The organism is Enterobacter cloacae complex sp. (assembly GCF_900322725.1).
GTDB classification, from domain to species: Bacteria; Pseudomonadota; Gammaproteobacteria; order Enterobacterales; family Enterobacteriaceae; genus Enterobacter; species Enterobacter quasihormaechei.
The window spans coordinates 3597912-3713254 of sequence record NZ_LT991957.1; the positions used below are offsets into that span (position 1 = coordinate 3597912).

General features: G+C 57.1%; 101 protein-coding genes and 1 pseudogene (1 of these 102 only partly in view). 58 read left to right on the forward strand and 44 right to left on the reverse strand.

The features are described 5' to 3' along the window. Positions 1-131: 131 nt before the first annotated feature. The 3 genes from DBR02_RS17725 to DBR02_RS17735 form a co-directional block, all read right to left on the reverse strand. Complete coding sequence (locus DBR02_RS17725) at positions 132-947, reverse strand: Cof-type HAD-IIB family hydrolase (RefSeq protein ID WP_063449261.1); 816 nt, start codon at positions 945-947, stop codon at positions 132-134. Between the two features lie 166 nt (positions 948-1113). Beyond that, the gene (locus DBR02_RS17730) at positions 1114-3546 is read right to left on the reverse strand and encodes a formate C-acetyltransferase/glycerol dehydratase family glycyl radical enzyme (protein ID WP_107534990.1); all 2433 of its coding nucleotides are present in this window, start codon (positions 3544-3546) and stop codon (positions 1114-1116) included. Between the two features lie 4 nt (positions 3547-3550). Next, a complete protein-coding gene (locus DBR02_RS17735; protein ID WP_107534991.1) occupies positions 3551-4450 on the reverse strand; it encodes a glycyl-radical enzyme activating protein in 900 nt (299 codons plus the stop codon). A gap of 127 nt (positions 4451-4577) precedes the next feature. Here DBR02_RS17735 and fsa point away from each other — a divergent pair, with 127 nt between their 5' ends. After that, a complete protein-coding gene (gene fsa / locus DBR02_RS17740) occupies positions 4578-5240 on the forward strand; it encodes a fructose-6-phosphate aldolase (protein ID WP_107534992.1) in 663 nt (220 codons plus the stop codon). A 343-nt stretch (positions 5241-5583) separates the two neighbouring features. Here the strand turns inward: fsa and moeB are convergent, their stop codons facing one another. Continuing rightward, a complete protein-coding gene (gene moeB, locus DBR02_RS17745; RefSeq protein ID WP_107534993.1) occupies positions 5584-6336 on the reverse strand; it encodes a molybdopterin-synthase adenylyltransferase MoeB in 753 nt (250 codons plus the stop codon). Position 6337: 1 nt separating this feature from the next. Then, a complete protein-coding gene (gene moeA / locus DBR02_RS17750; RefSeq protein WP_107534994.1) occupies positions 6338-7570 on the reverse strand; it encodes a molybdopterin molybdotransferase MoeA in 1233 nt (410 codons plus the stop codon). Positions 7571-7759: 189 nt separating this feature from the next. Here moeA and iaaA point away from each other — a divergent pair, with 189 nt between their 5' ends. From iaaA to gsiD, 5 genes are read left to right on the forward strand one after another with little or no spacing between them, the layout of a single operon-like run. Further along, a complete protein-coding gene (gene iaaA, locus DBR02_RS17755; protein WP_107534995.1) occupies positions 7760-8698 on the forward strand; it encodes a beta-aspartyl-peptidase in 939 nt (312 codons plus the stop codon). Positions 8699-8709: 11 nt separating this feature from the next. After that, on the forward strand, positions 8710-10581 hold the full coding sequence (gene gsiA / locus DBR02_RS17760; RefSeq protein ID WP_107534996.1) for a glutathione ABC transporter ATP-binding protein GsiA: 1872 nt from the start codon (positions 8710-8712) through the stop codon (positions 10579-10581). Positions 10582-10604: 23 nt separating this feature from the next. Further along, a complete protein-coding gene (gene gsiB / locus DBR02_RS17765; protein WP_107534997.1) occupies positions 10605-12143 on the forward strand; it encodes a glutathione ABC transporter substrate-binding protein GsiB in 1539 nt (512 codons plus the stop codon). A 5-nt stretch (positions 12144-12148) separates the two neighbouring features. Then, complete coding sequence (gene gsiC / locus DBR02_RS17770; RefSeq protein ID WP_107534998.1) at positions 12149-13069, forward strand: glutathione ABC transporter permease GsiC; 921 nt, start codon at positions 12149-12151, stop codon at positions 13067-13069. Position 13070: 1 nt separating this feature from the next. Beyond that, the gene (gene gsiD / locus DBR02_RS17775; protein ID WP_063866206.1) at positions 13071-13982 is read left to right on the forward strand and encodes a glutathione ABC transporter permease GsiD; all 912 of its coding nucleotides are present in this window, start codon (positions 13071-13073) and stop codon (positions 13980-13982) included. Between the two features lie 63 nt (positions 13983-14045). Here gsiD and rimO read toward each other — a convergent pair whose 3' ends face one another. After that, positions 14046-15371, reverse strand: coding sequence for a 30S ribosomal protein S12 methylthiotransferase RimO (gene rimO, locus DBR02_RS17780; RefSeq protein WP_107534999.1), 1326 nt, complete (start codon positions 15369-15371; stop codon positions 14046-14048). 217 nt (positions 15372-15588) lie between these two features. Between rimO and bssR the strand changes: the two genes are divergently transcribed. After that, entirely contained in the window at positions 15589-15972 is a 384-nt protein-coding gene (gene bssR / locus DBR02_RS17785; RefSeq protein WP_063866207.1) for a biofilm formation regulator BssR, read from the forward strand. 106 nt (positions 15973-16078) lie between these two features. Continuing rightward, positions 16079-17197, forward strand: coding sequence for a PQQ-dependent sugar dehydrogenase (locus DBR02_RS17790; protein ID WP_107535000.1), 1119 nt, complete (start codon positions 16079-16081; stop codon positions 17195-17197). On the opposite strand, the gene DBR02_RS17795 is transcribed toward DBR02_RS17790, so the two are convergent. After that, complete coding sequence (locus tag DBR02_RS17795; RefSeq protein WP_107535001.1) at positions 17198-17824, reverse strand: glutathione S-transferase family protein; 627 nt, start codon at positions 17822-17824, stop codon at positions 17198-17200. It abuts the gene before it with no gap. A 243-nt stretch (positions 17825-18067) separates the two neighbouring features. On the opposite strand from DBR02_RS17795, the gene dacC reads away from it, so the two are divergent. Further along, complete coding sequence (dacC, locus tag DBR02_RS17800; RefSeq protein ID WP_063866509.1) at positions 18068-19273, forward strand: serine-type D-Ala-D-Ala carboxypeptidase; 1206 nt, start codon at positions 18068-18070, stop codon at positions 19271-19273. 86 nt (positions 19274-19359) lie between these two features. Here the strand turns inward: dacC and deoR are convergent, their stop codons facing one another. The 3 genes from deoR to DBR02_RS17815 all read right to left on the reverse strand — a co-directional run bounded on the left by deoR (position 19360) and on the right by DBR02_RS17815 (position 21530). Next, a complete protein-coding gene (deoR, locus tag DBR02_RS17805) occupies positions 19360-20118 on the reverse strand; it encodes a DNA-binding transcriptional repressor DeoR (RefSeq protein ID WP_063449246.1) in 759 nt (252 codons plus the stop codon). Between the two features lie 67 nt (positions 20119-20185). Next, complete coding sequence (gene ybjG, locus DBR02_RS17810; protein WP_107535002.1) at positions 20186-20794, reverse strand: undecaprenyl-diphosphate phosphatase; 609 nt, start codon at positions 20792-20794, stop codon at positions 20186-20188. 7 nt (positions 20795-20801) lie between these two features. Further along, positions 20802-21530 carry a phosphatase PAP2 family protein gene (locus DBR02_RS17815; RefSeq protein ID WP_107535003.1) on the reverse strand — a complete coding sequence of 243 codons (729 nt, stop codon included), beginning with the start codon at positions 21528-21530 and terminating at the stop codon, positions 20802-20804. A gap of 167 nt (positions 21531-21697) precedes the next feature. Here DBR02_RS17815 and DBR02_RS17820 point away from each other — a divergent pair, with 167 nt between their 5' ends. Next, on the forward strand, positions 21698-22930 hold the full coding sequence (locus tag DBR02_RS17820; protein WP_107535004.1) for an MFS transporter: 1233 nt from the start codon (positions 21698-21700) through the stop codon (positions 22928-22930). A 120-nt stretch (positions 22931-23050) separates the two neighbouring features. Here the strand turns inward: DBR02_RS17820 and DBR02_RS17825 are convergent, their stop codons facing one another. Together DBR02_RS17825 and DBR02_RS17830 are read right to left on the reverse strand one after the other, a co-directional pair. Beyond that, a complete protein-coding gene (locus tag DBR02_RS17825; protein ID WP_107535005.1) occupies positions 23051-23863 on the reverse strand; it encodes a Cof-type HAD-IIB family hydrolase in 813 nt (270 codons plus the stop codon). Continuing rightward, a complete protein-coding gene (locus DBR02_RS17830; RefSeq protein WP_107535006.1) occupies positions 23853-25067 on the reverse strand; it encodes an MFS transporter in 1215 nt (404 codons plus the stop codon). The genes DBR02_RS17825 and DBR02_RS17830 overlap by 11 nt, the downstream gene beginning before the upstream one ends. 82 nt (positions 25068-25149) lie before the next feature. On the opposite strand from DBR02_RS17830, the gene DBR02_RS17835 reads away from it, so the two are divergent. Continuing rightward, entirely contained in the window at positions 25150-25707 is a 558-nt protein-coding gene (locus DBR02_RS17835) for a TetR/AcrR family transcriptional regulator (protein ID WP_107535007.1), read from the forward strand. A gap of 19 nt (positions 25708-25726) precedes the next feature. Here DBR02_RS17835 and arsC read toward each other — a convergent pair whose 3' ends face one another. From arsC to DBR02_RS17860, 4 genes are all read right to left on the reverse strand, one after another. After that, positions 25727-26158 carry a glutaredoxin-dependent arsenate reductase gene (gene arsC / locus DBR02_RS17840; RefSeq protein ID WP_063866218.1) on the reverse strand — a complete coding sequence of 144 codons (432 nt, stop codon included), beginning with the start codon at positions 26156-26158 and terminating at the stop codon, positions 25727-25729. Between the two features lie 12 nt (positions 26159-26170). Beyond that, positions 26171-27460 (reverse strand): arsenic transporter, encoded by a 1290-nt coding sequence (locus tag DBR02_RS17845; protein WP_107535008.1) that lies wholly within the window; start codon positions 27458-27460, stop codon positions 26171-26173. Positions 27461-27500: 40 nt separating this feature from the next. Then, positions 27501-27821 (reverse strand): metalloregulator ArsR/SmtB family transcription factor, encoded by a 321-nt coding sequence (locus DBR02_RS17850; protein WP_107535009.1) that lies wholly within the window; start codon positions 27819-27821, stop codon positions 27501-27503. Positions 27822-28780: 959 nt separating this feature from the next. Next, positions 28781-30466 carry an aspartate:alanine antiporter gene (locus DBR02_RS17860; protein ID WP_063866223.1) on the reverse strand — a complete coding sequence of 562 codons (1686 nt, stop codon included), beginning with the start codon at positions 30464-30466 and terminating at the stop codon, positions 28781-28783. 274 nt (positions 30467-30740) lie between these two features. On the opposite strand from DBR02_RS17860, the gene DBR02_RS17865 reads away from it, so the two are divergent. Further along, entirely contained in the window at positions 30741-31115 is a 375-nt protein-coding gene (locus DBR02_RS17865; protein ID WP_063449233.1) for an inner membrane protein YbjM, read from the forward strand. Positions 31116-31150: 35 nt separating this feature from the next. Here DBR02_RS17865 and DBR02_RS17870 read toward each other — a convergent pair whose 3' ends face one another. Further along, a complete protein-coding gene (locus tag DBR02_RS17870; protein ID WP_014169305.1) occupies positions 31151-31420 on the reverse strand; it encodes a GrxA family glutaredoxin in 270 nt (89 codons plus the stop codon). A gap of 185 nt (positions 31421-31605) precedes the next feature. Between DBR02_RS17870 and nfsA the strand changes: the two genes are divergently transcribed. From nfsA to DBR02_RS17930, 11 genes are all read left to right on the forward strand, one after another. Further along, positions 31606-32328 (forward strand): nitroreductase NfsA, encoded by a 723-nt coding sequence (gene nfsA, locus DBR02_RS17875; RefSeq protein WP_107535010.1) that lies wholly within the window; start codon positions 31606-31608, stop codon positions 32326-32328. 64 nt (positions 32329-32392) lie between these two features. After that, positions 32393-33295, forward strand: coding sequence for a 30S ribosomal protein S6--L-glutamate ligase (rimK, locus tag DBR02_RS17880; RefSeq protein ID WP_107535011.1), 903 nt, complete (start codon positions 32393-32395; stop codon positions 33293-33295). Between the two features lie 63 nt (positions 33296-33358). Beyond that, positions 33359-33835 carry a YbjN domain-containing protein gene (locus DBR02_RS17885; protein ID WP_003858385.1) on the forward strand — a complete coding sequence of 159 codons (477 nt, stop codon included), beginning with the start codon at positions 33359-33361 and terminating at the stop codon, positions 33833-33835. Positions 33836-34186: 351 nt separating this feature from the next. Continuing rightward, positions 34187-35299, forward strand: a complete 1113-nt coding sequence (gene potF, locus DBR02_RS17895; RefSeq protein WP_107535013.1) for a spermidine/putrescine ABC transporter substrate-binding protein PotF — start codon at positions 34187-34189, stop codon at positions 35297-35299. A gap of 143 nt (positions 35300-35442) precedes the next feature. Further along, positions 35443-36576 (forward strand): putrescine ABC transporter ATP-binding subunit PotG, encoded by a 1134-nt coding sequence (gene potG / locus DBR02_RS17900; protein ID WP_006809449.1) that lies wholly within the window; start codon positions 35443-35445, stop codon positions 36574-36576. A 9-nt stretch (positions 36577-36585) separates the two neighbouring features. Then, entirely contained in the window at positions 36586-37539 is a 954-nt protein-coding gene (potH, locus tag DBR02_RS17905; RefSeq protein WP_063866228.1) for a putrescine ABC transporter permease PotH, read from the forward strand. Then, positions 37536-38381 carry a putrescine ABC transporter permease PotI gene (potI, locus tag DBR02_RS17910; protein WP_063449228.1) on the forward strand — a complete coding sequence of 282 codons (846 nt, stop codon included), beginning with the start codon at positions 37536-37538 and terminating at the stop codon, positions 38379-38381. The genes potH and potI overlap by 4 nt, the downstream gene beginning before the upstream one ends. A 42-nt stretch (positions 38382-38423) precedes the next feature. Beyond that, positions 38424-38921 carry a YbjO family protein gene (locus DBR02_RS17915; RefSeq protein WP_087878582.1) on the forward strand — a complete coding sequence of 166 codons (498 nt, stop codon included), beginning with the start codon at positions 38424-38426 and terminating at the stop codon, positions 38919-38921. Between the two features lie 40 nt (positions 38922-38961). Then, the gene (gene rlmC, locus DBR02_RS17920) at positions 38962-40089 is read left to right on the forward strand and encodes a 23S rRNA (uracil(747)-C(5))-methyltransferase RlmC (RefSeq protein WP_107535014.1); all 1128 of its coding nucleotides are present in this window, start codon (positions 38962-38964) and stop codon (positions 40087-40089) included. Positions 40090-40161: 72 nt separating this feature from the next. After that, positions 40162-40869 (forward strand): response regulator transcription factor, encoded by a 708-nt coding sequence (locus DBR02_RS17925; RefSeq protein ID WP_063866230.1) that lies wholly within the window; start codon positions 40162-40164, stop codon positions 40867-40869. Beyond that, positions 40853-42322 (forward strand): sensor histidine kinase, encoded by a 1470-nt coding sequence (locus tag DBR02_RS17930; RefSeq protein ID WP_107535015.1) that lies wholly within the window; start codon positions 40853-40855, stop codon positions 42320-42322. Before DBR02_RS17925 ends, DBR02_RS17930 begins: the two co-directional genes overlap by 17 nt. Positions 42323-42397: 75 nt before the next feature. Here DBR02_RS17930 and artJ read toward each other — a convergent pair whose 3' ends face one another. The 6 genes from artJ to DBR02_RS17960 all read right to left on the reverse strand — a co-directional run bounded on the left by artJ (position 42398) and on the right by DBR02_RS17960 (position 46911). After that, complete coding sequence (gene artJ, locus DBR02_RS17935; RefSeq protein WP_107535016.1) at positions 42398-43129, reverse strand: arginine ABC transporter substrate-binding protein ArtJ; 732 nt, start codon at positions 43127-43129, stop codon at positions 42398-42400. A gap of 167 nt (positions 43130-43296) precedes the next feature. Then, positions 43297-43965 (reverse strand): arginine ABC transporter permease ArtM, encoded by a 669-nt coding sequence (gene artM / locus DBR02_RS17940; RefSeq protein WP_063866234.1) that lies wholly within the window; start codon positions 43963-43965, stop codon positions 43297-43299. Continuing rightward, positions 43965-44681, reverse strand: a complete 717-nt coding sequence (gene artQ, locus DBR02_RS17945; RefSeq protein WP_107535017.1) for an arginine ABC transporter permease ArtQ — start codon at positions 44679-44681, stop codon at positions 43965-43967. The genes artM and artQ overlap by 1 nt, the downstream gene beginning before the upstream one ends. 6 nt (positions 44682-44687) lie before the next feature. Further along, on the reverse strand, positions 44688-45419 hold the full coding sequence (gene artI, locus DBR02_RS17950; RefSeq protein WP_063449221.1) for an arginine ABC transporter substrate-binding protein ArtI: 732 nt from the start codon (positions 45417-45419) through the stop codon (positions 44688-44690). An 18-nt stretch (positions 45420-45437) separates the two neighbouring features. Further along, complete coding sequence (artP, locus tag DBR02_RS17955) at positions 45438-46166, reverse strand: arginine ABC transporter ATP-binding protein ArtP (protein ID WP_107535018.1); 729 nt, start codon at positions 46164-46166, stop codon at positions 45438-45440. A 226-nt stretch (positions 46167-46392) separates the two neighbouring features. Further along, positions 46393-46911, reverse strand: a complete 519-nt coding sequence (locus DBR02_RS17960; RefSeq protein ID WP_063449219.1) for a lipoprotein — start codon at positions 46909-46911, stop codon at positions 46393-46395. 97 nt (positions 46912-47008) lie between these two features. Here DBR02_RS17960 and DBR02_RS17965 point away from each other — a divergent pair, with 97 nt between their 5' ends. The 3 genes from DBR02_RS17965 to DBR02_RS17975 all read left to right on the forward strand — a co-directional run bounded on the left by DBR02_RS17965 (position 47009) and on the right by DBR02_RS17975 (position 49045). After that, a complete protein-coding gene (locus DBR02_RS17965; protein WP_107535019.1) occupies positions 47009-47329 on the forward strand; it encodes a heavy metal-binding domain-containing protein in 321 nt (106 codons plus the stop codon). Further along, entirely contained in the window at positions 47329-48159 is an 831-nt protein-coding gene (locus DBR02_RS17970; protein ID WP_107535020.1) for an N-acetylmuramoyl-L-alanine amidase, read from the forward strand. Before DBR02_RS17965 ends, DBR02_RS17970 begins: the two co-directional genes overlap by 1 nt. A gap of 262 nt (positions 48160-48421) precedes the next feature. After that, positions 48422-49045, forward strand: coding sequence for a helix-turn-helix domain-containing protein (locus tag DBR02_RS17975; RefSeq protein ID WP_107535021.1), 624 nt, complete (start codon positions 48422-48424; stop codon positions 49043-49045). Here the strand turns inward: DBR02_RS17975 and DBR02_RS17980 are convergent. After that, positions 49042-49680, reverse strand: coding sequence for a hypothetical protein (locus DBR02_RS17980; protein ID WP_107535022.1), 639 nt, complete (start codon positions 49678-49680; stop codon positions 49042-49044). The genes DBR02_RS17975 and DBR02_RS17980 overlap by 4 nt on opposite strands. Then, positions 49680-51242 (reverse strand): ExeA family protein, encoded by a 1563-nt coding sequence (locus tag DBR02_RS17985; protein WP_107535023.1) that lies wholly within the window; start codon positions 51240-51242, stop codon positions 49680-49682. Before DBR02_RS17985 ends, DBR02_RS17980 begins: the two co-directional genes overlap by 1 nt. A 299-nt stretch (positions 51243-51541) precedes the next feature. Between DBR02_RS17985 and gspC the strand changes: the two genes are divergently transcribed. The 15 genes from gspC to DBR02_RS18060 all read left to right on the forward strand — a co-directional run bounded on the left by gspC (position 51542) and on the right by DBR02_RS18060 (position 67770). Continuing rightward, positions 51542-52273, forward strand: a complete 732-nt coding sequence (gene gspC / locus DBR02_RS17990; protein ID WP_107535024.1) for a type II secretion system protein GspC — start codon at positions 51542-51544, stop codon at positions 52271-52273. A 13-nt stretch (positions 52274-52286) separates the two neighbouring features. Further along, on the forward strand, positions 52287-54206 hold the full coding sequence (gspD, locus tag DBR02_RS17995; protein ID WP_063866240.1) for a type II secretion system secretin GspD: 1920 nt from the start codon (positions 52287-52289) through the stop codon (positions 54204-54206). A gap of 15 nt (positions 54207-54221) precedes the next feature. After that, on the forward strand, positions 54222-55700 hold the full coding sequence (gene gspE / locus DBR02_RS18000; RefSeq protein WP_063449212.1) for a type II secretion system ATPase GspE: 1479 nt from the start codon (positions 54222-54224) through the stop codon (positions 55698-55700). Further along, positions 55700-56908: a type II secretion system inner membrane protein GspF gene (gene gspF, locus DBR02_RS18005; RefSeq protein ID WP_107535025.1), complete on the forward strand. Its 1209-nt coding sequence runs from the start codon at positions 55700-55702 to the stop codon at positions 56906-56908. The genes gspE and gspF overlap by 1 nt, the downstream gene beginning before the upstream one ends. Before the next feature lie 3 nt (positions 56909-56911). Then, positions 56912-57361 carry a type II secretion system major pseudopilin GspG gene (gene gspG, locus DBR02_RS18010; RefSeq protein ID WP_006809430.1) on the forward strand — a complete coding sequence of 150 codons (450 nt, stop codon included), beginning with the start codon at positions 56912-56914 and terminating at the stop codon, positions 57359-57361. Further along, complete coding sequence (gspH, locus tag DBR02_RS18015) at positions 57361-57846, forward strand: type II secretion system minor pseudopilin GspH (RefSeq protein ID WP_107535026.1); 486 nt, start codon at positions 57361-57363, stop codon at positions 57844-57846. The genes gspG and gspH overlap by 1 nt, the downstream gene beginning before the upstream one ends. Then, positions 57839-58219 carry a type II secretion system minor pseudopilin GspI gene (gene gspI / locus DBR02_RS18020; protein ID WP_063866244.1) on the forward strand — a complete coding sequence of 127 codons (381 nt, stop codon included), beginning with the start codon at positions 57839-57841 and terminating at the stop codon, positions 58217-58219. The genes gspH and gspI overlap by 8 nt, the downstream gene beginning before the upstream one ends. Continuing rightward, on the forward strand, positions 58216-58863 hold the full coding sequence (gene gspJ, locus DBR02_RS18025) for a type II secretion system minor pseudopilin GspJ (RefSeq protein ID WP_107535027.1): 648 nt from the start codon (positions 58216-58218) through the stop codon (positions 58861-58863). The genes gspI and gspJ overlap by 4 nt, the downstream gene beginning before the upstream one ends. Then, entirely contained in the window at positions 58860-59870 is a 1011-nt protein-coding gene (gene gspK, locus DBR02_RS18030; RefSeq protein ID WP_107535028.1) for a type II secretion system minor pseudopilin GspK, read from the forward strand. The genes gspJ and gspK overlap by 4 nt, the downstream gene beginning before the upstream one ends. A gap of 15 nt (positions 59871-59885) precedes the next feature. After that, complete coding sequence (gene gspL / locus DBR02_RS18035; RefSeq protein WP_107535029.1) at positions 59886-61019, forward strand: type II secretion system protein GspL; 1134 nt, start codon at positions 59886-59888, stop codon at positions 61017-61019. Then, positions 61016-61501: a type II secretion system protein GspM gene (gspM, locus tag DBR02_RS18040; protein WP_107535030.1), complete on the forward strand. Its 486-nt coding sequence runs from the start codon at positions 61016-61018 to the stop codon at positions 61499-61501. Before gspL ends, gspM begins: the two co-directional genes overlap by 4 nt. Next, complete coding sequence (locus tag DBR02_RS18045; protein WP_107535031.1) at positions 61498-62295, forward strand: prepilin peptidase; 798 nt, start codon at positions 61498-61500, stop codon at positions 62293-62295. The genes gspM and DBR02_RS18045 overlap by 4 nt, the downstream gene beginning before the upstream one ends. A gap of 254 nt (positions 62296-62549) precedes the next feature. Then, positions 62550-65261 (forward strand): glycosyl hydrolase family 18 protein, encoded by a 2712-nt coding sequence (locus DBR02_RS18050; RefSeq protein WP_107535032.1) that lies wholly within the window; start codon positions 62550-62552, stop codon positions 65259-65261. Positions 65262-65369: 108 nt separating this feature from the next. Further along, positions 65370-65810 carry a type III secretion system invasion protein IagB gene (gene iagB, locus DBR02_RS18055; protein ID WP_063449202.1) on the forward strand — a complete coding sequence of 147 codons (441 nt, stop codon included), beginning with the start codon at positions 65370-65372 and terminating at the stop codon, positions 65808-65810. 133 nt (positions 65811-65943) lie between these two features. Further along, a complete protein-coding gene (locus DBR02_RS18060; RefSeq protein WP_107535033.1) occupies positions 65944-67770 on the forward strand; it encodes a chitinase in 1827 nt (608 codons plus the stop codon). A 137-nt stretch (positions 67771-67907) separates the two neighbouring features. On the opposite strand, the gene DBR02_RS18065 is transcribed toward DBR02_RS18060, so the two are convergent. The 8 genes from DBR02_RS18065 to aqpZ all read right to left on the reverse strand — a co-directional run bounded on the left by DBR02_RS18065 (position 67908) and on the right by aqpZ (position 78057). Next, positions 67908-68921, reverse strand: a complete 1014-nt coding sequence (locus DBR02_RS18065) for an NAD-dependent epimerase/dehydratase family protein (RefSeq protein WP_107535668.1) — start codon at positions 68919-68921, stop codon at positions 67908-67910. Positions 68922-69013: 92 nt separating this feature from the next. Next, positions 69014-70450: an SDR family oxidoreductase gene (locus tag DBR02_RS18070; protein ID WP_107535034.1), complete on the reverse strand. Its 1437-nt coding sequence runs from the start codon at positions 70448-70450 to the stop codon at positions 69014-69016. A 10-nt stretch (positions 70451-70460) separates the two neighbouring features. Further along, a complete protein-coding gene (gene ltaE / locus DBR02_RS18075; RefSeq protein WP_107535035.1) occupies positions 70461-71459 on the reverse strand; it encodes a low-specificity L-threonine aldolase in 999 nt (332 codons plus the stop codon). Positions 71460-71497: 38 nt separating this feature from the next. Continuing rightward, entirely contained in the window at positions 71498-73216 is a 1719-nt protein-coding gene (gene poxB / locus DBR02_RS18080) for a ubiquinone-dependent pyruvate dehydrogenase (RefSeq protein WP_107535036.1), read from the reverse strand. 294 nt (positions 73217-73510) lie between these two features. Next, entirely contained in the window at positions 73511-74479 is a 969-nt protein-coding gene (hcr, locus tag DBR02_RS18085) for an NADH oxidoreductase (RefSeq protein ID WP_107535037.1), read from the reverse strand. A gap of 10 nt (positions 74480-74489) precedes the next feature. Beyond that, positions 74490-76142 carry a hydroxylamine reductase gene (gene hcp / locus DBR02_RS18090; protein ID WP_107535038.1) on the reverse strand — a complete coding sequence of 551 codons (1653 nt, stop codon included), beginning with the start codon at positions 76140-76142 and terminating at the stop codon, positions 74490-74492. A gap of 144 nt (positions 76143-76286) precedes the next feature. After that, a complete protein-coding gene (locus DBR02_RS18095; protein ID WP_107535039.1) occupies positions 76287-77186 on the reverse strand; it encodes a lysine exporter LysO family protein in 900 nt (299 codons plus the stop codon). A 175-nt stretch (positions 77187-77361) separates the two neighbouring features. Next, entirely contained in the window at positions 77362-78057 is a 696-nt protein-coding gene (gene aqpZ / locus DBR02_RS18100; protein WP_107535669.1) for an aquaporin Z, read from the reverse strand. A 290-nt stretch (positions 78058-78347) separates the two neighbouring features. Between aqpZ and DBR02_RS18105 the strand changes: the two genes are divergently transcribed. Next, positions 78348-80006, forward strand: a complete 1659-nt coding sequence (locus tag DBR02_RS18105) for an ATP-dependent endonuclease (protein ID WP_107535040.1) — start codon at positions 78348-78350, stop codon at positions 80004-80006. Here DBR02_RS18105 and DBR02_RS18110 read toward each other — a convergent pair. Next, positions 80003-80959: a VirK/YbjX family protein gene (locus DBR02_RS18110; RefSeq protein WP_063449192.1), complete on the reverse strand. Its 957-nt coding sequence runs from the start codon at positions 80957-80959 to the stop codon at positions 80003-80005. The genes DBR02_RS18105 and DBR02_RS18110 overlap by 4 nt on opposite strands. A gap of 159 nt (positions 80960-81118) precedes the next feature. Here DBR02_RS18110 and macA point away from each other — a divergent pair, with 159 nt between their 5' ends. Next, positions 81119-82234, forward strand: coding sequence for a macrolide transporter subunit MacA (macA, locus tag DBR02_RS18115; protein ID WP_063449191.1), 1116 nt, complete (start codon positions 81119-81121; stop codon positions 82232-82234). Next, complete coding sequence (gene macB / locus DBR02_RS18120) at positions 82231-84171, forward strand: macrolide ABC transporter ATP-binding protein/permease MacB (protein WP_102750845.1); 1941 nt, start codon at positions 82231-82233, stop codon at positions 84169-84171. Before macA ends, macB begins: the two co-directional genes overlap by 4 nt. Positions 84172-84241: 70 nt before the next feature. Here the strand turns inward: macB and cspD are convergent, their stop codons facing one another. Beyond that, positions 84242-84463: a cold shock-like protein CspD gene (cspD, locus tag DBR02_RS18125; RefSeq protein ID WP_006809408.1), complete on the reverse strand. Its 222-nt coding sequence runs from the start codon at positions 84461-84463 to the stop codon at positions 84242-84244. 267 nt (positions 84464-84730) lie between these two features. Between cspD and clpS the strand changes: the two genes are divergently transcribed. From clpS to DBR02_RS18140, 3 genes and pseudogenes are all read left to right on the forward strand, one after another. Continuing rightward, positions 84731-85051 carry an ATP-dependent Clp protease adapter ClpS gene (clpS, locus tag DBR02_RS18130; protein WP_006174393.1) on the forward strand — a complete coding sequence of 107 codons (321 nt, stop codon included), beginning with the start codon at positions 84731-84733 and terminating at the stop codon, positions 85049-85051. A gap of 27 nt (positions 85052-85078) precedes the next feature. Continuing rightward, positions 85079-87358, forward strand: a complete 2280-nt coding sequence (clpA, locus tag DBR02_RS18135) for an ATP-dependent Clp protease ATP-binding subunit ClpA (protein ID WP_063449189.1) — start codon at positions 85079-85081, stop codon at positions 87356-87358. A 440-nt stretch (positions 87359-87798) separates the two neighbouring features. Next, positions 87799-88246 (forward strand): annotated as a pseudogene (locus tag DBR02_RS18140) (hypothetical protein). A 71-nt stretch (positions 88247-88317) separates the two neighbouring features. Here DBR02_RS18140 and infA read toward each other — a convergent pair. The 5 genes from infA to trxB form a co-directional block, all read right to left on the reverse strand. After that, the gene (infA, locus tag DBR02_RS18145; RefSeq protein ID WP_002211347.1) at positions 88318-88536 is read right to left on the reverse strand and encodes a translation initiation factor IF-1; all 219 of its coding nucleotides are present in this window, start codon (positions 88534-88536) and stop codon (positions 88318-88320) included. 284 nt (positions 88537-88820) lie between these two features. Beyond that, positions 88821-89525, reverse strand: coding sequence for a leucyl/phenylalanyl-tRNA--protein transferase (gene aat / locus DBR02_RS18150; protein WP_107535041.1), 705 nt, complete (start codon positions 89523-89525; stop codon positions 88821-88823). Positions 89526-89570: 45 nt separating this feature from the next. Beyond that, on the reverse strand, positions 89571-91292 hold the full coding sequence (cydC, locus tag DBR02_RS18155; RefSeq protein ID WP_107535042.1) for a heme ABC transporter ATP-binding protein/permease CydC: 1722 nt from the start codon (positions 91290-91292) through the stop codon (positions 89571-89573). Continuing rightward, positions 91292-93058, reverse strand: a complete 1767-nt coding sequence (gene cydD, locus DBR02_RS18160) for a heme ABC transporter permease/ATP-binding protein CydD (RefSeq protein WP_107535043.1) — start codon at positions 93056-93058, stop codon at positions 91292-91294. The genes cydC and cydD overlap by 1 nt, the downstream gene beginning before the upstream one ends. 114 nt (positions 93059-93172) lie before the next feature. Then, positions 93173-94141 (reverse strand): thioredoxin-disulfide reductase, encoded by a 969-nt coding sequence (gene trxB, locus DBR02_RS18165; protein ID WP_063449177.1) that lies wholly within the window; start codon positions 94139-94141, stop codon positions 93173-93175. A 543-nt stretch (positions 94142-94684) separates the two neighbouring features. On the opposite strand from trxB, the gene lrp reads away from it, so the two are divergent. The 10 genes from lrp to DBR02_RS18225 all read left to right on the forward strand — a co-directional run bounded on the left by lrp (position 94685) and on the right by DBR02_RS18225 (position 108675). Then, positions 94685-95179, forward strand: a complete 495-nt coding sequence (lrp, locus tag DBR02_RS18175; RefSeq protein ID WP_000228469.1) for a leucine-responsive transcriptional regulator Lrp — start codon at positions 94685-94687, stop codon at positions 95177-95179. Between the two features lie 135 nt (positions 95180-95314). After that, entirely contained in the window at positions 95315-98977 is a 3663-nt protein-coding gene (locus DBR02_RS18180) for a DNA translocase FtsK 4TM domain-containing protein (RefSeq protein ID WP_107535044.1), read from the forward strand. Positions 98978-99104: 127 nt separating this feature from the next. Next, entirely contained in the window at positions 99105-99719 is a 615-nt protein-coding gene (lolA, locus tag DBR02_RS18185; RefSeq protein ID WP_003858270.1) for an outer membrane lipoprotein chaperone LolA, read from the forward strand. Between the two features lie 9 nt (positions 99720-99728). Continuing rightward, positions 99729-101072 carry a replication-associated recombination protein RarA gene (gene rarA / locus DBR02_RS18190; RefSeq protein WP_107535045.1) on the forward strand — a complete coding sequence of 448 codons (1344 nt, stop codon included), beginning with the start codon at positions 99729-99731 and terminating at the stop codon, positions 101070-101072. A gap of 92 nt (positions 101073-101164) precedes the next feature. After that, positions 101165-102457 carry a serine--tRNA ligase gene (gene serS / locus DBR02_RS18195; RefSeq protein WP_063449174.1) on the forward strand — a complete coding sequence of 431 codons (1293 nt, stop codon included), beginning with the start codon at positions 101165-101167 and terminating at the stop codon, positions 102455-102457. 211 nt (positions 102458-102668) lie between these two features. Beyond that, positions 102669-105113 carry a dimethylsulfoxide reductase subunit A gene (gene dmsA, locus DBR02_RS18200; protein WP_107535046.1) on the forward strand — a complete coding sequence of 815 codons (2445 nt, stop codon included), beginning with the start codon at positions 102669-102671 and terminating at the stop codon, positions 105111-105113. 10 nt (positions 105114-105123) lie between these two features. Beyond that, complete coding sequence (locus DBR02_RS18205; protein ID WP_017384545.1) at positions 105124-105741, forward strand: DMSO/selenate family reductase complex B subunit; 618 nt, start codon at positions 105124-105126, stop codon at positions 105739-105741. Position 105742: 1 nt separating this feature from the next. Continuing rightward, the gene (locus DBR02_RS18210) at positions 105743-106606 is read left to right on the forward strand and encodes a dimethyl sulfoxide reductase anchor subunit family protein (RefSeq protein WP_107535047.1); all 864 of its coding nucleotides are present in this window, start codon (positions 105743-105745) and stop codon (positions 106604-106606) included. A 275-nt stretch (positions 106607-106881) separates the two neighbouring features. Continuing rightward, positions 106882-108030, forward strand: a complete 1149-nt coding sequence (locus tag DBR02_RS18220; protein ID WP_107535048.1) for an MFS transporter — start codon at positions 106882-106884, stop codon at positions 108028-108030. Between the two features lie 123 nt (positions 108031-108153). Continuing rightward, positions 108154-108675 carry an anti-virulence regulator CigR family protein gene (locus tag DBR02_RS18225; RefSeq protein WP_107535049.1) on the forward strand — a complete coding sequence of 174 codons (522 nt, stop codon included), beginning with the start codon at positions 108154-108156 and terminating at the stop codon, positions 108673-108675. Positions 108676-108711: 36 nt separating this feature from the next. On the opposite strand, the gene pflA is transcribed toward DBR02_RS18225, so the two are convergent. The 4 genes from pflA to ycaO all read right to left on the reverse strand — a co-directional run bounded on the left by pflA (position 108712) and on the right by ycaO (position 115015). Further along, entirely contained in the window at positions 108712-109452 is a 741-nt protein-coding gene (gene pflA, locus DBR02_RS18230) for a pyruvate formate lyase 1-activating protein (RefSeq protein ID WP_003858250.1), read from the reverse strand. A 204-nt stretch (positions 109453-109656) separates the two neighbouring features. Then, positions 109657-111939, reverse strand: coding sequence for a formate C-acetyltransferase (gene pflB / locus DBR02_RS18235; RefSeq protein ID WP_015570975.1), 2283 nt, complete (start codon positions 111937-111939; stop codon positions 109657-109659). A 51-nt stretch (positions 111940-111990) separates the two neighbouring features. After that, the gene (gene focA, locus DBR02_RS18240; protein WP_107535050.1) at positions 111991-112848 is read right to left on the reverse strand and encodes a formate transporter FocA; all 858 of its coding nucleotides are present in this window, start codon (positions 112846-112848) and stop codon (positions 111991-111993) included. A 406-nt stretch (positions 112849-113254) separates the two neighbouring features. After that, positions 113255-115015 carry a 30S ribosomal protein S12 methylthiotransferase accessory factor YcaO gene (gene ycaO / locus DBR02_RS18245; RefSeq protein WP_107535670.1) on the reverse strand — a complete coding sequence of 587 codons (1761 nt, stop codon included), beginning with the start codon at positions 115013-115015 and terminating at the stop codon, positions 113255-113257. A 127-nt stretch (positions 115016-115142) separates the two neighbouring features. On the opposite strand from ycaO, the gene DBR02_RS18250 reads away from it, so the two are divergent. Continuing rightward, a protein-coding gene (locus DBR02_RS18250; protein ID WP_107535051.1) for a DUF421 domain-containing protein crosses the window boundary here: on the forward strand, positions 115143-115343 show its start. Its footprint extends 492 nt past the window's final position; 201 of the gene's 693 nt are visible here — the first part of the coding sequence; the start codon lies at positions 115143-115145; the stop codon falls past the right edge of the window.

A 115343-nucleotide genomic window follows, 5' to 3' on the forward strand; every position in this document is an offset into this window, starting at 1 on the left:
ATTCGAAAGTAAAAGTGTCTACAAGTGATACTTTAAGTTAAAAATAAGTTAATGCAAGTTTAAAAACTTGACGCAAGCCACAGGACGGGAAAAGAGTGGGGAGCCGGAGCGAGGCTCCGGCGAGGAAAGGATCAGACGTCGAAAGGCGAGTGGTTGTCGAGCACGGCCTGAATCACGTTCAGCGCGCCCTGATGGTTGTTATCGTCGGTACTGTAGCGGCTAATGTCTTTAATGCTTTGCGCCGCGTTGCCCATTGCAAAAGCGTATTTCACCAGCTTCAGCATTTCCGCATCGTTGCCGCTGTCGCCAATAGCCACGCACTCCTGCGGGGAGATTTTCCAGCGTTTCAGCAGGCGGCTGATGCCATTAGCTTTGTGCAGGCCGGGGATAATCAAATCGACAAAACCGAAGCCGCTGGTGACCGGCTTCATGATGCCGTCCAGGGAGACGTGCAGTTTATCGACCAGGTTCGGGATATCGCTGTCCGGCAGGTTCAGGGAGAACTTAAACAGCACGTCGTCGATTTCGCGGTAATCGCTGATGCGCTTTAAGCGATGATAGTGCTTTGACATGAGCGCCACGAAGGCGTCCGGGGCTTTGTCGCTAACGTAGGCGCTTTCCAGCCCGCAGGCCACAAAGTTCAGCCCTTTATCCTTCAGCAGTTCGCCAATAACGATCTGCGACTCATGGCGCGTCAGCTCGCCGTGGAAAATTTGCTCACCGTGATCGAAGACCAGCGCGCCGTTTTCCGCCACGAAGGAAATCTGCTCTTTCAGCTCGGGGAAGAAGGAGATGAGCTGGTAATACTGGTTGCCGCTGGCGACAACGAATTCAATATTGCGGGCGTTAAGCTGTTCAAACTGTGCCTGGAAGCGGTCACGATCGTACTGCTTGGCATCATCAAGGAAAGTTCCGTCCATATCGGTGACGATAACTTTAACGGTCATACTGTGCTCCTGGGTCACTGCGTTTTGAAACATTCTAATAACAAGGTGACGGGGAGCACAAATTTAATTTCGAATGAAAGTCAGAAAGCCGGGTGGCGGCTTCGCCTTACCCGGCCTACGAAGGGACAATGTAGGCCCGGTAAGCGCAGCGCCACCGGGCGTTTTTTTACAGCGTATGCTCAGTACGGGCAATAATATCGTCCTGCGCATCCGGCGACAGGGCGGTGAAGAACGCCGAATATCCCGCTACGCGCACCACCAGGTCACGGTACTGGTCAGGGTGTTTCTTCGCTTCCAGCAGCGTTTCGCGCGAGACGATGTTGTACTGAATATGCCAGCCTTTGTGTACCTCGAAGAAGGTGCGCAGCAGTACCATCAGCTTCTGACGGTCGCTGTCGTTTTCCAGCGTCGAGGGGTTCAGCTTCTGGTTAAGCAGCACGCCGCCGAGGATCGCTTCCGTAGGCAGTTTACCCACGGAGCCGATAACCGCCGTCGGGCCGAGGTGGTCCGTACCGGAGGCCGGGCTTGCTCCTTCCGCCAGAGGGGTGTGGGCTTTACGGCCATCCGGCGTGGCCATTGTTGCCGCGCCAAACGGCACGTTTGCGGAGATAGACGACGTGCCCGCATAGTAGTTACCGCCAATCGGACCGCGGCCGTAGCGCGGGTTGTGGTACTGCTTCAGCTCTTCAATGTAGGTTTCGTAAGCACGGGTCAGCAGCATGTCCACGCTGTCGTCGTCGTTGCCGTACTTCGGCGCGCCGTTGATCAGGCGCTGGCGCAGCTGCTCATGGGTCAGCCCGTCGAAATCATCCGCCAGCGCCGCCGCCAGCTGCTGCTGACCGATTACGCCCTGGTCAAACACCAGCTTCTTCACCGCCGCCAGGCTGTTGCCAAGGTTGGCGATCCCCACCTGTAGGCCGGAAACCCAGTCATACTTCGCGCCGCCCTGCTTGATGCTTTTCGCGCGTTCGATGCAGTCATCCACCAGCGCCGAGCAGAGAATATCGTGGACGTTCTCTTCCAGCATGGTGTCCACCACGTACTCAATCTCAATGGATTTGCGGGTGTAGTAGCGGATCTGGTTATCCCACGCCGCCATCACCTCATCGAAATTGTCGAAGTTTCCGGCAGAGAGGGCTTTCTCCTGCGGCAGGAATACCTTGCCGCTGGTGGCGTCGCGACCGCCTTCCAGCGCCGCCAGCATCACGCGGGCAAAGTTGATAAAGCTCATGCCGGTGCAACGGTAGCCCCATTTTCCGCCCACCGCGGTTTCGATGCAGCCAATTGCGGCGTAGTCATACGCATCGTCGCGCTCCACGCCAAGCTTGATAAATTCCGGGATCACGATTTCATCGTTGTTAAATGCCGGCATCCCGAAGCCGCAGCGGATCACCTGCACGCAGGCGTCGAGGAAGTCGTTGCTCATGCCGGCGTGGTAGCGCACGCTCAGGTTTGGCTGGGTGGAGCGCAGACGGCCGCAGGATTCCAGAATGGCGTAAGAGAGCGGGTTCACCGCGTCCATCGGCTCGCCGTTAACCAGCTTCTGGCCGCCAATAGTGACGTTCTGATACAGCGGGCTGCCCGCCGAGGCTTTGGAGTGCGAGCCGGAGCGGATCTTGTTCACTTCCAGCAGCTTCAGCCAGCAGCTGTGCAGCAGCTCAATGGCGTGCTCACGATCCAGGCTCTGGTCCAGCTCCACGTCGCGGCGATAGTACGGATAAAGGTACTGGTCCATACGGGCGAAGGAAACGGAGTGACCGTTGGACTCAATTTGCAGGATCAACTGAATGAAGTAGCACAGCTGAAGCGCCTGCCAGAAGGTTTTTGGCGGTTCGTGGGCGATGACGTCGCAGTTTTCCGCTATCGCCAGCAGCTCGTCGCGGCGGCTGTCGCGGGTTTCCGTGGCGGCCATTTCACGCGCCAGATCGGCGAAGCGCGAGATGTGCAGGCTTACGGCTTCCAGCACGATATCAATCGCCTTCAGGAACTGGTCGCCGTGCAGATCGTCCAGCACCGTCAGGTTGATGCGCGAGCGGCGCTCGGCCACTTTCGCACGCAGGCCGTCGAGGCCTTTTTCCAGCACCAGCGGGAAATTCACCGCCAGGTGCGCGTCACCGGAGGTCATGTTGCCTTCCGCTTTGATGATGCCAGTTTCCAGCAAGCCTTTCTGCTCGTCGGTGAACATGCCATAGCAGCGATCCTGCACCGTCTGGCCGCGCCACCACGGGCAGATCTCATGCAGAATACGCTTGTTCTCTTCGCTCACCGCAAAGCCAGCACCCGGACGGTCCGCCAGATCGTCAATCTCTTTCTCGATCCAGGAGACGGTGTATTCCGGGAAGATAGGCGCGGCGCGGACTTCGCTGGCCTGGTTACCGATAATCAGCTCGTCGTGCTTGATCCAGATGGTGCGTTTTGCCAGATGGTGGGCCAGGGCCAGCGCACGACGTACCGGGATCGGCTTGTCCATGTGCTGCTGATACATTTCGGTGTAATGCTGTGCGCGCTCGGTACAGACCGGCGGCTTAACGATATGCACCAGCGCCGTTTTGTGCGCCTTGATGCGCTCGCTGAGGGTGTTGAGATTCAGGGTGGTCATAGGTTTATCCTCGTAAGGTCGCAGTTAACCCTTTCTGGCAGGCATACTGCTGTGCGAAGTCCAGTAGCGCAGGGTTATCCAGCGGTTTGTCAGGGGCAGAGTAGGGTTGGCCGAGCAGGGTGTATTTGTTCATGCCCAGCGTGTGATACGGCAGAAAATGAATATCCTCGACGCCGAGTTCGTCGGCGGCGAAATTGGTGATGGCGGTAACAGACGCTTCATCGGCGTTGAAGCCCTGGATCAGCGGCACGCGAATGGTGATGTTTTTCCCGGCGGCGGCCAGGCGCTTCAGGTTGTCCAGGATCCGTTTGGCCGAACCGTCGGTCCACTGTTTAAACACCTCGCTATCAACATGCTTGAGGTCGGCGAGGAACAGATCGACGAAGGGCAATGACGGTTCGAGGTAATGCCACGGCACGTGAAGGCAGGTTTCAACGGCGGTGTGGATCCCCTGCTCATGGCTAGCCTTAAGCAGGGCGTGCGCCAGGTCAGGGTTCATAAACGGCTCGCCGCCGGAAAGGGTGATCCCGCCGCCGCTGCGGTCGTAGAAGGGCTTGTCGCGCAGCACGGTGGCCATGATCTCTTCCACCTGCTTATCTTCCCCGCAGACGGTGAGCGCCTGGGTCGGACAGCAGTCGGTGAGGGCAGTGAGCGTCTCTTCGCTTAATTTTTCACGATGGATGACCAGCCCGTTCAGCGCACGTTCAATACACTCCGGCGCGGCCTGCTGACACAGGTCACAGCCGTCCAGGCACAGCCGTGCATCAAACAGTACGTCCCGCGTGCGGGAGCGGCTTTCCGGGTTCTGGCACCAGCGACAGCCCAGCGAGCAGCCTTTCAGGAATACCACGGTTCGAATACCGGGGCCGTCGTGGGTGGAGTAACGCTGTACATTGAAGATCATTTTCTTGCCCTCTAATTACATATGAAGATTAAATTACTTTCGAATGAAAGTTATCTTGATATGGGTCAATTCCTGAGCAGGTTTTCTCGTGATAGGGTAAGTGCAGGCTAATTTTGAGGGTGACATCATGGAACTTTATCTCGACACATCTGACGTTGCGGCAGTCAAAAAGCTGGCGCGCATCTTTCCGCTGGCAGGCGTGACCACCAATCCAAGCATTGTGGCGGCAGGGAAAACGCCCCTGGAAGAGCTGTTGCCCGCGCTGCACGACGCGCTGGGCGGCAAGGGCCGTCTGTTCGCTCAGGTAATGGCGACGACCGCCGAAGGGATGGTGGAAGATGCACGTAAGCTGCGCGCGATCGTTAACGACCTGGTGGTAAAAGTGCCCGTGACCGCTGAAGGGCTGGCGGCAATCAAAATGCTGAAAGCAGAAGGGATCCCGACGCTGGGTACCGCGGTATACGGCGCAGCGCAGGGGATGCTCTCCGCGCTGGCGGGGGCTGAGTATGTGGCTCCTTACGTGAACCGCGTGGACGCGCAGGGCGGGGACGGGATCCAGACGGTGGTCGAACTGCAACAGCTGCTGACCCTGCACGCGCCGCAGTCAAAAGTGCTCGCCGCGAGCTTCAAAACGCCGCGTCAGGCGCTGGACTGCCTGCTGGCGGGGTGTGAGTCCATCACGCTGCCGCTGGACGTGGCGCAGCAGTTTATTACCTCTCCGGCGGTGGACGCGGCGGTTGTGAAGTTTGAGCAGGACTGGCAGGGGGCGTTTGGACGGACGTCTATTTGATGCTGTTGCCGGGTGGCGCTGACGCTTACCCGGCCTACGTTCGCATTGATGTTGCCGGGTGGCGCTGACGCTTACCCGGCCTACGTTCGTATTGCTGTTGCCGGGTGGCGCTGACGCTTACCCGGCCTACGTTCGTATTGCTGTTGCCGGGTGGCGCTGACGCTTACCCGGCCTACGTTCGTATTGCTGTTGCCGGGTGGCGCTGACGCTTACCCGGCCTACGTTTGCATCGCTGTTGCCGGGTGGCGCTGACGCTTACCCGGCCTACGTTCGTATTGCTGTTGCCGGGTGGCGCCGCTCGAGCCGTTGTAGGTCGGGTAAGGCGAAGCCGCCACCCGACTTTTTACCGACTACACACCTCACACCCCGGATTGCGCATCAGCTTCATCTCGCGGAACTGGCAGGTCATCGCGTCGTACATCACGATTTTACCCGCTGCCGGGGTGCCGTAATGCGCCAGCACCTTAATCGCCTCCATCGCCTGCAACGAACCAATCACGCCGACGAGCGGCGCCATCACGCCCGCCTCGACGCAGGTCAAGGCATTCTCGCCAAACAGACGGCTCAGGCAGCGGTAGCAGGGCGCTCCCTCAGCGTAAGTGAAAACGCTAATCTGCCCCTCCATGCGGATGGCCGCGCCGGAAATCAGCGGCGTTTTATGGGCAAAGCAGCCCGCATTGAGCTGGTTGCGAATGGCGACGTTATCGGTGCAGTCCAGCACCAGGTCATGCTGTGCAATCTGCGCAAACAGCGCGTCTTCATCCAGCAGGTCGTCAATCAGGGTGAACTGAACGTTGGGATTGATGCGCACCAGCGCCGTGCGTGCAGATTCCACTTTTGGCTGACCAACCGTCGCGTCGCTGTGCAGCGTCTGGCGTTGCAGGTTGGACACCGACACGGTATCGAAATCCAGCAGCGTCATGCTGCCGACGCCCGCCGCAGCCAGGTATTGCGCCGCCGCGCAGCCAAGCCCCCCAAGGCCGACAACCAGCACGCTGGCCGCCTTGAGCGCCTCCTGCCCCTCGAAATCGAACCCGCGCAGCACAATCTGGCGGTTGTAGCGCATCATCTCCGGGTCGCTCAGTTCCACCGTCATGTCAGCCTCCGAACAGGTGGTTAAAGCGTTCCACTTCAACCCATTCGCCCGCCTCGACGTGGCCGCGCTCGCGCTCCAGCACGATAAAGCAGTTGCCCTGGCTGAAGGAGCTAAAGATATGCGAACCCTGATGCCCGGTGGTGCTCACTTCCAGATCACCGTCGGCGTTGCGCGCCAGAATGCCGCGCTGGAAATCGAGACGACCCGGTGATTTTTTCAGGCGCGTTGCCGCCCGCACGCGCAGACGTTCCGGCAGCGGGCTGGCCTTGTTGCCCGAAAGCTTCGCCAGCAAAGGGATCACCAGCTGGTAGAAGGTCAGCGCGGCGGAGACCGGGTTACCCGGCAGGCCGCAGAACCAGCTGTGCGGAAGCTTGCCAAACGCGAACGGTTTGCCCGGTTTAATCGCCAGCTTCCAGAAGGCGATTTCGCCCAGCTCTTCAAGCAGGGTTTTGGTGTAATCCGCTTCGCCAACCGATACGCCGCCGGAGCTGATGACCACGTCGGCGGATTTGTCCGCCTCGATAAACGCCGCGCGCAGTTTTTCCGGGTCGTCTGGAATGATGCCGAGGTTAATCACCTCGCAGCCCAGTTGCTCCAGCATCAGGTGTACCGCCAGACGGTTAGTGTCGTAAATCTGCCCCTCGTGCAGCGGCTGGCCCGGAAGCCGAAGCTCGTCTCCCGTGGAGAACACCGCCACGCGTACTTTGCGGACAACGTCAATTTCCGCGATGCCAAGCGATGCCAGCACCGGCAGCTCAGCGACGGTCAGTTTTTGCCCGGCGGCAAAGACCGTCGCGCCGAGGGTAATGTCTTCCCCGGTACGGCGGATATGCTGTCCGGGTTTGACGCTGGCGGTAAAACGCACGCCGTCGTCCGTTGGTTCGGTCTCTTCCTGCATCACCACCGCTTCACAGCCCTTTGGCACCGGCGCGCCGGTCATGATGCGTACGCAGGTGCCCGCTGGCCATTCGCCGTTGAACGGCTGCCCGGCAAAGGCTTTACCCGCCACCGGCAGCGGCTGACCCGTTTGCAGATCCGCCAGACGTACGGCATAGCCGTCCATCGCCGCGTTATCGAACCCCGGCACGTTCATCGGCGAGACGATATCGCGCGCGGCAATACGGCCAAAACAGCGCACAAGCGGCAGCGTCTCAACGTCGTGCAGTGGGGTAATGCGGTCAAGCATCTGCGAGAGTGCCGTCTCAAGCGGCATCAGTCCGGCGGTAAAATCCATGGTGGGCTCCTGCGGAGTAACAACGAAAGCGCTCATTATGGCAGAAAAGTGCGGCTAACTGTATGACCCGATGGGTGTACGCTTTACATCACAGTTGCGTCTTTCTATATTCAAAAATCATCTGAAGATTCGTCGACGATAATGATATTTATAGAAAAAGCAGCCAGCCAGGCTGATGGGTGATGCGAAATGAGTAAAGCGGTTATCGCAATTCATGGCGGTGCCGGGGCAATCACCCGTGCACAGCTCAGTCCCGAGCAGGAGAAGCGTTACATTGATGCGCTGAACGCCATCGTGGAAACAGGCCAGCGCATGCTGGAAGCGGGCGACAGCGCGCTGGATGTGGTGACCGAAGCGGTGCGGCTGCTGGAGGAGTGTCCGCTGTTCAATGCCGGCATTGGCGCGGTCTTCACGCGTGATGAAACGCACGAGCTGGATGCCTGCGTGATGGACGGCGTCACCCTGAAAGCGGGTGCGGTGGCGGGCGTGAGTCGCCTGCGCAATCCCGTGCTGGCCGCGAGGCTGGTGATGGATCACAGCCCGCATGTGCTGCTGGCGGGCGCGGGGGCGGAGAAATTTGCCGTTGAGCACGGGATGGACACGGTCTCGCCCGAACTTTTTTCCACCGAGGAGCGTTACCGGCAGCTGCTGGAGGCCCGCACTGCGGGGATGACGCAGCTGGACCATGCCGCGCCGCTCGATGAGCGCAGCAAGATGGGCACGGTTGGCGCGGTGGCCCTGGATAAATCCGGCAACCTCGCTGCCGCGACGTCAACGGGCGGCATGACCAACAAACTTCCCGGACGCGTGGGCGACAGCCCGCTGCCGGGGGCAGGGTGCTACGCCAATAACGCTACCGCGGCGGTGTCGTGCACCGGCACCGGCGAAGTGTTTATCCGCGCGCTGGCGGCCTACGACATTACCGCGCTGATGGATTACGGCGGTTTAAGCCTGAGCGAGGCCTGCGAGCGGGTGGTGATGGAAAAGCTGCCGGCGCTGGGTGGGGAAGGTGGCTTAATTGCCGTGGATCGGGAGGGTAACGTGGCGCTGCCGTTCAACAGTGAAGGGATGTACCGTGCGTGGGGATATGCCGGCGATGCGCCCAGCACAGGCATCTATCGTGAATAAGGGGGCATTGCGTGCCGCACAGTGAAGAGTTGGACAGCCGGGAAGTGTTGGCTGTTCATCAGCTGAATATTGCCTTTCAGGAAGAGCGGCAGTTTATCCCGGCAGTCCAGAATTTATCGTTTTCGCTCAATCGCGGCGAAACGCTGGCGATTGTCGGCGAGTCCGGTTCTGGTAAATCCGTCACCGCACTGGCGCTGATGCGTCTGCTTGAGCAGACGGGCGGGCAAATCACCAGCAAGCAGATGCTGTTGCGCCGCCGCAACCGTCAGGTTATCGATCTTAACGAGCTGAGCGCATCCCAGATGCAGGGTGTGCGCGGGGCGGATATCGCGATGATCTTCCAGGAGCCGATGACCTCGCTGAACCCGGTCTTCCCGGTGGGAGAGCAGATTGCCGAGTCGATTCGCCTGCATCAGGGGCTGAGCGGCGATGAGGCGCTCAGCGAAGCGAAACGGATGCTGGAGCGGGTACGGATCCCCGAGGCGCACACCATGTTGTCCCGCTATCCGCATCAGCTCTCGGGCGGCATGCGCCAGCGGGTAATGATTGCGATGGCGCTGTCGTGTCGTCCGGCGGTGCTTATTGCGGACGAACCGACCACGGCGCTGGATGTCACCATTCAGGCCCAGATCCTGCAACTGATCAAGGTGTTGCAGCAGGAGATGGAGATGGGGGTGATATTTATCACCCACGATATGGGGGTAGTGGCGGATATTGCCGATCGGGTGCTGGTGATGCATCAGGGCAATGCCGTGGAAACCGGCACGGTGGAGCAGGTCTTTCATGCGCCGGTGCATCCCTATACCAACGCGCTGCTGGCGGCGGTCCCGCGTCTGGGCGCGATGAATGGCAGTGATTATCCGCGCCGTTTTCCGCTGATGTCCCAGACCGAACCGGGCCATCAGGAAGACGAAACCGAGCAGAATACGGTGGTTCCCGGCAGGCCGATACTTGAAGTGCGTGACCTGGTGACCCGTTTCCCGCTGCGCAGCGGCATCCTTAATCGCGTGAAGCGCGAAGTGCATGCGGTTGAAAACGTCAGTTTTGACCTCTGGCCGGGCGAAACGCTGGCGCTGGTGGGGGAGTCCGGCTGCGGTAAATCCACCACCGGACGGGCGCTGCTCAGGCTGGTTGAGTCGCAGGAGGGGAGCATCACCTTCAACGGTGAGCGCATCGACACCCTCCCCAACGGTAAATTGCAGGCGGTGCGGCGGGATATTCAGTTTATTTTCCAGGATCCGTATGCGTCGCTCGATCCGCGGCATACGGTGGGGTACTCGATTATGGAGCCGCTGCGGGTGCACAACCTGCTCGACGGTGAAGCCGCGCAGCGCCGCGTCGCGTGGCTGCTGGAGCGCGTGGGCCTGAAGCCGGAGCATGCCTGGCGTTATCCCCATGAATTTTCCGGCGGTCAGCGACAGCGTATCTGCATCGCGCGGGCGCTGGCGCTGAATCCAAAAGTGGTGATTGCGGATGAGTCCGTTTCGGCGCTGGATGTCTCTATCCGCGCGCAAATCATCAATCTCCTGCTCGATTTACAGCGGGATTTAGGCATTGCGTTTCTGTTTATCTCCCACGATATGGCGGTAGTTGAGCGGATCAGCCATCGCGTGGCGGTGATGTACATGGGACAAATTGTTGAAATCGGCCCCCGTCGGGCGGTGTTTGAAAACCCGCAGCACCCGTACACCCGCAAGCTGATGGCCGCCGTACCGGTTGCCGATCCTGAGCATCGTCACGCCCAGCGCGTGCTGTTGCAGGACGACATGCCGAGCAATATTCGTAAACGGGGCGAAACCCTGGAGCGCGTGGCGCTGCGTGAGGTGGGTCCCGGTCATTTTGTCGCACCACCGCGTCAGGGCAATGCATTCTCGCGGTTATAACTTACAACAGGCAGGAGAACACAATGGTTCCTTTTGTTGCTCGTAAATGGCTGCTGGCCGCGAGCGTGACGGCTGCGCTGGCCGCCGCTCCCGCGTTCGCGGCGAAAGACGTGGTGGTGGCGGTGGGGTCTAACTTCACGACGCTGGATCCGTATGACGCTAACGACACCCTTTCCCAGGCGGTGGCAAAATCTTTCTACCAGGGGCTGTTCGGCCTGGACCGGGAGATGAAGCTGAGAAACGTGCTGGCGGAAGGGTATACCGTGTCGGACGATGGGCTGGTCTATACCGTTAAGCTCCGTACCGGCGTGAAGTTCCAGGACGGCACCGACTTCAACGCCGAGGCGGTTAAGATTAACCTGGACCGTGCCAGCAATCCGGAGAACGGCCTTAAGCGCTACAACCTGTATAAAAATATCGCCAGCACCGAGGCGGTTGACCCGGCGACGGTGAAGATCACCCTGAAAGAGCCGTTCTCGGCGTTTATCAATATTCTGGCGCATCCCGCGACGGCGATGATTTCGCCCGCCGCCCTGAAAAAATACGGCAAAGAGATTGGCTTCCACCCGGTGGGAACCGGGCCGTACGAACTGCTCACCTGGAACCAGACCGATTTTGTGAAGGTGAAAAAATTTGCCGGATACTGGCAGCAGGGGCTGCCGAAGCTGGATACCATCACCTGGCGTCCGGTCGTGGACAACAATACCCGTGCCGCGATGCTGCAAACCGGCGAAGCGCAGTTTGCCTTCCCGATCCCTTACGAACAGGCGGCGCTGCTGGCGAAAAACAGCAAGCTGGAGCTGGTGGCCAGCCCGTCGATTATGCAGCGCTACATCAGCATGAACGTCACGCAGAAACCGTTCGATAACCCGAAAGTGCGCGAAGCCATCAACTACGCCATTAACCGTCAGGCGCTGGTGAAGGTGGCCTTTGCCGGTTACGCCACTCCCGCGACGGGCGTGATGCCGCCAGCCATCGAGTATGCGCAGAGCTACCAGCCGTGGCCGTACGATCCGGCGAAAGCGCGGGAGCTGCTGAAAGAGGCGGGCTATCCGAACGGCTTTAGCACCACGCTGTGGTCGTCGCATAACCACAGCACCGCGCAGAAGGTGCTGCAATTTACCCAGCAGCAGCTGGCACAGGTGGGCATTAAAGCCAGGGTCACGGCGATGGATGCCGGACAGCGAGCGGCGGAAGTAGAAGGCAAAGGGCAGAAAGAGAGCGGCGTGCGGATGTTCTACACCGGCTGGACGGCTTCAACCGGCGAAGCGGACTGGTCCCTGTCGCCGCTGTTCGCTTCCCAGAACTGGCCGCCAACGCTGTTCAACACCGCGTTCTACAGTAATCCGCAGGTGGATAAGGATCTGGCTGATGCCCTGAAAACCACCAAACCGGAAGAGAAAGCGCGCCTGTACAAAGAAGCACAGGACATTATCTGGAAAGAGTCGCCGTGGGTGCCGCTGGTGGTGGAAAAACTGGTCTCAGCCCACAATAAAGCGCTGACCGGTTTTTACATCATGCCGGATACGGGCTTTAGCTTTGACGACGCGGATCTAAAATAAAACTCATGCTGAATTATGTTTGTAAACGCCTGCTGGGGCTTATCCCGACGCTGCTGATTGTGGCCGTGCTGGTGTTTTTGTTTGTCCACATGCTGCCCGGCGATCCGGCGCGCTTGATTGCCGGACCGGAAGCGGATGCCACGGTTATCGAACTGGTGCGTAAACAGCTGGGTCTTGACCAGCCGCTGTACAGGCAATTTCTGCGCTACATGGGCAACGTCCTGCAAGGCGACTTTGGCATCTCAATGGTGTCGCGTCGTCCGGTGTCGGAAGAGATAGCCAGCCGCTTTAAGCCGACGTTCTGGCTCACCCTCGCCAGCATGGGTTGGGCGGTGATATTTGGCCTGGGCGCCGGGATTATCGCCGCCGTCTGGCGCAACCGCTGGCCGGATAAGCTCGGGATGGCGCTGGCGGTCACCGGTATCTCTTTCCCGGCATTTGCGTTGGGCATGCTGTTGATGCAGATTTTCTCCGTTGAGCTGGGCTGGCTGCCGACCGTTGGGGCCGACACCTGGAAGCACTACATATTACCCTCCATGACGCTTGGCGCAGCCGTTGCGGCGGTCATGGCCCGGTTTACCCGCGCCTCGTTTGTGGACGTGCTGAGCGAAGATTACATTCGCACCGCGCGGGCAAAAGGGGTCAGCGAGAAATGGGTCATTCTGAAGCACGGTTTTCGTAACGCGATGATCCCGGTGGTGACGATGATGGGGCTACAGTTCGGCTTTCTGCTGGGCGGCTCTATCGTGGTTGAGAAGGTCTTTAACTGGCCGGGGCTGGGGCGCCTGCTGGTCGACTCGGTCGATATGCGCGACTATCCGGTGATTCAGGCTGAAGTCCTGCTTTTCTCGCTGGAGTTTATTCTTATCAACTTAGTGGTGGATGTGCTCTACGCCGCCATTAACCCGGCCATCAGGTATAAGTAAGATGCGATTACTGAACTGGCGTCGCCAGGCCATTTTTAACGCTATGCCGGGGATCAGACCGGATCATATTCGTACGCCGTGGGGGGAGTTCTGGCGGCGATTCCGTCGTCAGCCCGTTGCGATGGTTGCCGGATTGTTTGTATTACTGCTGATCCTGGTGGCGATCGTCGCCCCCTGGATAGCCCCGTTTGATGCGGAAAACTACTTCGACTACGACCGTCTGAACGATGGTCCGTCGATGATGCACTGGTTTGGCGTGGACTCGCTCGGGCGCGATATTTTCAGCCGCGTGCTGGTCGGGGCGCAAATCTCGCTGGCAGCCGGGGTATTCGCGGTGCTGATAGGCGCCGCGATTGGCACCGTGCTGGGTCTGGTGGCCGGGTACTACGAAGGCTGGTGGGACCGCATCATCATGCGCATCTGCGACGTGCTGTTTGCCTTTCCCGGTATTTTGCTGGCGATTGCCGTGGTGGCGGTCATGGGCAGCGGCATGGCGAACGTTATCATTGCCGTGGCGGTATTCTCGATTCCCGCTTTCGCTCGCCTGGTGCGTGGCAACACGCTGGTGCTTAAGCAGCAGACTTTTATCGAGTCGGCGCGCAGCATGGGGGCCAGCGATGCTACCATCCTCTTCAGCCATATACTGCCGGGCACGGTATCGTCCATCGTGGTCTATTTCACCATGCGCATCGGCGTGTCGATTATCTCGGCGGCCAGCCTGTCGTTTCTGGGGTTAGGGGCGCAGCCGCCGACGCCGGAGTGGGGCGCGATGCTGAACGAGGCGCGGGCTGATATGGTGATTGCGCCGCACGTGGCGATCTTCCCGAGCCTGGCCATTTTCCTGACCGTGCTGGCGTTTAACCTGCTGGGCGATGGGTTGCGCGACGCGCTGGATCCGAGGATTAAGGGGTAGTGCTGTGGAATGTGCCGGGTGGCGGCTACGCCTTACCCGGCCTGCAAAAGAGGTGTGGGGAAATTAAACCCGGCTACCCCACAAATCATACTCGTCCGCGTTCTCAACCTTCACGCGAATAATATCGCCCGGCTTGACGTGGGTTTCACCGTTCAGATACACCGCGCCGTCGATTTCAGGCGCATCCGCCATACTGCGGCCAATCGCGCCTTCTTCGTCCACTTCGTCGATAATGACCAGAATTTCGCGGCCCACTTTCTCCTGCAAGCGTTCAGCAGAGATCTGCTGTTGCAGCTGCATAAAGCGGTTCCAGCGCTCCTCTTTGACCTCTTCCGGTACCTGGTCCGCCAGCTCGTTGGCCGTTGCGCCTTCAACCGGGCTGTACTTGAAGCAGCCCACGCGGTCCAGGCGCGCTTCTTTCAGGAAGTCGAGCAGCATCTGGAAATCGTCTTCGGTTTCACCCGGGAAGCCGACAATAAAGGTGGAACGCAGGGTCAGATCCGGGCAGATCTCACGCCACTGCTTGATGCGCGCCAGCTGGCGGTCAACGGAGCCAGGACGCTTCATCAGCTTCAGAATGCGCGGGCTGGCGTGCTGTAGCGGGATATCCAGATACGGCAGGATTTTGCCTTCCGCCATCAGCGGGATCACGTCGTCAACGTGTGGGTAAGGGTAGACGTAGTGCAGACGCGTCCAGATGCCGAGTTTAGCCAGCTGCTCGCACAGGCCAACCATGCTGGTTTTCACCGGCTCGCCGTTGTGGAAACCGGAGCGGTGTTTGACGTCCACGCCGTAGGCGGAGGTATCCTGGGAGATGACCAGCAGCTCCTTCACGCCCGCGTCGGCCAGGCGTTTGGCTTCGGCCAGCACCTCGCCAATCGGGCGGCTCACCAGATCGCCACGCATCGACGGGATGATGCAGAAGGTGCAGCGGTGGTTACAGCCTTCGGAAATTTTCAGGTAGGCGTAGTGGCGCGGCGTCAGCTTCACGCCCTGTTCCGGCACCAGGCTCAGGAACGGGTTGTGCTTTGGCTTTGGTACGTAGTGATGAACATGTTCCAGCACCTGCTCGTAGCTGTGCGGGCCGGTGATCTCCAGCACTTTCGGGTGCACTTCGCGGATCTGATCCACTTTCGCGCCCAGGCAGCCGGTTACGATGACTTTGCCGTTTTCCGTCAGGGCTTCACCAATGGCTTCCAGTGACTCCTGGACCGCGCTGTCGATGAACCCGCAGGTGTTCACGATCACCATGTCGGCGTTGTCGTAGCTTGGCACCACGTCATAGCCTTCGGTGCGCAGTTCAGTCAGGATGCGTTCGGAATCCACCAGGTTCTTCGGGCAGCCCAGGGAGACAAAGCCGATTTTCGGCGGGTGCGTAACATTGCTCATAGGTTAAAAATTCATCAATTATGGAGTTATCAGGGCGGGATTTTACAGCGTATCGCGGGGGATTTATACACTCTTGATGGCGCAGTTGCGTCGGGCAATCGTTGTAACATTGTAAAGAATGTTAACTAGTTATCGTTTATTGATCTCAGGCATTACACTGTACAAAAAATAACCTTACCCTTAACAGGGTAACAAGGCTGACAGAGGAGGAAATAGCATGTCCGTTGACAGACTGAAACGCGATCTGCTTAACAAGCTGATCAACGCCCGAATCGACCTGGCCGCCTACCTGCAACTCCGCAAGGCGAAAGGGTATATGTCAGTCAGCGAAAGCGAAAATCTGCGTGATAACGTCTTTGAACTTTGCAATTTCATGCGTGAAAAAGCACCCGTCCTGAAAGCGCATTACGTTGAAAGCGAGCTGGCGGCGCTGCGCCGCGCCGCCGAGGTGCTCTCCATCGCCGGGGTCTGTTTGATGAACGGACGTCACGACTGCCCGAATTTTATTGCCGTTAACGCGGAAAAGCTTGAAAACTGCCTGACCACGCTCTCTCTTTGCATCATGTGTCTGAACAAGCCTGAAACGCTTGCCCGCCACTGAACCCGGGGGAGGCAACTCCCCCTTTTGATTAAGCTTTTGTAAAAGTGCTAACGCGCCCGGACGAAGTGGCTAATCTTTAAGCCATAAGCCGACAAAGGAGCGTGTTATGCCTCGATCTTCGCTGATTTTCCTGCCTGCATTGTTTTTTCCCGTTTCGCTGCTTGCCGCCACCGAGCCGGTAAACGTGGAGGTTTTACAGACAAAACTGGATCACCCCTGGTCGCTGGCGTTTCTGCCCGACAATAAGGGGCTGCTGGTCACGCTAAAAGACGGGCAGCTTAAGCACTGGCAGGCAGGGAACGGGCTCTCCGATCCGATTGTTGGCGTGCCGAAGGTCTGGGCGAGCGGACAGGGCGGATTGCTGGACGTGGTGCTGGCCCCGGATTTTGAACAGTCACGGCGGATCTGGCTAAGCTTCGCCGAGGCAGGTAATGATGGAAAAGCGGGCACCGCGGTGGGCTACGGGCGGCTGAGCGATGACCTGTCGCGCATCGAAGGCTTCCAGGTGGTGTTCCGCCAGATGCCGAAGCTCTCCACCGGCAACCACTTTGGTGGACGGCTGGTGTTTGACGGCAAAGGCCATCTGTTTATTGGTCTGGGTGAAAACAACCAGCGCCCGACGGCGCAGGATCTGGATAAGCTTCAGGGCAAGGTGGTGCGCCTGACCGAAGACGGGAAAGTGCCGTCGGATAATCCGTTTGTGAATACCGCCGGTGCGCGCCCTGAAATCTGGTCCTATGGCATTCGTAACCCGCAGGGGATGGCGATGAACCCGTGGAGCGACACGCTGTGGCTTAACGAACACGGTCCTCGCGGCGGGGATGAAATCAACATCCCTGAGAAAGGTAAAAACTACGGCTGGCCTTTGGCGACGCACGGGATCAACTATAGCGGCCTGAAAATCCCGGAAGCGAAAGGCGAGCATGTTGAAGGCACCGAAAAGCCGCTGTTTGTCTGGAAAGTGTCGCCCGCCGTCAGCGGCATGGCGTTCTACAATAGCGACGTCTTCCCGCAATGGAAAAACAAGCTGTTTATTGGCGCGCTGAAGGAGAAAGACGTCATCGTGCTGAGCGTGGAAGGCAACACCGTGACGGAGGACGGGCGCATTCTTGGCGATAAAAATCAGCGTATCCGCGACGTGCGCGTCGGGCCGGATGGCTATCTGTATGTGCTGACCGACGAGTCGGACGGGCAGCTGTTGAAGGTCAGCCCGTCCGGTACGTAATCAGGTCACCGGGATCATCACCACGTTGCGATACGCCGGGCGCTCGCTCAACTGCTGGATCCAGCGCTCAAGGTGCGGGCGCGGGGTCCAGCTAAGCCCCATATTGGTCAGGTTCCAGACGAAGGGGGCGACGGCGATATCGCCCACGCCAAACGCGTCGCCGGAGAACCAGGTATGCTTCGCCAGCTCGTCGTCCATCATGGCAAACAGCGATTCGCAGGCGTCCTGGGCGGCATGAATGGCGGGATAATCACGATCGGCTTCCGGCGTGCGGATAAGCCCCATCAGGATCACGCGGTGCGTTGGGGAAAGCGTCTGGTTTGCCCAGTCCATCCATTTTTCGCCCTGCGCGCGCTGGGCCGGATTTTCTACCCACAGCCGACCCTGGCCGTACTGCGCGGCGAGGTAACGCACGATGGTGTTGGACTCCCACAACGTGGCGTCTGTCTCATCATCGCGCAGCAGCGGCACCAGCCCGTTTGGGTTCATCGCCAGGTAGTCCGCGTCTTTATTCACGCCAAACTCCAGGCCCGCCATCACCTGCTTAAACGGTAAATCCAGCTCTTCCAGCGTCCACAGCACTTTTTTCACGTTAGTTGAATTGTTCCTGCCCCACAGCGTAATCATATTTACTCCCGATGAGATGTGAATCCGAGTCAGCTTTTCGCCATGGTGAGATAAACCTAACAATTACGCAACAGATGCTAAAAAAATCGCCGCAATCAAAGCGTATCTGAATGTTATTGCATAAACTTTAAAAACTTTACCTGGAACAGGTTTCTTTGAACGCTGTAGTGCGCTATTACTCATCGCTTCTTGCGACACGGTGATTGTGACGTGATTTTTAGAATGGACACTCGGGTGGCATTTATGACGCAAAAAACTTCCTCTCTGCGCAGCCTGGCGGCAGGCTCGGCGCTGCTTTTCCTTTTTGCCCCAACGCTCCACGCGGCGGAACAGACAGCGCCCGAAGCGCCGCCTGTCGATGCGCGCGCCTGGATCCTGATGGATTACGCCAGCGGGAAAGTGCTGGCGGAAGGTAACGCCGACGAAAAACTTGACCCGGCGAGCCTGACGAAAATTATGACCAGCTATGTGGTAGGTCAGGCGATTAAAGCGGGCAAAATCAAGCTGGACGACATGGTCACCGTCGGGAAAGATGCCTGGGCGACCGGTAACCCGGCGCTGCGCGGCTCGTCCGTTATGTTCCTGAAGCCTGGCGATCAGGTTTCCGTTTCCGATCTGAATAAAGGGATAATCATTCAGTCAGGAAATGACGCCTGCATCGCGCTGGCCGATTACGTGGCGGGCAGTCAGGACTCTTTCATTGGTTTGATGAATGGCTACGCGCAAAAGCTGGGCCTGACCAACACTACCTTCAAAACCGTTCACGGCCTGGATGCGCCGGGTCAGTTCAGCACCGCGCGTGATATGGCGCTGCTGGGTAAAGCGCTGATCCACGACGTGCCGGATGAGTACGCCATCCATAAAGAGAAAGAGTTCACCTTCAACAATATCCGCCAGCCTAACCGTAACCGTCTGCTGTGGAGCAGCAACGTTAACGTGGACGGCATGAAAACCGGGACAACCGCAGGCGCGGGCTATAACCTGGTGGCTTCCGCAACCCAGGGCGACATGCGCCTGATTTCGGTGGTGCTGGGGACGAAAACCGACCGCATTCGGTTTAACGAATCAGAAAAACTGCTGACCTGGGGTTTCCGCTTCTTTGAAACCGTCACGCCGATTAAGCCGGATGCCACCTTCGTGAGCCAGCGCGTCTGGTTTGGGGATAAAAGTGAAGTGAACCTGGGCGCGGGTGAAGCCGGTTCCGTGACCATTCCACGCGGTCAGCTGAAAAACCTGAAAGCCAGCTATACCCTGACCGAGCCACAGCTCACCGCGCCGCTGAAAAAAGGCCAGGTGGTCGGGACGATTGATTTCCAGCTTAACGGTAAATCCATTGAGCAGCGTCCGCTGGTGGTAATGGAAGCGGTAGAAGAGGGCGGCTTCTTTAGCCGGATGTGGGACTTTGTGCTGATGAAATTCCACGGCTGGTTTGGCAGCTGGTTTAGCTAAGTTTTTGCCGGGTGGCGGCTTCGCCTTACCCGGCCTACAACGGCTCGAACGTAGGCCGGGTAAGCGCAGCGCCACCCGGCACAACCTCAATACATCAACTTCACCTGCTGCGCCTTTGCATACGACACCAGCTCTTCATCCGGGCGGCAATCGCTGACGATGGCGTCAAAGCGCGACAGTTCTCCCATCCTTGCCGGACGGACCTTGCCAAACTTACTGTGATCAACCACCAGCACATGCTGCTGCGCGGCGTTGAGCGCCCAGTGTTTCACCGGTAACTCTTCCAGATTAAAGCAGGTTGCGCCCTGCTGCACGTTCACGCCCGCCGCAGAATAGAAGGCGATGTCCGGGCATACATTGCTCAGCGTGTCCTGAATATTCAGCGGCTTAAAGATGGCATTGCTGGCATGAAACTCACCGCCACACAAAATCACCCGGCACGCCGGTTTTTCCTGCAAGGCCAGAAAGGTATTCAGGGAATAACAGACGGCGGTAAAGGGAACGCTGCTGTCGATGGCCTCGATGATCCACGGGGTTGTCGTACCGCAGTCAAAAAACAGCGTTTGATGCGGCTGCACCAGCGAGGCGGCGAGCCGCGCGGCTTTGCGCTTCTCTTCCACCAGACGCGTTTTTTGATCGCTTAACAGGTAATGGCTGGCGCTGCGCGGCTCCAGGACAATGTACCCGCCAAGCAGCACAACGGGGGCGCTGTCGCTGTTCAGATCGCGACGAATGGTCATTTCAGACACGCCAAGCAGGGTAGCGGCTTCCTTGAGATGCAGCTTGTCGCTGCGCTTCAGCGCCTGAAGCAGCTGAGCAATGCGGTCATCGCGACGTGTTTCCATAGATCCTCGGGCTAAAAAAGTGAGCCCCCGCAGGGCGGGGGCTCAAGTGTAACCTGACGGACCGGGGTTAGTCACGTATCCATCCTTTGCGGATCGGGAGGGCAAACAGAACGCGATAGGCCTGCGATAATCCCCGGTAAAGGGCCGGCCCAAAGAGGCTCCACATAATGGCTGCGCTGACGCAGCCCATCAGCCCCACCAGGAATCCGCCTACCATGTCCAGCGGCCAGTGCACGCCCAGATAGACGCGGGACCAGGCGACGGCGACGGCGACCCCCATCAGCACCACGCCGGACCACAGGCGATGCCAGAACAGGAAGGCCAGCGCGAAGGTGAAGATCACCGTGCCGTGATCGCTCGGGAACGAGTCATCCGGCGCGTGGTGCAGGAAGTTATAGCCGACGTGCTCGACAAATGGACGATCGTGCGGGAAGGCGAGCCCCAGCACATAGCTTGCCAGCACGCTGACGCCGATGGCCATCGCCATTTTAATCACCAGGTGGCGCTGGGCGGTGACTTGTTTGCGCGGGCCCCAAAGCCAGAGGATCGCGGCCAGCGCCGGCACGATGCTGATCAAATCCTTAGCAATGAAGGTGGCGAGATCAATCATCCATTCCGGCGACGCTGGCGTGGCGTTGAGCAGGTAAAACAGTCCGTAGTTCAGATTCTCTAGCATCGTATCGTTACTCTTTAGCAAACCAGGTAGAAACCAGCCCGTAAACCAGCACCTGGGAAAACCAGACCCACCACCCGGCCCACAGGTTGTGAGAGAAAAAATGCGCGCCGCGCATGACCTGCCCGAAGCCCATCAGCAGCCCCAGAGCGGCCCCCAACGCGACAAAGGTCCAGGCCAGGCGCGGACGTTCACGCCAGAAGGCAAAAAACAGCCCCATGACCATAAACCCGCTCGAGGCGTGGCCGCCGGGAAAGCAGCGTCCCGGTCCGCTGTCGGCCGGAATTGCGCTGAACAGGGGATACGAGACGGCTTTGCCGCCATACTCCACCAGATCCCACGGACAGCTGTGGTGGCTCATGCTTTTCAGGGCTCCTACAACAAGCGCGCCCAGCCCCATCAGAAGCGCGGCCGTCACCAGCCGGGCATTGCGTCTGTAAGCCCCATAAACCAGCGCGATGACGGCCAGGGCAATGGCCACATATTTCGCCAGTCGATGGTTCAGCAGATCCAGCAGCGGATTTTGCTGTAGCGGAAAATGGTGCGTCGCAGCGTCATACCAGAAGCCGGTTAGCCATCGGTCGAGCGATTCATCGCGAGAAAGCCAGGTAAAAAGCACCGCGAGGGCGATCAGCACGAAAAGTTGATAACCATAAAAGCGGGCGGGCAACCGGTAAAGGTGTTTTGTCTTATTTATCGGTAAGGTAGATAATTCTGAAGGGCTGACGGCGTGTGTCATAATTTCGGTCAATAACGTGAAATAGCGCTATCTTAACGAGGGCAACTTAAGGAAACCTTAAACAACAACGATAAGTGCGTTATTTCTGTTTTCTCACGTTATTGTGCTATCTCAGACAGCAGCAATTCATTACACTCATCGCGATTTTTTCATACTAAAGAGATTGCATGATAAACCGTTCTTCTTCCGGTAATCGTCTGGGCCGTCAGGCGTTACTTTTTCCTCTGTGTCTGGTGCTTTACGAATTCTCTACCTACATCGGCAACGATATGATCCAGCCGGGCATGCTGGCCGTGGTTGAGCAGTACAACGCAGGTATTGAGTGGGTGCCAACATCCATGACCGCCTATCTCGCGGGCGGCATGTTTTTACAGTGGCTGTTAGGGCCGCTGTCGGATCGTATTGGCCGCCGTCCGGTGATGCTGACGGGGGTGGTGTGGTTTATCGTCACCTGTCTCGCCACGCTGCTGGCGCAGAACATTGAGCAGTTTACGCTGCTGCGCTTCCTTCAGGGCGTGAGCCTGTGCTTTATCGGCGCCGTGGGCTATGCCGCCATTCAGGAGTCGTTTGAGGAGGCGGTGTGTATCAAGATCACCGCGCTGATGGCGAACGTGGCGCTGATTGCACCGCTGCTGGGGCCGCTGGTGGGTGCCGCATGGGTGCACGTTGCGCCGTGGGAAGGGATGTTCGTCCTCTTTGCCCTGCTTGCGGCTATCTCTTTCTTTGGCCTGCACCGCGCGATGCCGGAGACCGCGACGCGTCTGGGAGAAAAGCTCTCGCTTAAAGAGCTGGGCCGTGATTATAACGCGGTGCTGAAAAACGGTCGTTTTGTCGCGGGCGCGCTGGCGACGGGGTTTGTCAGCCTGCCGCTGCTGGCGTGGATCGCCCAGTCGCCGGTCATTATCATCAGCGGCGAGCAGCTTAGCAGCTATGAGTATGGCCTGTTACAGGTGCCGATTTTTGGCGCGCTGATTATCGGAAACCTGGTGCTGGCGCGTCTGACGGCGCGCCGTACCGTGCGTTCACTGATAATTATGGGCGGCTGGCCGATTGCGGCAGGGCTGATCGTTGCGGCGGTAGCGACCGTTGCCTCGTCGCATGCGTACCTGTGGATGACCGCGGGGCTGAGCGTTTACGCGTTTGGTATTGGCGTGGCGAATGCCGGTCTGGTGCGCCTCACGCTGTTTGCCAGCGAAATGAGTAAAGGCACGGTATCCGCCGCGATGGGGATGCTGCAAATGCTGATTTTTACCGTCGGTATTGAGGTGAGCAAGCATGCTTACGCGTTTGGCGGCAACGGACTGTTCAGCCTGTTTAACCTCGCCAACGGCGTGCTGTGGGTAGGGCTGATGGTGGTGTTCCTGAAGGACAAACGCGTCGGAAGCGCACTGCAACCGTAATCCTTATTCCCTCTCTCTGCGGGGGGAGGGCATCAGGCCGCAGTAAATTTTGCCCGGTGGCGCTGCGCTGACCGGGCCTACGGGCTGGGTGTTCTCCCTCTCCCTGTGGAGCGCACGGAATCAATTAAACGGCGCCTTCCCATCCAGCACCTTATCAATCACGTTTAGTACGCCTTCGTTATTATTGTTCGGCGCTTCATAGCGGGCCACCGCCTTAATGTGCGGTTTGGCATTGGCCATCGCGAAGCCATACCCTGCCTGGCGCAACATCTCCACGTCGTTACCGCTGTCGCCAAAGGCCACCACTTCGCTGTCTTCAATGCCCCAGCGCGCCTGAAGGATCCGCAGGCCGTTAGCTTTATGCACGCCGGGGATGATCAGGTCGATACTGCCGTGTCCGGTGGTCACCGGCACCATGATGTCGCCGAGCTTTTCGTGCAGCAGCGCCTGAATACGCGGGATCTCTTCGTCAGAGACGTTAAGCCCGAACTTGAAGAAAATATCGTTGAGATGGTCAAAGCTGCTGACGCTTTCAAGGCGGTGATAGTACTTTGCGGCGACCGCTTTGAAGAGGTCGTCATAGGTTTGCAGCGTGTAGGCGCTGTTTTTACCGCAGGCGATAATTTCAATGCCGGGCACCTCATTCAGCAGGGTGGCGACGGTCAGGAAGTGCGCTTTCGACAGTTCGCCGTTAAACACGTCTTCGCCGGCATCCACCACCCAGCCGCCGTTTTCGGCCACGAACGCGATTTCATGGGCGATCTCCGGGAAAAACGAGATCAGTTGGTAGTACTGGTTTCCGCTGGCAACCACAAAACGGATGCCTTGCTCTTTCATTCGCGCGTACTGCGCCAGAAAACGCGCACGATTATAGGTTTTCGCATCGCTCAGGAAGGAGCCATCCATGTCGACTGCAATCAGTTTAACGCTCATATCCCTTCTCCATTGACGTTGTTTCTGCTTCCGGTTTTGCCACCGCACGCGCCACCAGTGCGGCAATAATAACTAACCCTAATACCACCAGCATCGCGCTGCGTAATCCGTAGTGCTCACCGAGGAACCCAAGCAGCGGCGGCCCCACCAGGAAGGCGAGGTAGCCGGTGGTTGCCACCACGCTCACGCGCGTCGGCGCATCCGGGCCGGTATCGCTGGCAGCAGAAATGGTCAGCGGGAAGCCAAGGGAGGCGCCAAGTCCCCACAGGATCACCGACACGCCGGCAATCCAGTCAACATCCACAAAGATGATCATCGCGATGCCCAGCCCGCCCAGCAGAGCGCTGGTACGCACCACCGCCACGCGGCTGTAGCGGTCGATAAACCAGCCGCCGGTGAAGCGCCCGACGGTCATGCCGAGCGTAAACCCGGCGTAGATCAGCGAGCCGGAGGTGGGGCTAAAGCCGTGTCCGTCCACCATCAGCAGCGGCAGCCAGTCGTTGGCGGAACCTTCAGCAAACGCCATCGCCAGCACGACCACGCCAATCAGCATTAGCTGGAAGTCACGGTAGAAGGGCAACCCTTTTGCCGCAGACTTCTGTTCATCCGAGGCGTTTTGTCCCGTACCGGCGGGAATAGCCCTGATGCCGGTGAGGATAGGGATAATGCAGACCAGCGCCGCCAGCAAAATATGCATGTTAGCCGCAATGCCCAGCGCCGTCAGCGCCATCCCCACGCCCGCGCCCGCCAGCGTGCCGAGGCTATAAAAGCCATGCATCATCGGCAGCACCGTTTTGTTCATCTCCTTCTCGACGGCGGCGCCTTCAACATTAATGGCGACTTCTGCCGCACCAAAGCTCCCGCCGAACACCATCAGCCCGAGGGCGAACATCAGGGGCGAGGCAAACCACAGCGCCACGCTCAGCGCGACCATTCCGACCACGGCGAAGCACATGGTCGTGCGGATCACCGTACGGGTGCCAAAGCGCTTCACCAGCCAGGCCGAGCACAGGATGCCGCTCATCGAGCCAATCGACAGGCCAAACAGCACAATCCCCATCTCTGCCGTCGAGACGGATAGCGTATCGCGGATGGCCGGGGTGCGCGTCGCCCAGGAGGCCATCAGCAGCCCGGGTATGAAGAAGAACATAAACAGCGCCCACATGCGCAGATGCAGGGCTTTGCGGGGAGAAGATAACGTCATTGGGATCAGCACCAGAAGAACAACAATAGCGACAACACTAGCAACTTTGTGTACATTTGTACACAAACCGGATGAGGAATTTATGAGCAGACCACCGAACGACCCTAACCGTCGGGAGAAGATACTTCAGGCGACGCTGGACACTATTGCAGAGCACGGTATTCATGCCGTCACGCACCGCAAGATTGCCACCTGCGCAGGCGTACCGCTGGGGTCGATGACCTACTATTTCGACGGGATGGAGTCGCTGCTGGAAGAGGCATTCACGTGGTTTACGCAGCAGATGTCCCGGCAGTACCGGGATTTCTTCGCGGGCGTTACCGGGCGGGAGAGGGCATGCGAGGCCATTACCACGCTGATCCACAGCTCAGCCGTGACCACGCCACACAATATGGCGCTGATGTATCAGCTGTACGCCTTTATGCACCGCAGCGCCGCGTTGAAAACGGTAATGCAGGACTGGATGAAGATGAGCCAGACCACGCTTGAACAGTGGTTCGATCCGGCGACCGCCCGCGCGCTGGATGCGTTTATCGAAGGGATGACGCTGCACTTCGTGACCGACCGCGCGCCGCTAACCCGGGAGGAGATCCGGGCGATGGTGGGACGCATCGCCCGGGAGCAGGTGCCCTGCGATTAACGGCAGGGCAACCGCGACGTTATCGACCCTGAATTTTTTTGCCGGAAGCGTCTACAACCGCTTCGCCATCCTCTTTGGTGAACGCCCCTTTTTGTGCGTCGGGCAGAATATCCAGTACGCGCTCCGACGGACGACACAGCCTCGTCCCCAGCGGAGTAACGACAATCGGGCGATTGATCAGAATCGGATAGTGCAGCATGTAGTCAACGAGCTGGCTGTCGCTAAACCTGTCTTCCGCCAGGCCAAGGTTTTCGTAAGGCTCCACGTTTTTTCGCAGCAGATCGCGGGGTGAAATGCCCATCTCAGCCAGCAGCTTCACCAGTTCGTCGCGAGACGGCGGCGTCTCCAGATACAAAATAATCTCGGGTTCGGTGCCGCTGTTGCGGATCATCTCCAGCGTATTGCGCGACGTGCCGCAGGCGGGGTTGTGGTAAATGGTAATGTTGCTCATATCAGGTACTCACTACAGTGTAACGGAGAGACGTAACGCCAGCGCGGCAAGCGTTACAAACAGGACCGGCAGCGTCATTATCAAGCCCGTCCGGAAATAGTAGCCCCAGGAAACGATCATGTTTTTCTGTGCCAGTACATGCAGCCAGAGCAGGGTGGCCAGGCTACCGATGGGGGTGATTTTCGGCCCCAGATCGCAGCCAATCACGTTCGCGTAAATCATCGCCTCTTTAATCAAACCTGTTGCCGAACTGCCATCAATTGAGAGCGCGCCAATCAGTACCGTTGGCATATTGTTCATTATGGATGACAGGAAGGCGGTGATGAATCCGGTGCCCAGCGTGGTGGCCCAGAGTCCATAACCGGCTAAGCGATCCAGAACGTCTGAGAGATGCTCCGTCAGCCCGGCGTTGCGCAGGCCATACACCACCAGATACATCCCCAGCGAGAAGATAACGATCTGCCACGGTGCGCCGCGAAGCACTTTTCCGGTATTAATAGCGTGCCCGCGTTTTGCGACGGCAAACAAAATCAGCGCGCCCACGCTCGCGATGGCGCTGACGGGAATGCCGAGAGGCTCAAGCACAAAGAATCCGACGAGAAGTAGCAGCAGCACGATCCAGCCTGTCCTGAAGGTTGGCAGATCGTTAATGGCCCGTGCAGGCTCCCGGAGTTTCGCCAGATCGTACGTCGGAGGAATTTCCCTGCGAAAGAACAGGTGCAGCACGATGAGCGTTGCGGCAATCGCGGCGATATCAACCGGGATCATCACCGAGGCGTACTCGCTGAACCCCAGCGAGAAGAAGTCTGCCGACACAATGTTGACCAGGTTGGAGACAATCAGCGGCAGGCTGGCGGTATCGGCGATAAAGCCTGCCGCCATCACAAACGCCAGCGTGGCTTGTTGACTAAACCCGAGTGCCAGCAGCATGGCGATAACGATAGGCGTGAGGATCAGTGCCGCACCGTCATTGGCGAACAGCGCCGCAACGGCCGCACCCAGCAGCACGATCCAGGTAAACAGCAACCGCCCCCGACCGTTCCCCCAGCGGGCAACGTGCAGCGCCGCCCACTCGAAAAAACCGGACTCATCCAGCAGCAGGCTGATAAGGATCACCGCAATAAACGTGGCCGTGGCGTTCCAGACGATATTCCAGACCACCGGAATATCGTTAATATGAATAACGCCGCTCGCCAGCGCCAGCGCGGCGCCAATGGTCGCGCTCCAGCCGATGCTGAGCCCTCTGGGTTGCCAGATGACCAGCACCAGCGTGAATAAAAAAATCGCTCCTGCCAGAAACATTGTTTACTCCATTATATCTGATTTTGTGAATATGTTTTGCTTAGCATGAACCCGGAACTTTACCTTTCAGCTTCAGGCGGGTGTCTTCACGCAGGCAGTTCCAGCTGTTATCGATAACGGACGCTGCCCACGCGGGCATGTTCGGAGATAAACGGTAATGGACCCATTTCCCTTCACGTCGGTCGACGACCAGTCCGGCCTCGCGGAGCAGTGCCATATGGCGGGAGACTTTCGGCTGCGGCTCGTTGGTGGCGGCGCAGAGATCGCAGACGCACAGTTCCCCCGCTTCACGCAGCAGCATGACGATGGCGAGCCGCGTTTCGTCGGAGAGGGTTTTGAAAAGCTGAAGGGGGTGAAGCATTTGGTCATCCTGAGGACATTTAATTCATATGCATTAAATCATATATGTATATGGCGGGCGAGGGAAGGGGGATAAGGGCAAATAAATGCCCTTAAAGAAGTGAAGTTACGTTGAGCCACCGCCTTTAAGTGACTGACAGGGCGGGGTTAGAAGATTATTTATTCCTGGTTTTGTTGAATATTTTCATTGTTATGAGACAGAGGGTCGTTGCAGATGTAACCAGAATTAAAACATCCGTATTTATATATGTTTCGTACATTGTCTCCGCATTAACTTCACCATAGATGAAGTCGCAAATAGCAGCTGCAACATCATGATTAATATAAGCTGTTGGAGGACCCAGCATGTACGCTACCATAAAGCTAATTAACCCAAACCAGACGGCCTTAAGCAGTCTTGAGCCCCATTTACAGGCAAGGATAGCGATATCCACCATCAATAACCTCTATACAATTACGAGCGATTTGTGAACGCATACATGGGTCCTGAATAAGCTCCGGTATCAGAAGAGCTATTCATAATTGGAGTGGTGAGCGAGCGTTATGTAGCCTTCTGGCTATGTCCCCAAATGAAGACACCATTCCTTTTCCTGCCATCAGGTGGTTTATTCGTTACAGCTTATGCCCGCTGCCTGTATGGAAGGTCAAACCCGATCATGTTTCCGCTCAATTGGTGTTCTTTTAAGGTATTGACCAGGCAAATTTTAACCGCATGAGACGATCAGCGATGCCGCCACGCTGTCGCCATGGGCATAAAGGTAGGGTTATAAGCAACTGATTGGGAAGGGGATGAATCTCAGGCAACAAAAAACCCATCAACCTTGAACCAAAACGGCGGGGTTGATGGGCTCCACAAATTGGGGACATCAAAGAAAAGCAGTGGCAATAGTTATGACTGTGACCTGTGTAAAAAGTTCTGCACGTAACGAAAATTTTTTCAGCCACGCGCAAACTTGAGACTTATCCGAGTCCAGGCCAGATAATGACGATCAGCGTACCTGCCAGCGTCAGCAGCACGTTTGCGATCGCGTACGTGCCTGCATAGCCCAGCGCCGGGATATTGCTGCGCGCGGTGTCGCTGATGATTTCCATCGCCGGTGCGCAGGTACGCGCGCCCATCATCGCGCCGAAGAGCAGGGCGCGGTTCATGCGCAGCACGTAGGCACCGAACAGGAAGCAGATCACCACCGGCACCAGGCTGACGACAAGTCCGGAAAGCAACATTTGCCAGCCGACAGCGCCCAGTCCGTTGCCAATGCCGCTCCCGGCGCTTAAGCCGACACCCGCCATAAAGACCATCAGGCCGAACTCTTTCACCATGTTCAGCGCCCCCTGAGGGATATAGCCGAAGGTTGGATGGTTCGCTCGCAGGAAGCCCAGCATGATCCCGGCGAACAGCAGGCCGGCAGCGTTACCGATGCCGAAGCTAAAGTTGCTGAACTGGAAGGTGATCATCCCAATCATCAGACCGACAATGAAGAAGGCGCAGAACGCTAACAGGTCCGTCACCTGGCTGTGAATGGAGATAAAGCCGATACGATCGGCAACGGTTTTGACACGTCGGGCATCGCCGCTGACCTGCAACACGTCGCCTTTGTTGAGCACAATGTTATCGTCGATAGGCATTTCAATCTGGCTGCGGATCACGCGGTTGAGGAAACAGCCGTGGTCGGTCAGCTTCAGCTGTGCCAGACGGCGGCCCACGGCGTTGTGGTTTTTCACCACAATCTCTTCGGTGACGATACGCATGTCCAGCAGGTCGCGGTCGAACACCTCTTTCCCGTTGCGGAAGCTGGGATCGAGACGCGCGTGGGCGTCCGGGTACCCGACAAGGGCGATGTCATCGCCCATCTGGAGCACCGCGTCACCGTCCGGGTTAGCCAGAATACCGTTACGACGAATTCGTTCGATGTAGCAGCCGGTCTGACGGTAGATCCCAAGTTCGCGCAGGTTTTTCCCGTCAGTCCAGGCAACCAGCTCCGGGCCGACCCGGTACGCGCGGATCACCGGCAGGTAAACCTTACGTTTGGAGTCCGTGTCCAGGCCGCGCTCGCGGGCAATGGTCTGGGCGCTGGTCTGGAGATCCTGATGCTGAAGTTTCGGCAGATAGCGCGCGCCAACAATCAGGCTTACCAGACCAATCAGATAGGTCAGGGCATAGCCCAGGCTCAGGTTGTCCAGCGCGACGGAAAGCGGCGTGCCTGCCATGCCAGAATGACGAAGCGTGTCCCCGGCACCCACAAGCACCGGCGTGGAGGTCATCGAGCCGGCCAGCATACCGGCCGTTAAGCCGATGTCCCAGCCAAACAGTTTGCCCAGCCCTAACGCAATCAGCAGCGCGCTGCCGACCATCACCAGCGCCAGCATCAGATAATTTTTGCCATCACGGAAGAAAATCGAAAAAAAGTTCGGGCCGGCTTCCACGCCTACGCAAAAAATAAACAGCATGAAACCTAAGTTAAGCGCGTCCGTGTTAATACTGAAATGTTGCTGACCTAATAACAGCGAGACGACTAAAACGCCAATGGAATTACCAAGTTGAACTGAACCCAGGCGCAATTTACCCAGACAAAGGCCCAGTGCCAGTACCACAAATAATAACAGGATGTAATTCCCATTTAACAAGTCTGCGACGTTTATATTCACGGAGGCTAACTTCTTGTTTACCAGTAAGTTGTTGAATGAAAGGACTATTTGGGCTACTGTTTTCAGAGTCAGGGAATCACTGAGAACCTCCCTGCTTCCTGATAAATACCCTAAACACTAGCAGGCGGTTAGTTTAATCGTAATAGCTACCGACAGCCACCTATTATCGCACGACTTCCGTGCGTGTTTTGGCAAGGATTGCCGCAATGCTTTATCTGACTGGGCGTCCACCGGACGATTTTTGTATTTGATAGAGATAAGTCAGGAGGATAGTTTGAACTTTAAACGAAACTGGGCTGGCGTAATCAGCTGTTTTTTGCTGTTTACGGTAGTTTGCATGTCGCTTGCATTTAACGTGAAGGGCGCCTTCAGAGCGTCCGGTCATCCGGAGCTGGGCCTGCTGTTTTTCATTCTGCCGGGGGCCGTGGCCAGTTTTCTCTCGCGCAAAGGCGAGGTGGTGATGCCGCTTCTGGGGGCAATCCTTGCGGCGCCCATCTGCTTGCTTCTGATGCGCGTGCTGTTTCTCTCGTCGAGAAGCGTCTGGCAGGAAGTGGCGTGGTTGTTGAGCGGCGTTTTCTGGTGTGCGCTGGGCGCGCTGTGTTTCTTATTTACGCGCAGCCTGCTGCAACAGCGGAAGCACCGTAAATAAAAACGCCCTCAGGGTGAGGGCGTCTTCGGATTGCCTTACTGAGCGGCAAACAGGCCAAGGTGCTCTTTGGCGTAGGCTTCAAAATCGGTGCAGCCGCCGATGTGTTTCTGGTCGAGGAAGATCTGCGGCACGGTTTCAACCGGTTTACCCACGGTTTTTTCCAGATCGGCTTTGCTGATGCCTTCCGCGTGGATATCCACGTAGCGGAAGTTAAAATCATCACGTTCTTCAGTCAGTTTCTCAGCCAGCTCTTTCGCGCGCACACAGTAAGGGCATCCTGGACGACCAAAAATTACTGCAAACATTTCTCTCTCCTCAAAAAACAAGCCTGACGGCGAATAATGCCTATAGTGCACGATAACCTGTGGTCATGGAAAGAAGGTTTCACCTGTCACTTTGATACAGTCAGGCTATGTTTCGCCAATTACATCATGGGGATCATTGCCTATACTGGCTGCCATACGTTTTACGCAATACAAAGAGAGACAAAATGACGCCAACCATTGACCTGCTTCGTTCCCACCGTTCCATTCGCCATTTTACCGATGAGCCAATTACTCAGGCACAGCGGGAAGCGATCATCGACAGCGCGCGCGGTACCTCCAGCTCCAGCTTTTTGCAGTGCAGCTCGATTATCCGCATCACCGATCCGGCGATGCGTGAACAGCTGGTGACGCTCACGGGCGGACAAAAGCACGTTGCCCAGGCGGCCGAGTTCTGGGTGTTCTGCGCCGATTTTAACCGTCACCTGCAAATCTGCCCTGAGGCGGAGCTGGGGCTGGCGGAACAGCTGCTGCTGGGCGTGGTCGATACGGCGCTGATGGCGCAAAACGCCTTCACGGCGGCGGAATCGCTGGGGCTTGGCGGGGTGTATATCGGCGGGCTGCGCAACAACATCGAAAGCGTGACCGAGCTGCTGAAGCTGCCGAAACACGTGCTGCCGCTGTTTGGCCTGTGCCTCGGCTGGCCGGCGGACAACCCGGATCTGAAGCCGCGTATTCCTGCCGCGATGCTGGTGCATGAAAACCACTACCGGCCGGTCGACCAGGACGTTCTGAATCAATACGACGAAGAGCTGGCGAACTACTACCTGACGCGCGACAGCAACAACCGTCGCGACACCTGGAGCGACCATATTCGTCGCACCATTATCAAGGAGAGCCGCCCGTTCATTCTTGATTACCTGCACAAGCAGGGCTGGGCAACGCGGTAGTCCATTCCTCCCGCGCCTCGTGTATGATAGGCAGGCTTTTACCATGTCTTTAGAGAGGTGCAGGGTGAAGATTGCCATATTGTCCCGGGATGGAACGCTCTATTCATGTAAACGTCTGCGAGAAGCGGCGGCGAAGCGCGGGCATCAGATTGAGATCCTCGATCCGATGTCCTGCTATATGAACATCGACCCCGCGGCGTCGTCGATTCACTACAAGGGCCGCAAGCTGCCGCACTTCGATGCGGTGATCCCCCGCATTGGCTCCCAGATCACCTATTACGGCACGGCTGCGCTGCGCCAGTTTGAAATGCTGGGAAGCTATCCGCTCAACGAGTCCGTGGCGATTTCCCGCGCCCGCGATAAACTGCGCTCGCTACAGCTGCTGGCGCGCCAGGGGATCGATCTGCCCGTCACTGGGATTGCCCACTCCCCGGACGACACCAGCGATTTGATCGACATGGTGGGCGGTGCGCCGCTGGTCATAAAGCTGGTGGAAGGCACGCAGGGAATCGGGGTAGTACTGGCGGAGACGCGTCAGGCGGCTGAAAGCGTGATCGACGCGTTTCGCGGTCTGAATGCCCATATTCTGGTGCAGGAATATATTAAAGAGGCCAAAGGGTGCGATATCCGCTGCTTTGTGGTGGGCGCTGAAGTGGTGGCTGCCATTGAGCGGCAGGCGAAAGAAGGCGACTTCCGCTCGAACCTGCACCGCGGCGGCATTGCGCGGGTGGCCATTATCAGCGAGCGCGAGCGTGCGATCGCGGTGAAAGCCGCACAGACGTTAGGCCTGGACGTTGCGGGGGTCGATCTGCTGCGCGCCGAGCGCGGGCCGCTGGTGATGGAGGTCAACGCCTCGCCGGGACTGGAAGGGGTGGAAAAAACCACGGGCGTCGATATTGCAGGTAAAATGATCGCGTGGATTGAACGTCACGCAACGCCGGGATTTTGCCTGAAAACGGGCGGTTAAATGGATCGGCGCGCACTTTTTGCGTAATCTGGACAACGTTTTTATTTAAGAGGCTGCACAGCGATGGATTTACAGGTCGTACCTACACTGGATACGTTACGTCAATGGCTCGATGATGCCGGTATTACTTTCTTCGAATGCGACTCCTGCCAGGCGCTGCATCTGCCTCACATGCAAAATTTCGACGGCATTTTTGATGCCAAAATCGATCTGATTAACGACGTCATTCTTTTCTCGGCGCTGGCCGAAGTGAAGCCTTCTGCGCTGCTGGCGCTGGCGTCCGATCTGTCTGCAATTAACGCCAGCTCTCTGACGGTCAAAGCGTTTCTCGACATACAGGATGATAACCTGCCGAAGCTGGTGGTTTGCCAGTCTTTATTCTCCGGCGCCGGGCTCTCCTTCAAGCAGTTCGCCTGGTTTATGCGCCTGAGCGAAGAGCAGATTTCCATGGTAATGATGGAAGCCAACGCACACCACCTGCTGTACAGCGCGGAAGATGATGCTGAGAATAATGATGCATCTCCCAATTTTCTCCACTAAGGCTGTCTGACTTTTGCGCAGTCGCTGCCAGAGCGGCTGCATAACACCGTTTTTTCTGCTGCTTTTAACCTTTCTTTAAAGAATTTTTCACCTCCTCTCAGGCCGTTTCGGCTTATCACATAGACATAATCTGCATAAAAAATTGATAAAAGGCGTTTTTTCGTCTGGGCTATAGCCGGAGACACGGGCTACAGTTATTCTTGCGATGCTTAAAAAAGCGAGCGGATCCTGCCGGAAAAAGGGGGTTATATTTATTTCGGGCAGAGCGACAAACTATGCATGATTATTGCATATCTTCAGGCTGCACAGTTTTGGTTCGTTTGTTAACGAGCTTTCAGAAGGAATAACAATATGATCGCCTTGAATAAAAAATGGTTATCGGGTCTGGTTGCGGGTGCTCTGATGGCCGTCTCTGCCGGTACGCTCGCTGCGGAACAAAAAACGCTACACGTCTATAACTGGTCTGACTATATTGCGCCGGACACCGTCGCCAATTTTGAAAAAGAGACCGGCATTAAAGTGGTCTACGACGTATTCGATTCCAACGAAGTGCTGGAAGGCAAACTGATGGCGGGCAGCACCGGCTTTGACCTGGTTGTGCCGTCGGCAAGTTTCCTTGAGCGTCAGCTGACCGCCGGCGTTTTCCAGCCGCTGGATAAGAGCAAATTACCCAACTGGAAAAACCTCGACCCGGAGGTGCTGAAGCTGGTGGCTAAGCACGATCCGGAGAATAAATACGCGATGCCATACCTGTGGGCGACCACCGGCATCGGCTTTAACGTGGATAAGGTCAAAGCCGCGCTGGGCCCGGACGTCAAGCTGGACAGCTGGGACGTGGTGCTGAAGCCGGAAAACCTTGAAAAACTCAAAAGCTGCGGCGTCTCTTTCCTCGATGCGCCGGAAGAAATTTTTGCCACCGTGCTTAACTACCTTGGCAAAGATCCCAACAGCAGCAAGGCCGACGACTACACCGGTCCGGCAACCGACCTGCTGCTGAAGCTGCGTCCGAATATTCGCTACTTCCACTCCTCTCAGTACATCAACGACCTGGCGAACGGCGATATCTGCGTGGCGATCGGCTGGGCGGGTGACGTCTGGCAGGCGGCGAACCGTGCGAAAGAGGCGAAAAACGGCGTGAATGTTTCCTACTTCATTCCGAAAGATGGCGCGCTGGCGTTCTTCGACGTCTTCGCCATGCCGGCTGATGCGAAAAACAAAGAGGAAGCGTATCAGTTCCTCAACTACCTGATGCGTCCGGAAGTGATTGCCCACATTAGCGACCATGTTTACTACGCTAACGGTAACAAGGCCTCCGTGCCGATGGTCAGCGAGGCGATCCGCAATAACCCGGCGATCTATCCGCCAGCGGACGTCTTTGCCAAGCTGTTCACCCTGAAGGTGCAGGAGCCTAAGATCGACCGCGTGCGCACCCGCGCGTGGACGAAGGTGAAAAGCGGTAAGTAACGGCGTTTGATATCGTTGTCCGGTGGCGCTAACGCTTACCGGGCCGACACAACCCGTAGGCCGGGCAAGCGTTAGCGCCGCCCGGCGATGCGCACCCTGACGGTGCGTTTGCACCAGTGTTGATCTATGCCGGAGAGCACCCCGTGAATGACGCGATCCCCCGCCCGCAGGCGAAAGTCCGTAAAGCGCTGACCCCGCTTCTTGAAATTCGTAACCTCACCAAATCCTTCGACGGCCAGCATGCCGTGGACGACGTCAGCCTGACGATCTACAAAGGCGAAATATTCGCCCTGCTCGGCGCATCGGGCTGCGGTAAGTCCACGCTGCTGCGCATGCTCGCCGGGTTTGAACAGCCGACCGCCGGGCAGATAGTGCTGGACGGCGTTGATCTCTCCAGCGTGCCGCCGTACCAGCGGCCCATAAACATGATGTTTCAGTCCTACGCGCTATTCCCGCACATGACCGTCGAGCAGAATATCGCCTTCGGCCTGAAGCAGGACAAGCTGCCGAAAGCCGAAATCACCGCGCGCGTGGCGGAGATGCTGAGCCTGGTGCACATGCAGGAGTTCGCGAAGCGCAAGCCGCACCAGCTTTCCGGCGGCCAGCGTCAGCGCGTGGCGCTGGCAAGAAGCCTGGCGAAGCGTCCGAAGCTGCTGCTGCTCGACGAGCCGATGGGCGCCCTGGATAAAAAGCTGCGCGACCGGATGCAGCTGGAAGTGGTGGATATCCTCGAGCGCGTGGGCGTGACCTGCGTGATGGTGACCCACGACCAGGAAGAGGCGATGACCATGGCCGGGCGCATTGCGATCATGAATCGCGGTAAGTTCGTGCAGATTGGCGAGCCGGAAGAGATCTACGAGCATCCGACCACCCGCTACAGCGCGGAGTTTATCGGCTCGGTGAACGTCTTCGAAGGGCTGCTGAAGGAGCGTCAGGAAGACGGTCTGGTGATTGAATCGCCGGGGCTGGTGCACCCGCTGAAGGTTGACTCTGACAACTCCGTGGTGGACAACGTGCCGGTCTACGTGGCCCTGCGCCCGGAAAAAATCATGCTTTGCGATGAGCCGCCCGCCGATGGCTATAACTTTGCCGTGGGCGAAGTGGTGCACATTGCCTATCTCGGCGACCTGTCGATTTATCACGTTCGCCTGAAAAGCGGGCAGATGCTCAGCGCCCAGCTACAGAACGAGCACCGGTATCGCAAGGGACAGCCAACCTGGGGCGATGAAGTGAGCCTGTGCTGGGATGCGGACAGCTGCGTCGTACTGACGGTATAAGGAGCGGCCATGAGTACACTTGAACCTCCAGCCCGCGTCAAAACACCGGGCGGCTTCGCGCGCTGGCTGGCGCGCGTGCAGATGGCGCATGGCCGCAAGCTGGTCATCGCCATGCCGTATATCTGGCTGATCCTGCTGTTTCTGCTGCCGTTCCTGATCGTCTTTAAGATCAGCCTGGCGGAGATGGCGCGGGCGATCCCGCCGTACACCGATCTGTGGGAGTGGGCCGACGGGCAGCTGACGCTGACGCTGAATCTGGGCAACTTCCTACAGCTCACCGAGGATCCGCTCTATTTCGAAGCCTATTTACAGTCGTTGCAGGTGGCTGCCGTCTCGACGATTTGCTGTCTGCTGATGGGCTACCCGCTGGCGTGGGCGGTGGCGCACAGCAAGCCGTCAACGCGAAACATTTTGCTGCTGCTGGTGATTTTACCGTCGTGGACGTCGTTCCTGATCCGCGTATACGCCTGGATGGGGATCCTGAAAAATAACGGCATCCTGAATAACTTTCTGCTGTGGCTTGGCGTCATCGACCAGCCGTTGACCATCCTGCACACCAACCTCGCGGTGTATATCGGGATTGTTTACGCTTACCTGCCGTTTATGGTGCTGCCGATTTACACCGCCCTGACGCGCATTGACTACTCGCTGGTGGAAGCCTCGCTGGATCTCGGTGCGCGGCCGCTGAAGACCTTCTTCAGCGTGATCGTGCCGCTGACCAAAGGCGGGATCATTGCCGGGTCGATGCTGGTGTTTATCCCGGCGGTCGGGGAGTTTGTGATCCCGGAACTGCTCGGCGGACCGGATAGCATCATGATTGGCCGCGTGCTGTGGCAGGAGTTCTTCAATAACCGCGACTGGCCGGTGGCCTCGGCGGTGGCGATCGTCATGTTGCTGCTGCTGATCGTGCCGATCATGTGGTTCCACAAGCATCAGCAGAAACAGATGGGAGATCGCGGATGAACAACTTGCCGGTAGTACGCTCTCCGTGGCGCATTCTGATCCTCGTGATTGGCTTCACCTTCCTGTACGCGCCGATGCTGATGCTGGTGATCTACTCGTTCAACAGCTCAAAGCTGGTGACCGTCTGGGCGGGCTGGTCGACGCGCTGGTATAGCGCGCTGTTCCACGACGAGGCGATGATGAGCGCGGTCGGATTAAGCCTGACCATTGCAGCGCTGGCGGCGACGATGGCCTGCGTGCTGGGCACGATTGCCGCGCTGGTGATGGTGCGCTTTGGCCGCTTCCGCGGGGCCAACGGCTTTGCGTTTATGATCACCGCGCCGCTGGTGATGCCGGACGTGATCACCGGCCTGTCGCTGCTGCTGCTGTTTGTGGCGCTGGCGCACGCCATCGGCTGGCCGGCGGATCGCGGGATGCTCACCATCTGGCTGGCGCACGTGACCTTCTGTACGGCGTACGTGGCGGTGGTGATCTCCTCGCGTCTGCGCGAGCTGGACCGCTCCATTGAAGAGGCGGCGATGGATCTCGGCGCCACGCCGCTAAAGGTTTTCTTCATCATCACGCTGCCGATGATTATGCCGGCGGTCATCTCCGGCTGGCTGCTGGCGTTCACGCTCTCGCTCGACGATCTGGTTATCGCCAGCTTTGTCTCGGGGCCGGGCGCGACGACGCTGCCGATGCTGGTCTTCTCCAGCGTGCGCATGGGGGTGAATCCGGAGATTAACGCCCTGGCGTCTATCATCCTCGGCGTGGTCGGAATTGTCGGATTTATCGCCTGGTATTTGATGGCGCGCGCGGAAAAGCAGCGCGTTCGCGATATCCAGCGTGCAAGACGCGGCTGAAGGAATTATTATTTCCAGTGATGTGCCGCGTATGACGCGGCACTGTTTTTCAGGGAAGTAAAAACATTGGGATTCTTGCAAAAAACACGTCATTCGCACGCCCGTCCGAACGTCCCTGCGCTGGTTCAGGTGGCGGCGCTCGCCATTATTATGATCCGCTGCCTGGATGTGCTGATGATTATGAACACGCTGGGCCCGCGGGGCATGGGGGAGTTCATTCATCGCAGCGCGCAGACGTGGAATCTGACGCTGGTGTTTCTCAGCAGCCTGATGCTGGTGTTTATTGAGATCTACTGCGCGTTCTCGCTGGTAAAGGGGCGCAACTGGGCGCGCTGGGTCTATTTTCTTACGCAGATCACCGCCGCCAGCTATCTGTGGGCCGCCTCGCTGGGCTACGGCTATCCGGAGCTGTTCAGCATTCCCGGCGGCTCCCGCCGCGAGATTTTCCATTCCTTAGTGATGCAGAAATTGCCGGACATGCTGGTGCTCTGCCTGCTCTATGTTCCCGCCTCCAGTCGGCGGTTCTTCCGCCTGCAATAATGTGTATAATCGCAGCCCTCGTTTTCCTTGAGGTTTTCATATGCAGTGCGCACTCTATGACGCCGGTCGCTGCCGCTCCTGTCAGTGGATAGAACAGCCGGTCTCTCAACAACTCACCGCCAAAATGGCCGATTTACAGCAGCTGCTTGCCGGCCACGCGGTGGGCGAGTGGTGCGCACCCGTCAGCGGGCCGGAGCAGGGCTTTCGTAATAAAGCCAAAATGGTGGTCAGCGGCAGCGTCGAAAAGCCGCTGCTGGGCATGCTCCACCGTGACGGCACGCCGGAAGACCTCACCGCCTGCCCGCTGTATCCCGCTTCGTTTGAACCGGTGTTTGCCGCACTGAAGCCGTTTATCGCCCGCGCGGGGTTAACGCCCTATAACGTTGCCCGCAGGCGCGGCGAGCTGAAATACCTCCTGCTGACCGAAAGCCAGATCGACGGCGGCATGATGCTGCGCTTCGTGCTGCGCTCAGAGAGCAAGCTGGAGCAGCTGCGCGCAGCGCTGCCGGCATTGCAGGCCCAGCTTCCGCAGTTGCGGGTGATCACGGCCAACATTCAGCCGGTGCACATGGCGATCATGGAAGGGGAGAAAGAGATTTTCTTCACCGAACAGCATGCGCTGGCGGAGAACTTTAACGGCGTGCCGCTGTGGATCCGTCCGCAAAGTTTCTTCCAGACTAACCCCGCCGTCGCCAGCGCGCTGTACGCCACCGCGCGCGACTGGGTGCGCGCGTTACAGGTTCATCACATGTGGGATCTGTTCTGCGGCGTCGGCGGCTTTGGCCTGCACTGCGCCACGCCTGAGATGCAGCTCACCGGCATTGAAATCTCCGCCGAAGCGATTGCCTGCGCAAAGCAGTCCGCCGCTGAACTGGGGTTAACCAATCTGCACTTCCAGGCGCTGGACTCCACCCGGTTCGCGACCGGGCAGGGCAACGTGCCGGAGCTGGTGCTGGTGAACCCGCCGCGCCGGGGCATCGGCCAGGCACTGTGCGACTACCTGAGCCAGATGGCGCCTAAGTACATCGTTTATTCCAGCTGTAACGCACAAACCATGGCGAAAGATATCGCTAATCTGCCGGGTTACCGCATTGAGCGCGTTCAGCTCTTTGATATGTTCCCGCACACCGCGCATTACGAAGTGCTGACGTTGCTCGTGAAATCTTAAACAAAATGTGAACTCTTCATCCCTGCGAAATCAGGTAAGCTTACGTCATAAAAATTGAATAAAGGCTTACCGATGAAGCAGATCCTGCTGGTGGAAGATGACCACGATATTGCGGCGCTCCTGCGCCTCAACTTAGAAGACGAAGGCTACACCATTACCCACGAGCCGGACGGGGGGAAGGCGTTACCGCTTCTGGAAAAACAGCCGTGGGACGCGGTGATCCTCGATCTGATGCTGCCGAACGTCGACGGCCTGGAAATTTGCCGCCGTATCCGCCAGATGACCCGCTACCTGCCCATTATCATCATTAGCGCCCGCAGCAGTGAAACCGATCGTATTACCGGCCTGGAAACCGGGGCGGATGATTATCTGGCAAAACCGTTCTCGGTGCAGGAGCTGATTGCCCGCATTAAGGCGCTGTTCCGCCGTCAGCAGGCGATGGGGCAGGCGCAGACGGACGGCATTATCCAGGCGCACGGCCTGACTATCGATCCGCTGGCGCGCAGCGTGCGTCTCAACGGCCAACACGTCGATCTCACCCCGCGCGAATTTGAGCTGCTCTATTTCTTTGCCCGCCATCCCGGCGAGGTCTTCTCGCGGCTGGCGCTGCTGGAACAGGTGTGGGGCTATCAGCACGAAGGCTACGAGCACACCGTCAATACCCACATCAACCGCCTGCGCATCAAAATTGAGAAAGATGCCGCCGAGCCGGAAATCATTCGCACCGTCTGGGGCAAAGGCTATAAGTTTGCGGAGCGTAACCATGATGCGTCGCTTTAGCCTGAGCCAGCGCCTGACGCTGCTGTTTACGGCGTTATTGCTGCTCTGCGCTACCGTTGCCTGTGCGGTGCAGCTCTACAGCAGCATGCAGTACGGCAACGCCATGGTGCAGCGGCTCTCCGGCGGCCTGGCGCAGCAGATCGTCCAGCGGGAACCGATTCTGGACGCGCAGGGCAGGGTGGATCGCAGTGCCTTAAAGCCCCTGTTCGACCGGCTGATGACCTTTAATCCGAGCGTCGAGCTGTATGTTGTCTCCCCGGATGGCGATATCCTGGCTGATGCCGCCCCGCCGGGCCACATCCAGCGGCAAAAAATTGACCTTGCGCCGATTCAAAATTTCCTGAGCGGGACGGTGATGCCGGTGCTGGGCGACGACCCCCGCAGTCAGAATAAAAAGATCTTCAGCGCCACGCCGCTGCGTCAGGACGGCGAGCTGAAGGGCTATCTGTACATTATTTTGCAGGGGGAGGAGTTCAACGCGCTGGCGGAGACGGCCTGGCACAAAGCGCTCTGGAGTACGGCGCTGTGGTCCATGCTGCTGGTGGCGCTGTTTGGCCTGCTGGCGGGGGTGCTCATTTGGTACTGGGTGACGCGTCCGGTCAAACAGCTCACGATGGACGTGGTCGGGCTGGAGCAGGACAGCATCAGCGCGATCAAGCAACTGGCGGCCCAGCCGCTGGCGCCTGCCGGCCAGGATGAAGTGGCGATCCTGCGCAATACCTTTATTGAGCTGGCGCGCAAAATCACCTCTCAGTGGGATCGGCTGGCCGACAGCGACCGTCAGCGCCGGGAGTTTATCGCCAATATTTCACACGATTTGCGTACGCCGCTGACTTCGCTGCTGGGGTATCTGGAAACGCTGTCGCTGAAATCCGCGACGCTGACGCCGCAGGAGCACCAGCAGTACCTTGCCACCGCGCTGCGCCAGGGGCAAAAGGTGCGCCATCTGTCGCAGCAGCTGTTTGAGCTGGCGCGTCTTGAGCACGGCGGCATCAAGCCCCAGCGCGAGCGTTTTGCCATGGCCGAGCTGATTTCCGACGTGGCGCAGAAGTTTGAGCTGGCCGCCCGCACGCGGGAGTTAAATCTGCATATTGATGTGCCGGGTCCGCTGCCGCTGGTGAACGCCGACGTCTCCATGATTGAACGGGTGGTGACGAATCTGCTGGATAACGCGATACGCCATACGCCACCGGGCGGAGACATTCGTCTGGCGGTGTGGCAGGAAAACGACCGGTTGCAGGTTGAAGTGGAAGATAACGGCGTGGGCGTCGATGCGGCCTTGCGGGACGATCTGTTCCAGCGGCCTTCAGCGTTAAATCCTCAGGCGTCGCGGGACAACCGGGGCGGATTAGGGCTATTGATCGTGAAAAGAATGCTGGAGCTGCACGGCGGGGGGATCCGGTTGATGGAGTCCGTAAGCGGGGCGCGGTTCAGGTTCTTTGTGCCGCTGTGAGAAATTGCCGGGTGGCGCTGCGCTTACCCGGCCTACAGACCACCCCCGTAGGCCAGACCACCCGGCAAAAAGCGATTACTGCGGGAACCACTGCTCGCTGATTTTCTGGTACGTACCGTCAGCCTTGATCGCTTTCAGTGCGCCGTTCAGTTTTTCCAGCAGGGCTTTGTTATCCGGGCGTACCGCGATGCCGAGGCCTGTACCGAAGTACTGCGGATCGGTCACTTTCTCTGTCGCCGTCCCCAGCTGCGGGTTGGTTTTCAGCCATTCGTTAACCACGGCGGTGTCGCCGAATACGCCGTCAATACGGCCATTTTTCAGGTCGATAATCGCGTTCTGATAGCTGTCATAGGCTACGGTTTTGACTTCAGGGTGCTTGTCCTGGAGGAATTTCTGGTGCGTGGTGCCGTTTTCCATGCCGATGCGCTTGCCTTTCAGCTGGTCAAAGGAGGTGTACGCGCCTTTCTTCGCAATCACCACCGCAGAGTTGGCGTAGTACGGGTCGGTGAACGCGACCTGCTTGCTGCGCTCTGGGGTGATATCCATACCGGAAATCACCGCATCGTATTTTTTGAACTTGAGGGACGGGATCAGGCTGTCAAACGCGTGGTTAGTAAAGGTGCAGTCGGCCTGCATCTGCTTGCACAGCGCTTTCGCCAGGTCGATGTCGAAACCGACGATCTGGTTGCTGGCATCCAGCGATTCAAACGGCGGATAGGTGGCAGAAACGCCGAAATTAATTTTATCTGCGGCTGACGCGCCAGCGGCGAAGGTTGCCAGTAATGCGGCCAGAACTAACTTTTTCATTGTGTTGCTCCCGTCTGTAGGTCTTATGAACGTACAATGCCATTTAATGAATTTATATGCAATATAAACGATTAAATATTAAAAGGTAGGCAAAAAAAAACGGATAACCAAAAGGTTATCCGTCACGTGTATTCACGTTTATGCATTTTCTGCCGGGCGGGCCCGGCCTACGATCTCCGCTCGAATGCCAGCGCCTTACGCTCGATCAGGCGCATCATCAGCGTCAGCAGGCCGTTGACCACCAGATACACCAGCCCGGCCGCACCGAACACCATCACGTCGTAGGTGCGTCCATACAGCAGTTGCCCGTGGCCCATCACTTCCATCAGGGTGATGGTGTAGGCCAGAGAGGTGCTCTTGAACACCAGAACGACTTCGTTGGAATAGGAAGAGAGCGCGCGCTTAAAGGCGTACGGCAGCAGGATCGCCAGCGTGTCCTTCTTGCTCATGCCCAGCGCGCCGCAGGACTGCCACTGGCCTTCCGGGATCGCGCGGATCGCACCGTAAAACAGCTGCGTGGTATAGGCGGCGCTGTTCAGCGAGAGGGCAATCAGGGCGCATAGCCACGGCTCAGAGAGCAGGTGCCAGATCACCGGGTATTCCTGCAACGACGGGAACTGCCCCGGACCGTAGTAAATCAGGAAAATCTGCACCAGCAGCGGCGTACCGGTAAACAGCGTAATGTAACCGCGTACAATCCACACCAGCACCGGCGTTTTCAGCGTCAGGACGATGGTGAAGATCAGCGCCAGAATCAGCGCCACGATGATGGACGCGACGGTCAGCGTCAGGCTGGTGTGCAGCCCTTTCATCAATTCGGGTAAATAGTCCAGCATCAGCCTGGTCTCCGTTCAAAACGCGTTGCACGCAGATCAATACGCTTAAGAACGTACTGGCTCAGCAACGTGATCGCCAGGTAGATCGCTGCCGCCACAATGTACCAGGTAAAAGGCTCCTGCGTACGGGTGGCGATACTTTTGGTTTGCAGCATCAAATCGTTCACGCTGATCAGGCTCACCAGCGCGGTATCTTTCAACAGGACCAGCCACTGATTACCCAGCCCCGGCAGGGCATGACGCCACATCTGCGGCATGACCAGGCGGAAGAAGATCGCCGCTTTCGACAGGCCCAGCGCCTGGCCGGATTCCCACTGACCCTGCGGCACCGCCTTCAGCGCGCCGCGCAGCGTTTGTGACGCATAGGCCGAATAGAGCAGGGAGAGTGCAATTACGCCGCACAGGAACGGGCTGACGTCGAAGTTCTCTATCTGCATCTGCACCGGGATCTGCGCAAACCCGAGGTTAAGGGTGAAGCCGTCCGACAGCATGAGCAGCAGCTGTGAGGAACCGAAATAGATAAACAGGACCACCAGAATTTCCGGCAGCCCGCGCAGCACGGTTACCAGCGCTGAACCGAGCCATGCGACAGGGCGCCACTTAACGGACTCCCACACCGCAAAGAACATCGCCAGTACCAGGCCGATAATCAGTGCACAAACGGCAAGGCCGACGGTCATCCCGGCGGCGCTTGCTAAAGGAAAAATTTCATTCATCAGGAATTACTTCTGGAACCATTTTTTGTAGATGGTTTCGTAGGTGCCGTCTTTCTTCACTTTTTCCAGCGCAGCATTGAATTTCTGCTGCAACTCGGTGTTGCCCTGACGTACGGCAATACCCAGACCTGTACCGAAGTAGTCTTTATCGGTCACCTTGTCACCCACGGCGGCCAGCTTGTCGTTCGCTTTCAGCCATTCAGTCACGACAGCCGTGTCCCCGAAGACCGCATCGATACGACCGTTTTGCAGGTCCAGCTTCGCATTCTGGTAGCTGTCATACGGCACAGTGGTGATTTCCGGATGCTTATCCATAATGAATTTCTGGTGCGTGGTGCCGTTTTGAACGCCCACCTTCTTGCCTTTCAGCAGATCGACAGAGGCGTATTTGCCTTTCTGACCGATGAACAGGGCTGAGTTGTCATAGTAAGGCGCAGTGAACAGAACCTGCTTTTCACGCTCCGGGGTGATGTCCATGCCGGCCATCACCGCGTCGATGCGGCGGAACTTCAGGCTCGGGATCAGGCTGTCGAACGACTGGTTGCTGAAGGTGCAGGTCGCGTCGATCTCTTTACACAGGGCGTTGGCCAGGTCCACGTCGAAGCCAACAATTTTGTTGTTCGCATCAATGGATTCAAACGGAGGATAAGACGCTTCGGTGGCGAAACGGATGGTCTGGGCTGCGGTAGCGGAAAGGCTGACGCTAGCGAGCAGCGCGGCAATCAATACTTTTTTCATTATAATTTCCCTAACACGTCAGTGAGATAAGTAATTTTTGAAGGCATCGGTTTGCGGGTTGGTGAAGCAGCTCGCGTCACCTTGCTCAACGATATACCCGTTTTCCATGTAGACCACGCGGCTGGCGGTTTTGCGCGCCACTTCCACCTCGTGGGTCACGATAACCTGGGTAATGTTGGTTTCCGCCAGCTCGCGAATAATACTCACGATCTGAGCAGTAATTTCCGGATCCAGCGCCGCAGTCGGCTCATCAAACAGCAGCACCGCCGGCTCCATCATCAGCGCACGGGCAATCGCCACGCGCTGCTGCTGACCACCGGAGAGGTGAAGCGGATAGCGGTCGCTGTAGGGCTTCAGGCGCAGACGTTCCAGCAGCTTGTCGGCACGCGCCATCGCCTGATCCTTGCTTAAGCCGAGCACGCGGCACGGGGCTTCAATCAGGTTTTGTACCACGGTCAGGTGCGGCCAGAGATTGTATTGCTGAAAAACCATGCCCACGTTTTGACGCAGTTCACGAATCGCTTTATCAGAAGGGGTTTTCGCAAAATCAAAATGGTTACCGGCAATGGCCAGCGTGCCCGAGCGGGGCATTTCAAGCAGATTCAGAACGCGCAGAAGGGAGCTTTTTCCCGCGCCGCTTGGGCCGAGCAAAACCAGCGTTTCGCCCTCCGGGCAGCTCAGCGTAATGTCGAACAGCGCCTGGTGTGCGCCGTAGAAGCAGTTAATGCCGTTTAGTTTAATACTCATCGGGGCAGTCTTTACTCATCCAGGCAATCTATAGCAATTGAGGCCGCAGATAGTACCGTTGACAGAATAGTTATGCAATATTTCTGCGTTAAAAGTTAAATATAACCCGTGTTTCTTCTTAAACATAGCACAAAATAGCGAAGGGGGAGGGGGGCGAGAATAAATGTCGGCATTCCGCCTGAAATGCCGGACATTTTACGGGGTTAACGTTTATTTCGCCGCTGCGTTAGCGGTTTTCAACGGACTGGCGCAGGGTGCCGGCAGGGGCATGAACGCTGCCGCCAATGTAGCGAACATCATCGATGGCCCAGCACTGTCCTTCACGGATCATCAGCACTTCATCCTGCCAGGTCTGGGTGCCCTGCGTCAGCTTCACGCGCAGCGGAATATTGCGCGCGTCGGTGTTCGGGATGGTTGACGCGCTGGCAACCTCGGCGCTGTCGGGCAGCGTCGCGCGGCTGGAGAACGGATCGGCAGACAGCAGCGCGTTATGCTGCGGATCGCGCGAGGCGTCGTTAAGCAGTTTCGCCAGGTTATCGCTCAGGTACGGGCGCAGGGCGGTGAGGTCATTACCGCGATGCTGAATGCGATAATCATAGAACTGTTGCGCCACGGCGTCCGGGCCGCCCTCGATGCAGGGGCCGCTGCGGGAACCGATATCCTTAAAGGCTGGCGTGACCGGCGTAGTGCAGGCGCTGAGCACCAGCGCGCAGGGCACTAAAAGCGTTAAAGCAGAGTAGCGCATGTTGATTTCCTTATTTATTAACTATCCTTTCAATCATAGCGTAACGAACCGATAATGCAGTTGCTAACGCATTGAACGCTAAAGAAGGAGAGAAAGTATGCAGTTTTCAACGACCCCAACCCTGGAAGGGCAACCGATCACCGAGTACTGCGGCGTGGTCACCGGCGAGGCGATCCTTGGCGCCAACGTCTTCCGCGACTTTTTTGCCGGCATTCGCGACATCGTCGGCGGGCGCTCCGGTGCGTATGAAAAAGAGCTGCGTAAAGCGCGAGAGATTGCGTTTAAGGAGCTGGGCGAGCAGGCCAAGGCGCTGGGTGCGGATGCGGTGGTGGGCATTGATATCGACTACGAAACGGTTGGTAAAGATGCCAGCATGCTGATGGTGAGCGTAAGCGGCACGGCGGTGAAGATCTGTTGATGACGCGTTCGCTCTCAGCCGTCCTGCTGGCGCTGCTGCTGGCAGGATGCGCCGCGGAAAAAGGCATCGTTGATAAGGGTGCTTACGAGCTGGATACGCGCCATCAGGCGCAGGCGGCCTACCCGCGTATAAAGGTGCTGGTTATTCACTACACCGCAGACGATTTTGACACCTCGCTTGCAACCCTGACCGATAAAAACGTCAGCTCCCATTATCTCATCCCCGCCAGACCCCCCGCGCCGGACGGTAAACCACGCATCTGGCAGCTGGTGCCGGAGAGCGAGCTTGCCTGGCATGCGGGTATTAGCTTCTGGCGCGGCACCAACCGCATCAACGATACCTCCGTGGGAATTGAGCTGGAGAATCGCGGCTGGCAGAAAGTTGGAGGGGTAAAAACCTTCGTGCCCTTTGAACCGGCACAAATCGCGGCGCTGATCCCTCTCGCCAAAGACATCATTGCCCGCTACGACATCAAACCGCAGAACGTCGTGGCCCATGCCGATATTGCCCCGCAGCGTAAGGACGATCCCGGCCCGCTGTTCCCGTGGCGCGAGCTGGCGCAGCAGGGGATAGGCGCCTGGCCCGATCCGGCGCGCGTGGCGTTCTATATGAACGGGCGATCGCGTTATGAGCCGGTGGATACCGCGGCGCTGCTCGATCTGCTGGCCCGCTACGGCTACGAGGTGCCCGAAGACAGCTCCCCCGCGCAGCAAAAGCGCATCATCATGGCGTTTCAGATGCATTTCCGCCCGCAGCTGTGGAACGGTGTAGCCGACGTTGAATCCCTGGCTATCGCCGAAGCGCTGTTAGAAAAATACGGGCAGGGGTAATCCTTCGGAATACCCCCGAACAGGACTATTCCCCTGCTTACCATGAGATTAATCTTAAGTACATCGTCAATTAACTTTTAGTAAATTGACTTAAAATTATCCGGATTTAATATAGACACATAGCTTGCTAACTAAATTGGAAAATAAATAAAAGCATTATTCTTTCTTTTTTTTCTTGAGAATGTCATCAGGACTCATATTCAGGATTCGGCGTCATGCCGGAGCCATTAATAATCATTAAAATCTTAAATCGGGTATAACAATGTTAAGAATCTACGCAAATAAATTACGTCCGCAGGCCGAGATGGAAAAAATTATCGCTGCCACTTCCGGCGTTGAGGAAAAAACGCTGAAGAAATGGCAAAAAATCTCTACGGCTGATTCCGAATACATCCATATTATCGTCAGCGGTGAGGTAGAGTTTCGCCGTGAGTCAGACGAGCTGTGTATGTTCAGCGTAACGGGATACTGCATATTCGGCCTCTCCTCAATGTACTACCAGTCTGCCCATATGTACGGCCTTGTGCGGGCGAATACCGTGGTTCGCTCCATTAAGAAAGAGGATTTCGCCCGGCTGATGACCGAGAAAAACCTGTGGCCTGAGCTGACGAAAGTGCTTTCCTGGTATATCTGCATGCTGAGCAAACGCGATGATGTTCTGGTTGCCCGCAGCGCGTATTCCGTTGTTCGCGAATTTTTATATGAAATAAACGATCTGATTGTCCAGCATCAACGCGATATCAACGTTTATGATTACATTCAGGAATACACTAACCTGGCGCGCAGCACCATTATTAAAATTCTCTCCGACCTTAAAAAAGGCCAGTATATTGTGGTGGAAAAAGGTCGTCTGCTTAATCTCACCTCACTGCCTGAAAAATATTAATGCTGCTCCCGCCGGTCTCCTGAATCAACTGACGGAGGCCGGCTATTATCGCTCTGTTTTATGCTTGCCTGCGTATTATCCTGCGTTTCGTCTACCGGCGGCGCGGGTATTTTTCCCTGCGAATAATCCTGCTCCTGTTCTTTCAACGCCTGCTTAAGTAATTCTTCCAGCGACGCATCGTTGCTGCCTGCGCTGGCGGGCGCGATGTCGCGCTCGTGCGCCTCGGTTCCCGGCAGGGTATCCCGCGACGTGTCCTGCGGCACCGCGCCGTCGGGTGCCTGCTGCCAGTCGGCATCATCGCTGTTTATGGGCAGATCCTGCATGGGCGGAACATCAACATGCACCGGCGCAGGTTTAGGCTGCGGATGCGGGAACGGTTTACTCACATACACGTAATGCATATCTGAAAGCTGCGTTTCCGGCTTCGCCACGCTGGCTTTGACCGGTTCGGGCGTCGGGTGGCGGAGGTGCCAGTACACATGTGCATACAGGCCCGCAACCAGCATGGCGCAAAGCCCGAACGTCCATAACACCGTTTTGCCGAATACGTTTTTCAGGCTGGGGAGGCGGTACGAGAACCAGACCGCCTCTCCGGTTGTGTAGCTGCGCTGGGCCGCAAGACAGATGGTCGACATTAGGCTTTTTTCTCCTGCGTTTTCGCGTCCGCGGTGGTGCGGGCGGCCTGAATCAGTACGCTCGGCGTGCTGTTGGTCACGCGCATTAATTGCATCAGCGTGTCTTCTCCCGGGATGCCGTCCACGTGCAGTTTCATTTGTTGCTGGAACTCGCGGGTGCGTTTCATCATCTCTGCGGTCCAGATCCGGGCGTGCGTTTCCGGCTTGCTGAGCGCGAGGCTTAACTGCTGATCGAGCCAGGCCATGTCTTTACCGTCGCTGGCGGCGCCGATCGCGTCCTGGCCTTCCGGCGTCAGGCGGTGCAGCTGAGTGAAGTTGCCGGTCGCATGCTGGTTAAACCAGCTGCGGCTCACCTGCCAGGTCCGGTTATTCATGAGCAGGTCAATCGACGTGTCGCCGACGCGGGCGACAACCGCATAGTTAAGGTGACCGCCGGTTTTGAGCTCGCTGACCCACGGATACCCCTCCCGCGCCAGCGCGTCCGGCGTCGCGTTCCCCTGCTTACACATCAGGTTCACCTTCGCGGCGTTATGGCACAGGGCCTCTTCTGCCGAGGCGTCATACCCCCACATCAGATAAAGCTGGTGCATCGCATCCGGCTGATTCACCATTTCGTTGTCGATAACCGGCACCACGGCTGCTTCAGGTTTTGGCGTCGGCTGTTTCCAGCTGACGGGGACCGGCAGCGGGATGGGAAGGTGCGCGTTGATCGACGAGGTCAGATACCAGCCGCAGGCCGCAAACAGTACCGACGCGAACAGCCCCACGGTCGCCAGGCGCTTACCGTGTTTTTTGGCAGGGAGGATCTCTCCCGCCGCCAGGCGTAAATGACGCGGGCTGACCTGCGCCGCGCGTTCCGTCCAGGCGGCGAGCATTGCCAGGTGTGCCAGAGCATTCAGTTTGCTGATGTTGCCTTTGGTCAGCGCGTGCATTTTGCGCACGCGGGCCGGCGTTAACGGCGAATTTTCACAGCCGTGTTCTTCGCACTGCGCCTGCACGTAGCTCAGGTATTCGCGGCAGGTCAGGGGGCGCAGAACATGATGGGTGTGCATATATTCGCGCAGTTCAGGTTGCTTAATCAGGCTTTCCCGATCCGCTGCGCCCATTAGCACCACGGACAGGCGGACGTTCAGCTCCTGGGCACGCGTGAGCAGCGTTCCCAGGACTTCCAGACAGCCCTCTTTCATGGCTTCGCAGTGGGCGATGGTCAGCACTCTGGATTTCGCTTTTCCCTCCTGCCACTGGCGCAGTATGGCATCCACCGCCTGCATGCGGTTGCCGATCGCTTTCGTTCCCGGGTTGAGCTTGTACAGCAGGCTACTGGCACTCAATTTTGGAAACGCGCTGATGGCAAGCACGTTGCCGCTGCTGGTTTTCAGCGCATCGCTGAAGTGAGCCAGGAGCTGCGCGTCGTCGCTAAAGAGCCCGATAATGCCCGCCTGCTGGGTTTTCTCTTTCAGCAGGTTAAACACATCCTGATGATAAGGTACCAGAAAATCCCCGGATAAACGGGCGATCGTCCTGAATGGCGGGTTTTTAAAATTAAAGTGGCTCTGATACATAACGACTTACCGTCTCTGATTAGGAATAGCAACAGCACAGAAAGTAAGTTAATGCTCTGAGGTGGTCAATTTGCAGACAGGGTAAAAATATCCTGCTGGCAGTGCCTAACATCTGGATTTTATACGGTCAATATTTTTCTTTATGAAAGTTAGCGGCAAAGTCAGTGGTCGCATTTGCAACAGCTTATTACTATTTTCATCCATATTGGCGCAGTATGACGCTGCTTATTTTTGCTTTGCTATAGGCCGGATAAAAAATGAGGTTCTCATTTCTGTCACGGTGGATAACGCCTTGTATTATGTTTGTGCTGCTGATTTTTTGCGGACAGCAAGGGTATCTCACCTTTAAAGATTATAAAAAAGTTACGAATAAGTTGGCTAATTCTGACGAGCAGCCGCTGAAAACCTTGCGTGAGGAAAAAACCTTTACGCTATTCACCGCGGCCGTGCGTCAGGATAACGTGCCCGCGGCGGTAAAAGCCCCGCTGGCGGCGGAAATCGAGGGCATCGTGAGCAGCGATGACGCCTGGCTCTCCTTCGCCGTCATCAAAACGGCGGGCGGCCAGAAAAGCTACCGCGAGGGTGAACCGCTCACCGGCTTTAACGACGCATTTATTCAGGGAATTAATAAAGATAATGTGGTTGTTAATTATGAAGGTGCTACGCAGGTACTGGCATTAAATAAGCCGGACTATTTTAAGGGCGGCACAGAAAGCGGCCCGGTGACCAAATCGACAAAAGATCCCGGTGCAGACAGTTTGCATCTGGATGATTATCTGGTGTTAAAGCCGTTAATAGAAAAGGGCCAGCTGGAAGGCTACAGGATCAACCCACGGAATGCCTCCTCGTTCTACAGCCAGTCTGGTCTGGAAAAAGGGGATGTGGCGGTGAAAGTTAATTCTGTCGATATGACTGATGAAGCAAAAGCGAAAAGCATTATTGCTAACTGGTCGAAAATGAAAGAGGCGGAGGTCGTGGTTCGGCGTCACGCTCACCTTGAAAATATTCGGGTCAATGTTCTAAACAATTAACAAGTGTACAGACATGAAGAAATTTCCATGGGCGTGCGTGGCGCTGACCGCATTGTCGTTATATTCCAGTTCGCTGCTTGCAGCTAACTTTAGCGCGAGTTTTAAAAATACCGATATTCGCGAGTTTATCGATACGGTAGGCCGCAATCTCAACAAAACCATTCTGGTCGATCCGTCCGTTCAGGGCACCGTCTCGGTCAGAACCTACAACGTGCTGACGGAAGATGAATATTACCAGTTCTTCCTGAGCGTGCTGGACCTGTACGGCCTGTCGGTGATCCCGATGGACAACGGCATGGTCAAAGTGGTGCGCTCCAGCGTGGCGCGTACCGCCGGTGCGCCGCTGGCGGACAGCAAAAACCCGGGCAAGGGTGACGAGATCATCACCCGCGTGGTGCGGATGGAAAACGTGCCGGTGCGCGAGCTGGCCCCGCTGCTGCGCCAACTGAACGATGCCACCGGCATCGGTAACGTGGTGCATTTTGAGCCGTCCAACGTGATGTTGTTAACCGGTAAGGCCTCGGTGGTGAACCGCCTGGTGGATCTGGTGCAGCGCGTTGACAGAGAGGGCGTTCAGCGCCGTGAAATCGTGCCGCTGCGCTTTGCCTCTGCCAAAGATCTCTCCGACATGTTGAACAACCTCAACAATGAAGAGCAGAAGGGGCAGAACGCGCCGCAGCTCGCCACCAAGGTAGTGGCGGATGACGAAACCAACAGCCTGGTGATCAGCGGTTCGGAAGATGCACGCACCCGCACCCGCTCCCTGATTCACCAGCTCGATCGCGAGCAGAACAACGAGGGGAATACTCGCGTCTTCTACCTCAAGTACGCCAGCGCCACCAAAGTGGTTCCGGTGCTGACCGGTATTGGCGAACAGCTGAAAGACAAGCCGGGGGCGGCCAAAGCGAAAACCGCGAGCGCCGCGACGGACCTGAATATTACCGCCGATGAGTCAACCAACTCGCTGGTGATCACCGCCCAGCCTAACGTGATGAACTCCCTGGAGAAGGTGATCGACAAGCTCGATATTCGCCGTCCGCAGGTGCTGGTAGAAGCGATCATTGCGGAAGTGCAGGACGGTAACGGCATGGATCTCGGCGTGCAGTGGACCGGCAAGCACGGCGGCGTGCAGTTCGGCGCCACCGGCTTACCGATTAGCCAGATCAAGAACGGCACCATGAAGGGAACGAGCTTCACCGGCCTGGCGACCGGCTTCTTTAACGGCGACTTCGGCGCCCTGGTGACCGCGCTCTCCACCGACGGCAAAAACGACATCCTCTCCACACCGAGCGTGGTCACGCTGGACAATAAAGAAGCGTCGTTTAACGTGGGTCAGGACGTGCCGGTGCTTTCCGGCTCGCAGACCACCAGCGGCGACAACGTCTTTAACTCCGTTGAGCGTAAAACGGTCGGTACCAAGCTGAAAATTGTGCCGCAGATTAACGACGGCGACATGATCCACCTGAAGATTGAGCAGGAAGTCTCCAGCGTTGACAACAGCGCGACGGAAGACGCCAGCCTCGGCCCGACCTTCAACACCCGCACCATCAATAACGAGGTGATGGTCCACAGCGGTCAGACGGTGGTGCTTGGCGGCCTGATGGAAAACGTCACCAAGCAGTCGGTCTCTAAGGTGCCGCTGCTCGGCGATATCCCGCTGGTCGGCCAGCTGTTCCGCTACACCTCGCAGGATACGTCCAAGCGCAACCTGATGGTGTTTATTCATACCACCGTCCTGCGTGACGACGACAACTACAGCGCGGCGTCGAAGGAGAAATATGACCAGATCCGGGTGCGCCAGATGCAGCGACTGGAAGAGAAAAAGCTCGGCATCATTGCGCCGAGCGACAATGCCGTCCTGCCCGCGTTTCCTGTCGACGCCAGCGCCGCGCCGGTGAAAACCAGCGCCACGCGCAATCCGTTTAAAGAATAGTGCGGAGGGGGCAATGTGGACGAACTGAGTAAAGCGCTGTGCAGCAGCAGCTACGCAAAGGATAACGGCGTTCTGTTTTATAACAACGAGGTCTTTATCCGTGAGGACACCCCGGCGTATGCACTGCTGGAGGTGCGCCGTGTACTGGGACGTGCGTTCGTTCCGGTCACCCTGACGCCGGAAGCCTTCGATGAGCTGCTGGCCAAAATCTGGCAGCAGAGCAGCGGCGTTTCGCAGCAGCTGGTGGACGATATGGACGCGGATATCGACCTGATGGCGCTAACCGAGGAGATCCCGGATAACGAAGATCTGCTCGATAACGACGAAAACTCGCCGGTGATCCGCCTGATCAACGCCATTCTCAGCGAGGCGGTGAAGGACGGCGCGTCGGATATTCATATCGAAACCTTCGAGCGCACGCTGAGCATTCGCTTCCGCGTCGACGGCGTGCTGCGCCCGGTGCTACAGCCGGCGCGCAAGCTCGCCCCGCTGCTGGTGTCGCGCATCAAGGTAATGTCGAAGCTGGACATCGCCGAGAAGCGCCTGCCGCAGGATGGCCGTATCTCCCTGCGCATCGGGCGCAAGGCGATCGACGTGCGCGTGTCGACCATTCCGTCCCAGTACGGCGAGCGCGTGGTCATGCGTCTGCTAGACAAAAGCAACCTCAAGCCCGACATCAACAAGCTTGGGCTGATTGATGAAGAGCTGGAGAAGTTAAAAGGGCTGATTGACCGCCCGCACGGCATTATCCTGGTCACCGGGCCGACAGGTTCCGGTAAAAGTACCACTCTGTACGCCATTCTTTCGGCGCTGAACGGCCATGAACGCAACATCCTGACCGTGGAAGACCCGATTGAATACGAGCTGGAAGGGGTGGGGCAGACGCAGGTGAACCCGCGCGTGGACATGACCTTTGCCCGCGGGCTGCGCGCCATTCTGCGTCAGGACCCGGACGTGGTGATGATCGGGGAAATTCGCGACGGGGAGACCGCGCAGATTGCGGTGCAGGCCTCGCTCACCGGTCACCTGGTGATGTCGACGCTGCACACCAACAGCGCAGCCGGGGCGATAACCCGCCTGCGGGATATGGGGCTGGAGTCGTTTTTGATTGGTTCATCGCTGCTCGGCGTCATTGCCCAGCGTCTGGTGCGTCGGCTGTGCACGCACTGCCGGACCACCAGTCCGCTGGACGCCAATGAAAAAGCGCTGTTCAGCTTTATGGACGCGCCGCCAAAAGCGATCTACCGCGCGGTGGGGTGTGAACACTGCCGCCAGAGCGGCTATCAGGGCCGCGCCGGTATTCATGAATTTCTGGTGGTGGACAGCACCATGCGCCGCGCCATTCATGAAGATAAGGACGAAATGTCCATCGAAACGCAGCTGTTTAAGCAAGCCTACAGCCTGCGCGAAAACGGGCTGCTGAAGGTGATTAGCGGCGTGACGTCTCTGGAAGAGGTCATGCGCGTTACCGCCGAGCGTGGGGGGGATGCGTAATGGCCTTCTACGCCTGGACGGCGACGGATGCTGCCGGAAAAACCCAGCGCGGGACGCTACAGGCCGAGGGGCAAAAGCAGGTTCGCCAGACGTTGCGCGAACAAAAGCTGATGCCCGTCAGCATCACCGAAACCCGCGAGGCGGCGGCAGCCGGAAAAGCAAAAACCGGCGCGAAGCTTTCCACGCCGGTGCTGTCGATGTTTACCCGCCAGCTCTCGACGCTGGTGAACGCCGCGCTGCCGCTGGAGAGCGCGCTGAAGGCCATCTCTAAGCAGACGGAAGACAAAAAGCTGGCGGCGATGGTGGTGGAAATCCGCGAGAAAGTGGTGGAAGGGCATACGCTGTTCGACGCCTTCAGCCAGTTTCCGCGCACCTTCGACAAGCTCTACTGCACGCTTGTGATGGCCGGTGAAAAGACCGGTCACCTGGGCGACGTGCTGGAAAAGCTGGCGGAGTACAACGAGCAGCGCCAGAAGATGAAAAGCAAGCTGACGCAGGCGATGGTCTACCCGATTACCCTCACCGTGGTCGCCATCGCGGTCATCAGCATTCTGCTGGTGGCGGTGGTGCCGCAGGTGATTGAGCAGTTTACCCACATGAAGCAGCAGCTGCCGATCACCACCCGCACGCTGATTGCGGTCAGTGATTTCCTGCAAGCCTGGGGCATCTGTATTGCCGGCAGCCTGGCGGGGGCATTCGTCGGCTTTAAAACCTGGGTGCGAAACGTGAAAAACCGTTTTCGCTGGCACAGCTGGCTGGTGAACGGCTCGCCGATTAAAAAGCTGGTGTGCGCCATCAACAGCGCCCGCTATATCCGTACCCTGAGCATTTTGCAGGCCAGCAGCGTGCCGCTGCTGGAGGGCATGTATATCGCGATGGACGGGATTGAAAACCTCTATGCCCGGCAGGTGCTGGAGCAGGCCGCCGACACCGTGCGCCAGGGGGCGTCGCTGTATGCGGCGCTGGAACAGGCGAAATTATTCCCGCCAACCATGCTGTATATGATTGCCTCCGGCGAAGAGAGCGGGGAATTAGGTAATTTAATGGATCGCGCGGCGGAAAATCAGGAATCGGCCTTACAACATCGAATTACATTAACGCTGTCGGTTTTTGAACCGGCGCTGGTGGTATCCATGGCGACGATTGTTTTATTCATTGTGCTGTCAATATTACAACCGCTTCTGCAACTTAATAATATGGTAGGTTAAATCATGGCTTTAAAACGTAAAAACCTGGCTCGCCAGGCGGGCTTCACCTTGCTCGAATTAATGGTGGTGATTGTTATTCTCGGCGTTCTGGCAAGTATGGTGGTGCCAAACTTAATGGGAAATAAAGAAAAAGCGGATGAGCAAAAGGCGACCAGCGATATTGTCGCGCTCGAAGGCTCGCTGGATATGTACAAACTGGATAACCACCGCTATCCGACCACAGAGCAGGGCTTGCAGGCGCTGGTGACCAAGCCTGAGATCGCGCCAATCCCGAACGGCTACCGCGCGGACGGCTATATCCGTCGCCTGCCGCAGGATCCGTGGGGCGGTGATTATATTCTGGTTAGCCCGGGTGAACACGGCGCGGTGGACGTCTTCTCCGCCGGTCCGGACGGCGAAGCGAATACCGCCGATGACATTACCAACTGGTCTCTGGATAAGAAAGAGAAATAATGAAAAATCAACGCGGCTTTACGTTGCTGGAAATTATTCTGGCGCTGGTGATATTTGCCAGTTGCGCCATGATGGTGGTGTCAACCATACCTTCACGCAGCGGTGCGGATATATTTGGCCAGCAATTAAAAGCCCTCGTTGATTATGGTTCAGACCGTGCGGTCATGGACGGAAATATTGTCGGGCTGGTGATGACCACGGATAAATATCAGCTGGTGACGATCGACGATAAAAATGGCGAGCGTCACTGGGTGCCATTATCCGCCGGACGTATTACCACCAAAGGTCATTTGCCGGAAGAGATGCACGTCTCGCTCTCGCCGCAGCGCCTGGCCGCAACGGTGGCGTCCGAGCCGCAGGTGATCTTTTTACCGGACGGTGAAATCAGCCGCTTTACGCTGACGCTGCAAAGTTTCGACAAACAGCACCATTTCCGCGTGGTGTCGCAGGGCGCGGCACCGGTATCGGTAGAAAACGATGACTAAGGGCAACAAAAAGCAAAAGGGGATGACGCTGCTGGAGGTGATGGTTGCCCTGGTGATTTTCTCCACTGCCGCGCTGGCGCTGATGAACTCGGTCTCCCTGAACGTGCGGTTTACCCATGGTCTGGCCGACACCTTGCAGGCCAGTTGGGTGGCGGAAAACCAGCTGGCGGAAGCACAGCTCACCAAAACCGACTTCCCGGATGCCGAGCAGCAGGGGACGGAGATGATGGGCGGGCGCAGCTGGAACTGGCGCAAGCAGCGGGTGAAAACCGCCGACAACGTCTGGGCGAACGCCATTCGCGTCTATGCGGAAGGCGACGAGAGCCAGCCGGTCATCTCCCTGCACGTCATTCCGCCGGGAGAGAGCAAGTGAAAAAAACGCGACGCCAGCGCGGATTTACCCTGCTGGAGATCATGATTGCGCTGACCATCTTCGCGGTGATCAGCACCCTGGCCTGGCAAATTCTGGACGGCGCGATGCGTACCAGCTCGGCGACGGATGCCAGCGCCGCCGGCCTCAACCAGCTTCAGCGCGCCTGGAGTCTGATGGAGCGTGATTTTTTCCAGCTTCAGGCGCGGGCCCCGCGCAATGAGCCGGAGCGGTTTCGTCAGGAGGGCGATGCCCTTGAGCTGACTACCCTGAACGGCGTGAGCGGAACGGTCCAGCTGGAGCGCGTGCGCTGGCGGCTGGAGGAGGGGCGTCTGTATCGCGACGTCTGGCCGGTGATTGACGGTCCGGCAGACGTGAAGCCCGACGACGTGCCGATTGTCAGCGGGGTGAAAACGTTACGGTGGCAGTTTTATCGTCAGGGCTGGATGAAGTCCTGGCCCGACGCCGCCCATCTGCCGGACGGCGTGGAGGCGACGCTGACGATGGATAACGGGGAGACCTGGCGCTGGGTGTTTACCACGCCGGGCGATATGCCGGAGGTGGCCGCTGCCGAGGGGCCTGAGAAGGCCGCCGACGCGCCGGTGGCGACCCCGGATGTCGCCCCTTTGCCGGAGGCCAAACCATGAGCCGGATCCGTCAACAAAAGGGCGTTGCCCTGCTGGTGGTGCTGATTTTACTGGTGATGATGTCCGCCCTGGCCGCCAAAATCAGCCAGCAGTTCTGCCGAAATTTGCAGAAAACCCATTATCAGGTAAGCCAGCAGCAGCTGCGCTGGGCGATGCAGGCCCAGGAAAAAGTGGTGAAGGACCGGTTGCAGACTGACGCCAGCGGCGAAAGCAAGCCGCTGTCGCTGGACGGCGACTGGCATCAGCCGCTGGAGATGCGGGGTGAAGACTACACGGTCGTAAGCCAGGTGGAAGACGCCCAGGACTGCCTTAACGTCAATAACCTGTTGACCGCCGAGGCCGCACCCCAGGGACAAAGCGCGCCCGCCGTGGTGGAAAAACCGCGTAAAGAGCAGAGTGTCGAACAGCTGCTGACGGAGAGCGGCCTTAGCCAGAGCACGGCGGAGGAGGTCTATTTCCAGCTGGTGGATTATCTCGATGGTGACAGCACAACGGCGAAAGAGGGCGCCGAAAGCGACGCGTGGGCCGGGGTCGTGCCCGCGCGGCAACCGGCAAACCAGATGATGCGCAGCATCGCTGAAATCAAGCTGCTGCCGGCGTTTCCTGCTTCGGCCTACCCGAAGGTGAGCAAGCTGCTGTGCGCGCTGCCGGACGCCGCCAGCAAGGTTGACGTGAACACCCTGCAACCGGAACAGGCCGCCGTGCTGGCGGCCATGTTCCCCGGAAAACTCACGCAGGATGACGCCGTTCGCCTGCTGGATTCGCGGCCTGAATCGGGCTGGGAAAATATGGAAGCGTTCAGCAAAGCGCTGGAGCAGTCCTTCCCGCAGGTCAAAGACGATCTCCCCCAGGTGGCCGATCGCTTTTCTGTAAACAGCCGGTACTTCCGCGTGAACTACAGCGGCAATACCGACGAATTAACGCTTCGCGTGGTCAGCCAGCTTCAGATAAATAACGAAGCCGGCGAGATCGTGACGTGGCAGCGCCGTTACCGAATGATTGAATAAGAAAAGTAGAACGTTATGAAACAGGTACTTTTTGTTCGTCCCGACAGCCGCGAGGGCGGGAAAATAATGTGGTGTGAGTCCGGCAGCGAGCACGTTGAGGTGCTCGACAGCCTGGAGGCGCTGGCCGATCACCCGCTGGCGGCACGCGTCTGTCTCCTGCTGCCCGCCGGCGACATGATTTTCCGCCACTTCACGCTGCCGAAAAAAGTGGCTTCTCAGGCGATGGCCTTCTCGTGGATGGCGGAGGAGACGCTGATTGGCGACGTGGACACCCTCCACTGGACGGTGCTTCACAAAAAGGGGGCCGAGGTCGACGCCGTGGCCATTGACGCCGACCGCCTGCGCGCGGCACTGGCCCGCTGTCAGGAGGCCGGACTCAGCGTGATTCAGGCTCTGCCTGATGCCTGGCTGCTGCCCGTGGCGGCAGGCGGCAGCACGCTGGTCGCGCAGGATAATGGCTACTGGCTGCGCTTATCGCCCCACGTGGCGGCAGAAATGGAGGCCAGCCTGCTGCCGCTGCTGATGCAGAAAGCCGGCGAAGGCGAAGTGTGGTGCTACGGCGACGCGCCTGCAAACGTCACCGTTGACGTGCAGCATGCCTGGCAGCATCCGCTGGTGCTGATCCAGCCGCAGTGGCAAGCCTGTCGCGTGAATCTGCTTCACGGTGAATTCAGCCTTAAGGCCGGTAACGGGCGCGTCGCGAAACGTATGAAAGCCGCAGCGGTGGCGGCGGGCCTGCTGTCCGTTGGCCTGCTGCTGGGGCCGCGCATTGCGATGGCCTGGATGCTGGTGCAGCAGGAAAACCAGATACAGGAGGAGATCCTCCAGGTGTATCAGCACCATTTCCCCAGCATGCGTCACCAGACCAACATCAAATATCACTTTGGTCAGAACGTCAAAAAACAGAGCAAGGGGATCTTCCTTCAGCTGGACGAGCTGGCCGCCGCCCGGCAGTCAGTCCCTGCGATGGAAATCGACCTGCTGGAATACGATGCGCAGCAAAACACGCTAACGCTGAGCGTCAGCGCGCAAAACCAGCCCGCGTTGCAGGCGTTTGTTAATCAGACCCGTGAGAATTTCGATTTTACCTTACAGCCTGTTTCAACCACCGAACCGTATACCGCCATGATCGCAGGGAAACATAAATGAAAGAGCGAATCGCGCAGCTGAAATCACGCTATCAGAATTACAGCGCCCGGGAGAAAGTTATTTTAAAACTCTGCATCGTCGCCCTGCTTGGGGCTGCGGTGTATTACGCAGGAGTCATCCCTTTGGATAATATGATTCAAAATAGTAAATCGACGCTTAAAAGACAAAAAGAGACGCTAAACTGGATGCGCAGTGAAATTAATAAAAATCATCTTCAGGTCCAGTTAGTCAAAACGGATAATCCACGTACGGTGGTTGAGAAAAGCGCCCATGAAATTAACCTTTCACTGACGGACGTGCGTCAGGAGGGACAAACGTTATCGTTCGTGGTGAGTCGGGTAAATGTGTATGAATTAAAAAGCTGGCTGCGCGAAATTAATCAGACCTCCGGCGTCAGGTTGCAAAAAATAAACCTCACGCCGGTTGATCACCTCAGCGATGTAAAAGCGCAGGTGCAGCTCACCTGGGCAAAAAACGCATGAATACCGTCTCGCTGATCCGGGAAGCCTGTCCGGTTAGTTTCGCGATGATGAGTGCGATCCTGGGCGGGATTATGGGCAGTTTTCTGGGCGTTGTGGCCGAGCGCCTGCCGGGGATGATGATGGACGAGAAGGGGAGCGGCAATCTGCTCTTTCCTGCCTCGCACTGCCCGGTGTGCCAGCACACGCTGGCCGCATGGGAAAATATTCCTCTGGTCAGCTGGCTGTTATTACGGGGGCGCTGCCACCAGTGCGGCACGGCCATCCCGCTGCGGTTATTTTTGGTCGAATTGTTCTCCGCGCTGTTTTTTGGCGTCACGGCCTGGTGCATGCCGGACGTTCAGGCGCTGTTTTCCCTGTGGTTACTGGCGCTCTTTTTACTGCCTCTGGCGATGATTGACTGGCAGCACCAGCTTCTCCCGGACTGCCTGACCCAGCCGCTGCTGTGGGCAGGTCTCCTGCTCCATGCGTTTGACCATAAATTGCCGTTGCACGACGCGCTGTTCGGCGCGGTAGCGGGCTATCTGTCGCTCTGGCTGCTCTACTGGGCCTTTCGTTTGGTCACGGGGCGGGAAGGCCTGGGCTACGGCGATTTTAAACTGCTGGCGGCGCTGGGCGCCTGGTGTGGCTGGCAGGCGCTACCCACCATTGAGCTGGCGGCAGCGTTAAGCGGTATTGTCGGTTATTTCGTCCTGAATAATGTAAATAAAAATAACCTCACTATTTCTTTTGGACCGTATCTCGCCTTTGCTGGAATAAGTGTGTTTATCAGCCAGCAACTGGTTTCCACATTTTAAATATAGTGGTCAAGTTATTTTATAAATTTTTTTGACGGTGGAAGTGAAGGACGTCTCTTTACGCCCGGTGTATCGTAAGGGATATAAGCTAGACGGAATTCAGGCTTGTATCTTTTTATGGAGGAATACAACGCAGTAAAAAGTTTTTTTTCACGGCATTCAGGTTGGTTAAATACGCATTATGCGAAGCGCATCCATGATCTCACGGAAGACATGGATTATTACGTTACGAATAAATTTATCAGGAAATAAAAATGAAATTTATGAAGCCTAAATATCTGGCGCTTTTTGTTGCAGCCGCAACGAGCTCGGTATTTGCAGCGGCACCGGGTACACCGTCAATTACATCAGGCAACGATAAGTTTGCGCTGGTAGAGGTGGATCAGGCGGCACAGGACTACAACAACCTCATCAAAGTGCATAAAGATGGCGTTGACGTGAAGGTTGAGTGGAACGTGTGGAGCGGCGACGCCCCTACGTCGGCAAAAGTGCTGCTGGACGGCCAGACCGTCTGGACCGGAGCGGGCAGCACCGCCGGCTCTGCGACGTTCAAAGTGAAAAAAGGCGGACGCTATCAGGAGCAGGTCGAGCTGTGTAACGACAGCGGCTGCACCAAGAGCGCCAGCAAGCTGATCATCGTGGCGGACACCGACGGTAGCCACCTGCTGCCGCTGAACACCCCGCTGCTGGAAAACAACAAAGCGTTCGCGCAGCACACCGATAAAGTGGTTGGCGCTTACTTCCCCGAGTGGGGCGTGTACGACCGTAACTTCTCTGCGGACAAAATTCCGGCTGCGAACATCAACCACCTGCTGTACGGCTTCATTCCAATCTGCGGCGGCGACGGCATTAACGACAGCGCCAAATCCTCCGGCGCGCTGGAATCTCTGAAGCGCGCCTGCCAGGGCCGTCAGGACTACACCGTGGCGATCCACGATCCGTGGGCGGCGTTGCAGAAACCTCAGCAGGGCGTGACCGGCTGGGATGAACCGTACAAAGGCAACTACGGTCAGCTGATGGCGATGAAAAAAGCCCATCCGGACCTGAAAATTCTGCCATCCGTCGGCGGCTGGACCCTGTCCGACCCGTTCTATCAGATGGATAATAAAGTGCTGCGCGACCGCTTCGTTGCGTCCGTGAAAGACTTCCTGACCACCTGGAAAGTGTTCGACGGCGTGGATATCGACTGGGAATTCCCGGGCGGCGGCGGTGAAAACGCTAAACTGGGTAACCCGCAGACCGATAAAGCGACCTACACCGCGCTGATGCACGACCTGCGCCAGATGCTGAACGAGCTGTCTGCGGAAACTGGCCGTACCTACGAGCTGACCACCGCTATCGGTGCAGGCAAAGATAAGATCGAAGACGTGGACTACAACACCGCGCAGCAGTACATCGACCACATCTTCCTGATGAGCTACGACTTCTACGGCGCGTGGAGCAATACCGACCTCGGCCACCAGACCGCGCTGTACGGTGCGTCTTGGAAACCAGACACCAACTACACCACCGATAACGCAGTGAAAGCGATGCTCGAGCAGGGCGTACAGCCTGGCAAGATCGTGGTTGGCGCAGGCATGTACGGACGCGGCTGGACCGGCGTTCACGGCTACACCGGCGACAATCCGTTCACCGGCACCGCCACCGGCCCGGTCAAGGGCACGTGGGAAAACGGCATCGTTGACTACCGTCAGATTGTGAACCAGATGCTGGGCAAACCGGGCTGGGAGTACAAATACGACGAAGCGGCAGAAGCACCGTACGTGTTCAACAAATCCACCGGTGAGCTGGTGACCTACGATAACGCCCGTTCCGTGAACGCGAAGGGCAAATACGTACTGAACAAAAACCTGGGCGGCCTGTTCGCGTGGTCTATCGAATCCGATAACGGCGACATCCTGAACGCCATGAACGAAAGCCTGCTGGGCGGCAGCTCTACGCCTGTTGAGCCGGTTGTAACCAACCATGCGCCGGTCGCGTCTGCTACCGACATGACGGTAACGGGCCCGGCGACGGTCACGCTCGACGGCTCCGCCTCCAGCGACCAGGACGGCGATGCGCTGACCTACAAATGGACGCAGGTTTCCGGCGCCACCGTGACCCTGGCGAACAGCACCAAAGCGAAAGCCAGCTTCAGCGTACCGGCTGTGACCAGCGATCAGAACCTGGTGTTCCGCCTGACCGTGACTGACGCGAAAGGCCTGAGCAACGCGATCGACGTGCAGGTTGTGAACAAAGCGCCGAAAGCGAACCAGGCACCGGTGATCAATGCCATGGACGCCGTGACCGTGGAATCCGGTGAAGCGATTTCCCTGCATGCACAGGCGACCGATCCAGACGGCGACGCGCTGACCTATAGCTGGAGCGTACCGGCAGACATGAACACCACGGGGACGAATACCGCCAACGTTCGTATTACTGCGCCAGAGGTCAACAACACCTCTTCCTACATCCTGAGCGTTGTGGTCACCGACGGCAAAACCAGCGTGCAGTCTAACGTGCAGGTAACGGTGAACCCGAAAGCAGCACCGGCCCCGGCGCCTGTGGACGAAGACACCACCCCGGCCGACGAAGGTAACGTGCCGTCTGACGAAGGGAATACTCCGTCTGACGAAGGCACTACCCCGGCAACCGGCAGCTGTGATGCGCCAGTTGATCCGGCAGCCAGCCAGCATGCGGTTTGGGAATCCAGCAAGGTCTACAACGGTGGCGACATCGTGAGCTTCGACAACCTGGTGTGGAAAGCGAAGTACTGGACTCAGGGCAACCAGCCTGGCTTCGGCGCAGAAGCGTGGGAGCTGGTCAGCCAGGTGAAATTCAACTGGCGTTCCGATGTGGTCTATAACGGCGGTGAAACCACCACGTACGAGGGCAATGTTTATCGTGCGAAATGGTGGACCCGCGGTGATAACCCTGCGAACAGCGATGTATGGGTGAAAGAAGGCGCAGCACCAGACTGCAAATAATCTGACCCGATAAACGCTCACCGCGCCCGTCACGGTGCGGTGAGCGATTTAAATTCATTTTACAGGATGTGGGTAAGGAGAAATAACCGATACTGTCAGCAGGTAAAAATGAAAAAGCTCATTTTGTTATTGTTAATAATAAGCCAAAGCGCACTGGCGAACTGTTGGGATAAAGCGGCGCATTATTATCATGTCGATCCTTATTTATTGTATGCCATCGCGAATGTGGAATCTGGAATGAATCCGTATGCGGTTGGACAAAACCGCGACGGCACGCGTGATGTTGGACTGATGCAAATTAACAGCACGCATTTTACCGCGCTGGAAAGCCGGGGCATCGATGAGTATCGCTTAATGACGGAGCCGTGTACGTCCATCATGGTGGGCGCCTCGATTCTCTCCGGCATGATTAAAGTGTATGGCTATAACTGGGAGGCCGTAGGCGCCTATAACGCCGGGTTAAAGAAAGAGAATTATCCGCAGCGCATGAAATATGCCCATAAGGTCTGGGCGAAATACCAGCAGCTGAAATTAGCGGCCCGGTATTAACGTTTTTTATTTTTGAAGAATTCCTGAAGGTGTTCTTCGAAAAGTGAAAACAGCTGAATGTGGTTTATGTATTAACGGAATAATACCTAAGCCGGGATTTTAACGTTTAATCTGAATAAACAGGAATACTGAAATGAACAAAAGGACGTTACTGAGTGTACTCATTGCGGGAGCCTGCGTGGCGCCATTGATGGCCCAGGCTGCAAATCTGAAGGAAACCAGCAGTGAGCCGTACACCATGAAAGCCAGCGATCTGGCGAAGAAAGAAAAAGAATTAACCGATTTCCCGCTCATGACGTCGGTTAAGGAGACCATCAGGACGCTGGATAACGCGCAGGTCGAAATGATTGAGCCAGGCCGAGCGGCGAACCCGGACAACGTTAAGCGCGTTGAAGGGATTGTGAAAGCCAGCGACTGGGAATATCTCTTCCCGCTGCGCGCTCAGGCCTATACCTACAGCAACTTCCTGAAGGCCGTGGGTAAATTCCCGGCGCTGTGTAAGACCTACGACGACGGTCGTGACAGCGATGCCATCTGCCGTAAAGAGCTGGCCACCATGTTTGCCCACTTTGCCCAGGAAACCGGCGGCCACGAAAGCTGGCGTCCGGAAGCCGAATGGCGTCAGGCGCTGGTGCACGTGCGTGAGATGGGCTGGAGCGAAGGGCAGAAGGGCGGCTATAACGGCGAATGTAACCCGGACGTCTGGCAGGGCCAGACCTGGCCGTGCGGTAAGGATAAAGACGGCGACTTCCTGAGCTACTTCGGTCGCGGCGCGAAGCAGCTGTCCTACAACTACAACTACGGCCCGTTCTCCGAAGCGATGTACGGCGACGTGCGTACCCTGCTCGACAAGCCTGAGCTGGTGGCGGACACCTGGTTGAACCTGGCGAGCGCGATCTTCTTCTTCGCCTACCCGCAGCCGCCAAAACCAAGCATGTTGCAGGTTATCGACGGAACGTGGCAGCCGAACGATCACGATAAAGCCAACGGCCTGGTGCCGGGCTTCGGCGTCACCACCCAGATCATTAACGGCGGCGTTGAGTGCGGCGGTCCAACCGAGATTGCCCAGTCTCAGAACCGTATTAAGTACTACAAGGAGTTCGCCAACTACCTGAAAGTACCGGTTCCGGCAAACGAAGTGCTGGGCTGCGCCAACATGAAGCAGTTCGACGAGTACGGTGCGGGCGCCCTGAAGATTTACTGGGAACAGGACTGGGGATGGAGCCCGGATACGCCAAACGGTTCGACCTACGCGTGCCAGCTGGTGGGCTACCAGACGCCGTTCAGCGCGTTTAAAGACGGTGACTACACTAAGTGCGTGCAGAAGAACTACAAGGTGAATATCGTGAACGATGACGGCTCTGCCGACACGCCGGTGACCCCAGCGCCAACGCCAGCTCCGACGCCAGCCGAGGATGAAACGCCGGCCCCTGCGCCAGCGCCTGTTCCGGATGAAACGCCGGCAGAGCCTGTCGTGGTGAACCACGCGCCGGTTGCGCAGATTGCGGGCCCAATCGGTGCCGTTGAAGCGGGCGCGCAGGTTTCGCTGAGCGCTGAAGGCTCTAGCGACGCAGACGGCAACACGCTGACCTATACCTGGCGTGCTCAGGACGGCCAGACCGTGGCTGGCGAAGACAAAGCGGTAGTGACCTTCACTGCACCGGAGTCTGCAACGGCGCAGCAGTATGAAGTGAGCCTGACCGTCAGCGACGGCGAGCTGAGCAGCACCACGACTTACCTGCTGAACGTGAAGGCGAAAGCGTCTACGCCATCTGAAGAAGACACGTCTTACCCGGCCTGGAGCGCGAACAGCAAGTACAACGCAGGTGATATCGTGAACAACCACGGTAAGCTGTTCCAGTGCAAACCGTTCCCGTACAGCGGCTGGTGTAACAGTGCCCCGTCGTACTATGAACCGGGCGCAGGCCTGGCATGGGCTGACGCCTGGACGGCGCTGTAAAAGCAAACGGCAACCCTCGGGTTGCCGTTTTTGTGTTTGCTCTTTCCCCTCACCCTAACCCTCTGCCCAAAGGGGCGAGGGGACAGTACGGTGCAGTTGTAGGCCCGGTAAGGCGAAGCCGCCACCGGGCAAAAAGGCTAGCGGTGCAACTTCCCGTGATCCCGTAACCACGCCGCCGTACGCACAATCCCTTCATCCAGCGATACAATCGGCTTGTACCCCAGCTCGTTCTCCGCGCGTGAGATGTCCAGCGTAAAATCAAAGTTGAGCTTCGACACGCCGTAATGGGTCAGCGCAGGCTCCTTCGCCGATTTACTGCCAAAGCGCTCCATGCTGCGGGCGATCATGTCCAGCATCGGGTAAGGCACGGAACGAATGCGGCAGTCGATTTTCAGCTCGGCAATTAGCCTTTGCACAATGCTGCGCAGGGTGCAGGGTTCGCCGTTGGTGATGTTATACGCGCGGCCCGACACCAGCGTATCGCAGTCCGGCTGGCTCGCCAGCCACATGGCGTGAACGGCGTTCTCGTAATAGGTCATGTCCACCAGCGCATCGCCGCCGCGCGGTAACAGCACGCTGCCGTAGTGGTGCATCATCTGGGCCAGTCGCGGGATGAATACTTTGTCGTGCGGCCCGAACAGGCTCTGCGGGCGCAGGACGGTAAAACGGGTATGCGGGTTTGACTGGGCCAGCAGGTCGATCACCTCTTCGCCAGCCGCTTTGCTGCGGGCAAACTCACAGGCGAAGCGCGCCGGGCGGAAATCTTCCTGAATATCGCGGTGGTGGTGGTAGTCAAAATAGAGCGACGGGGAGGAGATATGAATAAAGTTACGCACGCCCCAGGCGACGGCCCATTCGCCCAGACGGCGCGTGGCGCGCACGTTCGCGAGATCGAAGGCTTCCTGGGTCCCCCACGGGGAGGTAAAACTGGAGCAGTGCCACAGCGTATCGATACCGGCGAGCATCACCTTAGCCTGAGAAGAGACCAGCTCCGTCAGGTCGGCATGGACAAATTCAGCGCCCATTTTTTGCAGGAGCTTGCCCATCGCCTCGTTGCGACCGGTGGCCCTGACGCTGATGCCTTTGTTGCGCAGAAATTCGACCGCATTTCGGCCTAAGCCGCTGGTCGCCCCGGTAACCAGTACCTTCATAACAATCCACTGTGTTGAAAAGAATTTCGTGCGCATTCTTTCGTGAATTACGATGTGTTGCAATGGGAAAGGTGAAAGAAAAAGGGTTTTATTTACTTATCTTCCCGCTTTTCTTCTGCCAGTTGCGCAATCCGTTTCGCCATTCCACGGAAGATAAACAGGTGTGCCGGGATCATCAGCAGCCAGTAGAACAGGCCCGGCATCCCGTGCGGGTGCCACCACGCCCGAACGTCCAGTTCACGGTGGTCGCCGTGGTCCTTAAGGGTGAAGCAGAGCCGCCCCAGCCCCGGCGCCTTCATGCCAAACAGCAGCGCCAGCTGTTTCTCTGGCTCAACGATGATCACCTTCCAGCTGTCGACCGTATCGCCCACGTTCAGATACGGGGCGGCAGGGCGGCCTTTTGCCAGCCGGTGACCCACCAGCAGATCCAGCGCCCCGCGCGTCTGCCAGAGGATATTGCCGAAGAAATAGCGCTCTTTGCCGCCGATCTGGTTCACAACGTCCCACAGCGCGCTAAGACTGGCCGAGGTTTTTACCGTACAGCCCGCCTGTTTCGGGTAATAGCCGTACTCGGGTCGCCAGCGGGCAAAGGCCTGCGCGTCGTAGCCCCAGTCGCTGGAGTTCACCAGCTTCTCTTCTTCTTTCAGCGTATTGCGCACCGCGTCGTCAAAGCGGATCAGTTCCTGCGGGATCAAGGCCCGCAGCGCGCGATCGTCCGCCAGCAGATCGTGCTTCAGTCCCTGGATCAGCGCCTTCGCGGTTGTCGGAGGAACAGAGGTAATGACGTTTAAAAACCACACCGAGATCCAGCGGGTCGGGAAGGGGATGGGCACCAGCCAGCGTTTGCGGCCGCTCACCCGCATAAAATGTTCGAACTGCTCCTGATAGCTCAGCACCTCCGGGCCTGCCGCCTCCAGCACGCGGTGTTGCTCCGCCGGGTGATCCAGCAACGCCACCAGATAGTGGAGCAAATTCTCCAGCGCAATGGGCGTGGTGCGCGAGCGTACCCAGCGCGGCGGGGTCAGCACCGGCAAGTTATAGACCATATCGCGCATTACCTCGAACGCGGCGGAACCCGCACCGACGATGATCCCGGCCCGCAGCTCGGTAACGGGAATATTCGCGCCGCGCAGCGTGTCCGCCGTCAGCTGGCGGGCGCGCAGGTGATCGGACTGCTCGTTCTCAGGGGCCTGGAGCGAGCTTAAAAAAATCACCTGCTTCACCGGCGTTTGCAGCAGCGCGTCGCGGACGTTCATCGCCACCTGACGCTCGTGGGCGATAAAATCCCCGCCTTCGCCCATGCTGTGCACCAGGTAGTAAAGCGTGTCCACCCCTTCCAGCAGCGCGGGAAGCGCCTTCGGCCAGCTAAGGTCAAGAGGGTGACAGGTTACGCCAGGCAAATGGCGCTTTTGCAGGCGCTCAGTGTTGCGTGCCGCTGCCAGCACCTGATGCCCCTGCTGGCTTAACGCAGTGGTCAGATGCTGACCGATATACCCGCTGGCACCGAGCACCAGAATACGTTGCGGCACGGTATGCTCCTTAACGCTGTAAAAACGCCTGCCAGTGTTTCACCACGTCTGTTAACTGTTCGCGGTTAACGTCAAGATGCATCACCAGACGCACGACCGGGGAGGCGTTGATCAGCACGCCGCGCGCTTTCATAAATTCGCCCAGCGCAGCGTGTTCATCGCCGACGCGGACAAACAGCATGTTGGTGTCGTGACGCATCACGTCAGCGCCGATCTCGCTCAGCTGTGCCGCCATCCACGCAGCATTGTCGTGATCGTCCTTCAGGCGCGCCACGTTATTTTTCAGCGCGTACAGTCCGGCAGCCGCCAGGATACCCGCCTGACGCATTCCGCCGCCGGTCATTTTGCGCCAGCGGTTGGCGCGCTTGATGTAGTCTGCGCTGCCGACCAGCAGCGAACCCACCGGCGTACCCAGCCCTTTTGAGAGGCAGATGGTGAAGGAGTCGCAATATTGGGTGATGTCCTTCAGCTCGCAGCCATACTCCACCACGGCGTTAAAGATGCGCGCGCCGTCCACGTGCAGGCCGAGGTTGCGCTCGCGAGTGAATTCCCACGCTGCTTTCAGGTTTTCGCGCGGCAGGACCTTGCCGTTGTGGGTATTTTCCAGACTGAGCAGCTTTGTGCGGGCGAAGTGAATATCGTCGGCTTTGATTTTCGCCGCGACCTTATCCAGCGGCAGCGAGCCGTCCGGCGCGGCATCGATCGGCTGCGGCTGGATGCTGCCGAGCACCGCCGCGCCGCCGGCTTCGTACAGGTAGTTATGCGCGCCCTGGCCGACAATATACTCTTCCCCGCGCTCGCAGTGGCTGAGCAGCGCCACCAGGTTAGCCTGGGTGCCGGTGGGCAGGAAGAGAGCGGCCTCTTTGCCGCCAAGTTCGGCGGCATAGCGTTGCAGTTCGTTGACCGTCGGGTCATCGCCGTAGACGTCGTCCCCGACCGGGGCGGCCATCATCTCTTCGAGCATGGCGCGACCCGGGCGGGTAACGGTATCACTACGTAAATCAATCATTTCACATCCCTTTACTTTAAGAGGTCATGTGAAATGTTTTACCTGAGCCAGTTGGTTTTTGCCAGTTCGATCACCTCGTCACCGCGCCCGCTGATGATAGCGCGCAGCATGTAGAGGCTGAAACCTTTGGCCTGTTCCAGCTTGATTTGCGGCGGGATCGCCAGCTCTTCTTTGGCCACCACCACATCCACCAGCACCGGGCCGTCGATGGAGAAGGCGCGTTGCAGGGCATCGTCCACCTCTGAGGCTTTCTCCACCCGAATGCCGGTGATGCCGCAGGCTTCGGCAATGCGGGCGAAATTGGTATCGTGTAGGTCGGTACCGTCCGTGAGGTAGCCTCCGGCCTTCATCTCCATCGCCACAAAGCCCAGCACGCTGTTGTTAAAGACCACGATTTTCAGCGGAAGCTTCATCTGCGCCACCGACAGGAAATCCCCCATCAGCATGCTGAAGCCGCCGTCGCCGCACATCGCTACCACCTGACGTTCAGGTGCCGTCGCTTTTGCGCCCAGGGCCTGCGGCATGGCGTTCGCCATCGAGCCGTGGTTGAACGAGCCAAGCAGGCGACGCTTACCGTTCATCTTCAGATAGCGTGCGGCCCAGACGGTGGGTGTACCCACGTCGCAGGTGAAAATGGCATCGTCGTCGGCGAAGTGACTGATCTGCTGCGCCAGATACTGCGGGTGAATGGCTTTTTCGCTCGGTTTGGCGAGGTCGTCCAGCCCCTTGCGCGCATCGCGATAATCGCTCAGGGCTTTATCGAGGAATTTGCGGTCCGTTTTCTCTTCCAGCAGCGGCAGAAGGGCGGCGAGGGTGGATTTAATATCGCCGATAAGCGCCATATCCACCTTGCTGTGCGCGCCGATACTGCCAGGGTTGATGTCGATCTGAATAATTTTGGCGTCCGTCGGGTAGAACGCGCGGTACGGGAACTGGGTGCCGAGCAGGATCAGCGTGTCGGCGTTCATCATGGTATGGAAGCCGCTGGAAAAACCGATCAGCCCGGTCATGCCGACGTCGTACGGGTTATCGTACTCAACGTGCTCTTTCCCGCGCAGGGCGTGGACGATTGGCGCCTTCAGCTTAGCGGCAAATTCCACAAGCTCATTATGCGCACCGGCACAGCCGCTGCCGCACATCAGGGCGATATTGCTGGAGTATCGCAGCAGCTGCGCCAGCTTTTTCAGCTCTTCTTCAGCGGGGGTGACGGTCGGCTGCGGCGCCGAGTACCAGTGGGTGGTGGCGGTTTCAGGTGCGGCCTTCAGCGCCACGTCGCCCGGCAGGACGACCACAGAAACCCCACGATTCAGGACCGCCTTACGCATGGCTATCGCCAGCACCTGCGGGATCTGCTCCGGCGAGGAGACCAGTTCGCAGTAGTGGCTGCATTCACGGAACAGCTCCTGGGGATGCGTCTCCTGAAAATAGCCGCTGCCGATTTCGGATGATGGAATGTGTGCGGCAATCGCCAGCACCGGCACATGGTTGCGGTGACAGTCGAAAAGACCGTTGATAAGGTGAAGGTTTCCTGGCCCGCAGGAGCCGGCACAGACGGCGAGTTCGCCCGTGAGCTGCGCTTCGGCTCCCGCGGCAAAGGCGGCGACCTCTTCATGGCGGGTGGGCATCCATTCAATGGTCTTCATCTTGTTAAGGCTGTCGCTGAGTCCGTTCAGCGAATCGCCGGTGACGCCCCAGATACGCTTTACGCCAGCCTGCTCAAGGGTTTTCGCTATGTATGCAGCCACGGTTTGTTTCATGGTTGTCCTTCTCCTTTATGTGATATCGCTTACAAGCTTAGAAGAAAGTGACTGTATTGCCTGTGCAACAACCTTCATTTAACGATGGCTTTCACGGCAATGGAATGCGTGTGGCGAACCCGGCAAACTCTTGTTACGACTTGCCTTACAGGCGGCAGGCCCAACGTAGGCCGGGTAAACGCAGTGCCACCCGGCAAAAAAGCCCGGTGGCGCTGACGCTTACCGGGCCTACAAGGGTTACAGAGACAGATGAGCTGGACCGGCTAAAAGCCCGGTGGCGTTAACGGTTACCGTTTATGCAAGCACCAAATCCCCCTGCGGGTGACACGAGCATGCCAGCACGTAACCTTCTGCAATTTCCGCGTCGGTCAGCGTCATGGTGCTGGTGACGGTGTACTCACCGGAAACCACTTTGGTCTTGCAGCATCCGCACACCCCAGCGCGGCAGGCTGCCGCTACCGGCACGTTGTTGCTTTCCAGCGCTTCAAGCAGCGTGGTGCCCACGCGGCCAAAGAAGGTCTGCGCCGGTTGCAGCTTCGTGAACTTCATCCCGCTGGTTGCCGCTTCCGCCACGGGCGTGAAGAACTGCTCTTTGAAGAAGCGGGTCACGCCCAGCGCTTTCACTTCTTTCTCCACACTCTCCATGTACGGCGCCGGGCCGCAGGTCATCACGGTACGGTTCGCAATGTCCGGCACGCTTTGCAGCAATTCGCGGCTCAGGCGGCCCGCGATAAACCCGTGCGTGGCATTGTTCTCCGCAACCAGCGTCACCGGATAGTTGCGCCATTCTTCGGCAAAAATCACATCTTCCGGGGAGCGCACGCTGAAGATCGCCTGCACGTCGGCCTGCGGACGGTATTTCGCCAGCCAGCGACGCATCGACATAATTGGCGTCACGCCACAGCCCGCCGCCAGCAGCAGGAATTTATCTTCCGTCTTATCGTCACAGGTGAACTCGCCCTGCGCGTCAGACAGCCAGAGATAATCTCCGCGCTTCACGTCACGGGTCAGCCACTGGGAGCCTGCACCGTCATCAATACGGCGGACGGTGAGCGTAATGTATTCGCTCACGCCCGGCGTTGAGGAGATCGTGTAGGCGCGCAGGGTGTCCGCCGAATTGCGGACGCTGACCAGCGCATACTGACCTGCGCGGTACGGGTAGTAGTCATGGCACAGCAGCGACAGCGTCCACACATCCGGCGTCTCCTGATGGATGTGATGTACCTGCATCCGCCACGGACATTGTGAGGTTGGCATGGTCATGAATTACTCCTTACGCGCTCAGCAGCTGTTTCATATCATCTTCAACATTGGTCACGGAACGCAGACCAAATTTCTCGTTCAGGATGGCCAGCAGGTCCGGCGTCAGGAAGCCTGGCGCGGTAGGCCCGGTGACGATGTTGGTCACGCCGAGAGAAAGCAGGGTCAGCAGGATGACGATCGCTTTCTGCTCGAACCAGGAGAGCACCAGCGACAGCGGCAGATCGTTCACGCCGCAGCCCAGCTTCTCTGCCAGCGTGACCGCCAGAATGATGGCTGAGTAAGCATCGTTACACTGGCCGGCATCCACCAGGCGCGGCAGACCTTCAATGTTGCCGAAGTCCAGCTTGTTGAAGCGGTACTTACCGCAGGCCAGGGTCAGGATCAGACAGTCATCCGGCACGCGGGTGGCGAAATCGGTGAAGTAGTTACGTTCGCCGCGCGCGCCGTCACAGCCGCCGATCAGGAAAATGTGACGCAGTTTTTCACGGCTGACGAGGTCAATCAGAGAATCTGCCGCACCCAGCAGCGTTTCGCGGCCAAAGCCGACGGTGATCAGATGTTCGATTTCACTGTACGGGAAGCCCGCCATCTGCTGCGCCTGGGCGATAACCGGACCGAAATCATCGCCTTCAAGGTGGCTCACGCCCGGCCAGCCGACGATGCTGCGGGTCCAGATGCGGTCATCATACGCGCCCACGGTAGGGTCGATGATGCAGTTAGAGGTCATCACGATAGGGCCAGGGAAGCGGGCGAACTCTACCTGCTGATTCTGCCAGCCGCTGCCGTAGTTACCCACCAGATGACTGAATTTGCGCAGTTCCGGGTAGCCGTGGGCGGGCAGCATTTCGCCGTGGGTATAGACGTTAACCCCGGTGCCTTCGGTCTGCTTCAGCAGGTTGTAGAGATCTTTCAGGTCGTGGCCGGAGATCAGGATGCATTTGCCTTCGGTCGCTTTGACGTTGACCTGCGTCGGGGTTGGGTGGCCGTAGGTGCTGGTTTCACCGGCATCCAGAATGCTCATGACCTTGAAGTTCATCTGGCCGATTTCCATTGCGCATTCGAGCAGGGCATTCATGTCGGAAGGCCAGGTGCCGAGCCACGCCATGATTTTGTGGTACTGGGCGTAGATATCGTTGTCGTACTGACCGAGCACGTGCGCGTGTTCCATATAGGCCGCTGCACCTTTCAGGCCGTACAGGCACAGCAGACGCAGGCCGAGGATGTTCTCGCCAATCGCCGCTTTGTCCTTATTGGGGGTAAATTCTGCGGCCTGGCGCTGTAGCTCGCCCAGGTCGTCGCTCACCAGCTGAAGCTCCGCCATTGGGTTGTCCACGCGGGCACTGGCATCGGCATTCAGGCACTGCGCTTTCAGAGCTTCACGCAGGGCAATCGCTTCGCGGGCATAGCCCACAATACGTGGAGAATCGAAGTTAACGTTGGTCAGCGTGGAGAAAAATGCGCGCGGCGCAAAGCTGTCGACATAGTGATCGACAATGCCATATTCACGGGCCTTGAAGGCCCAGGCGGACAAGCCTTGTAGCGCCGCAATCAGCAGATCCTGAAGATCGGACGTTTCTGCGGTTTTACCGCACATACCCTGCGCGTAAGAGCAGCCGTTGCCTGCCGGGGTACGGATGGTTTGTTCACATTGCACACAAAACATAATCACACCTGTTAAAGTTATATTTGAGATACATGTTTAAGGTTATGCCTGTGCCACAGCAGAGAAAAGTGCTTTCTTGTACTAAGTGGAGGGTTATTGATTTAGCGCAATTTTGGCGGCAGGGTCACTACCGCCAAAGCAGTATCAGGCTGAGAAAAACGCCATCAGAATGGGCACCAGCAGGCTCAGAATAAAGCCGTGTACGATGGCGGCAGGGACCATCTCCAGCCCCCCCGAGCGCTGTAGCACCGGCAGGGTAAAGTCCATCGAGGTGGCGCCACACAGGCCCAGCGCGGTAGAGCGGCTGCGGCGTACCAGACCGGGGATCAGCATGATGGCTATCAGCTCGCGCGCCAGATCGTTAAAGAAGGCGGCGCTGCCAATCACCGGGCCAAACGATTCGGTCAGCAAAATACCGGAGAGAGAATACCAGCCAAACCCGGATGCCATTGCCAGGCTGGTTTTCAGCGGCAGGTCGAGAATAAAGGCGTTAATCACGCCCCCTGCCATTGAGCTGATCACAACGATAACGGCAACAATCATTCCCCGGCGGTTAAGGACAATCTGTTTCAGCGTCATGCCGTTATTGCGCAGCTGAATACCAATCAGGAACAGCAGGAAAATCAGCGTATATTCGCTGGCTTCCGTTGCGTGCTGTAAAAATGCCCAGCCGGTCAGCCCCAGTAAAAAACCGAGCACCACAACGCCGCACAGCTTTAATGATTCCAGCGCCATCGCAATTCGGGAGGGAAGCTTTTCCTGATGGTGGTGATTTTTCCAGGGAATAGTGCGTTCCAGCCACAGTAGCGCGGCAATATTGCACAGCAAAATAACCACGACCGTGACCGCAGAATAATGCAGGATGGCAAGTAAATTTGTCGCCAGATTATCCAGGAAGGCCAGGCTGATCCCCATAAAGAAAAGAATGACGTAAACAATCCAGCTGAGAAAACGATTAATGAGCTTTAAGGCCGATTCATGACGCAGCGGAATAAGGTAGCCCACAATCAGGGGCAGAAGAATGATGAGGAGTCCTGAGAACATGAACAGCCGGTCCTTTTATGTGTCTGTTAAGCGCCAGAGACACTACCCAATAAAGGCTGTAAGGTAAAGCTACAAAAAAGCCGGGTGGCGGCTACGCCTTACCCGGCCTACAAAGTGCACACTCACGTAGGTCGGGTAAGCTTTAGCGCCACCCGACATTACAGGCCGCACTTAATTAATCGCGTTTTTCCAGCAGGGTGCGGTACAGCACACCGCCCAGAATACCGCCGACGATCGGCATCACCCAGAACAGCCACAGCTGCTCAAGCGCCCAGCCGCCCTGGAAAATGGCCACCGCGGTACTGCGCGCCGGGTTTACGGAGGTGTTGGTCACCGGAATGGAGATCAGGTGGATCAGCGTCAGCGCCAGGCCAATCGCGATAGGGGCGAAGCCGGCAGGCGCATGTTTGTCCGTCGCGCCGTGGATCACCAGCAGGAAGCCTGCGGTGAGGACAATTTCAATCACGATGGCAGACAGCATTGAGTAGCCGCCCGGAGAGTGTTCGCCGAAACCGTTCGAGGCAAAACCGCTGGCCGCTGCGTCAAAGCCCGCTTTACCGCTGGCAATTACATACAACACCGCCGCGGCAATAATACCGCCAATAACCTGAGCAATAATATAGCCAATAATGTCTTTCGCCGGGAAACGTCCGCCCGCCCATAAGCCTAACGTAACGGCCGGGTTGAAATGTCCCCCGGAAATATGCCCCACGGCGAAGGCCATGGTTAATACCGTTAAACCGAATGCCAGCGCAACGCCGACAAATCCAATACCTAATTCCGGAAATGCGGCTGCCAGTACTGCGCTACCGCAACCACCCAATACCAGCCAGAATGTACCAAAACATTCTGCCGCTAATTTTCTGAACATAACCACCTCAAAAATAAACCTCCGCACGCAGCCCTGCGCGCGGTTTATATCGTCATAAAGGGATGACGACGCAAAGAGCCAGTATTTTGAAACCATCAACTTTCCTTCGCCACTCAAATAAATTCACTAAATTTGATTTAAGGCAATGTGATGTCATTCCTTGTTCAGAACGGAGGGAACCGCGCATGGCCCAATGATTATCCGGGCATATATTCTGCTGTCGTGACACATAGCCTGCCGCTATACTGCTGATAACGTGAAGGAAAAAGTGGCCGAAATGCGGGGGATGTATGCTACTCGAACGTGTGGAGATTGTCGGGTTCCGCGGGATTAACCGCCTGTCACTACAGCTGGAACAGAACAACGTCCTGATAGGCGAGAATGCCTGGGGTAAATCCAGCCTGCTGGATGCCCTGACGCTGCTGCTTTCGCCCGAAGAGAACTTGTACCACTTCGTTCATGACGACTTCTGGTTTCCGCCGGGGGATGTCAACGGACGAGAAAAACATCTGCATATCATTCTGACCTTCCGCGAATCCGAGCCCGGTCGCCATCGCGTGCGCCGTTTTCGTCCGATGTCCCCCTGCTGGGTGCCCTGTGAAGACGGTTTCCACCGTATTTTCTATCGCCTTGAGGGCGAAATGGCGCAAAACGACGGGGTATTAACCCTGCGTGAATTTCTTGATGAGAAGGGAAATCCGATCCCGCTCGAACAGATTGACGATCTTGCCCGGCATCTGATCCGCCTGTCTCCCGTGCTGCGCTTACGTGACGCGCGCTTTATGCGGCGGATCCGTAACGGCACCGTGCCGAATATGCCAGAGGTGGAGGTGACCGCCCGCGAGCTGGATTTTCTCGCCCGGGAACTGGTTTCGCGGCCGCAGAACCTCACCGACGGCCAGATCCGCCAGGGGCTTTCTGCCATGGTGCAATTACTGGAGCACTACTTTTCCGAGCAGGGAACGGGCCAGGCTCGCCACCGCCTGATGCGCCGCCGCTCGCACGATGAGCAACGAAGCTGGCGCTATCTCGATATCATCAACCGCATGATCGACCGCCCCGGCGGACGCACGCATCGGGTGATCCTGCTGGGTCTTTTCTCCACGCTTTTACAGGCGAAAGGGACGGTGCGTCTGGATCGGGACGCGCGCCCGCTGCTGCTGGTGGAAGATCCGGAAACGCGACTGCACCCGATTATGCTTTCCGTGGCATGGCATCTTCTGAATCTGCTGCCGTTGCAGCGTGTCACTACCACGAATTCCGGCGAGCTGCTCTCCCTGACGCCGGTAGAGTACGTCTGCCGCCTGGTGCGTGAATCGTCGCGCGTTACCGCCTACCGGCTCGGGCCCGGCGGGTTAAATGCCGAAGATGGCCGTCGAATTGCGTTTCATATCCGTTTTAACCGCGCCTCTTCCCTGTTTGCCCGCTGCTGGCTGCTGGTGGAAGGGGAAACCGAAACCTGGGTGATAAACGAGCTGGCTCGCCAGTGCGGACACCACTTTGATGCTGAGGGGATCAAGGTGATTGAATTTGCCCAGTCCGGCTTAAAGCCGCTGATCAAATTTGCACGCCGGATGGGGATCGAGTGGCACGTGCTGGTAGACGGCGATGAGGCGGGAAAAAAATACGCGGCGACCGTGCGCAGCCTGCTCAATAACGATCGTGAAGAGGAGCGGGAGCATTTGACCACGCTGCCCGCGATGGACATGGAGCACTTCATGTACCGCCAGGGATTTGACGACGTTTTTCACCGCGTGGCGATGATCCCGGTAGACGTGCCCATGAATATGCGTCGGGTGATTGCCAAAGCCATCCAGCGGTCATCGAAGCCGGATTTGGCCATTGAAGTGGCGACGGAAGCGGGCAGGCGGGGCGTGGAGTCGGTGCCGACCCTGCTGCGTAAAATGTTCTCCCGCGTGCTCTGGCTGGCGCGCGGGAGGGCAGATTAGCGGGCGGTCGCCTGCGACACCTGCTGGATCAGGCTATCAAGCAGGGCATAGCGGCGGCGGTATTCGGCCCGTTTTTTACTCGCAATCTCTTCCATCGGTTTACGGGGCATGGTTAAAGGCAGAGCAAAGTGGCCATTCTCCTGCTGCTGTCCGCCAAGAGAGCGCCAGAAGCTGTCGTAGTCAGCAAGCAATTTTCCCTCTTTTTTCTTGCGATAGCGCCAGCTGCGGTAGATGTGGGTGGCGTTGCTCACCGCGAGGATCTGCTCGACCGGGAAAGCGTCTGCCAGCGTCATGACCGCTTCCACCAGCAGACGTTTTGGGAACAGTCCGTGGCAGGCTTTTGTCGCAAGCTGAATGTGCTCGTGCGGGACATGCGCTTTCGCCCCCTGCATTCCGCCGATAAACAGCGTTGTCTTGCCTTCATATTTGCACAACGTAAAGGTCAGTTCGGCCAGCACCGTGTTCTGGTGGTCGCAAAACGTAAGGGTCGCTTCCCCTTCTTTATCCAGAAACGCATCCGCGCTCAGGCGAATGCTAAACTGCTGCTCCTCTTTGCCCGTTAACGTCACCAGCGTGATGCCCTGGCTGGAGAGGTAGCCGTTCAGCAGCGACGCCGGAAGATGGCGGTTCATCATCTGATAGTGATCGTTCAGCGCCTCCAGCGTATGCTGACGGTCCATATTGACGGTCAGCCACGGTCGGTGCAGGCGGCACGGCAGGCCTGGCTGCACGCGCAGGAGCTGCATCAGACGGGGCTGTTTCGCAAGGTTCGCGAGCAGGCGCGCAGTGGTCAGAGGCGTTGCCAGCGAGCGCAACATAAACTTACGTCGATAGGCCGGGTTTTGCCACGCCAGCCCCGGCGTGAGGGAACCCGATGCCAGGCTTTTGAACAGTTGCCAGCCTGATTTTGGCTGGGGCAGCGTTGAATAGGGTGTATCGACGATGGAAGACATGTTAGATCCTGCTTCTGGTGGAATGTCGCTATTTCAGCAGGCGCTTTATCAACATCGGGTAAACAATTCCCGACGATTACGGGGATCGGGGGTTTCGTTGAGGAGTGGTTTAGATAAAATCAACGTTGATGGTAGCCAGAACAACTATTTGGAATATTTATGAACCTGAAGGGAAAACGCAGAAAGCTGTTTCTGCTGCTGGCGGTAGTGGTGCTGGCGGGCGGATTCTGGTTATGGAAGGTGCTGAACGCGCCGGTACCGCAGTATCAAACGCTGATTGTCCGTCCGGGCGAGCTGCAACAGAACGTGCTGGCGACGGGGAAACTGGATGCTCTGCGTAAAGTTGACGTGGGCGCGCAGGTCAGCGGCCAGCTTAAAACCCTGTCAGTTGAGATTGGCGATAAGGTTAAAAAAGGCCAGCTGCTGGGGGTGATCGATCCTGAGCAGGCGCAAAACCAGATCCGCGAAGTGGAAGCGACGCTGATGGAGCTGCGCGCGCAGCGCGCTCAGGCTCAGGCGGAGCGTAATCTTGCCCAGGTCACCCTGACGCGCCAGCAGGCGCTGGCGAAAACGCAGGCCATCTCGAAACAGGATCTGGACACTGCCGCCACGGAGCTGGCGGTGAAGCAGGCGCAGATTGGCACCATCGATGCGCAGATTAAGCGGAATCAGGCCTCGCTGGATACGGCGAAAACCAACCTTGATTACACGCAAATCGTTGCGCCCATGGCTGGAGAAGTGACGCAGATCACCACCCTGCAAGGCCAGACGGTTATCGCCGCGCAACAGGCGCCGAACATCCTGACCCTGGCAGACATGAGCACCATGCTGGTGAAAGCTCAGGTGTCCGAAGCGGACGTCATTCACCTTAAGCCGGGGCAGAAAGCCTGGTTTACGGTGCTGGGCGATCCGCAAACCCGCTATGAGGGCGTGCTGAAAGATATCCTGCCGACGCCGGAAAAGGTAAACGACGCCATCTTCTACTATGCGCGTTTTGAAGTGCCAAACCCGCAGGGCGTGCTGCGTCTGGACATGACCGCTCAGGTGCATATTCAGCTGACCGGCGTGAAAAACGTACTGACGGTTCCGCTCTCCGCGCTGGGCGAATCCGCCGGAGATAACCGCTACAAGGTGAAAGTGCTGCGCAACGGCGAAACCCGCGAGCGGGAAGTGGTGATTGGCGCGCGTAACGATACCGACGTGGTGGTGGTGAAAGGGCTGGAAGCGGGTGAGGAAGTGGTCACCAGCGAAAGCCTGCCCGGAGCCGCGCAATGACGGCGCTGCTTGAGCTGAATGACATTCGCCGCAGCTACCCGTCCGGCGACGGGCCGGTGGAGGTGTTGAAGGGCATCTCCCTGCGCGTGGAAGCCGGAGAAATGGTGGCGATTGTCGGGGCGTCGGGCTCGGGTAAATCAACGCTGATGAACATTCTCGGCTGTCTGGATAAACCCACCGGCGGCACCTATCGCGTGGCCGGCACGGACGTGTCCACCCTGGACGGCGACGCGCTGGCGAAGCTGCGCCGCGAGCATTTTGGCTTTATCTTCCAGCGCTACCATCTGCTTTCACACCTGAGCGCGGCGCAGAACGTGGAAGTGCCGGCGGTGTATGCGGGCGTGGAGCGGAAAAAACGCCTTGAGCGTGCAAAGGCGCTGTTAACGCGTCTTGGGCTGGCGGAGCGGGTGGATTATCAGCCCTCGCAGCTTTCCGGCGGTCAGCAGCAGCGCGTGAGCATTGCCCGCGCGCTGATGAACGGCGGACAGGTGATCCTCGCCGATGAGCCAACCGGGGCGCTCGACAGCCATTCCGGTGAAGAGGTGATGGCGATCCTCCACCAGCTTCGCGATCAGGGGCACACGGTGATTATCGTCACCCACGATCCGCAGGTGGCGGCACAGGCCGAACGGATCATTGAGATCCGCGACGGGGAGCTTGTCAGCAACCCGCCGCCGCGTCAGTCCAGAGCGGCCGCGCCGAAGGAAGCCTTGCCCGCGTCTGGCGGCTGGGGACAGTTCTCCAGCGGCTTTCGCGAGGCGCTGACCATGGCCTGGCTGGCGATGGCGGCCAATAAAATGCGTACCCTGCTGACCATGCTCGGCATCATCATCGGTATTGCCTCGGTGGTGTCGATTGTGGTGGTGGGCGATGCGGCGAAACAGCTGGTGCTGGCGGATATTCGCGCCATCGGGACCAACACCATCGACGTCTATCCTGGCAAAGATTTTGGCGACGACGAGCCGCAGTATCAGCAGGCGCTGAAGTATGACGATCTGGCGGCCATCCAGAAGCAGCCGTGGGTCAATTCCGCCACGCCTGCCGTCTCGCAAAATCTGCGTCTGCGCTACGGCAACATCGACGTGGCGGCCAGCGCTAACGGCGTCAGCGGAGATTACTTCAACGTCTACGGCATGACCTTCAGCGAAGGGGCGACCTTTAACGCCGAACAGCTGGCGGGCAGGGCGCAGGTGGTGGTGCTGGATGCCAACTCGCGCAGGCAACTTTTCCCTAATAAAACGAATGTAGTGGGCGAGGTGATACTGGTCGGCAACATGCCTGCCACGGTGATTGGCGTGGCGGAGGAGAAGCAGTCGATGTTTGGCAGCAGCAAGATCCTGCGCGTCTGGCTGCCGTACAGCACCATTTCCGGGCGCATTATGGGGCAGTCCTGGCTCAACTCCATCACCGTGCGGGTGAAGGAGGGCTACGACAGCGCGTTGGCGGAACAGCAGCTGGAGCGGCTGTTAACCCTGCGCCACGGGAAGAAGGATTTCTTCACCTGGAACATGGACGGCCTCTTGAAAACGGCGGAAAAGACCACACGTACTCTTCAGCTGTTCCTGACGCTGGTGGCGGTGATTTCGCTGGTCGTCGGCGGGATCGGGGTGATGAACATTATGCTGGTGTCGGTGACGGAGCGTACGCGGGAGATTGGCATCCGCATGGCGGTCGGGGCCAGAGCCAGCGACGTGCTTCAGCAGTTTTTGATTGAAGCGGTGCTGGTCTGCCTGGTGGGCGGTGCGATGGGCATTGCGCTCTCGATGATGATCGCCTTTGCGCTCCAGCTCTTCTTACCGGGCTGGGAGATTGGCTTCTCGCCGATGGCGATCCTGACGGCGTTTTTATGTTCCACCTTCACCGGTATTCTGTTCGGCTGGCTGCCGGCGCGAAACGCGGCGCGGCTGGATCCGGTGGACGCGCTGGCGCGAGAATAACCCGAAAATAAAAATGCCAGCCGATCGGGCTGGCATTTTGCCTGCGGGGTGTACACAATGAATCAGAGAGCTATGCAACCGTTTCTGCTTCAACGGGCACGATAAGACTGGCGTGATTGCCTTTTGGCCCCTGGTGTACATCGAACCGGACGGACTGCCCGGCTTTGAGCGTCCTGTAACCATCCATCTGAATGGTGGAATAGTGAGCGAAGATATCCTCGCCGCCGCCTTCGGGGCAAATGAAGCCAAACCCCTTGGCGTTGTTGAACCACTTAACAGTACCCATTTCCATGCTTCGACATCCTTCGTAAATCTTATAAATTAAGATGGAATGAACCGGTGGTGGAGTGGGGGCTGTTCAAAACCTCGCCAACTCACGCTTGTACAATTTAGAGAATCGGAAGACGCCGTCAAGGGTTTGGCGCTGGAGTTGGGACAATAATCAACCAAAATTTGAGGCAGTTAACGCTATTGCAACAGTTTGTGACAGACATCGCGGATGACAGTAATAGATGATTGTTATCTAACATCTGAGGTAGATTCAAAGTGGTTATGCATCATGGGTAAGACCAACGACTGGCTGGATTTTGACCAGCTGGCGGAAGATAAAGTGCGCGACGCGCTAAAACCGCCATCTATGTATAAAGTTATGTTAATGAACGATGATTACACGCCAATGGAATTTGTTATTGACGTGCTACAAAAGTTCTTTTCTTATGATGTTGAACGTGCAACGCAACTGATGCTTACCGTTCATTATCGTGGCAAAGCGATCTGCGGCATCTTCACTGCCGAAGTCGCGGAAACCAAAGTAGCGATGGTGAACGACTATGCAAGGGAGAACGAGCATCCGTTGCTGTGTACGCTGGAAAAGGCCTGATAAGGCATAAAATTGGGGGAGGTGCCTATGCTCAATCAAGAACTGGAACTCAGTTTAAACATGGCTTTCGCCAGAGCGCGTGAGCACCGACATGAGTTTATGACCGTCGAGCACCTGCTGCTCGCATTGCTTAGCAACCCATCTGCCCGCGAAGCGCTGGAAGCCTGCTCCGTGGATCTGGTGGCGCTACGTCAGGAACTCGAAGCCTTCATCGAACAAACCACACCGGTGCTGCCCGCCAGTGAAGAAGAGCGCGACACGCAGCCGACGCTCAGCTTCCAGCGCGTATTGCAGCGCGCGGTTTTCCACGTCCAGTCTTCCGGACGTAGCGAAGTGACTGGCGCAAATGTCTTGGTCGCCATCTTCAGCGAACAGGAGTCCCAGGCGGCCTACCTGCTGCGCAAACACGAAGTCAGCCGGCTCGACGTGGTCAACTTCATCTCTCACGGAACGCGAAAAGACGAGCCTAACCAGGCGTCGGATCCCAGCGGGCAGATCAACAACAGTGAAGAGCAAGCAGGCGGGGAGGATCGTATGGAAAACTTCACCACCAACCTTAACCAGCTTGCTCGCGTCGGCGGTATCGACCCGCTGATTGGCCGCGACAAAGAGCTGGAGCGTGCCATCCAGGTGCTGTGCCGTCGCCGTAAGAACAACCCGCTGCTGGTGGGGGAATCTGGCGTGGGTAAAACCGCGATTGCCGAAGGGCTGGCCTGGCGCATTGTGCAGGGCGACGTGCCGGAAGTGATCGCTGACTGCACCATCTACTCGCTGGACATCGGTTCGCTGCTGGCGGGCACTAAATACCGCGGTGATTTTGAAAAACGTTTCAAAGCGCTGTTAAAACAGCTGGAGCAGGATACCAACAGCATCCTGTTTATCGATGAGATCCACACCATTATCGGCGCAGGCGCAGCCTCCGGTGGACAGGTGGATGCCGCCAACCTGATCAAACCGCTGCTCTCCAGCGGCAAGATCCGCGTGATGGGCTCCACGACGTACCAGGAGTTCAGCAACATTTTCGAGAAAGACCGTGCGCTGGCGCGTCGTTTCCAGAAAATCGACGTCACCGAGCCGTCGGTTGACGAAACGGTGCAGATCATCAACGGCCTGAAAACGAAGTACGAAGCGCACCACGACGTGCGTTACACCGCGAAAGCGGTGCGTGCGGCGGTGGAGCTGGCGGTGAAATACATCAACGATCGTCATCTGCCGGATAAAGCGATCGACGTGATTGATGAAGCGGGTGCGCGTGCGCGCCTGATGCCGGCCAGCAAGCGTAAGAAAACCGTGAACGTGGCGGATATCGAGTCCGTGGTCGCCCGCATCGCGCGTATTCCTGAGAAGAGCGTTTCTCAGAGCGATCGCGATACGCTGCGCACGCTCGGCAATCGCCTGAAAATGCTGGTCTTTGGTCAGGATAAAGCCATTGAGGCCTTAACCGAAGCGATCAAGATGGCCCGTGCTGGTCTGGGGCATGACCACAAGCCTGTTGGTTCCTTCCTGTTCGCCGGCCCGACCGGCGTGGGGAAAACCGAGGTAACGGTCCAGCTCTCCAAGGCGCTGGGCATCGAGCTGCTGCGCTTTGACATGTCCGAGTATATGGAGCGACACACCGTCAGCCGTTTGATTGGTGCGCCTCCGGGATACGTGGGCTTTGACCAGGGTGGCCTGCTCACCGACGCGGTGATCAAGCATCCGCACGCGGTACTGCTGCTCGATGAAATCGAGAAAGCGCACCCGGACGTGTTCAACATCCTGTTGCAGGTGATGGACAACGGAACGCTGACCGATAACAACGGGCGCAAGGCGGACTTCCGCAACGTGGTGCTGGTGATGACCACCAACGCCGGGGTGCGTGAAACCGAGCGCAAATCCATCGGCCTGATCCACCAGGATAACAGCACCGATGCGATGGAGGAGATCAAGAAGATCTTCACGCCGGAGTTCCGTAACCGACTGGACAACATTATCTGGTTCGATCACCTGTCTACCGAGGTGATCCATCAGGTGGTGGACAAGTTCATCGTCGAGTTGCAGGTTCAGCTGGATCAGAAAGGCGTGTCGCTGGAAGTGAGCCAGGAGGCCCGCAACTGGCTGGCTGAGAAAGGCTACGACCGTGCGATGGGTGCCCGTCCGATGGCACGCGTGATTCAGGATAACCTGAAGAAACCGCTGGCGAACGAGCTGCTGTTTGGCTCGCTGGTGGACGGCGGCCAGGTGACCGTGGCGCTGGATCAGGCGAAGAACGAGCTGACGTACGATTTCCAGAGTGCGGCGAAGCACAAGCCGGAAGCGGCTCACTGATTTCTTCCGTAGGTCTAAAAACCGGGCAATAGCCCGGTTTTTTTATGCCTGCCTTTCTCCCTCTCCCTGTGGGAGAGGGCTGGGGTGAGGGCATCAGGCCGCAGAGGAATTTTGCGAGGCGCTTTCCAGTTTCGTTCGAAGTTGGTTGCTGGATAAATCCACAGTAATAAAATGGCGGCGCACCTGCAAAATCAGGTGCCGGGATTGGCGTCCTGATTACACACGAGAAATGATGTTGATACGTTCAACTATCATCAGGTTCGTTCACACTTTTGAAAGCTAGCGATATAATCCGCAGACTCAATTATGGTGGGCTGAACCGGGGCTTCTTTTGAAGCGCCGATTTTCCCGTGTGGGTCGGTACGCCAAACCGGTTCAGTCTGCCACCTGAGTTGGCGTTCGGGTGGAGATCTCATCATTTCACACGGAGTCATAATCAAATGGAAAATAACAATCTTTCTCAGCTCTATAGCGAACTCTCACTCAACCCCGATCTCCCAACTCTTGCCGAACGCTGCAACCTGCTCACTGAAATCCTGCTCGACTGTCATTCGCTCCCACAAACGCAGCCCGTTTGCCGCTGTCTCGGAGCTTATCTGGAAGTAGTTAAAACCGGACTCGCAGAATCCATGCGTGATTTTCAGGTGGTGGAATTTGAGGAAGAAGCGGAACAACCCGCGACAAAAGGAGTGGCTGCTGGAAGATACCGAAACGAAATGTGACTACTGCCGGGCGTTAAACCACGTGCTGCTGGTTTCGCATTTTGACCGCGATATGTTGCCGCACCTGACGGGATTACTCCATGACATGGCTCATTCTATGGCGGGGGATTTAATCGCTCCTGTACAACCATGGATGACAATACATCTGCCGACACAGCCACACTAAGACCCTAAATAAAAAAGGCCGGGATTATCCCGACCTTTTAAATATTCATCTGCCATTACAGGCGAAAACAATTAGCGACTACGGAAGACAATGCGGCCTTTGCTCAGGTCGTACGGGGTCAGTTCAACAGTCACTTTGTCGCCCGTCAAAATGCGGATATAGTTTTTGCGCATTTTACCGGAGATGTGCGCAGTTACCACGTGACCGTTTTCCAGTTCTACGCGAAACATGGTATTAGGCAACGTATCAAGTACGGTACCCTGCATTTCAATATTGTCTTCTTTGGCCATCTAATCCTCTGGGGTATCACTACCAAGTTTTGAACCGGCAAGATAATGCCGAAATTCATCAATTAAGTAAAGAATTGCGCGTTTAAAACGCAGCAAAACAATTTCAGCGTATTGCCCAAGCGTCACGGTACAACCGAACGGAAAGCGCATTCGTAAAGGGGAGACGACAGGATAAACGTCAGGACGTTATCTGAAGCGGGGGTCCCAAACGGCGGCGGGGCAACAGGCAGAAGCTACTCTGCGGCGTAATTATAACACCCTCATAAAAAATATGCGGAAAACATTTAGGCATTGGGCATAAAGAGCGTTCTGGGAACCCAAAAATCGCGCGGAAGGGTCTCCTGTCGGCACTGTTCAAGGTGTTCGATATAGCGTCGGCGGGAAATTTCCACGGCGCCCAGCGAGGCGGTGTGCTCATTCAGCACCTGGCAATCCATCAGCTGTCCACCTCGTTGGGCAAATTCCTCGCTAAACACCAGCAGCGCAGTTTTCGACGCATTGGTAGCGCGGGAGAACATCGACTCGCCGCAGAACAGCGTGCCCTGCGCCACGCCGTACATTCCGCCAACGAGCTCATCCTCTTTCCATACTTCGATGGAGTGCGCGTAGCCCAGCTCATGAAGCTGGTGGTAGGCGATAATGATGTCGCGGGTTATCCAGGTGCCTTCGTGACGATCTTCAGCGCAGCCTTCAATGACCTGCCCGAAGGCGTGGTTGAGCGTAACGCGATAGGGCGATTTTGCGTGAAAACGCTTCATGCTTCGGCTCAGGTGAAACTGCCCAGGCCATAGCACAGCTCGCGGGTCGGGAGACCACCATAAAATCGGGTCGCCGGGGGAAAACCACGGGAAGATGCCGCGCTGGTAAGCCATCAGGAGACGCGCCGGGCTGAGATCGCCGCCCAGAGCCAGCAATCCGTTAGGTTCACGCAGCGCCCCCTCCGGAGAAGGGAACGCAATATTATGGCGAGAAAGCTGCACCAGGCGCATGACAACAGAACTCCAGTACGCGAGAGAGGACGCTACAAATATAGTCTACAGGCGCTGTTTAAACTGGTAGTAGCGACCCTGTTTTGCCAGCAGCTCTGCGTGATTACCTTGCTCAATTATGTGTCCGTTGTCCATCACAATTATCCGATCGAAATTCACCAGCCCGCGCAGGCGGTGAGTGACCATCAGCACGGTTTTGCCTTTCATCACATTTGTCAGTAAATCAAGAATTTGACTCTCGGTTGTCGCATCCAGACCTTCTGTCGGTTCATCCAGCAGCATCAGCGGCGCATCGTGCAGCAGGGCGCGCGCGATGGCCAGACGACGCAGTTCACCGCCGGAAAGCTGTCGACCCCCTTCACCCAGCCAGCTGTTTAATCCGTCGTCCTCAAGCAGCTTGTGCAGCCCAACCTGTTCCAGCATCGCCCGCAGCGTATCGTCGGAGGCGTCCGGCGCCGCCAGAAGAAGATTATCGCGCAGCGTAGCGCTGAACAGATGCACCCGCTGAGGCACGACGCTGACCGTTTTACGCAAGGCCGCTTCGCTAAAACCAGGCAGCGGAATGTCGTTAAGCCGAATCTCGCCCTGCTGCGGATCCCACGCGCGCGTGAGAAGTTGCAGAAGCGTCGATTTGCCACATCCCGTACGGCCAAGGATCGCAATGCGCTGCCCGGCATCAACAGACAGGCTGACGTCTTCCAGCGCGTTTTGCGCCTGCTTGTCGTAGGCGAAGGTGACGTTGCTGAGCGTCAGCGCGACCTGCTCCGGCACGGCGGTTTGACCGGCGCTAAACTTCACTTCCGGCTCCTGCTCGGCAATGTCCGTAATGCGCAGCGCAGAGGCGATGACCTGACCGAGATGCTGAAACGCGCCCGTGACCGGGGCCAAGGCTTCGAAGGCAGCCAGGGCACAGAAAACAAACAGCGCAATGAGCGGACCGGGCTGCGCGTTACCGCCCACGCCACCGGAGGCCATCCAGAGCATGGCGATAACGGCAATCCCACCAATTAACATCATCAGCGCTTGAGAAAACGCGGTCAGCTCAGACTGGCGACGCTGGGCTTCATGCCAGTTAAGTTCCGTATTTTCCATACGGGCGCGGTAGCGTTTGCTGGCGCCAAAAATGGTGAGCTCGGCCTGTCCCTGTAACCAGGAGGTGAGCTGCTGGCGGTATTCTCCACGCAGACGCGTCAGGTTTTCCCCGGTGGTTTTACCTGCACGATAAAACAGGGGGGGCAGAATAATCAGCGTCATCAGCATGATGCCGCCGAGCGTCAGCGCGATAGGAACATCCAGGAAACTCAACCCCAGCGTGACCACGACAATCACCACAAACGCGCCCACCATGGGCGAAATGACGCGGAGATAGAGGTGATCCAGCGTATCTACATCCGCAACCACGCGGTTGAGTAATTCGCCCTGACGAAAACGTGCCAGCCCGGCAGGGGAGAGGGGCAGCAGCTTGCTGAACGTATAAATGCGCAGGTGTTGCAGCACGCGGAAGGTCGCGTCGTGGCTGACCAGACGCTCGAAGTAGCGCCCGGCAGTTCGCGTAATCGCCGTGCCGCGCACCCCGGCGGCAGGCAGCATATAGTTAAAGCTGTACAGCCCGGCAAAGCCTGCGGCCGCAGACGCGGAGAGGAACCAGCCGGAAAGCGTAAGCAGGCCGATGCTGGCGAGCAGCGTGACGATCGCCAGCACGATACCGAGCGTCAGCATCCATTTGTGGCGTTTATACAGTGCAAGATAGGGAAGCAGGGCGCGCATCAGATGTCCTCCTGACGATTCGCCAGCAGGTTCGCAAACGGCCCCTGCGCGGCAACAAGCGCGGCGTAATCGCCTTGCTCAACAATGTGTCCGTTTTCCATCACCCAGATCCGATCCCAGTCGGCAATACCTTCCAGCTGGTGGGTCACCATCAGGGTGGTTTGCTGGCGTGAGGCGGCGTTAAGCGCATCCATCACGCGCTGCTCGCTGTGTGCATCCAGGCTGGCCGCGGGTTCGTCCAGCAGCATTAGCGAACAGGGGTTCAGCAGCGCACGGGCAACCGCGACGCGCTGTGCCTGGCCCACCGACAGCCCGGCAGACTGATCGCCAATGACCGTATCGACGCCCTGCGCAAGCAGCGGCAGAAACTCGCTGACCCAGGCGCGATCGATGACCGATTGCAGCTCATCGTCACGCGCATCCGGACGTGCCAGCAGCACATTCTCGCGCAGCGTCGGGGCAGGCAACTGCGGGTTTTGACCCACCCAGCTCAGCTGCTTACGCCAGGCATCAGGATCAAGCTCGCGCAGCTCCGTTTTGTTGATACGCAGCGATCCGGTGTAGGCCATAAAGCCTGATAGCGCATTCAGCAATGAGCTTTTACCTGAACCGCTGGTGCCCACCAGCACCACACGTTGCCCGGCGGGCAGGGTAAAGTTCAGCGGACCTGCCAGCACTTTGCCTTCAGGCGACAGAACAGAAAAATCCTGTGCTTCAATGGTCACCGGATCGTTCGTATTCAGCGTCACTTCACCACGCTCAGGATGCGCCAGCGGCGTTTCCATGAAGGTTTTCAGGCTGTCGGCAGCGCCAACCGCCTGCGCTTTAGCATGATAAAAGGTGCCGAGATCGCGAAGCGGCTGGAAAAATTCCGGGGCCAGGATCAGCGCCAGGAACCCGGCGGAAAGCGTGACCGCCGTACCGTAGTGGCCAAAGTCGAGCGCGCCGAGGTAGGAGAAGCCAAAGTAAACCGCCACCAGCGCAATCGACAGGGAGGTGAAGAACTCGAGCACGCCGGACGAGAGGAAGGCCATGCGCAACACTTCCATGGTGCGCTGACGAAAATCCTGCGACGCCAGGCGAATGTTTTCGGTTTCCGCTTCACCGCGACCAAAGATACGCAGGGTTTCCATGCCGCGCAGACGGTCCAGGAAATGACCGCTTAACCGGCCCAGCGCCAGGAAGTTGCGGCGGTTTGCATCTGCCGCGCCCATGCCGACCATCGCCATAAATAGCGGGATCAGCGGGGCGGTCCCCAGCAGGATCAGCGCTGCCACCCAGTTAACCGGGAAGATGGCGATAACAATCAACAGGGGCACAAATACCGCCAGCGCCATCTGGGGAAGATACCGCGCGTAGTAATCGTGCATATCGTCGATTTGCTCAAGGATCAGCGTCGCCCAGCTGCCGGCTGGCTTACCCTGGATCCACGCAGGCCCGGCTTCCGAGAGCCGATCGAGCACCTTGCGGCGAATCTCATAGCGGATGTGCTGCCCGGCATGGAACCCAACCCGCTCGCGCAGCCAGACCACCCACGCACGCAGAACGAAAACCAGCACCAGAATGATAAACGGCAATAGCAGTGCTTCGCGCGGAATGTTCTCCATGATCATATGATTGAGAATGCGGGCCAGCAGCCATGCCTGGGCAACAATCAACAGACCGCTGATGAATCCCAGAACGCGGGAAATCATAAGCCAGCGGCGGGATAGAACGCTTTGCTGTTTCAGCCAGCGTGTTAACTCTTGTTGACGGGTTTTTTCCATTGCGTACTTTGCAGGTGACGTTATAAGAAATTAGACTTCTGCATGTTACACGTGAGCAAAAATAAAGGCGACCAATGGCCGCCTTTATTTACGTTTGTTACTGACTTGTAAAGATTATTTACCTTGTTCAGCCAGTCCGTCCAGATAGCGTTCTGCGTCCAGCGCGGCCATACAGCCGGTGCCCGCAGAGGTGATCGCCTGACGATAAATATGGTCCATGACGTCGCCTGCCGCAAAGACGCCCGGAACGCTGGTCTGGGTCGCGTTGCCGTGAATGCCGGACTGCACTTTAATGTAGCCGTTTTCCAGCTCCAGCTGACCTTCGAAGATAGCCGTGTTCGGGCTGTGGCCGATGGCCACGAACAGGCCCGCCACCTCCAGCGTTTCGACGGTGTCGGTGTTCTGCGTATCACGAATACGCAGACCCGCCACGCCCATCTGGTCGCCGGTCACTTCTTCCAGCGTACGGTTGGTGTGCAGCACAATGTTGCCGCTCGCCACTTTATCCATCAGGCGTTTGATCAGGATCTTCTCAGCGCGGAAGGTGTCGCGACGGTGGATCAAGTGCACTTCCGAGGCGATGTTCGCCAGATACAGCGCTTCTTCGACCGCAGTATTACCACCGCCGATCACCGCAACTTTCTGGTTGCGATAGAAGAAACCGTCGCAGGTTGCACAGGCTGACACGCCGCGGCCTTTGAACGCTTCTTCAGACGGCAGGCCGAGATAACGGGCAGAGGCGCCGGTGGCAATGATCAGCGCATCGCAGGTGTATTCACCGCTGTCACCCGTCAGGCGGAACGGACGGTTCTGCAAATCCACTTTGTTAATGTGGTCGAACAGGATTTCGGTTTCGAATTTGGCGGCATGCTCGTGCATGCGCTCCATCAGCAGCGGCCCGGTCAGGTCGTTCGGGTCGCCCGGCCAGTTCTCCACTTCCGTGGTGGTGGTCAGCTGACCGCCTTTTTCCATCCCGGTGATCAGTACCGGTTGCAGGTTAGCGCGTGCAGCATAGACCGCTGCGGTATATCCCGCAGGTCCAGAACCAAGGATTAGCAGCTTACTGTGTTTGGTCGTGCCCATGAGATCCCCATTGTTGTTGGCAGGCAATGGGCTGGATTGTAGGGAATTTGTTGCCGTAAAAAAAGAGCACGGCAGTTTTGCTTCCGATATATGCAATAGCCGCGCCCTATGAATCAGATGCGTTCATATCACGTCTGCTACTGAAAATCGCGCGTTTATAAGGCAATAAAATGAGGATTAATACCCCTCCGTAATGAATATCCGGCATCTTGTACTAAAAATCGATGTTTTGCTTTGACAATCCCCTGCGCTTTTGCGAAAACATTCAAGGAAGAAAAAAAAACGCATGAACTGCATGCCGAATAGACATGCACGTAAATGCCATTTTTACCGGGTCAGTGAAATCTACGCATGGTGTGGACAGACGCCATACGTGATGTCTGTGACTGCTTTCGGGCAACGGTCTTCTTACCGCAGAACCCGAATCCACATCGCGTCAAATACATAACCAGGCGATGTGATGAATAACGGGTGCAGGCTCTGAACAGTGATGTGCACAGGGTCCAGGCAGGAGTAGGGAAGGAATACAGAGAGACAATAATAATGGTAGATAGCAAGAAGCGCCCTGGCAAAGATCTCGACCGTATCGATCGTAACATTCTTAATGAATTGCAAAAGGATGGGCGTATTTCCAACGTCGAGCTTTCAAAACGTGTGGGACTTTCCCCGACGCCGTGCCTTGAGCGTGTGCGTCGACTGGAAAGACAGGGTTTTATCCAGGGCTATACGGCTCTGCTGAACCCGCATTATCTGGATGCCTCACTTCTGGTATTTGTTGAGATTACTCTGAATCGTGGTGCACCGGATGTGTTTGAGCAATTTAACGCCGCTGTACAAAAACTTGAAGAAATTCAAGAGTGTCATCTGGTTTCCGGTGATTTCGACTACCTGTTGAAAACCCGTGTGCCCGATATGTCCGCCTACCGTAAGCTGCTGGGTGAAACCCTGCTGCGTCTGCCAGGCGTGAACGACACCCGTACTTATGTGGTGATGGAAGAGGTCAAACAGAGCAATCGTCTGGTTATTAAGACGCGCTAACACGGAACAGGTGCAAAATCAGTGTAGTTTGATTACACTCCTGTTAATCCATACAGCAACAGTGCCGGGGATACCCGGCGCTGTTGTCCGTTTTAGCACACAGGCAGGACATGCCTGATACCTGGAGAGCCTTTCTTGAGCCAGGAATACACTGAAGACAAAGAAGTCACACTATCGAAGCTAAGCAGCGGACGTCGTCTCCTCGAGGCTTTGCTGATTGTTATTGCCCTTTTTGCCGTCTGGCTGATGGCTGCCTTACTCAGTTTCAACCCCTCAGATCCCAGCTGGTCACAAACCGCATGGCATGAGCCTATCCATAACTTAGGTGGCGTTCCCGGCGCCTGGCTTGCGGACACGCTCTTTTTCATTTTCGGTGTGATGGCCTATACCCTGCCCGTCATCATTATTGGCGGATGCTGGTTTGCCTGGCGTCATCGACAGAACGACGACTACATCGATTATTTTGCCGTTTCGCTGCGCCTGATTGGTGCCCTGGCGCTGATCCTCACCTCCTGTGGACTGGCGGCGATCAACGCCGATGATATCTGGTACTTCGCTTCCGGCGGGGTGATCGGCAGCCTTCTGAGCTCCGCGCTGCAACCGATGCTTCACAGCAGCGGCGGCACGCTGGCGCTGCTGTGTATCTGGGCGGCGGGGCTGACGCTGTTTACCGGCTGGTCCTGGGTGAGCATTGCTGAGAAGATCGGCAGCTTTATTCTGACGCTGCTGACGTTCGCCAGCAACCGTACCCGTCGTGACGATACGTGGGTCGATGAAGATGAATACGAAGATGAGTATGACGAAGACGATGCGCCTGATGTGCGTCGTGAGTCTCGTCGCGCGCGTATTCTGCGCGGTGCCCTGGCGCGCCGCCAGCGCGTCGCTGAAAAATTTGCGAACCCGTTAGGCCGTAAAACGGACGCCGCGCTGTTCTCCGGCAAACGTATGGATGAAGACGAGCAGATTGAGTATCGCGGTGCGGTCGTCGATCCTGATGACGTACTGTTCTCTGGTCATCGCGCCACGCCGGGTGAGTATGACGAATACGATCCGCTGCTGAATGGTCATTCCGTGACTGAACCGGTAGCCGCCGCTGCTGCCGCAACGACGGCGGCGCAGGCCTATGTTGCACCTGTTGAAGCCGTGATGCCGTCCTCGCCTGTGCCTGCCCCGGAGTCCGCGATCCAGCAACCGCAGGTGGACTGGCAGACTGCGCCTGGCGTCCATACGCCTGAGCCGACCATCGCGCCTGAGCCAGAAAGCTATATTCCCGTTCAGCAGGAGCAGTGGCAGCAGCCGTATCAGCCGCCTGAGCCTGTCACCGAGCCGCAACAACCGTATCAGGCTTATACGCCAGAACCCGTTGTACATGAACAGCCCTACGTTGCGCCGGAGCCTGAACCTGAGGTGGTCGAGGAAGCGAAGCCGTCTCGTCCGCCACTGTACTATTTTGAAGAAGTGGAAGAGCGCCGCGCCCGTGAGCGCGAGCAGCTTGCCGCCTGGTATCAGCCCGTGCCCGAGCCGGTACAGGAGCCAGTTGCAAAAGCGCCTTCGGTCAGCGTTCCACCTGTAGATCCTACGCCAGCCGTTGCGTCGGGTGCTGAAGCCGTGAAGCAGTCAACGGCAGCCGCTGCCGCGTCCGCTCCGCTATTCAGCCCGGCAACCGACAGCGCCCCGCGTCCTCAGGTGAAAGAGGGCATTGGTCCACAGCTGCCGCGCCCTAACCGCGTGCGCGTACCGACTCGCCGGGAGCTGGCCTCTTATGGCATTAAACTGCCTTCCCAGCGTATGGCGGAAGAGAAAGCGCGTGGTTCCGACTACGAAGATGATGCAGACGAACTGCATCAGGACGAGCTGGCGCGTCAGTTTGCCGCCCAGCAGAATCAGCGCTACGGCGACGAGTATCAGCACGACGTGCCTTCACACCAGGACGACGATGATGCGGCCGAAGCGGAGCTGGCGCGCCAGTTTGCCGCTACGCAGCAGCAGCGTTATTCCGGTGAGCAGCCTTCGGGGGCAAACCCGTTCTCGCTGTCGGATTTCGAATTCTCACCAATGAAAGATCTGGTGGATGATGGCCCAAGCGAACCGCTGTTCACGCCGAGCGTAATGCCGGAAGCGGAACCGGTGCGTCAGGCGCCAGCGCCACAGGCTTACGCGCAGCCGCAACAACCGGCGCCGCAGGCGTATGCTCAGCCGCAGACGCCTGCCCAACCGCCACAGCCGCAGTTCCAGCAGCCGGCACCGCAGCCGCAGGAGAGCCTGATTCATCCGCTGCTGATGCGTAACGGAGACAGCCGACCGCTGCAACGTCCAAGCACGCCGCTGCCGTCGCTGGATCTGTTAACGCCGCCGCCGGCTGAAGTCGAGCCGGTTGATACTTTTGCCCTCGAGCAGATGGCCCGTCTGGTGGAAGCGCGTCTGGCTGACTTCCGTATTAAAGCGGACGTGGTGAACTACTCACCGGGCCCGGTGATCACCCGTTTCGAACTGAACCTGGCGCCGGGCGTAAAAGCGGCGCGTATTTCTAACCTCTCCCGCGACCTGGCGCGTTCCCTGTCGACCGTGGCTGTTCGCGTGGTGGAAGTGATCCCAGGCAAGCCTTACGTTGGCCTTGAGCTGCCAAACAAGAAACGCCAGACCGTTTATCTGCGTGAAGTGCTGGACAACACCAAGTTCCGCGATAATCCTTCCCCGCTAACCGTGGTGCTGGGGAAAGACATTGCGGGCGATCCGGTAGTTGCCGATCTCGCGAAAATGCCGCACCTGCTGGTTGCGGGTACTACCGGTTCCGGTAAATCGGTCGGTGTGAACGCCATGATCCTCAGCATGCTCTACAAAGCGCAGCCTGAAGACGTGCGTTTCATCATGATCGACCCGAAAATGCTCGAACTGTCCGTCTACGAAGGCATTCCGCACCTGCTGACGGAAGTGGTCACCGACATGAAGGACGCCGCCAACGCACTGCGCTGGAGCGTCAATGAAATGGAGCGTCGCTACAAGCTGATGTCGGCGCTGGGCGTGCGTAATCTTGCCGGTTATAACGAGAAGATCGCCGAGGCGGCGCGCATGGGTCGTCCGATTCCGGACCCATACTGGAAGCCGGGTGACAGCATGGATGCCCAACATCCGGTGCTGGAAAAACTGCCTTACATCGTGGTGCTGGTGGATGAATTTGCCGACCTGATGATGACCGTTGGTAAGAAAGTGGAAGAGCTGATTGCACGTCTGGCACAGAAAGCGCGTGCGGCGGGTATCCACCTGGTTCTGGCTACGCAGCGTCCGTCCGTGGACGTTATCACCGGTCTTATTAAGGCAAACATCCCGACCCGTATCGCGTTTACCGTGTCGAGTAAAATTGACTCGCGTACTATTCTTGACCAGGGCGGAGCAGAGTCGCTGCTGGGGATGGGTGATATGCTCTACTCCGGGCCGAACTCCACCTCGCCGGTGCGTGTTCACGGTGCGTTTGTTCGCGACCAGGAAGTGCACGCGGTTGTGCAGGACTGGAAAGCGCGCGGGCGTCCGCAATACGTTGACGGCATCACCTCCGACAGCGAAAGTGAAGGTGGCGGCGGTGGTTTTGACGGCGGCGAAGAGCTGGATCCGTTATTCGACCAGGCGGTTAATTTCGTCACCGAAAAACGTAAAGCGTCCATCTCGGGCGTGCAGCGCCAGTTCCGTATCGGCTACAACCGCGCGGCGCGTATCATTGAGCAGATGGAAGCGCAGGGCATCGTGAGCGAACAGGGGCACAACGGTAACCGTGAGGTGCTGGCGCCACCGCCGTTTGAGTAACCTTCAGCGATTGCAAAGAAGGGTAAATCAGCAAAAATTAAGCATATTCTTCTGTCGCCTGCTTTCGGGCAGGTACAGAATAGAAACGGAACCCCCATATCGGGAAGACGTATTTTAAGGAATAACAATGAAAAAAATCGCCATCGCCTGTGCATTACTCTCCAGTTTTGTTGCCAGCAGCGTCTGGGCTGATGCAGCCAGCGACCTTAAAAGCCGACTGGATAAAGTGAGCAGCTTCCACGCCAGCTTCACGCAAAAAGTGACTGACGGCAGCGGCAACGCGGTGCAGGAAGGGCAGGGAGATCTGTGGGTGAAGCGCCCAAATCTGTTTAACTGGCACATGACCCAGCCGGATGAAAGCGTTCTGGTGTCTGACGGTAAAACCCTGTGGTTCTACAACCCGTTCGTTGAGCAGGCGACCGCCACCTGGCTGAAAGACGCGACCAGCAATACGCCGTTTATGCTCATTGCCCGTAACCAGTCCAGCGACTGGCAGCAGTACAACATTAAACAAAACGGCGACGAGTTTGTCCTGACGCCAAAAGGCAGCAACGGTAATCTGAAGCAGTTCACCATTAACGTGAGCAGCAACGGCACCATCAATCAGTTTGGCGCGGTTGAGCAGGACGATCAGCGCAGCAGCTATCAGTTGAAGTCTCAGCAAAACGGCGCTGTTGATGCATCGAAATTTACCTTTACCCCGCCGCAGGGCGTAACGGTGGACGACCAACGCAATAAGTAAGAGGCATGAGTGAGCAATTTGTCGCTCGATTTTTCAGATAATGCGTTTCAACCTCTGGCCGCCCGTATGCGGCCAGAAAATTTAGCGCAGTACATCGGTCAGCAACATCTGCTGGCTGCGGGGAAACCCTTGCCGCGCGCCATCGAGGCCGGGCATCTGCACTCCATGATCCTCTGGGGGCCTCCCGGCACCGGAAAAACCACGCTCGCTGAAGTGATTGCCCGCTATGCCAACGCGGACGTTGAGCGCATCTCGGCGGTCACGTCGGGGGTGAAAGAGATCCGTGAGGCGATCGAGCGGGCGCGACAAAACCGCAATGCCGGACGTCGCACCATTCTGTTTGTCGACGAAGTTCACCGCTTCAACAAGAGCCAGCAGGATGCCTTCCTGCCGCACATTGAAGACGGTACGATTTTCTTCATCGGCGCCACCACGGAAAACCCGTCGTTTGAACTGAACTCTGCGCTGCTGTCCCGTGCACGCGTGTATCTGCTCAAATCGCTGACCACGGAAGATATCGAAAAGGTTCTGACGCAAGCGATGGACGACAAAGCGCGGGGTTACGGCGGGCAGGATATCGTTCTTCCGGACGAGACGCGTCGTGCGATTGCCGACCTGGTAAACGGTGATGCCCGTCGGGCGTTGAACACGCTCGAAATGATGGCCGATATGGCCGAAGTGAACGATGCGGGCAAGCGCGTATTGAAGCATGAACTGCTCACCGAAATTGCCGGTGAACGCAGCGCGCGCTTCGATAATAAAGGCGACCGTTTCTACGACCTTATCTCTGCGTTACATAAATCCGTGCGCGGCAGCGCGCCGGATGCGGCGCTCTACTGGTATGCGCGTATCATCACCGCCGGTGGCGATCCGTTATATGTCGCGCGCCGCTGCCTGGCGATTGCGTCGGAAGACGTCGGCAATGCCGATCCGCGCGCCATGCAGGTCGCGCTTTCCGCCTGGGATTGCTTTACCCGCGTCGGGCCTGCGGAGGGTGAGCGCGCCATTGCTCAGGCAATTGTCTATCTGGCCTGCGCACCGAAAAGCAATGCGGTGTATACCGCCTTCAAAGCGGCGATGTCGGATGCACGTGAACGTCCGGATTACGACGTTCCGGTACATCTTCGCAATGCCCCCACTAAGCTGATGAAAGAGATGGGTTACGGGCAGGAGTATCGCTACGCCCATGATGAACCCAATGCCTACGCCGCCGGGGAGGAGTATTTCCCGCAGGAGATGGCACAAACCCGCTATTATCACCCCACAAACAGAGGTCTTGAGGGTAAGATTGGCGAAAAGCTCGCCTGGCTTGCCGGACAGGATCAAAATAGCCCTATAAAACGCTACCGTTAGTTCAATCGTTGCGGTAATGTTGGCAATATATCTCTGTGGCCGCAGGCTGTGGTCACTTTTTCCTTTTTTAATTCGATAAGCACAGGATAAGCATGCTCGATCCCAATCTGCTGCGTAATGAGCCAGACGCAGTCGCTGAAAAACTGGCACGCCGGGGCTTTAAGCTGGATGTAGATAAGCTGCGCGCTCTTGAAGAGCGTCGTAAAGTTTTGCAGGTACAAACTGAAAATCTGCAAGCAGAGCGTAATTCTCGATCGAAATCCATTGGCCAGGCGAAAGCGCGCGGGGAAGACATTGAGCCATTACGCCTGGAAGTGAACAAGCTGGGTGAAGAGCTGGATAAGGCGAAAGCTGAACTGGACGTTCTTCAGGCTGAAATTCGCGATATTGCTCTGGCGATCCCGAACATTCCTGACGACAGCGTGCCTGTCGGCAAAGACGAAAACGACAACGTTGAAGTGAAACGCTGGGGTACGCCTCGCGAGTTTGACTTCGAAGTGCGCGATCACGTGACGCTGGGCGAAATGCACGCGGGCCTGGACTTTGCGGCAGCGGTTAAGCTGACCGGTTCTCGCTTCGTGGTGATGAAAGGGCAAATTGCTCACCTGCACCGCGCGCTGGCTCAGTTCATGCTGGATCTGCACACCGAGCAGCACGGCTACAGCGAAACCTACGTACCGTATCTGGTTAACCACGATACGCTGTACGGTACAGGCCAGCTGCCGAAATTTGCCGGCGATCTGTTCCACACCCGTCCGCTGGACGAGGAAGCAGACAGCAGTAACTACGCGCTGATCCCAACCGCGGAAGTGCCGCTGACCAACCTGGTGCGTGACGAGATCATCGACGAAGACGATCTGCCAATCAAACTGACCGCGCACTCTCCGTGCTTCCGTTCTGAAGCGGGCTCTTACGGTCGTGATACTCGCGGCCTGATCCGTATGCACCAGTTCGATAAGGTTGAGATGGTGCAGATCGTTCGTCCGGAAGAATCGATGGATGCGCTGGAAGAGATGACCGGCCACGCGGAAAAAGTGCTGGAACTGCTGGGGCTACCTTACCGCCGTATGGCGCTGTGCACCGGGGATATGGGCTTCGGCGCCTGCAAAACCTTCGACCTCGAAGTGTGGGTGCCGGCGCAGAACACCTACCGTGAAATCTCTTCCTGCTCTAACGTCTGGGATTTCCAGGCGCGTCGTATGCAGGCGCGTTGCCGCAGCAAGTCCGATAAGAAGACCCGTCTGGTCCATACCCTGAACGGTTCTGGTCTGGCGGTTGGTCGTACGCTGGTGGCCGTGCTGGAGAACTACCAGCAGGCAGACGGTCGCATTGAGATCCCTGAGGTGCTGCGTCCTTACATGAAAGGCCAGCAGTTCATCGGTTAATATTTTGCTTCAAAACAAAAAAGCGCCTCAGGGCGCTTTTTTTATATCCCTGATTTGATACGACGCAATACCTCCTCCCTCTAAAGTAGTAATACTCCTCCGAACGAAAGTTAGCATAAAACACCGATAACGTAGCTTTTCGTTATATATAAAACTACATAGCGGTTTGCACCGCCTCTCTTTTCTTTGTGAGCAACCAAAGTGAGTCTTTATGAAAATCAAAGCGCCTGAAGCGTTAATGGCTGCCGAGGTCACTCGCCGTGGGTTGATGAAAACCACGGCAATAGGCGGTCTGGCTGTTGCCAGCAGCGCCTTTACGCTCCCCTTTACCCGACTGGCGTCGGCGGCGGAGGCTCTGTCTCCCGCTTCAGCCCCGGAAAAAGTGGTGTGGAGTGCCTGTACCGTTAACTGTGGTAGCCGCTGCCCACTGCGTATGCACGTGGTGGACGGTGAAATCAAATACGTAGAAACCGACAATACCGGCGATGATAACTACGAAGGGTTACATCAGGTTCGTGCCTGTCTGCGTGGCCGCTCAATGCGCCGTCGCGTTTATAACCCGGATCGTCTGAAATATCCCATGAAGCGTGTCGGTAAGCGTGGGGAAGGAAAGTTCGAGCGCATTAGCTGGGACGAAGCCTACGATATTATCGCGACCAACATGCAGCGCCTGATCAAAGAGTACGGCAACGAATCCATCTACCTGAACTACGGCACCGGGACGCTTGGCGGCACCATGACCCGTTCCTGGCCGCCGGGTAAAACGCTGGTAGCGCGCCTGATGAACTGCTGCGGCGGCTATCTCAACCATTACGGCGACTACTCTTCCGCACAGATTGCCGCGGGCCTGAACTACACCTACGGCGGCTGGGCAGACGGCAACAGCCCGTCGGATATCGAAAACAGTAAACTGGTGGTGTTGTTCGGCAACAACCCGGGCGAAACGCGCATGAGCGGCGGCGGAGTAACCTATTACCTTGAGCAGGCGCGCGCCAAATCCAACGCACGAATGATCATCGTCGATCCGCGCTACACCGATACCGGTGCCGGGCGTGAAGACGAGTGGATCCCCATTCGCCCTGGTACCGACGCGGCGCTGGTCAATGCGCTGGCGTATGTGATGATTACTGAAAACCTCGTCGACCAGCCGTTCCTGGATAAATACTGCGTTGGTTATGATGAGAAGACGCTGCCAGCCAGCGCACCGGCTAACGGGCACTATAAAGCCTATATTCTTGGCCAGGGCAGCGACGGCGTGGCGAAAACCCCGGAGTGGGCATCCACTATCACCGGCATTCCTGTCGAACGTATTGTTCAGCTGGCACGTGAAATCGGTTCAGCCAAACCGGCTTATATCAGCCAGGGCTGGGGACCACAGCGTCACGCGAATGGTGAGATTGCCACCCGCGCCATTTCTATGCTCTCAATTCTGACCGGCAACGTCGGCATTCACGGCGGTAATAGCGGCGCGCGTGAAGGCTCGTATGAAGTACCGTTTGAACGTATGCCAACGCTGGACAATCCGGTTCAGACCAGCATCTCCATGTTTATGTGGACTGACGCGATCGAGCGCGGCCCGGAAATGACCGCGCTGCGCGACGGCGTTCGGGGCAAAGATAAGCTGGATGTGCCGATCAAAATGATCTGGAACTATGCCGGTAACTGCCTGATCAACCAGCACTCCGAAATCAACCGCACCCACGAAATCTTGCAGGACGATAAGAAGTGCGAAATGATCGTGGTGATCGACTGCCATATGACCTCGTCGGCGAAGTATGCCGATATCCTGCTACCAGACTGCACCGCCTCTGAGCAGATGGATTTTGCGCTGGACGCCTCCTGCGGCAACATGTCCTATGTGATCTTCACTGACCAGGCCATCAAACCGCGCTTCGAGTGCAAAACCATCTATGAGATGACGTCCGAGCTGGCGAAACGTCTTGGCGTTGAGCAGCAGTTCACCGAGGGACGCACTCAGGAAGGATGGATGCGCCATCTGCATGAGCTCTCCCGCAAAGCCATTCCAGACCTGCCTGACTTCGATACCTTCCGCAAGCAGGGGATGTACAAACAGCGCGACCCGGACGGGCATCACGTGGCGTACAAAGCCTTCCGCGAGGATCCGGTGGCCAATCCGCTGACCACGCCGTCGGGCAAAATCGAGATCTATTCGGAAGAGCTGGCAAAAATTGCCGCGACCTGGGAATTGCCGGAAGGGGACGTTATCGATCCACTGCCGATCTATACGCCTGGTTTCGAAAACTACAACGATCCGCTGACGGAGAAATTCCCGCTTCAGTTGACCGGTTTCCACTATAAAGCGCGTGTTCACTCCACCTACGGCAACGTTGACGTACTGAAAGCGGCCTGCCGGCAGGAGATATGGATCAACCCGATGGATGCGAAAGCGCGCGGCATCAGTAATGGCGATCGCGTACGTATCTTCAACGGGCGTGGCGAGGTGCATATCGAAGCCAAAGTGACGCCGCGCATGATGCCGGGCGTTGTCGCGCTGGGGGAAGGGGCCTGGTATAACCCGGATGCGAATCGCATCGATCAGGCGGGCTGCATCAACGTTCTCACTACGCAGCGTCCATCGCCGCTGGCGAAGGGCAACCCATCCCACACGAACCTCGTTCAGGTTGAAAAGGCGTAAGGAGTAACCGATGACAACCCAGTATGGATTTTTTATTGATTCCAGCCGTTGCACCGGGTGTAAAACCTGCGAGCTGGCCTGCAAGGATTATAAGGACCTGACTCCGGACGTCAGCTTCCGTCGTATTTATGAATACGCGGGCGGCGACTGGCAGGAGGACAACGGCGTCTGGCATCAGAATGTCTTCGCTTATTACCTGTCGATTGCCTGCAACCACTGCGAAGATCCGGCCTGTACCAAGGTCTGTCCGAGCGGGGCAATGCACAAGCGCGACGACGGCTTTGTGGTGGTGGACGAGGACGTCTGCATCGGCTGTCGCTACTGCCACATGGCCTGCCCGTACGGCGCGCCGCAGTACAACGCTGCCAAAGGCCACATGACCAAGTGCGACGGCTGCCACAGCCGCGTGGCGGACGGCAAAAAGCCCATCTGCGTCGAGTCTTGCCCGCTGCGCGCGCTGGACTTTGGCCCGATTGAGGAGCTGCGCAAAAAACACGGCCAGCTTGCCGCCGTCGCGCCGCTGCCGTCTGCGCACTTCACGAAGCCGAGTATTGTGATCAAACCTAACGCCAACAGCCGTCCGACGGGTGACACCACCGGCTACCTGGCAAACCCGAAGGAGGTGTGAGATGGGAAGTGGATGGCATGAATGGCCGCTGATGATCTTCACGGTCTTTGGGCAGTGCGTGGTGGGCGGGTTTATTGTCCTCGCGCTGGCGCTTATGAAAGGCAATCTCAGTGCCGAACGCCAGCAGCGTCTGGTGCTCAGCATGTTTGGTCTGTGGGTGCTGATGGGCATTGGCTTTATCGCCTCCACGCTGCACCTGGGTTCGCCAATGCGCGCGTTCAACTCCCTGAATCGCGTGGGCGCCTCTTCGCTGAGTAATGAGATTGCCAGCGGCGCAATCTTCTTTGCCGTAGGCGGGCTGGGGTGGCTGCTGGCAGCGGTGAACAAGCTGCCGTCAGGATTACGCGCGTTGTGGCTTATCGTCACCATGGTACTGGGCGTGGTATTCGTCTGGATGATGGTTCGGGTGTACAACACGATTGACACCGTTCCGACCTGGTACAGCGTCTGGACACCGATGAGCTTCTTCCTGACGATGTTCATTGGCGGCCCGCTGCTGGGCTATCTGCTGCTGCGCGTGGCCGGCGTTACGGGTTGGGCAATGCGCCTGCTGCCTGCGGTCTCGCTGCTGGCACTGGTCATCAGTACCGTTGTGGCGCTGATGCAGGGAGCGGAGCTGGCGACGATTCACAGCTCTATTCAACAGGCTTCGGCCCTGGTGCCGGATTACGGTTCGCTGATGGCCTGGCGCGTGGTGCTGCTGACGGCGGCGCTGGTCTGCTGGGTTGCCCCTCAGCTTAAAGGCTACCAGCCTGCGCTGCCGTTGCTGTCGCTGGCGTTTGTACTGGTGCTGGCTGGGGAACTGATTGGCCGCGGCGTGTTTTACGGTCTGCATATGACGGTCGGTATGGCTATCGCCAGCTAGTTTTTATTTTTTGTTATATAAAGCCGGGACATAGCGCCCGGCTTTTCTTTTTTCATTCATGAAATTTTTCAACTGATGTTTCGCTTAAGAATTTCCCGGATATAAATAAAAACAAATAGATAATTAATATCTGTAGCAGGCTTTGCATTAGCAGGATGAGTTTTTTAAATCGACGTGGCGCATATCGTGCGTGACGCCTGAATCGGTGGATTGACTTTGTTTTTGCCAGTGGCATGATGCGCACGAAATCTGAACTTCCTCACGGTTTTTAATCCATGACCACCTATACCCGCCCGGTGCTTTTGTTGCTCTGTGGCCTGCTTTTGCTGACCCTGGCGATCGCGGTGTTAAACACACTCGTTCCGCTCTGGCTGGCCCATGAAAACTTACCGACCTGGCAGGTGGGTATGGTTAGCTCGTCCTTTTTTACGGGAAATCTGCTGGGCACCTTATTAACGGGTAGCCTTATTAAGCGTTTTGGTTTTAACCGTAGTTATTATCTGGCGTCGCTGATCTTTGCCGTCGGATGCGCCGGTTTAGGCCTGATGGTCGGCTTCTGGAGCTGGATGGTCTGGCGCTTTATTGCGGGCGTCGGCTGCGCAATGATCTGGGTGGTGGTGGAAAGTGCGCTGATGTGCAGCGGCACCTCGCGTAACCGCGGGCGTCTGCTGGCGGCTTACATGATGGTGTATTACGTCGGTACCGTTCTGGGACAACTGATGGTCAGCAAATTCCCAACCGACCTGATGAGCGTACTGCCGTGGGTAACGGGCATGGTGCTGGCTGCGGTCCTGCCGCTGCTCTTCACCCGAATCGTGAACCAGGGCAGTGAGCATCAGGAAGCTACGCACGTCTGGCCGATGCTCAGGCTTCGTCAGGCGCGTTTAGGCGTTAACGGCTGCATTATCTCCGGGATTGTGCTGGGTTCACTCTATGGCCTGATGCCGCTCTATCTCAACCATCAGGGCGTCAGCGATTCCGGGATCGGTTTCTGGATGGCGGTCATGGTCAGCGCTGGGATTGTAGGTCAATGGCCGATCGGTCGTCTGGCCGATCGTTTTGGTCGCCTGCTGGTGCTACGCGTGCAGGTTTTTGTGGTTATCATGGGCTGCCTCGCCATGCTCAGTAACGCCGCGATGGCGCCTGCGCTGTTCATTCTGGGGGCTGCGGGCTTTACGCTCTATCCGGTCGCGATGGCCTGGGCCTGTGAGAAAGTAGAGCATCATCAGCTGGTGGCGATGAACCAGGCTTTATTGCTGAGCTACACCATCGGCAGTTTGCTGGGGCCGACTTTCACCTCCATGCTCATGCAAAACTACTCTGATAACCTGCTGTTTATCATGATTGCCAGCGTGTCGTTTATCTATCTGCTAATGCTGCTGCGCAAAGTCGGCGAACATCCCACGCCGGTGGCACACGCCTGATGAATTAAAAGCCTGTCGATGACAGGCTTTTTTGTCCCTGTCACATATAAGACTTTTGCTTATTGTGCGTTTTTACTGCCTGGCGATAATTCAAATGCGTACTACCACAAAAAGGCAGCCATCATGTCTACTCGTCGTTTTACCACTACCGCACTTGCCGTAGTGTTGTCCTTAACGTTTGCAACGGCTCCGGTCATGGCTAACCCCGGGAACGGGAATGGCGGTGGCCACGGAAACGGTGGCGGACAAGGTAATAGCGGCAATCATGGTAACGGCAACGCCGGCAACCATGGTAATAAGCAAAATAAGGGTCAGGATAATCCAGGAAAATCGGATAAAAGCGTCAAAAACAGCAAAGATGTCGGTAACGACGTCGATGTGCGCGTGAGCTTCGATCGCGCCCGCCATCTGGCGCTGAATTATGGCTTAACGGGCTATGACTCTCTGCCTCCGGGCATTGCGAAAAACCTTGCGCGCGGTAAACCGCTGCCTCCGGGCATTGCAAAGAAAACCGTGCCGGCCTCAATGCTCGGCCAGCTTCCGTCCTATCCGGGGTATGAATGGCGCGTGGTGGGGGACGACCTCGTCTTAATTGCCCTGAGTACCGCGATTGTGACTGCCGTTATTAACGGCGTCTTTGAATAGAATATAAAAAGGCCCAGTTCTCACCGGGCCTTTTTCTTAATACATGACCTTGTGGCCGTACTGCTCAAGAATACCTTTGACGCGTTCCATCGTCTCTTTTTTCGGCGGCTTCACGCCGTCAAGCTTGTACTCTTCGCCCATCGCCACCCATTTGTGTTTACCCAACTCGTGATAGGGCAGGAGTTCAATTTTCTCCACGTTGCCCATATCCCGGGTAAACTCGCCCAGACGATGCGCGGAATCATCATCATCTGACCAGCCCGGCACCACCACGTAGCGGATCCACGTTTTGACGCCTTTGTTGGCAATGTATTTGGCAAATTCCAGCGTACGGTGGTTCGAGACGCCGACCAGGTTCTGGTGAATTTCATCGTTCATCTGTTTGAGATCGAGCATCACCAGATCGGTTACCTCAAGCAGTTCATCAATAACCGGATCGTAGCGGCGTACAAAGCCGTTGGTGTCGAGGCAGGTATGAATGCCTTCTTTGTGGCAGGCGCGGAACCAGTCGCGCACAAACTCAGCCTGAAGAATGGCTTCACCGCCGGATGCCGTCACGCCACCGCCGGACGCGTTCATAAAGTGGCGATAGGTCACCACCTCTTTCATCAGATCCTCAACGGTGACTTCTTTGCCGCCGTGGGTATCCCAGGTGTCACGGTTGTGGCAGTACAGGCAGCGCATCAGGCAGCCCTGGAAAAAGGTGATGAAACGGATCCCCGGGCCATCGACGGTGCCACAGGATTCAAAGGAGTGAATGCGACCAATAATTGACATTGCGGTGATATCTCCAGCATCGGCCCGTCCGGGGCCTGAGTATGCACAGCTCAAAGCCGGCTGTGTTGAAGTCTGTTTTGGCTGTTATCCATAAAGTATAGATAGCGGACAAAAGAGACTGAGGAGAAGAGGGTGCTAAAAAGGCCCCACTGACGTGGAGCCTTTATTGTACGCTTTTTAACGCGTGATTTCAGTCAATTCCACTTACATGGACTGAGTGAAAGTACGGGTGATAACGTCCTGCTGCTGTTCTTTAGTCAGGGAGTTAAAACGTACTGCGTAACCTGATACACGAATGGTCAGCTGAGGATATTTCTCAGGGTGTTCCATCGCGTCGAGCAGCATTTCACGGTTCATCACGTTCACGTTCAGGTGCTGACCACCTTCGATGGACGCTTCGTGGTGGAAGTAACCATCCATCAGACCCGCGAGGTTAGTTTTACGTACTTCGTCATCTTTACCCAGCGCGTTTGGCACGATAGAGAAGGTGTAAGAGATACCATCTTTCGCGTAAGCAAACGGCAGTTTAGCAACGGAGGTCAGAGAGGCAACCGCACCTTTCTGGTCACGACCGTGCATTGGGTTAGCACCTGGGCCGAATGGCGCGCCAGCACGACGACCGTCTGGGGTGTTACCGGTTTTCTTACCATACACAACGTTAGAGGTGATGGTCAGAACAGACTGAGTCGGGATAGCGTTACGGTAGGTAGTGAGTTTCTGAATTTTCTTCATGAAACGTTCTACCAGGTCAACTGCCATGTCATCCACGCGAGCGTCGTTGTTACCAAACTGCGGGTATTCGCCTTCGATTTCGAAGTCGATAGCCAGACCGTCTTCGTCACGAATTGGTTTAACTTTCGCATATTTGATTGCAGACAGGGAGTCAGCCGCAACGGACAGGCCTGCGATACCACACGCCATGGTACGAACCACGTCACGGTCGTGCAGCGCCATCAGAGAGGCTTCGTAGCTGTACTTGTCGTGCATGTAGTGGATAACGTTCAGCGCAGTCACGTACTGCTTAGCCAGCCAGTCCATGAAGTGGTCCATGCGCTCCATGACTTCGTCATAGTTCAGCACGTCGCCTTTGATAGGTTCAGACTTAGGACCAACCTGCATTTTCAGTTTTTCATCAACGCCGCCGTTGATTGCGTACAGCATGGTTTTCGCCAGGTTTGCACGCGCACCGAAGAACTGCATTTGCTTACCAACAACCATTGGGCTTACGCAGCACGCGATAGCGTAGTCATCGTTGTTGAAGTCCGGACGCATCAGGTCATCGTTCTCGTATTGCAGAGAAGAGGTGTCGATGGACACTTTAGCGGCGAATTTCTTGAAGTTCAGAGGCAGTTTTTCAGACCACAGAACGGTGATGTTCGGCTCCGGAGAAGGACCCATGGTGTACAGGGTGTTCAGGAAGCGGAAGCTGTTTTTGGTTACCAGAGTACGGCCATCTACGCCCATACCGCCGATAGATTCGGTTGCCCAGATTGGGTCACCAGAGAACAGCTCATCATATTCTGGAGTACGCAGGAAGCGAACCATACGCAGTTTCATGACCAGGTGGTCAATCATTTCCTGAGCGTCTTGCTCGGTGATTTTACCTGCTTTCAGGTCACGTTCGATGTACGCATCCAGGAAGGTGGATACGCGGCCGAAGGACATTGCTGCACCGTTCTGTGACTTAACAGCGGCCAGGTAGCCGAAGTAGGTCCACTGGATAGCTTCCTGAGCGTTGGTTGCAGGACCAGAGATATCGCAGCCGTATTTAGCCGCCATCTCTTTGATCTGACCCAGCGCACGGTGCTGTTCAGCAATCTCTTCACGCAGACGGATAGTCGCTTCCAGGTTTACGCCGTTTTCCAGGTCAGACTGGAGAGAAACGAACTGCGCGTATTTGTCTTTCATCAGGAAGTCGATACCGTACAGCGCAACGCGACGGTAGTCACCGATGATACGGCCACGGCCATAGGCATCTGGCAGACCGGTCAGAACGCCAGATTTACGGCAGTTCAGAATGTCTTTGGTGTAAACATCGAATACGCCCTGGTTATGGGTTTTACGGTATTCGGTGAAGATTTTTTTCAGCATTGGGTCCAGCTCGCGGTTATACGCTTTGCAGGAACCTTCAACCATTTTAATGCCACCGAACGGGATGATTGCGCGTTTCAGTGGTGCTTCAGTCTGGAGACCAACGATTTTCTCAAGGGCTTTGTTGATGTAGCCAGCATCGTGAGAAGTGATGGTGGAAGCAACGGAGGTGTCAAAATCAACTGGCGCGTGAGTGCGGTTTTCCAGTTTAACGCCTTCCATTACGCTGTCCCACAGCTTGGTGGTTGCGTCAGTTGCACCAGCCAGGAAGGATTCGTCACCTTCATACGGGGTATAGTTTTTCTGAATAAAGTCACGGACGTTGACTTCATTCTGCCAGTCACCTTTCGTAAAACCTTCCCAGGCTGTGGCTAACTTTTCATTAAGCTCGGACATGTAACACCTACCTTCTTAAGTGGATTTTTTATTTACTGCCTGAGACAACCATTAATGATGATCGCCGCCACGCAGGTAAATGACCCAGTATGTCAACCCAACTAACAGACCCCCACCGATAATGTTCCCGATAGTGACGGGGATCAGGTTATCAGTAATGAAATTCATAATAGTCAGGTGTGAAAAACTTTCCGGGGTTGATTCAACAGCAGTCCAGAACTCCGGGCTTGCAAAGTTGCGGATAACAATCCCCATCGGGATCATGAACATATTCGCAATACTGTGCTCAAAGCCGCTGGCAACAAACATCGCAACCGGCAGAACCATAATCATGGCTTTATCCATCAGGCTACGACCAGAGTAGCTCATCCAGACCGCCAGGCAGACCATCAGGTTTGCAAGGATGCCGAGAGCAACAGCTTCGATAAATGTATGGTGCATTTTGTGGTCAGCGGTTTGCAGGACGTTAAGCCCCCAGCCGCCGTTGGCGGTCATGTACTCGCCAGAGAGCCACATCAACAGGACAAAGAGCAGACAGCCAATCAGGTTACCAACGTAGACGTTGAGCCAGTTGCGCCCCAGTTGACCCCAGGTAATTCTTCCGCTGGCTTTTGCCACAACAATCAACACCGTTGAGGTGAAGAGGTCGGCACCGCAGATGACGCAAAGAATCAGACCCAGTGAGAAGCAAATACCACCAATCAGTTTCGCTATGCCGAAAGGCATCCCGGCCGTGCCGGTGGTGGCTGTGATATAGAAGACGAAAGCGATGGAGATGAACACACCAGCCGTGATGGCCAGAAAGAACGTCGTCATCGGATGTTTCGTTGCTTTGTAGACACCCGCTTCTTCGGCAACTTTCGCCATCGCAGCGGGGAGTAATAGATCAAAAGGGTTGTCAGCTTTCACACTAACTCTCTCTTTATTAAGTCGGCGACGAGATACTAACAAAGCATTATAGAAGAGAAATTGATATAGATCATATCTCGCCTGGCTTATAGGCCCGCAGTGTGTATGGTTTTACAGCAAAAGCGGAGTAAGTATTTGATTATCCGTATAAAAATAAATTTTAAAAGTTATGAAAAGAGTTGAATTTTTTCCTTCAGCCTCCCTTAAAACAGTTAATTAAAATGGAGTATTTATTATAATTAGTAACAGTAAAGCACAGGTAAGTATTTTTATATTTACCCATGGTTAACTTAACTATTACATTTAAATGTCATTGCCTAAAAATAAAAAAAAAGGGGCAATGAAATTGCCCCGTAATATAGCTCAGGCGGTTGAATACGCCTACTGCCATTAATGTTATATGCGCTTATTCTGACCAGTAAGCGGCTTTAGCCTTCTGCAATTTTTCATACGCATTCAGCAGCGACTGATGCGCCGGGAAGGCTTTCAGATCGCTGTCAACCGCTTGCAGGCCATAGAACGGCTCTTCACCGCTCAGTGCCGCGCTGGCAGCTTCAACAGCATCTGCACCGTACATGCGAACAAAGGCGTTCAGATACTGCAATGGCTCGCGCTCGTCTTCCTGAGAAAGCAGAAGCAGCGTTTGCAGGCAACGGTAATAGTTAGTGCGCTCGGCGGAGAAGACGGACTGGTTAAACTCCATCGTCCACTCGGTCCAGGCTAAAGCCTGATCCAGATCGCCGCCCGCCAGTGCCAGCATCGCTTTCAGTTCGCCGATGCGCAGCGTGTACCAGCCGTTATCTTTTCCGGTTGCCAGACCCAGCAGCTCACGTACGCGGGTGAAATCATCGTGACCTTCGTCGTCCAGCTGGGCGATCAGGTTCAGATAATCTTCCTTTTCCCACTCGCTGCCCGGCAGGGCCAGCAGGGTTTCACGCAGATGTGCGCCCATGCTGTTGTTCGCCAGCCACAGATCTTCTGCTGGATAAATGTCGGACATGCCCGGTACAATGATACGGCACGCGTAAACGCCAAGGTGTTCATAGTCGGCAATATAGACTTCCTGATCCTCCGCGTTGAAGATCGCCATCAGCGTGGCGAACTCTTCTTCCGTCGTACCGGCAAAGCTCCAGTCCACGAACGGATAGTCCGCGTCCTGCTTGAACATATCCCAGGAGATCAAACCGCTGGAGTCGATGAAGTGCGTTTCGAGGTTGGTGTGCTCGGCGACCTCCTCATCATCAAAGGTCGGCGGCGTAAACACGTCGAGGTCTTTCAGGCTACGACCTTGCAGCAGTTCGGTCACGGTACGCTCCAGCGCCACGCCGAAGTCAGGGTGCGCGCCGAAGGAGGCGAAGCAGGTGCCGTTGGCCGGGTTGAACAGCACTACGCAGATAACCGGATATTTGCCGCCCAGAGAACCGTCGTAGGCAAAGATTGGGAAACCTTCCGCTTCCAGTTTGGCGATGGATTCCACCACGCCCGGGTAGCGGGCCAGCACGTCAGCCGGGATCTCCGGCAGGCTGATGGATTCGGCAATAATGCGGTTTTTGATGTGACGTTCGAAAACTTCAGACAGCCCCTGCACGCGCGCTTCGTTGCGGGTGTTACCGGCGGACATGCCGTTAGACACGTACAGGTTGCCAACGATATTCATCGGAATATAGACGGTCTGCTCATCAGACTGGCGGGTGAACGGCAGGGCGCAGATCCCACGTTCCTCATTGCCGGATTGCAGGTCGATCAGCATGCTGGCGGTCAGTTCGTTTTCCGGATCGTAGAACGCACGCAGACGCGCATCCAGAATACCTTCCGGCAGTTCATCGTCCTCGGTCAGCGGGAACCATTTTTCATTCGGGTAGTGAACGAACGGACCGTTGGCGATGGTGTCGCCCAGCCAGAAGTCGGCGAAGAAGTAGTTGGTCGACAGACGTTCAAAATACTCACCCAGCGCAGAGGCCAGCGCCGCTTTTTTGGTTGCGCCTTTACCGTTGGTAAAGCACAGCGCACAGTCTTTGTCGCGAATATGCACGGACCAGACGTGGGGCACCGGATTCAGCCAGGAGGCTTCTTCGATATTAAAGCCCAGGTCGGTCAGTTTCTGCTGGAAGCGAGCGATGGAATCTTCCAGAGCGGCGTCTTTGCCGGGGATAAACGTTTGAGTCATGGCGTTCACTTTTATCGTACGTAAAGCGCGCAATGATACGGGTTTTGCGTGACGGGTGCTATCTCCGGCGAAAATAAATGGCTGGGCTATGCTTATAAGCAGTAACCTACTGTTAAGGCATAGAAAAATGAAAGCATTTGATCTCCAGCGGATGGCGTTTGATAAAGTTCCCCCCGAGTTTTTAGGTGAAGTGGCGCTGCGCAGCTTCTACACCTTTGTTCTCGTCTTCCTGTTTCTGAAAATCACCGGACGCCGCGGCGTCCGGCAGATGTCGTTGTTTGAGGTGCTGATCATCCTGACGCTGGGGTCAGCGGCGGGGGACGTTGCC

What these genes read in the sequence shown, in the direction of transcription:
- DBR02_RS17725 (WP_063449261.1), bottom strand. Translation starts at nt 947, where the DNA reads ATGACCGTTAAAGTTATCGTCACCGATATGGACGGAACTTTCCTTGAT.
- DBR02_RS17730 (WP_107534990.1), bottom strand. Translation starts at nt 3,546, where the DNA reads ATGACCACCCTGAATCTCAACACCCTCAGCGAGCGCATCAAGGCGCAC.
- DBR02_RS17735 (WP_107534991.1), bottom strand. Translation starts at nt 4,450, where the DNA reads ATGATCTTCAATGTACAGCGTTACTCCACCCACGACGGCCCCGGTATT.
- fsa (WP_107534992.1), top strand. Translation starts at nt 4,578, where the DNA reads ATGGAACTTTATCTCGACACATCTGACGTTGCGGCAGTCAAAAAGCTG.
- moeB (WP_107534993.1), bottom strand. Translation starts at nt 6,336, where the DNA reads ATGACGGTGGAACTGAGCGACCCGGAGATGATGCGCTACAACCGCCAG.
- moeA (WP_107534994.1), bottom strand. Translation starts at nt 7,570, where the DNA reads ATGGATTTTACCGCCGGACTGATGCCGCTTGAGACGGCACTCTCGCAG.
- iaaA (WP_107534995.1), top strand. Translation starts at nt 7,760, where the DNA reads ATGAGTAAAGCGGTTATCGCAATTCATGGCGGTGCCGGGGCAATCACC.
- gsiB (WP_107534997.1), top strand. Translation starts at nt 10,605, where the DNA reads ATGGTTCCTTTTGTTGCTCGTAAATGGCTGCTGGCCGCGAGCGTGACG.
- gsiC (WP_107534998.1), top strand. Translation starts at nt 12,149, where the DNA reads ATGCTGAATTATGTTTGTAAACGCCTGCTGGGGCTTATCCCGACGCTG.
- gsiD (WP_063866206.1), top strand. Translation starts at nt 13,071, where the DNA reads ATGCGATTACTGAACTGGCGTCGCCAGGCCATTTTTAACGCTATGCCG.
- rimO (WP_107534999.1), bottom strand. Translation starts at nt 15,371, where the DNA reads ATGAGCAATGTTACGCACCCGCCGAAAATCGGCTTTGTCTCCCTGGGC.
- bssR (WP_063866207.1), top strand. Translation starts at nt 15,589, where the DNA reads ATGTCCGTTGACAGACTGAAACGCGATCTGCTTAACAAGCTGATCAAC.
- DBR02_RS17790 (WP_107535000.1), top strand. Translation starts at nt 16,079, where the DNA reads ATGCCTCGATCTTCGCTGATTTTCCTGCCTGCATTGTTTTTTCCCGTT.
- DBR02_RS17795 (WP_107535001.1), bottom strand. Translation starts at nt 17,824, where the DNA reads ATGATTACGCTGTGGGGCAGGAACAATTCAACTAACGTGAAAAAAGTG.
- dacC (WP_063866509.1), top strand. Translation starts at nt 18,068, where the DNA reads ATGACGCAAAAAACTTCCTCTCTGCGCAGCCTGGCGGCAGGCTCGGCG.
- deoR (WP_063449246.1), bottom strand. Translation starts at nt 20,118, where the DNA reads ATGGAAACACGTCGCGATGACCGCATTGCTCAGCTGCTTCAGGCGCTG.
- ybjG (WP_107535002.1), bottom strand. Translation starts at nt 20,794, where the DNA reads ATGCTAGAGAATCTGAACTACGGACTGTTTTACCTGCTCAACGCCACG.
- DBR02_RS17815 (WP_107535003.1), bottom strand. Translation starts at nt 21,530, where the DNA reads ATGACACACGCCGTCAGCCCTTCAGAATTATCTACCTTACCGATAAAT.
- DBR02_RS17820 (WP_107535004.1), top strand. Translation starts at nt 21,698, where the DNA reads ATGATAAACCGTTCTTCTTCCGGTAATCGTCTGGGCCGTCAGGCGTTA.
- DBR02_RS17825 (WP_107535005.1), bottom strand. Translation starts at nt 23,863, where the DNA reads ATGAGCGTTAAACTGATTGCAGTCGACATGGATGGCTCCTTCCTGAGC.
- DBR02_RS17830 (WP_107535006.1), bottom strand. Translation starts at nt 25,067, where the DNA reads ATGACGTTATCTTCTCCCCGCAAAGCCCTGCATCTGCGCATGTGGGCG.
- DBR02_RS17835 (WP_107535007.1), top strand. Translation starts at nt 25,150, where the DNA reads ATGAGCAGACCACCGAACGACCCTAACCGTCGGGAGAAGATACTTCAG.
- arsC (WP_063866218.1), bottom strand. Translation starts at nt 26,158, where the DNA reads ATGAGCAACATTACCATTTACCACAACCCCGCCTGCGGCACGTCGCGC.
- DBR02_RS17845 (WP_107535008.1), bottom strand. Translation starts at nt 27,460, where the DNA reads ATGTTTCTGGCAGGAGCGATTTTTTTATTCACGCTGGTGCTGGTCATC.
- DBR02_RS17850 (WP_107535009.1), bottom strand. Translation starts at nt 27,821, where the DNA reads ATGCTTCACCCCCTTCAGCTTTTCAAAACCCTCTCCGACGAAACGCGG.
- DBR02_RS17870 (WP_014169305.1), bottom strand. Translation starts at nt 31,420, where the DNA reads ATGTTTGCAGTAATTTTTGGTCGTCCAGGATGCCCTTACTGTGTGCGC.
- nfsA (WP_107535010.1), top strand. Translation starts at nt 31,606, where the DNA reads ATGACGCCAACCATTGACCTGCTTCGTTCCCACCGTTCCATTCGCCAT.
- DBR02_RS17885 (WP_003858385.1), top strand. Translation starts at nt 33,359, where the DNA reads ATGGATTTACAGGTCGTACCTACACTGGATACGTTACGTCAATGGCTC.
- potF (WP_107535013.1), top strand. Translation starts at nt 34,187, where the DNA reads ATGATCGCCTTGAATAAAAAATGGTTATCGGGTCTGGTTGCGGGTGCT.
- potH (WP_063866228.1), top strand. Translation starts at nt 36,586, where the DNA reads ATGAGTACACTTGAACCTCCAGCCCGCGTCAAAACACCGGGCGGCTTC.
- potI (WP_063449228.1), top strand. Translation starts at nt 37,536, where the DNA reads ATGAACAACTTGCCGGTAGTACGCTCTCCGTGGCGCATTCTGATCCTC.
- rlmC (WP_107535014.1), top strand. Translation starts at nt 38,962, where the DNA reads ATGCAGTGCGCACTCTATGACGCCGGTCGCTGCCGCTCCTGTCAGTGG.
- DBR02_RS17925 (WP_063866230.1), top strand. Translation starts at nt 40,162, where the DNA reads ATGAAGCAGATCCTGCTGGTGGAAGATGACCACGATATTGCGGCGCTC.
- DBR02_RS17930 (WP_107535015.1), top strand. Translation starts at nt 40,853, where the DNA reads ATGATGCGTCGCTTTAGCCTGAGCCAGCGCCTGACGCTGCTGTTTACG.
- artJ (WP_107535016.1), bottom strand. Translation starts at nt 43,129, where the DNA reads ATGAAAAAGTTAGTTCTGGCCGCATTACTGGCAACCTTCGCCGCTGGC.
- artM (WP_063866234.1), bottom strand. Translation starts at nt 43,965, where the DNA reads ATGCTGGACTATTTACCCGAATTGATGAAAGGGCTGCACACCAGCCTG.
- artQ (WP_107535017.1), bottom strand. Translation starts at nt 44,681, where the DNA reads ATGAATGAAATTTTTCCTTTAGCAAGCGCCGCCGGGATGACCGTCGGC.
- artI (WP_063449221.1), bottom strand. Translation starts at nt 45,419, where the DNA reads ATGAAAAAAGTATTGATTGCCGCGCTGCTCGCTAGCGTCAGCCTTTCC.
- artP (WP_107535018.1), bottom strand. Translation starts at nt 46,166, where the DNA reads ATGAGTATTAAACTAAACGGCATTAACTGCTTCTACGGCGCACACCAG.
- DBR02_RS17960 (WP_063449219.1), bottom strand. Translation starts at nt 46,911, where the DNA reads ATGCGCTACTCTGCTTTAACGCTTTTAGTGCCCTGCGCGCTGGTGCTC.
- DBR02_RS17965 (WP_107535019.1), top strand. Translation starts at nt 47,009, where the DNA reads ATGCAGTTTTCAACGACCCCAACCCTGGAAGGGCAACCGATCACCGAG.
- DBR02_RS17970 (WP_107535020.1), top strand. Translation starts at nt 47,329, where the DNA reads ATGACGCGTTCGCTCTCAGCCGTCCTGCTGGCGCTGCTGCTGGCAGGA.
- DBR02_RS17975 (WP_107535021.1), top strand. Translation starts at nt 48,422, where the DNA reads ATGTTAAGAATCTACGCAAATAAATTACGTCCGCAGGCCGAGATGGAA.
- DBR02_RS17980 (WP_107535022.1), bottom strand. Translation starts at nt 49,680, where the DNA reads ATGTCGACCATCTGTCTTGCGGCCCAGCGCAGCTACACAACCGGAGAG.
- DBR02_RS17985 (WP_107535023.1), bottom strand. Translation starts at nt 51,242, where the DNA reads ATGTATCAGAGCCACTTTAATTTTAAAAACCCGCCATTCAGGACGATC.
- gspC (WP_107535024.1), top strand. Translation starts at nt 51,542, where the DNA reads ATGTTTGTGCTGCTGATTTTTTGCGGACAGCAAGGGTATCTCACCTTT.
- gspD (WP_063866240.1), top strand. Translation starts at nt 52,287, where the DNA reads ATGAAGAAATTTCCATGGGCGTGCGTGGCGCTGACCGCATTGTCGTTA.
- gspF (WP_107535025.1), top strand. Translation starts at nt 55,700, where the DNA reads ATGGCCTTCTACGCCTGGACGGCGACGGATGCTGCCGGAAAAACCCAG.
- gspG (WP_006809430.1), top strand. Translation starts at nt 56,912, where the DNA reads ATGGCTTTAAAACGTAAAAACCTGGCTCGCCAGGCGGGCTTCACCTTG.
- gspH (WP_107535026.1), top strand. Translation starts at nt 57,361, where the DNA reads ATGAAAAATCAACGCGGCTTTACGTTGCTGGAAATTATTCTGGCGCTG.
- gspI (WP_063866244.1), top strand. Translation starts at nt 57,839, where the DNA reads ATGACTAAGGGCAACAAAAAGCAAAAGGGGATGACGCTGCTGGAGGTG.
- gspK (WP_107535028.1), top strand. Translation starts at nt 58,860, where the DNA reads ATGAGCCGGATCCGTCAACAAAAGGGCGTTGCCCTGCTGGTGGTGCTG.
- gspL (WP_107535029.1), top strand. Translation starts at nt 59,886, where the DNA reads ATGAAACAGGTACTTTTTGTTCGTCCCGACAGCCGCGAGGGCGGGAAA.
- gspM (WP_107535030.1), top strand. Translation starts at nt 61,016, where the DNA reads ATGAAAGAGCGAATCGCGCAGCTGAAATCACGCTATCAGAATTACAGC.
- DBR02_RS18045 (WP_107535031.1), top strand. Translation starts at nt 61,498, where the DNA reads ATGAATACCGTCTCGCTGATCCGGGAAGCCTGTCCGGTTAGTTTCGCG.
- DBR02_RS18050 (WP_107535032.1), top strand. Translation starts at nt 62,550, where the DNA reads ATGAAATTTATGAAGCCTAAATATCTGGCGCTTTTTGTTGCAGCCGCA.
- iagB (WP_063449202.1), top strand. Translation starts at nt 65,370, where the DNA reads ATGAAAAAGCTCATTTTGTTATTGTTAATAATAAGCCAAAGCGCACTG.
- DBR02_RS18060 (WP_107535033.1), top strand. Translation starts at nt 65,944, where the DNA reads ATGAACAAAAGGACGTTACTGAGTGTACTCATTGCGGGAGCCTGCGTG.
- DBR02_RS18065 (WP_107535668.1), bottom strand. Translation starts at nt 68,921, where the DNA reads ATGAAGGTACTGGTTACCGGGGCGACCAGCGGCTTAGGCCGAAATGCG.
- ltaE (WP_107535035.1), bottom strand. Translation starts at nt 71,459, where the DNA reads ATGATTGATTTACGTAGTGATACCGTTACCCGCCCGGGTCGCGCCATG.
- poxB (WP_107535036.1), bottom strand. Translation starts at nt 73,216, where the DNA reads ATGAAACAAACCGTGGCTGCATACATAGCGAAAACCCTTGAGCAGGCT.
- hcr (WP_107535037.1), bottom strand. Translation starts at nt 74,479, where the DNA reads ATGACCATGCCAACCTCACAATGTCCGTGGCGGATGCAGGTACATCAC.
- hcp (WP_107535038.1), bottom strand. Translation starts at nt 76,142, where the DNA reads ATGTTTTGTGTGCAATGTGAACAAACCATCCGTACCCCGGCAGGCAAC.
- DBR02_RS18095 (WP_107535039.1), bottom strand. Translation starts at nt 77,186, where the DNA reads ATGTTCTCAGGACTCCTCATCATTCTTCTGCCCCTGATTGTGGGCTAC.
- aqpZ (WP_107535669.1), bottom strand. Translation starts at nt 78,057, where the DNA reads ATGTTCAGAAAATTAGCGGCAGAATGTTTTGGTACATTCTGGCTGGTA.
- DBR02_RS18105 (WP_107535040.1), top strand. Translation starts at nt 78,348, where the DNA reads ATGCTACTCGAACGTGTGGAGATTGTCGGGTTCCGCGGGATTAACCGC.
- DBR02_RS18110 (WP_063449192.1), bottom strand. Translation starts at nt 80,959, where the DNA reads ATGTCTTCCATCGTCGATACACCCTATTCAACGCTGCCCCAGCCAAAA.
- macA (WP_063449191.1), top strand. Translation starts at nt 81,119, where the DNA reads ATGAACCTGAAGGGAAAACGCAGAAAGCTGTTTCTGCTGCTGGCGGTA.
- macB (WP_102750845.1), top strand. Translation starts at nt 82,231, where the DNA reads ATGACGGCGCTGCTTGAGCTGAATGACATTCGCCGCAGCTACCCGTCC.
- cspD (WP_006809408.1), bottom strand. Translation starts at nt 84,463, where the DNA reads ATGGAAATGGGTACTGTTAAGTGGTTCAACAACGCCAAGGGGTTTGGC.
- clpS (WP_006174393.1), top strand. Translation starts at nt 84,731, where the DNA reads ATGGGTAAGACCAACGACTGGCTGGATTTTGACCAGCTGGCGGAAGAT.
- clpA (WP_063449189.1), top strand. Translation starts at nt 85,079, where the DNA reads ATGCTCAATCAAGAACTGGAACTCAGTTTAAACATGGCTTTCGCCAGA.
- infA (WP_002211347.1), bottom strand. Translation starts at nt 88,536, where the DNA reads ATGGCCAAAGAAGACAATATTGAAATGCAGGGTACCGTACTTGATACG.
- aat (WP_107535041.1), bottom strand. Translation starts at nt 89,525, where the DNA reads ATGCGCCTGGTGCAGCTTTCTCGCCATAATATTGCGTTCCCTTCTCCG.
- cydC (WP_107535042.1), bottom strand. Translation starts at nt 91,292, where the DNA reads ATGCGCGCCCTGCTTCCCTATCTTGCACTGTATAAACGCCACAAATGG.
- cydD (WP_107535043.1), bottom strand. Translation starts at nt 93,058, where the DNA reads ATGGAAAAAACCCGTCAACAAGAGTTAACACGCTGGCTGAAACAGCAA.
- trxB (WP_063449177.1), bottom strand. Translation starts at nt 94,141, where the DNA reads ATGGGCACGACCAAACACAGTAAGCTGCTAATCCTTGGTTCTGGACCT.
- lrp (WP_000228469.1), top strand. Translation starts at nt 94,685, where the DNA reads ATGGTAGATAGCAAGAAGCGCCCTGGCAAAGATCTCGACCGTATCGAT.
- lolA (WP_003858270.1), top strand. Translation starts at nt 99,105, where the DNA reads ATGAAAAAAATCGCCATCGCCTGTGCATTACTCTCCAGTTTTGTTGCC.
- serS (WP_063449174.1), top strand. Translation starts at nt 101,165, where the DNA reads ATGCTCGATCCCAATCTGCTGCGTAATGAGCCAGACGCAGTCGCTGAA.
- dmsA (WP_107535046.1), top strand. Translation starts at nt 102,669, where the DNA reads ATGAAAATCAAAGCGCCTGAAGCGTTAATGGCTGCCGAGGTCACTCGC.
- DBR02_RS18205 (WP_017384545.1), top strand. Translation starts at nt 105,124, where the DNA reads ATGACAACCCAGTATGGATTTTTTATTGATTCCAGCCGTTGCACCGGG.
- DBR02_RS18210 (WP_107535047.1), top strand. Translation starts at nt 105,743, where the DNA reads ATGGGAAGTGGATGGCATGAATGGCCGCTGATGATCTTCACGGTCTTT.
- DBR02_RS18220 (WP_107535048.1), top strand. Translation starts at nt 106,882, where the DNA reads ATGACCACCTATACCCGCCCGGTGCTTTTGTTGCTCTGTGGCCTGCTT.
- DBR02_RS18225 (WP_107535049.1), top strand. Translation starts at nt 108,154, where the DNA reads ATGTCTACTCGTCGTTTTACCACTACCGCACTTGCCGTAGTGTTGTCC.
- pflA (WP_003858250.1), bottom strand. Translation starts at nt 109,452, where the DNA reads ATGTCAATTATTGGTCGCATTCACTCCTTTGAATCCTGTGGCACCGTC.
- pflB (WP_015570975.1), bottom strand. Translation starts at nt 111,939, where the DNA reads ATGTCCGAGCTTAATGAAAAGTTAGCCACAGCCTGGGAAGGTTTTACG.
- ycaO (WP_107535670.1), bottom strand. Translation starts at nt 115,015, where the DNA reads ATGACTCAAACGTTTATCCCCGGCAAAGACGCCGCTCTGGAAGATTCC.